The sequence below is a fragment of the Streptomyces sp. NPDC001709 genome, from assembly GCF_053596375.1.
Genome location: NZ_JBSFGB010000004.1, coordinates 113938 through 225173, shown reverse-complemented (window position 1 = coordinate 225173; position 111236 = coordinate 113938). Strand labels below are relative to the sequence as shown.

Sequence of the window (111236 nt, the reverse complement as noted above, 5' to 3'; positions counted from 1 at the left end):
GCACCCCCGAGTTCACCTCGCGCTACCGGATGGCCGTCTGGGGCAAGCTGGTCTCCATGCGGCCCCGCTGACCGGCTACCCCCGCTCCCGCAGCACCACCACACTCACCGCGCCCACCGCCGCCAGCCCCGCCGACACCAGCAGGGCGAGGTTCGCGCCATGCGCCAGGTTTCCGGTCGACGTGGCGAGGGCGATGGTCAGGGCCACACCGGCGCAGGAGCCGATGTAGCGGAAGGTCTGCTGGGCGCCGGAGCCCATCGCGGCGCGTTCGCGCGGGACCGACTCGACGGCCAGCAGCGGCAGCGCGCCGTTGAGCAGGCCGCTGCCCACCCCGCCGATGATCAGGCCGGGCAGGAGACGTGTCCAGGAGCCGGAGGCGAGCGCGCCGAGCATGGTCAGTACGGCGATGGTGTGCAGGGTGAAGCCGACGGCCAGCTGTGCGCGCGGGGCGATCCGGCCGACCAGGTGCTTGACCTGGAGGGCGACCGCGAAGCTCAGGCCGGACCAGAGCAGGAACAGCCAGGCCGTTTCCATGGCGGACAGCCGGAGCGTCTGCTGGAGCAGGGCCGGCAGGAAGCTGAACATGCCGATCACCGCGAGGCCGGTGAACAGACCGCCGGCCGAGGAGGCCAGGAAGCGGGGGCGGCGCAGCAGACCGAGGTCGATCATGGGGATGGCGGTCCGGTGTTCCACCGCGGCGAAGACCGCGATCAGGAGGACGGCCACCCCCAGCAGCAGTCCTACCGGTGTCCGGAGCCAGCCGTCGCGGCCCAGGGTCAGGGCGGCGACCAGGGCGACCAGGGCCAGGCCGAAGGTCAGGGCGCCGAGGACGTCCGGCCGGCCGCCGCGCGGGGCGCGGGACTCGGTCAGCGTACGGGTGCCCAGCGCGGCCACGAGAACGGCGGCGGCGCCCAGGACGCCGTACGCGATCCGCCAGGTCGGCAGCGCGCCCGCGACCAGCGGGCCCACCGCGATGCCGCCGCTGACGAACGCGCCCCACACACCGGTCGCGTGCAGCCGGCCGCGCGGCGAGGGGAAGGCCGCCACCAGCAGGCCGAGGCTGCTCGCCAGGATCGCCGCGCTCGCCGCTCCCTGGGCGATGCGGGCGAGGGTGAACTGCCAGGTCGACGTCGTGAAGGCGCCGAGGGCGGTGGTGAGGCCGAGGGCCAGGGTGCCGCCGAGGAAGATCCGGCGGCGGCCGTAGTCGTCGGCGAGGCTGCCGGCCACCAGGAGCAGGGCGGCGAGGCCGAGCGGGGTGCCGTTCAGCAGCCAGGCCTGGCCGGAGAGCGGGGTGTGCAGGGCGGCCGCCGTGTCCGGCAGCGTGACCATCGGGGCCGTGTACGTCATCAGCGCCACGGCGGTGGCCGCGCTGGTCAGGGCGAGGGTGGCACGGGGGCGTGCGCGGGCGTCCCGGGAGGTGGTGCCGGGTGCGGCCGTGGCGGCGGGGGTGGTGGCGGAGTCGAGCCCGGTCATGGCGTGGTCCTGTCCTTCGCGCATGGTTCGTTCGCGCATGGTTCGTTCATTGAACTGACCTGACTCCGCCACGGTAGCACGGTCAGTTCGGTGAACGAACCAACGTGTCGGAAAGTGGCTAGAGTGGACGGCATGGCACTGGGCAAGGACTACGCGACACAGGAGTGCTCGATCGCCCGCGCGCTCGAGATCGTCGGCGAGCGCTGGACGCTGCTCGTCGTCCGGGACGCGCTGTATGGCGTGCGGCGCTACAACGACTTCCTGGTCCACCTCGGCATCCCGCGCGCCGTCCTGGCCGCCCGGCTGCAGACCCTGACCGCCGAGGGCATCCTCGAAAAGCGCCGCTACCAGCAGTCGCCGCCGCGCGACGAGTACGTCCTCACCGAGCGCGGCATCGCCCTGTGGCCCACCCTGCGCGCCCTCGGCCTGTGGGGGCGCGAGCACTTCACCGAGACCCAGCTGCGGTACTTCCGGCACGCGGACTGCGGCACCGAACTCGGTCCGTACGGCGAATGTCCCGCCTGCCGGACCGGCGTCCCGGTCGAGGACGTCGTCATGGCACCGGGGCCCGGCCTCGACCGGGACCCGGCGGACCCGGTCAGCAGGGCCCTGCTGAAGCCGAAGCGGTTGCTGGAGCCGCTGGAGACGGAACCCGCCTGATCGCAGGTTTCCTCCGGCTTTCAGGAGGCCCACTGCCTCCTTTCAGGAGGCCTACTGCCAGGGGGCCTGCTGTCAGGAGGCCTTGTCGCCCCTGAGCAGGTCGATGCCGGCCCGGTCGGTCGCGTCCGAACCGCCGCCCAGCCGGTGGACGACCACCCACCGGCCGTCCGCCATCGCCCCGGCGAAGACGGAGGCGTGGCGGGTCGCGCCGTTGTGCCAGAGCAGCGGGCCGGCCGTCTGCCACGAGGGGGCCGGATCGCCCAGCCGGCGCTCGATCACCAGCCGGACGAGCAGATCGGCGACCGCGCGCGGCGTGGCCCACAGGCCGCCCGCCGGAAGGATCGCCCCGTCCATGGTCCAGGGCCTGCGGTCCCTGCCGAGGAACCCGGGAGCCAGCAGGCGCCGGCCCGGGTCGGGACGCGCGCTCACCTCATGGACGTCCAGCGGCCGCAGGACGTGCTCGGCGAGCAGCTCCTCGTACGCCGTACCGGCCGCGCCGACCAGTGCCGCGCCCAGCACGGCGTACCCGAGATTGGAGTACTCCTCCTGCTGTCCCGGCGGCCGGACCACGACCCGGTCCAGCCGGCCGAGCAGCCGGCGCAGGGCGTCGGCGTCGAACGCGGCGTACGGATCGCGTCCCGCGGTGCCGGGTGGGAGGCGGGGCAGCCCGGACGTGTGCTCGGCCAGGTGCCGCAGCGTGATGCCGGTGGACGGGGCGGCGGGGAGCCAGCGTTCGACGGGGTCGTCGACGTCGAGCAGGCCCGCGGCGGCCATGCGCATGAGCACTGTACCGGTGAGCACCTTGGTGAACGAGCCGATCTCGACGAACCGGTCCACCGCATGTCCCTCCCGGACCTGCGCGGGAGCCGTGTCGGTCAGGACGCAGGTGGGAGTGCGAGGCACGTAGGGGCCCTTCGGGTGCGGCGGGTGATGTCGGCGGGACGGTCGGCTCCGCCCCCCACATTGTCCGTCGGGGGCGTGGCAACGCGAGCGGATTTCGGTCATCTCCGCCCGCTGTAGGAGCTGTTCTGGCTGCTCAGGTATAAAGGGCAGGGAAACGTTGGCGGTTGTGACCGTGGGGAGGGCAGCCGAATGGTCCGCAGACTCGCGCGGTCGCGTGCGCTCTTCCCGCTGCTGCTCCTGCTGCTGCCGGTCATGCTGCTCGACACCGGCAACCTCTCCGCGACCGTGGCGCTCGCCGCGACCACGGCGGCCGGGGCCGCCTTCGCCGCCTGCGCGCTGATCGCCGCCCGCTCCGCGCCCGCCGTCCCGCCCACCCGGGTGCGTACGGCGATCCGCGACCGGGCCCGGCGTACGGCCTTCCTGCCGCAACGCGATCCCGACGCGCCCGGCCGGCGCCGGCCCAGGGCACCCGGGCACGCCCTCCCGGCGACCGCCGCGTAGGGCACGTCTCACTTCTCCTGTACGCGTGACCCCGCGCGGGTCGTCATGCCGTGTTCTCCCCCATTTCCGGCACGACGAGACCCCCGGAGGGCTCATCCATGTCCGTCTTCTCCGCCTTCGCCCACCTGGTCGAGCATCTCGCCGACCTGCTCCAGCCGCTCTTCCACGCCTCCGCGGCCGCCGCCGCGATCGTCCTGTTCACCGCGCTCGTACGACTCCTCGTCCACCCCCTGTCCCGCGCCGCCGCCCGCGGCCGGCGCGCCCGCGCCGCACTGCAGCCGAGGATCGCCGAGCTGCGCAAGAAGCACGCCAAGGATCCGCAGCTGCTGCAGAAGGCGGTGCTCGAACTGCACGCCGAGGAACAAGTCTCCCCGCTCTCCGGCTGCCTGCCCAGCCTGCTCCAGCTGCCCGCCTTCTTCCTCCTCTACCACCTCTTCTCCAGCTCCACGATCGGTGGCGAGAGCAATGGGCTGCTCGGCCACCGGTTGCTCGCGGCGCCGCTCGGCGGGAAGTGGGCCGACGCGCTCGGCGACGGCGGGATGTTCGGTGGCGCGGGGCTGGTGTACCTCGGTCTCTTCGCGCTCGTCGCGGCCGTCGCCGTCTTCAACTACCGGGGCACCAAGCGGATGATGGCGGATGATTCGGGCGTGATGAGTGCCGGGGGCGGGGAGCAGGTGCCGGGGCTCGGTGCGGTCAACAAGGTCATGCCGTTCATGTCCTTCTTCACGCTCGTCACCGTGGCCGTCGTACCGCTCGCCGCCGCGTTGTACGTCGTCACCAGCACGGCTTGGAGTGCGGTGGAGCGGGCCGCCCTTTATCAGTAGGCGGCGTGGTTACGGTCCAGTACGTGAACAGGGTCTTGCGGAGTGGACTGCGCGATTGGAGGATCGACCAGTCCTCCGATGGCTGCACCCATCGGTCCGGGCGTCCGCGATCGAGGGAGATTGTGACCATGAAGCTGCTGCGAGTCGGTACGGCAGGGGCTGAGCGGCCCGCGCTGCTCGACGCCGAGGGGACCCTCCGGGATCTGTCGGGCATCGTGGACGACATCGACGGCGCGCTCCTCGCCGACGAGGCCGCGCTCGGCCGGGTACGGGCCGCCGCCGAGGCCGGTGAGCTGCCCGCGCTGGACGCGACGGGGCTGCGGATCGGGCCGCCGCTCGGCCGCATCGGCAAGATCGTGTGCATCGGGCTCAACTACTACGACCACGCCCGCGAGACGGGCGCCGAGCCGCCCGCCGAGCCGGTGGTCTTCTTCAAGGCGCCGGACACGGTGGTCGGTCCCGACGACACCGTGCTCGTGCCGCGGGGATCGGTGAAGACCGACTGGGAGGTGGAGCTGGCCGTCGTCATCGGGCGTACGGCCCGCTATGTGGAGTCGGCCGAGGAGGCGCTCGCGCATGTCGCGGGGTACGCGGTCGCCCATGACGTCTCCGAGCGGGAGTTCCAGATCGAGCGGGGCGGGACCTGGGACAAGGGGAAGAACTGCGAGACGTTCAATCCGCTGGGGCCGTGGCTGGTGACGGCGGACGAGGTCCCGGATCCGCAGCGGCTCTCGCTGAAGCTGTGGGTCAACGGGGAGCTGAAACAGGACGGTACGACGGCCGAGCAGATCTTCCCCGTGGGGGAGGTCGTGCGGTACGTCAGCCAGTTCATGACCCTCTACCCCGGGGACGTCATCAACACGGGGACGCCGGCGGGGGTGGCCATGGGGCAGCCCGAGCCCAAGCCGTACCTGCGGGCCGGTGATGTGGTCGAGCTGGAGATCGCTGGGCTGGGCCGGCAGCGGCAGGAGCTGAAGGACTCCTGAGGCGTCTGCGCTCACCCCAGTAGCGAAGCGAGCCTCCTCCACGCCTCCCGCGGCAGACCCTTCCGGGAACCGTTGTCGATCACCTGGAGCGCCACGTGGTCGGCGCCCGCCTCGTGGAAGGCGTCGATGCGGGAGCGGATCTTCGTCTCGTCGCCCCAGGCGAAGAAGGTGTCGACGAGGCGGTCGCTGCCGCCGTCCTTGAAGTCGTCCTCGGTGAAGCCGAGACGCAGCCAGGTGTTGGTGTAGTTGGGGAGGGCGAGGTAGAGGGCGAGGGTGTCGCGGGCCGCGGCGCGGGCCTTGCCCGGGTCGGTCTCCAGGACGACCTTGAACTCCGGGGCCAGCAGCGCGGTGTCGCCGAGGATCTCGCGGGCCTGGGCCGTGTGCTCGGGGGTGACCAGATACGGGATCGCGCCGGCCGCGCGGGTTCCGGCGAGGCCGAGGGTCTTGGGGCCGAGGGCGGCCAGCACCCGGCGGTTCGCCGGCACCCCGGCCGCGTCCAGGGCGTCGAGGTAGGCGACCAGGGCCGAGTACGGGCGGCGGTACTGGTCGTGGAGCTTGGCGTGGCTGATGCCGAGGCCCAGGACGAAGCGGCCGGGGCGGGCCGCCTCGACCTCGGCGAAGGCCGCGGCGCTCTCGGCGGCCTCGTACTGCCAGATGCTCTGGATGCTGGTGCCGACGGCGAGCGCCGACGTCGTCTCCAGCAGGGGGACGGCGTGCCGGGCGGCGCTGCTGCCGCCCAGCCAGACGGCGCCGTAGCCGAGTTCTTCCAGCTCGGCGGCGGCCTCGCCGATCTCGGCGCGGCGGGACGGGTCCTCGTCGCGCAGGCCGTGGCTCCAGATGCCGTACCGGCCGACGGACGCCTTGAGAAGGTTCCGGGTGTCGCTCATGGGCCTGGCTTCCTCCGGTCGCTGGGCGGTGCCGTGACGGATGTGACACCAGTGCCAACCGCAGGGTGCCCTGAGGTAATCCCCGGTCAGCTCTCCAGGAACTGCTCCAGCGCCGCCACGACGAACCTGTGGTCCTGGAGCTGGGGCAGGCCGGACACCGTCACCGTGCCGATGACGCCCACGTTCTCGACGTGGATCGGGAACGAGCCGCCGTGGGCCGCGTAGGTGTCGGGGTCCAGGCGGGAGGAGTCCTCGAACGTCGTGCCCTTGGCGCGGAAGCGGGCGCCGACCAGGTAGGAGGAGGCGCCGTAGCGCTCCACCACCCGGCGCTTGCGGGCGATCCAGGCGTCGTTGTCCGGGGTGGAGCCCGGCAGGGCCGCGTGGAAGAGCTGCTGGCCGGCGCGGTGGATGTCGATGGCGACCGGAGCCTGGCTCTCCCGGGCCAGCTCGACCAGGAGCGACCCGAGGGCCCACGCGTCGTCGTGGGTGAACTGCCGGAAGACCAGGCGGCGTTCCTGCGCCTCCAGTTCCTCGACGGACGGGGTGAGTTCGGGGGTGGTCCTGGGCGTGATCTGCGGATGGTGCTGCTGGTGCGGCATCAGAGGGTCACCGTCACCTTGTCCCGGGCGGACCGGCGGGCCGCTTCCAGTACGTCGAGGGCGGCGGCCGCCTCCAGGGCGGTCACCGGGTTGGGGCCGGCGCCGCGCAGGGCCTGGGCCACGGCCGCGTAGTAGGCGGGGTAGTCGCCGGGCAGGGTCGGTACGGCGGTGCCGCCGCCGGTCAGCGGGGACTCACCGGCGCCGACACGGCCCCACAGCGACTCGGGTTCGCCACCCCAGGCCGGGCCCGGTCGCAGGCCTTCGCGCAGGGCGCCCTCCTGCGGGTCCAGGCCGTACTTCACATAGCCCGCCCGCGAGCCCAGCACCCGGAAGCGGGGGCCGAGTTGGGCGGCCGTCGCGGAGACGTAGAGGTGGGAGCGGACGCCGTTGGCGTGCGTGAGGGCGATGAAGGTGTCGTCGTCGGTCTCGGCACCGGGGCGGCGGACCACCGACTCGGCGTACACCTCGGTGACCGGGCCGAACAGGACCAGGGCCTGGTCGACGACATGGCTGCCGAGGTCGTAGAGCAGACCTCCGATCTCTGCCGGGTCGCCGGACTCGCGCCAGCCGCCCTTGGGCGTCGGGCGCCAGCGCTCGAAGCGGGACTCGAAGCGCCAGACGTCGCCGAGTGCGCCGTCCTGGAGCAGCTTGCGGAGGGTCAGGAAGTCGTTGTCCCAGCGGCGGTTCTGGAAGACGGACAGCAGCAGGCCGCGCTCCTCGGCGAGGTCGGCGAGGTCGCGGGCCTCGGCCGCGGTGCCGGCGACCGGCTTGTCGACGACGACCGGCAGGCCGGCCTTGAGGGCGGTGGTGGCCAGCGGGACGTGCGTCCTGTTCGGCGATGCGATGACGATCAGGTCCAGGTCGCCGGCGCGCTCGAACAGCTCCTCGGGGCTGGCGGCCGTGCGGACGTCCGGGAACTCGGACCGGGCCTGCTCCTGCCGCTCGGGGCTGGAGGTGACCACGGTGTCCAGGGCGAGGCCCTCGGTGGCGGCGATCAGCGGGGCGTGGAAGACGGAGCCGGCGAGGCCGTAGCCGATGAGGCCGACGCGGAGCGGGGGAGCGGCGGTCATGGGGTCAGGGGTGGGTCCTGTCATGGGCTCCACTTTCGCAACGCTGTTGCCAAAGTGCAAGTGGTGGGGAGAATGGGTGGCGTGAACAGGACGAGGACGGGGACGGGCAGCGGCGGGCCGGCGGGCGCGAATCTGGGTGCGGTGCGGTCGCACAACACCGCGCTGGTGCTGGGGCTGCTGCGGGACGCCGGGGCGGAGGGCATCAGCCGGCTCGAACTGGCCGAGCGGACCGGACTGACCCCGCAGGCCGTCAGCAAGATCACCGCGCGGCTGCGGGAGGAGGGGCTCGCGGCGGAGGCCGGGCGGCGGGCGTCGACGGGGGGCAAGCCGCGGACCGTGCTGCGGCTGGTGCCGGAGGCGGGGCATGCGGTGGGGGTGCATCTGGACCGGGACGAGCTGCGGGTGGTGCTGGTCGATCTGGACGGGGCCGTGGTGGGGGAGCGGCGCGCGGAGATCGATCTGGGAGCCGGGGCGCAGGCCGTGCTGGCGGTGGTCGGGGAAGCGGTGGAGGGGGCGGTGCGGGACGGCCTGGGGGTGTCTCCGGGGTCGTCTCCGGGCCTGTCTGGGAGCGCGTCCCCGAGCGTGTCCCGGGGCGAGGAGGGGCCGGCTCGGACCGGGACGGTGCTCGGGGTGGGGGTGGCGTTGCCGGGGCCGCTCGATCATGCGCGGGGGGTGCTGCACCGGGTCACCGGATTCCCCGAGTGGGACGGGTTTCCGCTGCGGGACGCGCTCGGGGAGCGGTTGGGGGTGCCGGTGGTGGTGGACAAGGACACGAACGCGGCGGCGCTCGGGCTGTCGGTGGCGGGTGAGGGCGGCTCCGGCTCTTTCGCGTACCTGCATCTCGGCACCGGGCTCGGTGCCGGGCTGGTGATCGGCGGGCGGGTGCATCGGGGGGCGCGGACCGGGGCGGGGGAGTTCGGGCACCAGGTGATCCAGCTGGACGGGCCGTTGTGCGAGTGCGGGAACCGGGGGTGCGTGGAAGTGCTGTGCCTGTCGGCCGTGGCGCGGGGGGAGTCCGGGCAGGCGGCGCGGGTGCTGGGGGTGGGGGCGGCGAATCTGGTGGGGCTGCTGGACATCGATGCGGTGCTGCTCGGGGGGCGGACCGTCGCGGGCGCGCCGGAGGCGTTTGTGCGGGGTGTCGGGGAGGTTCTGGAGGCGCTGGCCCGGCGGGAGGGGGCGGGTGGCGAGCCGGTGCCGGTTCGGTGTGCCCCGCGAGGGGAGCGGCTGGTGGCCGAGGGGGCTGCGCAGTTGCTGCTGGCGCCGGTGTTCGGCCGCGGGGATGCGTGACGGTGCCCTGTGCTTCGGCCGGGTGGTGCCGGGTGCCGTGAAAGCCGGCGGCACCGCAGTTCCCCAGGGGCGCGGGGCCGCGTCGACATGCGGCTCCGCCGCGTGGGCGCGACCAGCCACGACGGACCCGCGGACGACACGCCGGCCTGTACGCCAACGGCGGGGACTCGCGCGCTCGCACCGGCGTGGCGGACGTACCGGCCCCCGCACGAGCGGCATGGTCATGTGTTCATGCGACTGTGCACATCCCTGCCCCTCTGCCTCGCCGCGGCCGCCGCCCTCACCGTGGCGGTCCCCGTGTCGGCGGCCTCCGCGCGCGCCGCCGAGGACCCCGCCTGTGTCGGCGCCGACGCGCGGGCCTTCCCGCTGGCCGCCCGGATCCGGGGTGGCCCCGGCTCCTACGAGGCCGGCGGCGGATACGGCACCTGGTACATCGACCTCACCAACACCACCCGCCAGACCTGCACCAACATCCACCCGGTGATCGTCCTCGTCGACGACAAGCGCGCGCTGCAGCCGAACCAGCCGCAGCTGGACTTCTTCGACGGTCAAAAGCCCCGGCCGGTGAAATTCGAGCGCACCGACGAGCAGGAGCTGGTCGGCGTGCTGGACGGCGCCGGGTTCCCCGGGTTCGCCGTACCGCCGGGCAAGACCGTCAGCGTCAAGGTCAGGCTCGCGCTGCCCTCCAACGCCCCGTCCGAGCGGGTCACCGCCAACGCCGCCGTCGTCCAGCGCCGGGGTGCGGACGGGGACTGGGTCGGGGAGTCCAACGCGTACCGGTTCGGGATCGGCCAGGAGAGTGCGGAGCCCTCGCCGGATCCGAGTCGTACCCAGGCGAGTGCCGGACCCAGCCCGTCCGGCAGCGCGTCGGCCACGTCGGGTACCCCCACCCCCGGCGCCACCTCCGCCGCCACACCCGGCTCCTCCCTGCCGTTCGCCGCGGGGCCGGAGGGCGCCGCGGAGCGGGCCCGCGAGCTGGCGCGGACCGGACCCGGCCTCGCCCACGGGCTGCTCGCGGCCACCGCCGCGCTCCTCGTGGTCTGCGGCGGCGCGTTGCTGCTGTCCCGCAGACGGCAGTGAAGCGGGGGCCGTACCGGCAACACCCACCCCGTCTGCGACGATCCCTGCGTGGACTACCCGAACGACCAGGCCCCCGGCGCACCCGTCCGCTCCGGCATTCCCGAGCACGGGCGCATCCCCAAGTACTACGCGGTGAAGGCACGGATCGCCGCGCTGCTGGACGAACTGGGGGAGGACAGCGTCATCCCCACCGAGCGGGATCTCGCCGAGCGCTACGACGTCGCCCGGGAGACCGTGCGGCAGGCCGTGCGGGAGCTGGTGCTGGAGGGGCGGCTGCGGCGAAAGGGGCGCGGGACCGTCGTCGCCGGGCCCAAGCTGGCCCAGCCGCTGTCCCTCGCCAGCTACACCGAGGGCGTGCGGCGGCAGGGCCGTACCCCCGGTCGTACCCTCGTCGGCCTCGACCGCTTCCCCTGCCCGGACGCCCTCGCCGCCGAGACCGGACTCACCCGGGGCGAACCCGTGTGGCACCTGGAGCGGGTGCTGCTCGCCGACGACGAGCGGGTCGGCCTGGAGAGCACCTATGTCGCCGTCGAGCGGGTGCCGGGGCTGGCGAGCGACTTCGACCCCGACTCCTCCTTCTACGGCTACCTCAAGGCCCAGGGCATCGACTTCGGCGACGCCGACGAGCGCATCGAGACCGTGCTGGCCACCCCCCGGGAGGCCCTGCTCGTCGGCACCCCGCCCGCCCTGCCCATGCTGCTGATCCATCGCGTCTCCCGGGACACGCAGGGCCGGCCGCTGGAGCGGGTGCGGTCGCTGTACCGGGGGGACCGGTTCTCGTTCACCACCCACCTCAAGGGCTGAAAAACACCGATATCGGCCCCACGATCGACCCCGCCTGAATATCACGGAAAGATAACGGGTCTAGCCCAAACGTGATGGGTCGTTCACGCTCTCGTTGTCAGCCGGATGTCTCCGGTTCCCCGATCGCGAGGAGCGTTGCCGCCGTGAGAGTGACAGTCGTCGGAGCAGGCGTGGTGGGCACCATGCACGCCTGGCATGCGCTACGGCGCGGCCACCGGGTCGTCCAGATCGAGCGCGAGACCGAGGCGCGCGGCGCCTCGCTGCGCAACTTCGGGCAGATCTGGGTCAGCGGCCGCGCCGGAGGAGAAGAGCTGGAAACCGCGCTGCGGGCGCGGGAGCTGTGGGAGGGCATCGGCGCGCGTGTGCCGGCGCTGGGCTTCCGGGCGAACGGGTCCCTGACCCCCGTCCGGGGCCCCCTGGAGCTCGCCGTCGCCGAGGCCGCCGTGGCCCGCCCGGACGCCGCCGCCCGCGGCTACAAGCTCCTCCTCCCGGGCGAGGCCCGCGCCCTCAACCCGGCCCTGCGCGGCGACTTCACCGCCGCCCTGTACTGCGAGCGGGACGCGGCCGTGGAGCCGCGCACCGCCCAACTCGCCCTCAGGGCCGAGCTGTTGAAGTCCCCGAACTACACCTTCCTGCCGGGACGGGAGGTGCGCGAGGTGACCGGTGCCGGCACCGTCCGCGACGACCACGGCGACGTGCACCGGGCCGACGCGGTCGTCCTGTGCACCGGCGCCTGGCTCGGCGGACTGGTCCGCGAACTCGCCGGGCCCGGGCTGCCGGTGCGCCGGGTCCGGCTGCAGATGATGCAGACCGACCCGCTGGGCGAGCCGCTGCCGACCTCCGTCGCCGACGCCGACAGCTTCCGCTACTACCCGGCCTACGCCTCCCCGGCCCTGGACCGGCTCAACGCCGGACAGCCACAGCCGGAGACCGCCGCCACGCACCGGATGCAGCTGCTCATGGTGCAGCGCGCCGACGGCGGTCTGACCATCGGCGACACCCACGAGTACGAGCACCCCTTCGCCTTCGACACCGTCGAGGAGCCGTACGAGCACCTGACCGGCGTCGTCGAGTCCCTGCTCGGCCGGCCGCTGCCGCGCATCCGCCGCCGCTGGGCGGGCGTGTACGCGCAGGCCACCGAGCCCGGCCGGGTGGTGCACCGGCAGCAGGTGCGCGAGGGGGTGTGGCTGGTCACCGGGCCCGGCGGGCGCGGCATGACCTGCGCCCCCGCGATAGCCGAGACCACCGCGAACGAACTGGGCTGGTGAGCTCCCCATGACACCGATCAGCACCGACATCCGCCTCGTCGTCCTCGACATGGCCGGCACCACCGTCGCCGACGGCGGACTGGTCGAGCGCGCCTTCGCCGCGGCCGCCGCCGAACTGGGCGTCGAGCCCGGTTCGGCCGAGCACGCCGAACACCTCGCCTACGTCCGCGCGACCATGGGCGAGTCCAAGATCTCCGTCTTCCGGCACCTGTTCGGCGACAAGGACCGCGCCCGGCGCGCCAACACCGCCTTCGAGAAGGCCTACGGCGATCTCGTCGACGCCGGCCTGATCGCGCCCGTGCCCGGCGCCCGCGAGGCCATCGAGGAGCTGGCCGGCAGCGGCCGTACCGTCGTCCTGACCACCGGGTTCGCCCGCGTCACCCAGGACGCAATCCTCGACGCCCTGGGCTGGCGGGACCTCGTCCCGCTCACCCTGTGCCCCGCGGACGCCGGCGGGCGCGGGCGGCCGTACCCGGACATGGTCCTGGAGGCCTTCGTCCGCACCAAGGCCGCCGAGGACGTACGCCAGGTCGCCGTCGTCGGGGACACCTCGTACGACGCGCTCAGTGGCGTACGTGCGGGGGCCGGTCTGGTCGCCGGGGTGCGCACCGGCGCCCATGGCGACGAGGCGTTCCGCGCCGCCGGGGCCACGCACGTCCTCGACTCCGTCGCCGACCTGCCCGCCCTCCTGTCGGGAGCGCGCTGACATGGGCATCCGCTTCGACTCCGTCACCGTCGCCTACGACGGAAACGTCGGCAGCCTCGCTCTCGACTCCCTCGACCTGACGGTCGAGCCCGGCGAGGTCATGGCGCTGCTCGGGCCGTCCGGCTCCGGCAAGACCACCGCGCTGCGGGCGGTCGCCGGGTTCGTACGGCCCGTGTCCGGGCGGGTGCTCCTCGGCGGCCGGGACGTGACGGACCTGCCGCCGTACCGGCGTGGCATCGGGATGGTCGTCCAGCAGTACGCGCTCTTCCCGCACATGCGGGTCGACGAGAACGTGGCCTTCGGGCTCAAGGCACGCCGGACGGCCAAGACCGAGATACGGCAACGGGTCGCCGAGGCGCTGGAGATGACCGGCATGGCCGCGTACGCCCGCCGGCATCCGCGCGAGCTGTCCGGCGGGCAGCAGCAGCGGGTCGCCATCGCCCGCGCCCTCGCCATCCGGCCGGACGTCCTGCTCCTCGACGAGCCGCTGTCCGCGCTGGACGCGCAGCTCCGCTCCGGGATGCTCGCCGAACTTGCCCGGCTGCACCGGGAGTTGCCGCACGTGTCGATGCTGTACGTCACCCACGACCAGGTCGAGGCGCTGACGCTGGCCGACCGGATCGCGGTGATGGACGCCGCGCGGCTTCAGCAGTGCGGGACACCGCGCGAGCTGTACCGGGCACCGAGGACCGAGTTCACGGCCTCCTTCGTGGGCGGCGCGAATCTGCTGCCGGTGACCGTGGGTCTTGGGAGTGTGTCCTTCGCGGGCACGGAGCTGAAGGTCGACACGGGCGGCGTGGCCGCGGGGGCGCGGGCCACGTTGTGCGTACGGCCGCACGTCGTCGGGCTGGGGCCGGGGCCCAACCAGCTCCCCGGAGTCGTACGGGAGATCCAGTGGCGGGGAGCCACCCACCGGCTGTACGTCGACGTCGGCGGGCACACGGTCCTGGCGGACGTACGCGAGCTGAGGGATCCGCCCGGTCACGGGGCACCCGTGACCCTGCACTTCGAGTCCGAGGACGCGGTGCTGCTGCCCGCCGGAGTCACCCATGAATAGGCGCCTGCTGTGGGCCCTGCCCCCGGTGGCCCTCCTCGCCCTCTTCTTCCTCTACCCCCTCGCCCTCGTCGTCCAGCAGTCCTTCCAGCCCGACAGCGGAGGCACCTCCCTCCAGCCCTACGCCGACGTCTTCGCCTCCGAAGCCTTCCGGCACGCGCTGTGGACCACCGTCTGGCTGGCGCTGGCCTCCACCGCCGGATGCCTCTTCCTGGGCTTCCTGCTGGCGCTGGTCATCGCGTTCGTACCGTTTCCGGGGGCGAAGGCGGTGGCGCGGTTCATCGACGTGTACCTGTCCTTCCCGTCCTTCCTCATCACGCTGGCCCTGCTGTTCATCTACGGCACCACGGGCATCGTCGGCTCCTTCCAGTTCCTCACCACGCCCTGGGGGGTGCTGCTGGCGGAGGTCACCTACTTCACGCCGTTCGTGATGCGGCCGCTGCTCGCCGCGTTCTCGCAGCTCGACACCGCGCAGCTGGAGACGGCCAGTTCGCTGGGCGCACGGGCGCCACGGATCGTACGGAAGGTGATCCTGCCCGAGGCGCTGCCCGCGCTCGCGGCCGGCGGGAGTCTCGTGCTGGTGCTCTGCCTCAACGAGTTCGGGATCGTGCTGTTCACCGGCGCGAAGGGGGTCACCACCCTGCCGATGCTCGTCTACAGCAAGGCGATCCTGGAGTCCGACTACCCGGGCGCGTGTGTGGTCGCTGTCGTCAACGTCCTGATCTCCGTGGGGCTGTACGGCCTCTACCGGGTGGTGAGCCGTCGTGCTGGTGCATAGCCGCAAGGCCAAGTGGGCCGTATGGGTGGTGTTCCTGCTCCTCTTCCTGCCCCTTTTCGCCCTGCCCCTCCTCGTCGTCCTCGGCGCCTCCTTCGCCACCCACTGGTCCGGCGTCCTGCCCTCGGGGACGACCGCCGCCAACTACCGCGCGGCGACCCGGGGCGAGGCCCTCCAGGCCCTCACCACCAGCCTGCTCACCGCCACCGCGGCGAGCCTGCTCGCGCTGGCCGTCGGCACCTGGGCGGCGCTGGCCGCGGCGGCCCTGAAAAAGCGCTACCGGCGACTCATGGACGCGCTGTTCGTGCTGCCGCTCGCCGTGCCCTCGGTCGTCGTCGGGCTGTCGGTCCTCGTGGCCTTCTCCAAGCCGCCGATGCTGCTCAACGGCACCCGGTGGATCGTGATCCTCGCGCACACCGTGCTGGTCACGGCCTTCGCCCACCAGTCCGTGTCGGCGGCGATCACCCGCCTCGACCCGGCCTACGAACAGGCCGCCGCCTCCCTGGGCGCCCGCCCCGCACGCGTCCTGTGGCGGGTCCGCCTGCCCCTCCTCCTGCCCTCGCTCACCGCCGCCGCCGGCCTCTGCTTCGCCCTGTCGATGGGCGAGCTGAGCGCCACGATGATGCTCTATCCGCCCGACTGGACCCCGCTGCCCGTCCTGATCTACTCGGCCACCGACCGCGGCGCCCTGTTCACCGGCTCCGCCGTCGCCGTGGTGCTGATGGCCGCGACCCTGCTCGTCCTGTTCGCCGTCTCCCGGGTCCGCACCCGGGCGTCGTACCGCTGAATCCCCCGGTAATCCCCTTCACCACGCCAGGAGTTGGCCTCGCCATGCCCGGAACCCGCCGCACGCTCGCCGTAGCCCTCGCCCTGCTCGCCACCCCCGTGCTGTCCGCCTGCGGAGGCTCCTCCGCCGCCTCCGACGCCAAGGTCGTCACCGTCTACAGCGCCGACGGCCTCAAGGGCGAGAACGGCGACGGCTGGTACGACAAGGTCTTCGCGGACTTCACCAAGCAGACCGGTATCAAGGTCAAGTACGTCGAGGGGGGCTCGGGCGAGATGGTGCAGCGCGCCGTCCGCGAGAAGTCCAACCCGCAGGCCGACGTGCTGGTCACCCTGCCGCCCTTCATCCAGGAGGCCGACAGCAAGGGCCTGCTGCAGAAGTACGCGCCGAAGGACTCCGACCAGGTCAGCGGCGCGGACAAGGCCCCGGACGGCACCTGGACCTCCGTGGTCGACAACTACTTCGGGTTCGTCTACAACAAGAGGGAGCTGAAGCAGGCCCCGAAGACGTGGGACGAGCTGCTCGGCCCCACGTACAAGAACAAGCTGCAGTACTCCACCCCCGGTGTCGCCGGTGACGGCACGGCCGTCCTCATCAAGGCGATCCACGACTTCGGCGGCAAGGAGCAGGCCCTCGCCTATCTGAAGAAGCTCCAGGCGAACAACGTGGGCCCGTCCGCCTCCACCGGAAAACTGGCCCCCAAGGTCGACAAGGGCGAACTGCTCGTCGCCAACGGGGACGTCCAGATGAACTACGCCCAGTCCAAGACCATGCCGGGCCTCGGCATCTGGTTCCCGGCCGGCAAGGACGGCAGGCCCAGCACCTTCGCCCTGCCGTACGCGGCCGGCCTGGTCACCAAGGCCCCGCACAGCGAGAACGGCCGAAAGCTGCTCGACTTCATGCTCGCGCAGAAGCAGCAGCAGGAGGTCAGCGGGATCGGCGGCGGGTTCACCGCCCGCCAGGACGTCAAGGCCACCGACGCGAACGCCATCGCCCTCACCAAGCTGATGGACGGCGTGGACCTCTTCGAGCCGGACTGGAACGACATCGACAAGAACCTCACGTCGTACGTCGAGGACTGGAAGTCGGCGACCGGAAGCTGAGCTGTTCGACTGGCGGACGGCCGGGGTCAGGATCAGGACACGCTGACTAGTCTGGGGGCGTCGGTACGCCGTGGTTCCGGCGCCCCCCCGCTTTTCTTGACCGTACGCACGCCAGGAGACGCACAGCATGGCAGACCGCAAGCCCATCGAGTCATGGCTCACCGACATGGACGGTGTTCTGATCCACGAGGGCGTTCCGATCCCCGGTGCCGACGCCTTCCTGAAGAAGCTGCGTGAGTCCGGGCGGCCCTTCCTGGTGCTCACCAACAACTCCATCTACACCGCCCGTGACCTGCACGCCCGGCTGCGCCGCATGGGTCTGGACGTGCCCGTGGACAACATCTGGACCTCGGCGCTCGCCACCGCCCAGTTCCTGGACGACCAGCGGCCCGGCGGCAGCGCCTACGTCATCGGCGAGGCCGGTCTGACCACGGCGCTGCACGACATCGGCTACATCCTCACCGACCACGAGCCCGACTTCGTGATCCTCGGCGAGACCCGCACCTACTCCTTCGAGGCCCTGACCAAGGCCGTGCGGCTGATCAACGACGGCGCCCGGTTCATCGCCACCAACCCCGACAACGTCGGCCCGTCCACCGAGGGCGACCTGCCCGCCACCGGCTCGGTCGCCGCCCTGATCACCGCCGCGACCGGGAAGAAGCCGTACTTCGTCGGCAAGCCCAACCCGCTGATGATGCGGGCCGGCCTCAACGCCATCGGCGCCCACTCCGAGACCTCCGCCATGATCGGCGACCGCATGGACACCGACGTCCTCGCGGGCCTGGAGGCCGGAATGCGCACCTTCCTGGTGCTCAGCGGCGTCACCCAGCCCGACGAGGTCGACGGCTACCCCTTCCGCCCCTCGAAGGTCGTCGACTCCATCGCGGACCTGGTGGACCTGGTCTGACGTAATCCACCCATTCGGAGCAACGGGCGCACCCCCGAGGATGCGGGGGCGCCCGGGGCGGGGGAGCCTCCTGGTACTGGAGGTTCACGATGGGCTCACTACGCCTCACGCTCTGTACCGGAATCCTGGCCGTAGCCGTGTTCGCCCCCACGGCCCACGCGGCCGACGCGGGCTCGGTCTCCGTGACCCCCGCCTCCCCGGCGCCCGGCGCCGACGTGGCCCTCCGGGTCCGCGGCTGCTCCGGGCGGCAGGGCATCGCCGTCTCGGACGCGTTCGTCTCCGACGCCCGGCTGACCGGCAGCGAGGGCACCCTGTCCGGCGCGACCCGCGTCCGCTCCTCGGTCCGGCCGGGCGGCTACGACGTCAGGATCACCTGCGCCGACTATGTGATCACCGGAAGGATCACGGTGGCCGGCGGGGGAACCGTGCAGTCCGGACGGTACGAGGAGCCCGGGCGGGAGCCCACCGGCGCCGCCTCGCCCGTCGCCCCCGTCCCCACCGGCGCCGCCTCGCCCGTCGCCCCCGTCCCCGCGGGCGGCGGCGGTACCGCGCACTTCGCCACGGTCGCCACCACCGAGTCCGGGCCGGACACCCTCCAGTCGGTGACCGGCCTCGCCCTCGCCGGGATCGCGGCGGCCGCCGTCGGGCTGCGCGCCCGCCGGAGCCGCGGTACGCGCTGAAGGCCGCCCATGTCCCACGACCGCGAGCGCGCCACCGGCACCGGGCGGCTCATGACCGGCCTGACCTGGGCGCTGCTGCTGCTCGGGCTGTGGCTGTGGGGGCGCGGGCTGACCGGCGTACCGCACACCACGGACAGCCCCGCCACGGGCGGCCTGTTCGCGCTCGGACCGGCCGACCCGGCCCTGCTGCCCCGCCCGGCCGAGCCGCTCGGCGACGCCCTGCCGCAGCGCGTCGACATCCCGCGGCTGGGCGTCCAGGCGCCGGTGGTGAGCAGGGGCCTGGACGCCGAGGGCGCCGTCGACCCACCGCCCTTCGACCAGCCGGGCGTGGTCGGCTGGTACGGCGCCGGCACCAGACCCGGCGCCAAGGGGGCCGCGCTCCTGGTCGGGCACGTCGACACCCGGACCCGGCCCGCGGTCTTCTACAAGCTCAGCACGCTCAAGCCCGGCAACACGGTCCGGGTGGTCCGCTCGGACGGCAAGGTCGCCGAGTTCACCGTCGACGACGTACGCGTCCTGCCCCGCGCTGGCTTCGACGCCCGGCAGGCCTACGGCCCCCGCGAACCCGGCCGCGCGGAGCTGCGCCTGATCACCTGCGGCGGCTCCTTCGACCGCGTCGGCCGCGGCTACACGGCCAACGTGGTGGTCAACGCGTACCTCACCGGAACCGCCCGCTGACACCCTCGTACGCCCTGCCACGCGACCTCGTGACGGACCGCCCTGATATGCCACGATTGGGACCCTGACCCGTTCGCCCAGGGGGGGGACCAGGGGGATGCGCATGTATGACGGCAGGGGGGCCCGTTCTTCCGCGCGGGCGTCGGCGGCGGTGGTGCTGGGGGCGGCACTGGTCCTCGCCGGATGTTCTTCGGGGGGCGGGGACGAGAACGGGGACGCCGGGGCCCGGATCACCCAACAGCCCAAGGCCGCCGACCCGTTCTGGGTGAACCCGGACGGCACCGCGGCCCGCCAGCTCACCGCCTACACCAAGTCCGGCGACAAGACGAACGCCGAGCAGATCCGGAAGATCGCCGAGCAGCCGGTGGGGGAGTGGATCGGCCCGGAGAACCCGGAGAACGAGGCGCGCGGCTTCACCGAGGCCGCCGAGAAGTCCGACCGCACGGCCCTGCTCGTCCTCTACGACATCCCGCACCGCGACTGCGGCCAGTACTCCCAGGGCGGCGCCGCCGACGGCAACGCCTACCGCGCCTGGATCGACGCCGTGGCCCGGGGCATCGGCGACCGCTCCGCCATCGTGATCCTGGAACCCGACGCCGTCCTCCACCTCGTGGACGGCTGCACCCCGGCCCAGTTCCGCGAGGAGCGCTACGACCTCCTCAAGGGCGCGATCGCCAAGCTCAAGTCCCTGAAGAACACCAGGGTCTACCTGGACGCGGGCAACGCCGGCTGGGGCCACCCCGACCAGATCTTCCCGTCCCTCCAGCAGGCCGGCGTCGCCCAGGCCGACGGCTTCTCCGTCAACGTCTCCAACTTCTACTCCACCCAGGATTCCCTCGCCTACGGCAAGCAGCTCTCGGAGAAGGTGGGCGGCAAACACTTCGTCATCGACACCAGCAGGAACGGCAACGGCCCCTACACCGGCGGCGACCCGGCCCAGCGCTGGTGCAACCCGCCGGGCCGGGCCCTGGGCGAAACCCCGACGACGAAGACGGCGGACCCCTCGGTGGACGCCTACCTGTGGGTCAAGCGGCCGGGGGAGTCGGACGGCACCTGCAGGGGCGGCCCGAAGGCCGGGGAGTGGTGGGCGAGTTATGCACTCGCCCTTGCCGAGAACAGCAAGTGACTACGGGACCTTCACCCACTGCGCCTTGCTCGGCGTCCCCTGGTCGTCGTCCACGAACAGCATGTACCACCCGGACTGCACCAGATTCCGGTTCTTCGGCACCGTCACCGTGATCCTGTTCCCGGCCGTCCTGAAGTCCAGCGCGATGGACCGCTGGTCGACGTCCGTCACGTGCGTCGAAGCGCTCGGCCGGATCAGCCGCACCTTCTTGATGCCGGCCGCGTGATCCGAGGTGAACGTCCCCGCGGCGCCGCGGGCGATGGTCTGCGGACCACCGCTCAGCGTCGGCCGCGCATCCCGGTACAGATACGGCGGCGTGTAGATCTCGATCCGCTGCTCGAACTTCCCCGGCTTGGTGTTCGCCTTGTCCCCGTACAGCGAGTCGGACCCGAAGAACATCACGCGCCCGTCCGGCAGCAGGATCGACCCGGAGTGGTAGTTCCGCCCCACCAGCGGATCCGCGACCCGGGTGAAGCTGTTGCTGCCGGGGTGGTACAGCCGCGCCTGGAGGATGTTGGAGTCGCCGCGCCCCCGGTAGTCCTCCGAACCACCGGAGACCAGCACCGTGTCGTCGGGCAGGACCGAGGACTGCGGATACCGGGTCCCCTTCGCCAGTTCCGGCCCGTCCACGAACCTGGGATTCCCGGACTTCAGATCGATCAGCCGCGTCTTCTTGCTGGACAGCTTCGACTCACCGACGCCACCGCCCCCGATCACCATGAACTTCTCGTCCTGCGCCGGAGGCAGCAGAACGGTCCCGGAGGTCTCCATCACGTTCGGATCGCCGAGCCCGGGCAGCTTGGTGAACCGGTTGGTGCCCACGTCCCAGATACCGGGGTCCCGGCCCACGTTGTCCGGCCCGTACCCCGCGTTCGAACCCGAGTAGAAGATCTTCCCGTTCTGCATCAGGAACAGCGCCGGATACGTCGGGAACTGCCGGATCTTCCTGGTGTACGTCCATGTCTTCGTCGCCGGGTCGAAGATCTCGTTCTTGCCCGGCACCAGCTGGCCGATGTCGTCGAGGCCGGAGACACTGAGGATCTTGCCGTCCGACAGCGTGGTGAGCGTCGGGTACCAGCGGGCCTCGTTCATCGGGTCGACCTTGATGTACCGCTCGGCGACCGGATCGAACTCATAGGCGTCCCGGATGCCCTGGAAGTCCTTCTTGTCGAGGGCGAGCTTCTGCGCGATGCCGTACGTGTTGTGCGCGTCGGTGCCGGTCAGGCCCTGGATCCGGTAGTTGTCCTGGGTGCCGGTCTCGTACGTGGTGCCGCTGTGCTGGGCTTCGACGTAGATGCGGCCGAGCCCGGGGTCGTTGCGCAGCCAGGCGCCCGTCTTCGGGTCGAAGACCTTCTTCGCGCGCGGCACCAGCACCGGGTCCTTCGAGACGAACGTCTTGCCGTTCGTCTTCCCGGTGAACGTGGTGCCCGCGGGCAGCGTGATCGGCTTGTCCGGGTTCTCGTTGTGGACGATCATCAGGCCGCCGGCCTTGGTGACGTCACCCTTGAGCTTCTCGTACCGCTTGGTGCCGCCCGCGATCAGCAGATTGCCGTTGGCGAGCTGGGTGTGTCCGGTGCAGAACAGGTCGCTGGGCGTGGGGATCTTCTTGATCGTGCCCTTGACCGGGTCCCAGATCCGGGTGTCGAACTTCTTCTTGTCGAAGTTGTCCTGGTTGTTGCCCGAGCCGGCGACCAGCAGCACCTTGCCGGTGTGCAGGAGCGCGGCGTGGATGGTGTCCTGGCGGTACTCCGGCGGGAACTCGATGATGTCCCAGTGGCCGTTCTCGGCCTTGTACTCCGGTCTGTTGATCTTGTACTGGTGGTACTGCGCGGTGCCGAAGCGGTAGAGCCACGGCCCGTTCATCCCGGCCAGCGCGAGTACCACCGCCGTACCGATCGCGAGCCTGCGGGCGCGACGGCGGCCGGCCTGGTCCTTCATCCCTCACGTCCCCCAAGTCCGCCAAGGGCGATCTGCATGGTCTGCTCGCTCTCCCCGCTCCGGTCCGCGCCGCGGCTCCCCTGGCCGGCGCCCGCCCAGGTGGGCCGCTGCTGCCGGGCGTGCGGCGGGTGGGCCGCGTAGGGGGCGGGCACCGCGTCCTGTGGCTCGGCGACCGCTCCGGTCGCGGCCGGCTCCGGCTTCTTCCGCTCCTGCCGCAGCGTGTACCGCCAGGCGAAGATCGGCGAGGCGGTGATCAGCAGGGCGAAGCACGCCCAGGTGATCATCGCGGGGTGGGAGTGCCCGAACACGAAGCCGGCGGTGAGCGAGCCGGCGAAGACCAGGATGAAGAACCAGTGGATGCGGAACGTCCCGAACAGCGTGTCGGGGCTTGCCGATTCACCCTTGGGCGTCACCACGAACTTGCTCTTGCGACGCAGTACGGCGTCCATCAGGGAGCGGGCGTAGATCGGCGCGGACAGCGCGGACATCACCATGCCCGCGACGCCGCCGGACCCCTCCGGCTCGTGCGGGGAGACGTTGTGCCGCCGGTTCCAGATGTACAGGCCGATCTGGAGGGCGGAGGCGTTGCCGTACAGCATCAGCCACACGGTCGGATCGATGTTCACACCCGAGGCGCCCAGGCCCAGGAACAGCGCGCAACTCAGCGCCGCCAGGATCCAGTTGAGGGCGGACATCGGATAGAAGATGATCATCATCGTGTAGTTGAAGAGCTTGCCCGGTGGCAGGGTGAACAGGCCCTTCCAGTACTGCTTGAGGATCGTCTCGTACGTGCCCCGGGACCAGCGCAGCTGCTGGGTGAAGAAGTCCGTCCAGGCGTTCGGGCCCTCGCCGACCGCGAGCACGTCCGGGGTGTAGACCGACCTCCACTTCCTGCCCGTGGCCGGGTTCTTGGCGCGGTGCATCTCGAAGCCCGTCGCCATGTCCTCGGTGATGGAGTCGTACAGGCCGCCGATCTGCTTGATGGCGCTGATGCGCACCGCGTTGGACGTGCCGACGAACATGGGGGCGCCGTAGCGGTTGCCGGCGCGCTGGATCAGGGCGTGGAAGAGGAACTGCTGGGACTCGGCCGCCTTGGTGACGAACGTGTCGTAGTTGCCGTACACCTGCGGGCCGATGACGAAGCCGACGTCCGGGTCGCGGAAGTAACCGAGCATCCGCTCCAGGTAGTTGGGCAGTGGGACGTGGTCGGTGTCGACGGAGGCGAAGAAGTCGTAGTCGGCGCCGTGTGCGTCCAGCCAGGCGTTGTAGTTGCCGTGCTTGGTCCTGGCGCGGTGCGGGCCCTTGGGCTGATTCCACCTCGCCACGCCCTTGCGGGAGAAGTGGTGCACACCGAGCCGGGCGCAGACCTCCTTCACGGCCGGGTCGTCGCCCTCGTCCAGCAACCACACGTGCAGCAGACCACGGTGACGGAGTTTCACCGCCGCTTCCAGGGTCTTCGTCACCATCTCCAGCGGCTCCTTGCCGGGCACGAAGGAGGTGAGGAAGGCGACGCGGGTGCCGGCCTCCGGGACCACCGGGACCGGGTCGCGGGCGACGAGCGTGGCGTGCGCGTTGGACAGCACGTTCATGCAGCGGAAGAACTCGATCAGGCCGATCGAGACGAGCATGACGATGTCGAGGGCCGGCAGGAAGTCGTAGGCGGGATAGTCGCGTTCGGTCCAGTGTGCGGGCCGCAGCAGCCATAACAGCAGGACCAGGGAGAGTACGGGGGCCGCGCCCAGCATGAGCGCGGCGCGGATGCGGTGCGGCTCCTGCGAGAGCAGCGACCGGTACTGCACCCTGTACGGCTTCGCCGGGCCGGGCTGGGTCAGGGGGCCCGCGAGCCGGCTGTAGTGCTCGTAGTCGTATCTCGGCAGGCTCCTCCTCATCCTGCGTAACTGGCCCGTACGGTGCCCGACCCTCAGCTGTGTGGTCTGTGACGGGTCGTCGTGAACGTGGCTCGGTCCGGCGCCCGGCGGCGTCGACGTCATGAGTCATTCCCCCCACACGCAGGTCACCGCGTGTCTGGTCGCTGTGGTGGCTCGCAGTCCCCACGTCTTCCGCACCCTCGTAGACACGGGACGGCGACCTTCCGGTTGCATGATGCCCCCCTCGGCATCGATTCATGGGCGGGGTCCCCTCCCCGCCGTACCGCAACCGTTTACTTCCCCCCAACTGCCATGAAACAGCGGCAGCTTGGGCATCCAGGGTTCTACGGCGCTCCGCATGATCGCAAGACGCGAAACGCGTTGTTTACCGGTCAAACCCGTTCATTGTGGGGCTCGCGAGGCGGGCGTGCGCCGGTGGTGGTGAGACGGACGCGGATGTTGCCGAAGTGGTCTCTTATCGCCGTCTCCGCCCGCAGCGAGTCGCCGGAGCGGACCGCGTCCAGGATCTCCCGGTGCTGCCGGCAGGTGACCTTGGGGTCCTGCGGCACGTCCACCAGGTCCCGCTGCACCCGGTGGAAGGCGTCCCAGAACGCCTCCAGCACCTCGCTCAGCAACACGTTGTCCAGCCCCCGGTAGAGGGTGGCGTGAAAGGCCCGGTCGGTCTCGGCGAGGCCCGCCCCCTCGGCGGCCTCCCGTTCCATGCGGTCCACGAGGGCGTCCAGTTCGACGAGGTCCGCCTCGGGCAGCCGCCCGGCCAGCCGCGAGACCAGTCCGGTCTCCACGGCCTCGCGCAGCTCCAGCAGCTGCAGCAGGGAGTCCTCGCCCCGGTAGTGCCCGGCGACGGTGCGGAAGGCCAGCCCCTCGATCAGGGGTGCGAACGACATCGAGCCGACGTACGTCCCGAACCCGTGCCGGATCTCGACGATCCCCATCGCCTGCAGCGCCTTCAGGGCCTCGCGCACGGAGTTCCGGCTCGCGCCGAGGTGCTCCATCAGCTCGGGCTCGGTCGGCAGCGGGGCGCCCGAGGGCAGCCGCCGGTCCACGATCAGCTTCTTGATCCGCTCCTGAAGGTCCCGGGCTGCCATGGCCAGAGGGTATCCGGCCAATCGGGGGGATGGCCCGGTTCCGGACAAGGGCGAATTCCGGACATGCGGAAGGCCCCCCGCTTTCGCGAGGGGCCTTCCGGCGGGGGTGTGGGTGGCGGAGCCCCCACTGCGCGCGGCGTAGCCGCGCAATAACAGAGATGGCGAGCCAGCTCCGCGCTTTTTGCGGACATGGCTCGCCATCGTCATCGTGCGCCGCCAGGGACTCGAACCCCGGACCCGCTGATTAAGAGTCAGCTGCTCTAACCAACTGAGCTAGCGGCGCCTGCTGACAGGGATAACTCTACCCGACCTTGAGGAGTGCTTCCGACCACCTCCGGGCCGCCCGGCGGTGACCGGACGGCCGCCGGGAGGGCCGTGTACGTCATTCGGACCGTCAAAGTGATGGTCTTTTGGTCAGTTGGGGAACTGACCAGCGTGCACACTCGCGGACAAATCCCCTATGAATGTGAGGTAGATCGCATGGCTGCTCCGGTGTTCGAGGAATTCGACCCCGAGAGCGACTGCGACTGCCCCGGCTGCGCCCGGGGACGTCGGGCCAGTCCCCGCCCGTCGTCCGGCCGTCCCGGCGGCTGCCCGGCGGCCTGCGGAATCGCGGTCGTGGCCGCCGCGTCCGCCGTCCTCGGCGCGGTCACCCCGGCCGCCGCCCTCACCCCGGACCGGCCCGCCGAGGGGCGGTCCCACGACCCCGGCGACGGCGAGCCCGACACCCCCCAGGGGGCCAAGGCCCCGCTGCACGGGCCGGGCGACACACCGGCCGGGTCCGACACCGTGATCCCCGCGGCCACCCGGACCCAGATCATCAACCGGGCCAAGACCTGGGTGGCCGCACAGGTGCCGTACAGCATGAACGCCTACTCGCCCGACGGCTACCGCCAGGACTGCTCCGGCTTTGTCTCGATGGCCTGGGGGCTGCCCGGCAACGAGTGGACGGGCAGCCTCGGCCAGTACGGAGTGAAGATCACCAAGGAGGAACTCCAGCCCGGAGACATGCTGCTCTACCACAACGCCGCCAACCCCCGGCAGGGTTCCCACGTGGTGATCTTCGGCGGCTGGACGGACTACACGCACACCTACTACACGGTCTACGAACAGACACCCCCGCACGCCCGCCGGCAGGCCACCCCCTATCCCTACTGGAGCAACACCGGCAAGTACGTCCCCTACCGCTACAAGGGCCTGGTCTCCGGCAAGGCGGAGGCGGAACAGGCCGGCTACCGGACGCTGCTCGCCTACCCGGGCGCCGCCTACTTCGGCCCCGGCGCCGGCAACACGTACGTCACCCTGCTCGGCCGGATGCTGGTGGCCCGGGGCGGCCACCCGTACTACACCCGGGGGCCCAGCCCGACGTGGAGCGAGGCGGAGCGGCGGGCCACCCGGGCCTTCCAGCTGGCCCAGGGCTGGAGCGGCGCCGCCGCCGACGGGCTGCCCGGCCGGCGCACCTGGGCCCTGCTGGCCACCGGCAAGGGCAGGGACATCGCGCCGGTCGCGGCGGGACCGGACCGGCCCGCCGGGCTCGTGGCGCCCGCCGCGCAAGGGGTGCCCGGCTATCCCGGCCGGGGCCACTTCCGTCCGGGCGCGGAGAACGGCCATGTCACCCTGCTGGGCCGCCGGCTGGTGAAGAAGGGGTTCGGCGGGTTCTACGCCGACGGTCCCGGTCCGCGCTGGAGCGAAGCCGACCGGCGTGCGGTGGAGGCCTTCCAGCGCGCCCAGGGCTGGCGCGGCAGCGCGGCCGACGGTTATCCGGGGCCGGAGACCTGGCGCCGGCTGTTCGCGGAGGCCGACCCGGAGCGCCTGACCGGCCTCTGACGTCCCACTGCTCACCCCCTGTTCATGACTGTTCATGATCGTTCATGACTGTTCATGGCGCATCTGGCGCATCTGGCGCGGAGGCTGGAGGCACGCATGAGTACGACCACGGAACACACACCGACCGAGTCCGAGGACCCCGCGGAGGACGCCGCGGGGCCGGGCGGGCGTCCGGTCCGGCTGATCCAGAACGAGACGACCACCGAGATCCCCGTCCATCTGCTCTTCCGGGACGACCCCGACCCGGTGAACCCGGTGAAGGTGCCGCTCAGGCCCGCCGTGGTGGCCCGCCGGCAGGGCACCGGCGAGCAGCCGCGGCTCAGGGGCGCGGCGCCGGTGCACCGCCGGCCGCTGCCGGAGGCCGACCCGGAGCTGGTGGAGCGCCCGGCGCGGGTGCTGCCCGGGGCGGCCGGGGTGCTCGCCGGGGCGGGCGGGATCACCGGGTGCCTGACCACCTCGTGGTGGGCGGGGCTGCTGCCGTCGGCCGTGGTGGAGGCGCTGGGGTTGCCCGCGTCCGGGGGCGCGGGGCTCGGTCCGGCGCAGTGGGCGGCGTACGCCGGGGCCGGGGCGCTCGGGGCGTTCGGCCTCGGCGGGCTGGTCCGGGGGCGGACCGGGCGGGCCTGGGTGCTGGGCCTGTTCGGGCGCTACCGGGGGACGGTCCGGCGGACCGGGCTGCTGTGGGTGAACCCGCTGGTGCTGCGCCGCCGGGTCGACGTACGGCTGCGGCACTGGCGCAGCGAGGCGATGCCGGCGGCGGATCCCGACGGGCTGGGGCTCAAGGTGGTCGTGCTGGTGGTGTGGCGGGTGCGGGACACCGCGCGGGCCGTGCTCGGCATCGAGGACCACGAGACGTATCTGCGCGAGTGCGTGGAGGCGGCGCTGGCCCGGGTGCCGGTGGAGCCGGCGGGTGGGACACGGGGCGGGGTGACGGCGGCCGGGGACGCGCTGACCCGGCTGGTGGCCGAGGAGACCGGGCCGGTCGGCCTCGAGGTGTTCTCGGTGCAGCCGGTGCAGGTGGAGTACGCCCCGGAGGTCGCCGCCGCGATGCGCCGACGCCGGATCGCCGCGCTGGACGCCCGGCAGCGGGCCGGGGTGCTCAGCTCGGTGGTGGACTCGGTGGAGGACACGGTGACCCGGCTGACCATGCGGGGCCTGGTCGAACTCGACGACTACGAGCGGAAGGCGCTGGTGCGGGACCTGACGGTCGCCTTCTGCTCGGGGCGCGCGGAGCTGCCCTAGGCCGTACCGCGATGGGTAGGGACACGTCCCTTGTATGGACACAGTCAATTAGCCGCAATAATCTGACACTTGGTCTAGACCTACCTGCACAGCTCACCGAACTCCCCACGTTCTCCAGGAGCGGCAGTATGCGCACCAGGACCAAGTTGTCCGCGGTCGTGCTGGGTGTGGTGACCGCCGGAGCGTTCGCGCTCTCCACCGGCGGTGCCAGCGGGCACGGCTACACCGACCTCCCCATCAGCAGGCAGAAGCTCTGCGCCAACGGCACGGTGACGGGCTGCGGCGAGATCCAGTACGAGCCGCAGAGCGTCGAGGGTCCCAAGGGCTTCCCGGCCGCGGGACCCGCCGACGGCCAGATCTGCAACGGTGGCCTGAGCCGGTTCGCCCAGCTCAGCTCGCCGCAGACCCCGTCCGGCGGAGCCTGGCCCACGACCAGGGTGACGGGCGGCCAGACGTACACCTTCCGCTGGCAGTTCACCGCCATGCACGCCACGACGGACTTCAAGTACTTCGTCACCAGACAGGGCTGGAACCAGAACCACGCCCTGTCCCGCTCGGACCTCAACCTCACCCCGTTCCTGACGGTCCCGTACAACGGCCAGCGCCCGCCGGCCACCCTCAGCCACAGCGGCACCCTGCCGTCCGGGCTGAGCGGGCACCACGTCATCGTCGCGGTGTGGACGATCGCCGACACGGGCAACGCGTTCTACGCCTGCTCGGACGTCACCTTCTGAGGACCGTTCCGCAACAGCACGGAAACTGAGGTTCCCTTGAGGCCGGCCGCCCCTACCGGCGGGTACGTTCCTCGCACGCCGACCGAGCGGGACGGCGTACCGACCTCGGGGGACCTCATGTTCGAGATGTTCTTCTACGCCATACCCACCCTCATGATCGCCGGCTTCGGGTCCGCGCTCTTCCGGCTGGTGCGCCGCGCCCGGCGGATCGGCAGGGCCTGGGCGCACGGTCTGACGGCCGAGGCCCGCTGTCTGCGGACGTTCACCAAGACCAGCGGGGGCGGCGGGGACACGTCCGTGCGGACGACCCTGCACCACGTCTACGAGTTCACCACCCGCGAGGGCCGCACGGTCCGGTTCGAGGAGGAGGGCGGCGCGGCGACCGTCATGGAAGGCGACTTCGTCACCGTGCGGTACCTGCCGGAGCAGCCCGAGCGGGCCACCGCCCGACCGCCGGCGCCCGCCAAGCTGGCCGTCGGCACCGGTTTCGGTGTGGCCTTCCTCGGAGTGGGCATCGCCTTCTGCGTCGGCTTCATGATCCTGGCGCACACGATGTTCGCGGAGTCGGCCGGCCAGCTTCCGTAGCGCGGGCACCGGGGCCATCGCACTGCGAAGGTCCCTGACCCCACGTCTACCCATCTGACGGTACATCAGTTACCTTGCGCCTCCATGGAGTCCACGACACGCACGGTGGCCGAGCTGGTCGCGGCGCGGTGGGGCGACCACCGGCCGGGGCTCATGTGCGAGGAACGGATGCTGACGCAGCACCAGGTCGCCGCGGGCGCCGCGGCCCGGGCGGCGCTCCTGGCCGATCTGCTGCCACCGGGCGCCGTACCGCACGTCGGGGTGCTCCTCGACAACACCGAGGAGTTCCCGCTGTGGCTCGGCGCCGCCGCGCTCGCCGGTGCGGCCGTCGCCGGGATCAACCCCACCCGCCGGGGCCCCGAACTGGCCCGGGACATCCTGCACACCGAGTGCCCGCTGATGGTCACCGAGCGGGCCCGCCTCCCCCTGCTGACCGGCCTGGACCTGCCGGGAGTGCGGATCCTCGTGACCGACGACGAGGAGTACGGTGCCCTCCTCGCGCCCTACGCCGACGCCGTGCCCGACCCGTCCCGCGCCGCACCCGCCGACCGGCTGCTGCTGTACTTCACCTCCGGTTCCACCGGCGCCCCCAAGGCGGCCCTCTGCTCCCAGGGGCGGCTGGCGGCGGCCGGGCAGGCGCTGGTCCGGCAGTTCGGGGTGCGCGCGGACGACGTGCACTACATCTGCATGCCGATGTTCCACGGCAACGCGGTGATCGCCGACTGGGCGCCCGCGCTGGCGGCGGGGGCGGCGGTCGCGCTGCGGCGCCGGTTCTCGGCGTCCGGGTTCCTGGCCGACGTGCGCCGCTACCGGGCCACGTACTTCACCTACGTCGGCCGGGCGATCCAGTACGTCCTCGCCACCGAGGGGCGTGCGGACGACCGGGACAATCCGCTGCGCCTCGGTTTCGGCACCGAGGCAGGCGCGGTGGACGCGGCGGCCTTCGAGCGGCGGTTCGGGGTGCGGCTGGTGGAGGGGTACGGCTCCTCCGAGGGCGGCGCGGCGATCCAGTGGGCGCCGGGCACACCGAAGGGCGCGGTGGGACCGGCCGGCCCGGGCCTGGTGGTGCTCGACCCCGCCACCGGGCATGAGTGTCCGCCGGCCGTGTTCGACTCCGCCGGACGCCTGCTCAACGGGGAGGAGGCGATCGGGGAGCTGGTGAACCGGGCGCCCAACCCCTTCGAGGGGTACTGGCGGAATCCGGCCGCCGAGGCCGAGCGGCGCAGGGGCGGGGCGTACTGGACCGGCGATCTGTTCTACCGGGACGCCGACGGATATCTGTACTTCGCCGGCCGCGGCGACGACCGGATCCGCGTCGACGGGGAGAACCTGGCCGCCGCGATGATCGAGAACATCGTCGCCCGGTACGAGGGCGCCGTGGCCGTCGCCGTCTACGGGGTGCCGGACCCGGTGACCGGGGACCAGGTGATGGCGACCATCGCCGGGTCCTTCGACCCGGTGGGCTTCGCCGGGTTCCTGGCGGCCCAGCCCGACCTGGGGACGAAGATGGCGCCCCGGTTCGTGCGGGTGGTGGAGCGGATGCCGGTGACGGCGACGAACAAGATCCACCGGGCGCGACTCAGGGAGGAGGGGGTCGTGTGCGCCGATCCGGTGTGGTGGCGGCCACAAGGGGAGCCCTCGTACCGACGGCTCACCGCCGAGGACGCCGAAGGGCCCCTCGCTCTCGCGAAGGGCCCCTCATCTGTGCGCCGCCAGGGACTCGAACCCCGGACCCGCTGATTAAGAGTCAGCTGCTCTAACCAACTGAGCTAGCGGCGCATGACTCCCGCCCGCTGCGGTTTTTTATCTCCCGCGGCTGGCGACGAAGAAAATACTACCTGGTCCCGAGGGGTGCTCGTGACCACCTCGAGCAGGGCCCTAGATCGCCAGCTAGATCGTCAGCGAGAGCAGCACCGGTGCCGCGTTCCGGTTCAGGGTGTCCGCCGCCTGCTTCAGCCGGTGGGCGTGCTCCACCGGGAGCGACAGCGCCAGGCAGCCCACCGACGACCCCGCCGTGATCGGGACGGCCGCGCAGACCGTGCCGACCGCGTACTCCTGGAGGTCCAGGACCGGCACCGTGGGCGGCTGGGACTCCAGGCGGGACAGCAGCAGCTTGTCGCTGGTGATGGTGCGCGAGGTGAGGCGGGGCATCTTGTGCCGGGAGAGGTGGTCGCGGCGGGCGTTGTGGTCGAGCTGGGTCAGCAGGCTCTTGCCGACGGCCGTGGCGTGGGCGGAGTAGCGGAAGTCGACCCACTCGTTGACCGCCGGGGTGCCGGGCCCGGCGGCGTACTGGGTGACCTTGACCTCGCCGTCGACGTACCGGCTCATGTAGACCGCCGCGCCGACCGAGTCGCGCAGCCGGTCCAGGGTGTGCTGGAGCTTCTCGCGCACGGCCCGCTCGCGGTCGTGCGAGGAGGTGAGCCGGCGCAGGGTGTCGCCGGTGACGTACGCCCCGTCGGTGATCTGCTCGACGTAGCCCTCGCGGCGCAGCATGCGCAGCAGGGCGGTGAGTCGCTCGGGGCCGAGGCGGGTGCTGCGGGCCAGCTCGGTGTCGGTGACTCCGGCGGGATGGCGGGCCACGGTCTCCAGCACGCGCAGCGCGTCCTGGGCCGAGTGGTACGGGGCGGTCGGCTCGTGCATCAGCGCCACGGTGGTCCCCCTGCGCTCGCCTGTCAGTGGCCGCGACATCCGGTCGGCGGATCGCTTCCACGATAACGGGCAAACCCCCTGCGAGGAGAGGGGGTTGGCGAGATTGATGTGCCCGCCAGGCCCCTCCCAACTGCGGCGCAGACCCTCTGGCATATGCCAAAGTCATGACCCAACGGTCGGACCTCGGTATCTTCCGGATCCACACCCCGTCATCACAGGACCGCGCTGAGGAATTCCCGGGTACGGTCCTGCTCCGGCTCGGTGAAGATCTTCTCCGGGGAACCCGATTCGATCACCCGGCCGCCGTCGAACATCAGCACCTGATCGGAGATGTCGCGGGCGAAACCCATCTCGTGGGTCACACAGAGCATCGTGATGTCCGTGCTGCGCGCGATGTCCCTGAGCACGTCGAGGACGCCCGCGACCAGCTCCGGGTCGAGCGCGGAGGTCACCTCGTCCAGCAGCAGCACCTGCGGTCGCATGGCCAGCGCCCGGGCGATCGCCACCCGCTGCTGCTGACCGCCGGAAAGGCGGGTCGGCTTCGCGTCGCACTTGTCGGTCAGCCCCACCAGTTCCAGCAGCTCCCGGGCCCGCTCCTCGGCCTCGTCCCTGGACATGCCGAGGACCTGCACCGGCGCCTCGGTGATGTTCCGCAGCACGCTCATGTTCGGGAACAGGTTGAACTGCTGGAACACCATCCCGATCTTCTTGCGGACCTCGCGGACCTGCTTCTCCGGCGCCGGGAACAGCTGCTCCCCGTCGACGGTGATCGTGCCCTCGTCCGGTTTGGTGAGGGTCATCAGAAGTCTGAGGATCGTGGTCTTGCCGGACCCCGAGGGCCCGATCAGGGTCACATGCCGGCCGGTGTCCACGGAGAAGTCCAGCCGGTCGAGGACGGTGTTGGCGCCGAACCGCTTGGTCACGTTCTCCAGGCGGATCAGCTCGGTCGACTGGGCGTCGGTACGGGAGGGCTGCGGACGGGTCTCAACGGACAAGGCGTCGCTCCAGGGCTCGCAGGAGAAGGGAGGCCAGGTAGGAGATGAGGATGAAGGCCACACCGATCACGGTGACCGGCTCGGTGAACTGGAAGTGCTGCTGGGAGAAGAGCCGGGCCCGGCCGAGCATCTCCTGCACGGTGATCACCATCAGCATCGGCGTGTCCTTGAGCATGGCGATCACGTAGTTGCCGAGCGCGGGAACCACCCGGCGGATCGCCTGCGGCAGGATCACCGCGGTCCAGGTCCGCCGCCGCGGCAGGTTCAGCGCGGTCGCCGCCTCCCACTGACCGCCGGGCACCGCCTCGATACCGGCCCGGTAGACCTGCATGGTGTACGTCGAGTAGTGCAGGCCGACCGCGAAGACGCCGGTGGTCAGCGCCGAGAAGGTCAGTCCCCACTCGGGCAGCACGTAGAAGAGGAAGAACAGCTGGACCAGCAGCGGGGTGTTGCGCACGAACTCCGTGACCACCCCGACCGGCCAGCGCACCCACCGGGCCGGCGTCCGCATCAGCAGCGCCCACACCAGGCCCAGGGTGAAGGAGAGCAGCGAACCGAGGGCCAGGGCCTCAAGGGTGACCAGCAGCCCGTGCCAGAAGGCCGGCATGAAGTCGCCGACGGCGTTCCAGTCCCACTTCATGCGGCACCTCCGCCCATGCCCGCGCCGCCCGCGGCGCCCACACCGGTCGTCTGGGCCCGCTTGAGCTCACGCGCCGCCCACTCCGTCCCGGGATCCTTGCCGACCCCGGCCTTCAGCCGCTTCTCCAGTCCGCGCATCAGCCGGGTGAGCACGAAGGCGATCACGAAATAGATCAGCAGGATGTACGTGTAGATCTCCGCGCTCTGCTGCAACGCCAGCCGGACCAGGTTCGCGCTGAACGTCAGGTCGCCCATGCCGATGACCGACACCAGCGCGGTGCCCTTGAGCAGCTCGATCAGCAGATTGCAGAAGGTCGGGATCATCTCCGGCACCGCCTGCGGCAGCACGATCAGCCTGAGCCGCTGCCAGGGCGTGAAGCTGAGCGCGATCCCGCCCTCCTTCTGCGCCGGGTCCACCGCGTTCAGCGCGCCGCGCACGATCTCCGACCCGTACGCGCCGTACGTCAGGCCGAGCGCCAGCGTGCCCGCCCACATCGGCACCAGCTGCCAGCCGAAGGCGACGGGCAGCACGAAGAACACCCAGAAGATCATCACCAGCGCCGAGGTGCCACGGAACACCTCGGTGTAGAAGCCGGCGAGGAAGCGCACGATCCACAGCCGGTGCGTCCGCGCGATACCGACGACGAAGGACACGGCGGCGGCCAGCAAGGCGCTGAACACCAGCAGCTGGACGGTGGTCCAGACGCCCTTCAGTACCAGGTCCCACAGTCCCGAGGTCATCCGCCGCACAGCTCCTTCGCGGTGAGGTCGGTCATCTCGGCCTTGGTGAAGCCGAACGGCCTGAGGATCCGGAACAGTTCGCCGCTCTGCTTCAGCTTGCGCAGCTCGACGTTGAAGGCGTCCCGCAGCGTGGTCTCGGTCGGCCGGAACGCGAAGGCCCCACCGTCGACATGCGGTTTGCCCTTGACGAGCGGGGCGAAGGGCGCGGTGGCCTCCGCCTTGGCCGACTTCTTCACCACCTCGCGGGTGGTGAGCGCCGTACCGGCGAAGACGTCGACGCGCCCCGCCTCGACGGCGTTCAGCCCGGCGACCTGGTCCGGGACGATGAGGATGTCGCCCTGCTTGTACCCGGCCTCGACCGCGTAGTCGATCTCGGCGTAACCGGTGCCGGTGGCGAACTTCGCCTTCTTCGCGACGACGTCCTTGTAGGAGTGCAACCCCAGCGGATTGCCCTTGCGGACGATGAACGAATCGAGCATCTGATAGTCCGGATCCGCGAAGATCACCTGCTGGCATCGCTCGGGATTGACGTACATCCCGGCGGCCACGACATCGAACTGCTGCGAGTTGAGCCCCGGGATCAGCGACCCGAACTCGGTGGGCACCGGCTGGACCCTGCCCACCCCCAGCCGCTTGAAGATCACCTTGGCCAGCTCGGGCGCCTCACCGGTGAGATGGCCGTCCTTGTCGATGTACCCGAAGGGGATCTCACCGGCGATCCCGAGCCGCACGACGCCCTGCGCCTTCAGCCGCTCGAGCAGGTCGCCGCCCTTCTTGCCGGACGCCTCGGCCACCCGCGTGCAGCCCGCGGCCCCCAGTGCCCCGAGGGCGGCGAGACCGCCGAGGCCACCGAGCACGGACCGCCGGCTGTGTCTGAGTCCCGACCGGAATGTGTGTACGTCGTTCCCAAGTGGTGGAGCCATGGCGGCGCGGCTACCCAAGCGCTCCCGTCGTATGCACCCTGGTTTTCATGGCCGACCGTTATGTCACCGTGTCCCTCTCCGAACGGGACGTGCACTGCACGGCCCGCCTCCTGACCGACCGCGCGCCCCTGACCTGCGCGGCGGTATGGGACGCGCTGCCCCTGTCGGGCGACGTCTACCACGCCAAGTACGCGCGCAACGAGATCTACGCCCTCTTCCCGCCGTTCGCCACCACGGAACCCCCACTGGAGAACCCGACGGTCACCCCGATTCCCGGCGACCTCTGTTACTTCTCCTTCGCCGGCACCGAGCTCGGCACCAAGGCCTACGGCTACGACCGCGAGGTCCGCCCCGGCACCACGGTGGTCGACCTGGCCCTCTTCTACGAGCGCAACAACCTGCTCCTCAACGGCGACGTGGGCTGGGTGCCGGGGATCGTGTGGGGCCAGGTGGTGGAGGGGCTGGAGGCGATGGCGGAGGCGTGCAACGACCTTTGGCGGACGGGGGCGGCGGGGGAGAGGCTGAGTTTTCGGCGGGCGTGAGCGCCTCTCCCGGCGGTAATCTTCTCAAGATCACGCCATCGGGGGGAGGCGGTTCGTCGTGTGCTGTCCTCCGCGGAACGAAAGGGCAGTGCATGAGGTCGGTACTCGTCAGGGCGTCCGTCGCCGTCGTCGCCATCGGATCGCTCGCGGCTTGCGGCGGCGGCGGGTCGGGAGCGGCGAAGAACGCCGGCAGCGGCAAGAAGCCTTCCGCGCACGCATCGGCACCGGCGCCCTCTCTCAAGCTCGCCGTGCCTGCCGGCTATGACCCGGCACGGGGCTGGCAGCTCTCGGGGAAGCAGCTCGGCACGTATGTCGTACTGCCGAAGACCGGAGCGGTGGCCACGATGACCAGCGAGGGATCCAGCGGCGGATCCGCCTACCGGGTGACCGTAAGGGACGCGGTGACGGGCCAGGTCCGCTGGACGGGCAAGCCGTTCAAGAACCTGTTCGAGGGCGAGGCGCCGCACGTCTTCGTCGCCACCGCCGCCGGCAAGGAATACCTGGTGACCTGGTCCCGGGGGAAGCAGGGCGAGGACGCCCTGTCCAAGGCGAAGAACGTGTACGCCCTGGACATCTACGCCCCCGACGGCTCGGGCGACGCGGTCGCGCCCGCACACCATGTCGAGCTTCCGGCAACCGAGTTCGACGCGGACAACGTCACGGACGGTGGGGAACGCCTGCTGGTACCCGTGGCGGACAAGCGCAGGATCGCCGTGGACGTGGTCACGGGCGGCACCACCACGTACGACACGAGTTCCCTCAAGCCGCCCGCCTGCCCGGCATGTATGGGCGACATCGGCAACGACATCGCCGCCCTGACGGAACGGGACCCGGTGGTGGCCAACGAGGGGGCCGGCGCGTTCGGCGTACCCGGTTCCTGGGACGACGACCGGATCGCACCCGCCGAGGCCGATCACGCGACCGGTGAGGTGTGGCCGGGCCCCAGCGGGTACCTCATCGCCCGCTGGGAGCAGAAGAACTTCGGCAACCACAACGTGTGGGCCGTGCTCGACAGCGGGACCGGCCAGGTCCAGGCGTCCGTGCTGTGCGCCAAGCCGTCCGTCCCGACGGCGGACAACCCCCAGCCCGCGCTCTCCCCGAACGGCCGCTACCTCGTCTCGGAGCACCTCGCCTTCGACCTCAAGTCGAAGAAGGGCTACTGCTTCGAGGAGACCGACGACAGCAAGCCCCTCAGCTTCGACTCCGTCACCGACGACGGCACCGCCTACGGCACCTCGCTCACCAAGGGCGAGAGCCTGACGGGGAGCACCGCCCCCGTCCAGCTCTCCCTGGCGACGGGCACCCCGAAGGCGCTGCCCGGCGGCTCCGAGGTACCGATCGCCGACTTCGACGGGGTCGGCGTCTTCTCCCACGACGAGGGCAATGTGCCGTATCTGGTCGTCTACCGGCACAAGGGTTAGGAGCGTGTCCGGGCAGGCTCCCGAAGTCGGCCCTGTCCGGGACTCCTTGCCCTCGTACTCGGCGATCGCAACCGAGCTGAGTGACCGCCCTCAGGTGAAGGCGGCTTCGAGGAGGGTTTCGGCCGTGGTGGTGCGGGCGTAGAGGACGGAGCGGCCGGTGCGGTGGGCGCTGACCAGGCCCGCGTTGCGTAGCGCGGTGAGGCATTGGGATACCCCGGCCGGGGAGAGCCCGGTGCGGCGGGCCAGTTCGGTGGTGGAGGCCGGGGTCTCCAGTTCGGTCAGCAGCAGGGTCCGCGAGCGGCCGAGGACGGGGGCGAGGGCGCGGGCTCCGATGGCAGGACGCGTCTGCCACAGCGTGCCGATGCCACGTGCCGGGTAGGCGAGTTGCGGCGGGTCCGGTGGTCTCACCCTGGTGCGCAGGCCGGGTCCGGTGAACGCGGAAGGGATCAGCAGCAGTCCCGCGCCCGTGGACTCCCGGGGCAGGTCGCGTTTCCGGCGGACCAGCCTGAGCGCGTTGTCGTCCCAGCTCACCGAGGTGTGCAGGTCGTTGAAGAGGCGGCCGGCGCCGTGCTCGGCGACCGTGCGGGCCCGGTGGAAGACGTCGGCGTCCAGTACGGCCCGGATCCGTGCCCAGTAGGGGGCGAGTGCCACCTCCCAGTACGTTTCGATCTCCTGTGTGACCTTGGCCAGGCGGGAGGGCGGGTCGGCGTGCAGGGTCCGCAGTCGGGGGCCGAGACGCCCTTGGTGGCGGGCGAGGTGGTCGAGGTCCTGACGTACCCGGTCGGCGGGCGAGGCCAGGATCGCGTCCCACTCTGCTGCCGGTGCGGGAGCCGGTCCGGCGGGGGCCGGGTTGAGGAAGTCGGGCACGTAGCCGGTGGCCGGGATCAGCTCGGCGAGCCATCCACGGTCCAGCCCGGCGGCCACCAGGCGCGGCCGTACCTGGTCGGCCCAGGGACGGTGGACCGGATGCGCGGTGCCGGACGTCAGCAGCCGGAAGCTGGGCGCGACCTCCCACATCGGTGAGACGGCGAACCGCACCTGTGCCAGATCGCTCGCCGAGAACGCCAGCTCTGCCAGGACGACCACTCCTCAATGGATTCGGGTATGCCCTAATCAATGGCGGGCCAGCCTACCGCGCGGAGATCATCCCGCCATGACCTCACAGACGATCACCGCGATGGCATCGGGCACCTGGAAGCTCGGCGACCGCCCGGTCAACCGGGTCGGTTTCGGCGCGATGCGCCTGACGCAGCACGGCGAGGCGTTCGCGCCCGACGCCGTCCCGCGCGACCGCGAGCAGGCGGTCAGGGTGCTGCGCCGCGCGGTCGAGCTCGGCGTGAACCACATCGACACGGCCGCGTTCTACTTCTCGCCGCTGCGCTCCGCCAACGAGCTGATCAACCGCGCGCTGGCCCCCTACCCGGACGACCTCGTCATCACCACCAAGGTCGGACCGGGCCGCGACCCCTCGGGCAACTGGCTGCCCCATGCCACCCCCGGGCAGCTGCGCGGCCAGGTCGAGGAGAACCTGCGCCAGCTCGGCCGCGACCACCTCGACGTGGTCAACCTGCGCATCGTCGGCACCGATTCCATCGCCGACCGCTTCGGCGCACTCGCCGAACTGCGCGACGCCGGACTCATCCGCCACCTGGGCCTGTCCAACGTCCGCCCCCACCATCTCGCCGAGGCCCAGGCCATCGCACCGGTGGTCTGCGTCCAGAACATGTACGGCGTCGGAGCATCGCCCGAGCAGGAGGAGCTCCTGCGCATCTGCGGTGAACAACGCGTCGCGTTCGTGCCGTTCTACTCGATCGCCGGCAGCGGACGCACGGCCGGCGCGCGTACCGACGACAGCAGCGAGGTGCACGCCATCGCCCGCGCCCGCGGGGTGAGCACCGCTCAGGTCCGGCTGGCGTGGACGCTGCACCGCGGCCCTCACGTCCTGGCCATCCCCGGCACAGGCGACCTCGACCACCTCGCCCAGAACGTGGCCGCCGGCTCGCTGCGCCTGTCCGGGGACGAACTCACCGTCCTGGACTCCCTCCACCACGACACAGCATGATCGCCCCGAAGGACTTCCGGAGCCGACCGCTAAGCCACGACACCGGTCACCGGCACCGCCGACACCACCCCGGCCTCATACAGCGCATGCGCAACCCGCAGTACCAGGTCGTCCCGGTGCCGGGCGGCCACCAGCTGCATCCCCACCGGTAGTCCGTCCCCGTCCGTCCCCACCGGTACGGTCGCCGCGGGCTGCTGGGTGAGGTTGAACGGGTAGGTGAACGGTGTCCAGCCCGTCCAGCGGTGGTGGGCCGAGCCGTGCGGAGCCTCCGTGTCCGCCTCGAAGGCCGTCAGCGGCAGGGTCGGCGTCACCAGTACGTCGTAGCGCTCGTGGAAGCGGCCCATGCGGCGGCCGAGGTCCATGCGGACGTCGACGGCGGCCAGATAGTCCAGCGCGCTGTACCGGGCGCCCTGCACGCAGATCTCCCGCAGGCCCGGGTCGAGCAGTTGCCGCTTGCGCGGGGAGAAGCGCTGGGTGAGCCGGGCCGCGCCGCTGAACCACAGGGTGTGGAAGGCCTCCACCGGTTCGCTGAAGTCGGGGTCGGTCTCCTCGACGTACGCGCCGAGGTCGGCAAGCCCGGCCACTGTGCGCCGTACCGCCGCCGCGACCGCCGGCTGGACCGCGACCTGTCCGCCCAGGGAGGGGGAGTACGCCACCCGCAGGCCGTGCACCCCGCCCTTCAGGGCCTCGGTGAAGGAGACCGGCGCGGGCGGCAGTGCCGACCAGTCGCGGGCGTCCGGCACGCCGATGACGTCCAGCAGCAGGGCCGCGTCCGCCGCGTCCCGGGTCATCGGGCCCACGTGCGACAGCGTGCCGAACGCGCTCGCCGGGTAGAGGGGCACCCTGCCGTACGTCGGCTTCAGGCCGAAGACGCCGCAGAACGCGGCCGGGATACGGATGCTGCCGCCGCCGTCCGTACCCAGCGACAGCGGACCCGCGCCGAGCGCCACGGCCGCCGCGCTGCCCCCGCTGGAGCCGCCGGCGGTGCGGGAGTGGTCGTGTGGGTTACGGGTGATCCCGGACAGCGGGGAGTCCGTCACGCCCTTCCAGCCGAACTCGGGGGTCGTGGTCTTGCCCAGGAACACCGCGCCGTGTTCGCGGAGCCGGGCCACCGAAGGGGCGTCCTCCTCCCAACTCCCCTGCTCGGAGATCGTCTTGGAGCCGCGCAGGGTCGGGTGGCCGCGCAGCAGGAGGATGTCCTTGACCGTGACCGGCACCCCGTCCAGCAAGCCTGCCGGCTCGCCGCGTCGCCAGCGTTCCGCCGACTCCCGGGCCCGGGTGAGTGCCTCCTCCTCGGTGAGGCGCACGAACGCGTTCACCTCCGGCTGGATGCGGCGTGCCCGTTCCAGGGCCTGTCCGGTGGCCTCCACGGGGCTGAACTCGCCCTTGCGGTAGCCGTCGAGGAGCTGGACGGCGGTCAGGTCGGTGAGCTGCATGCACCCTCCAAGAGGCCGAGAGGTCCGAGAGGTCCGAGAGGCTCGGGCGGTCAGTGACCGGGGACGTATCCGCGTTTCTTGTCGACCACGTTCACCAGTGATCTGCCCGCCGCCCAGCGCTCGTACAACTCCACGAACTGCGTGCCCAGTTCGTCCCGCCAGCCGACCGTGTCCCCGCTCATGTGCGGGGAGACGATCAGCCCCGGCAGGCCCCACAACGGGCTGTCCGCGGTGAGGGGTTCGGTGGCGAAGACGTCCAGGGCCGCGCCCGCGATCCAGCGCCGGGTCAGGGCCTGGGCGAGGGCGTCCTCGTCCACGAGCTGGCCGCGGCCGACATTGACGAAGAAGGCGGACGGCTGCATCACGCCGAAGCGGTGGGTGTCGAACATGCGGTACGTCTGCTCGGTGAGCGGCGCCGCCGCGATCACCCAGTCCGCGCGGGAGATCAGCCGGTCCAGGTCGGCCGGGCCGTGGATGCCCGTCCGCGGCACCCGCCCGACCAGCGCCGTCGTCACGCCGAGCGCCTTCAGGGTGCGTACGATCGCCCGGCCGATCGGCCCCGAGCCGACCACGCACGCGCGCGTGCCCGCCACCCGCCGGCCCTCCCGGTGCCGCCAGATCCGCTCCCGCTGGAGCTCCAGCGTGCGCGGCAGATCCTTGGCGACCGCCAGCACCAGGGCCGCCACGTACTCGGCGATCGGCTGGTCGAAGATCCCGCGCGCGTTCGTCACCACCGTGTCGGACGCGGCCAGCTCCGGGCTCATCAGATGGTCCACGCCCGCGCTCGCCGTGTGCACCCAGCGGGGGCGCGGTCCCTCCCCGGGCCAGGCCTCGCGGACCGCGTGCGAGGTGAAGTCCCAGATCAGGAGGACGTCCGCCGCGGGCAGCCGCTCGGCCAGGTGCGCGGCGTCCGTGTGCACGATCCGGGCGCGGCCGGTGAGCCGACCGAGCCGGGGCGGCGGCTCGGCGTCCAGCACGAGGAGCGTGGGGAGGGTCGTCATACGGTGCGGCTCCGAGCGTCTGACGTGCGCGGATTGTGCGGAGATTATGCGCGGATTGACCACGCTCGCACCCGAACCTACCTTCGTCAACACGGGCGCATTCGCGATCCGTTGCCCACTCGTCTCCCAGCGTGAGGCCGGTGCCAGCGATGGACGTCTCTTTTCTCGGCGGCCCCCGCCCTCAGCGCGGGGTCGGAGTGGTGGCTCCCTTCGATTTCGCCCTCGACCGCGAGCTGTGGCGCTGGGTGCCCGACGAGGTGTCGCTGCACCTGACCCGGACCCCGTTCGTGCCGGTCGAGGTGAGCCTGGACCTGGCCCGGCTGGTCAGCGAGCACGAGACCCTCGGTGACGCCGTGCGCGCGCTGACCGCCGTCGCGCCCGAGGCCGTCGCCTACGCCTGCGCCTCCGGCAGCTTCGTCGGCGGGATCACCGGGGAGCGGGCGATGTGCGCCGCGATGAGCCTGGCGGGCGCGCCGCCCTCGGTGACCACGTCCGGCGCGCTGCTGGAGGCGCTGGCCGAGCTGCGGGTACGACGGGTCGCGCTGGTCACGCCGTACACGGTGTCGGTGACCCGGGCGCTGGAGGACTTCGTCGCCGAGGCCGGCGTGCAGGTCACCGGGTGCGCCTTCATGGGGCTGACGCGGCACATCTGGAAGGTGCCGTACCGGGACGTCGCCGCCATGGCACGGCAGGCGGTCCGGCCCGGCACCGCCGACGCGCTCTTCATCTCCTGCACCAACCTGCCGACGTACGACGTGATCCCCCAGCTGGAGGCCGAGCTGCGCATCCCGGTGCTGTCCGCCAACCAGGTCACGATGTGGGCCGCACTGCGCCGACTGGGTACCCGAGCCGTGGGGCCGTATCAGGCGCTGCTGGACGAGTCGGCGCGCGCCTGGCCCCCCGTACTGCCGGAAGAGCCCCCCGTACTGCCGGAAGAGACGCAGGAAGGCTGGACATGACCGCACTCGGATTCCTCTACCCGGGCCACTCCGCCGAGGACGACTATCCACGCATCGAGCAGCTCCTGGGCAGCGACATCCGGGTGGACCTGGTGCACACCGACATCGGCGAGGACGCGCACCGGGTGGCCGCGCTGCGCGAGATGGGCTCCGCCGAGCGGCTCGCGGCGGGCATGGAGACCCTGCGGCTGACCGGCGCCGAGACGGTCGTGTGGGCCTGCACCAGCGGCGGCTTCGTACATGGCTGGGAGGGCGCCCAGGACCAGGTGCGCACGCTCGCCCGGCTGGCCGGGATGCCCGCGTCCTCGACGTCGTTCGCCTTCGTGCACGCGGCCCGGGAGCTCGGGGTGCGGCGGGTCGCGGTCGGGGCGACCTACCCGGAGGACATCGCCGCGCTGTTCGCCGGCTTCCTGCGGGCGGGCGGCCTGGAGGTGACCGGGATGCGCTCCTCGGGGATCATCACGGCCGCGGAGGTCGGCACCTGGGGGGAGGAGGACGTGCTGACGCTGGCCCGGGCGGCGGACGTACCGGACGCGGAGGCGGTACTGCTCCCGGACACGGCCCTGCACACGGCCGCGCATCTTCCGCTCCTGGAGAAGGCGCTGTCCAAGCCGGTGCTCACGGCCAACCAGGTGACGGTGTGGGAGGGGCTGCGGCTCGCGGACCGGCGGGTGAACGCGCCCTCGCTGGGGGCGCTGTTCACGAGGGAGCCGATCGTGCAGGTCTGACTCGGCCCCGGCTCGGCTCCGAGTCGGCTCGGCTCCGACTCGGCCCCGGCTCGGCGGAATAAGCGGAGACCGCCTCCTGTTAAGGCACGGCAGGACAGCCCACGCCACAAACAGGAGGCCCACACCGTGTCGGCAGACGAGGCAGACGAGATCCGGGGCACCACGCACGGGAGCGCCCCCGCCCCCCTCTCCGTACTGGACCTGGTGACCGTCGGCGCGGGCAGTACCGCCTCCGACGCCCTGCGCACCAGCGTGGCGCTGTCCCGGTTCGCCGAGGCGCGCGGCTTCCACCGGTACTGGGTCGCCGAGCACCACTCCATGCCCGGTGTCGCCTCCTCCTCGCCCGCCGTGATCCTCGCCCACCTCGCCGCCCACACCGACCGCATCCGGCTCGGCTCGGGCGGCGTCATGCTGCCCAACCACGCGCCCCTCGTCATCGCCGAGCAGTTCGGGACGCTGGAGGCGATGGCGCCGGGCCGCATCGACCTCGGCCTCGGCCGCGCCCCCGGCACGGACGGCGCCACGGCCGCGGCCCTGCGCCGCAGCGACACCCTGAACGAGGGCGCCGACGACTTCCCGCAGCAGCTCGCCGAGCTCACCCGCTTCCTGGACGACGACTTCCCCGACGGGCACCCGTACCGGCGGATCCACGCGATCCCCGGCCCGGTGCAGGCCACCGCCCCCGGTGGCGTCCAGTCCCCGCACCGCCCGCCGATCTGGCTGCTCGGCTCCTCCGGGTTCAGCGCGCGCCTCGCCGGAATGCTGGGCCTGCCCTTCGCCTTCGCGCACCACTTCTCCGCGCAGAACACCATCCCGGCGCTCGACCTGTACCGGCAGACCTTCCGCCCCTCCGCGGTCCTCGACGAGCCGTACGCCCTCATCGGCGTCTCCGCCCTCGCCACCGACGACGAGCGCGAGGCCCGCCGCCAGACCCGGGCGGTGGCCCTGAACATGCTCCGCCTGCGCACCGGCCGGCCCGGCCTCTTCCCCGACCCGGACGAGGCCGAGAAGCACCGGTTCAGCCCCGCGGAGGAGGAGTTCATCACCTCCTGGACGTCCAACATCGTGCACGGCACCGCCGACGAGGTCCGCTCCGGCCTGGACGACCTCCACAAGCGCACGGGCGCCGACGAACTGATGCTCGTCAGCCACGCCCACCGCGGTGAACTGCGCCTGCGCTCCTACGAGTTGATCGCGGACGCCTACGGCTTGCCGACCGCGTAGGTCTGCGCGCCGAGGAACTCGGAGATACGATCCGGCGGCACCGGGCGGGAGTACAGCCAGCCCTGGCCGGTGTCGCAGCCGATGCGGCGCAGCCGGGTGGCCTGCGCCGAGGTCTCCACGCACTCGGCGGTGACGGTGATGCCGAGCCGGTGGGCGAGCTGGATCATCGCCTCGACGATGACCTCGTCGGCCGGGTTGGGGGTGATCGCCGGGTTCTTGCCCGGGTCGGCCTCGTACTGGAAGCCGCGGACGAAGGAACCGTCCAGCTTCAGGGTCGAGACCGGCAGGCGGCTGAGGTAGGCGAGGTTCGAGTAGCCGGTGCCGAAGTCGTCGATGGCGATGCGTACGCCCATGTCGCTGAGGGCCTGGAGGGCCTGCAGGGGGCGCCCGGCCGAGCCCATCACCGCCGACTCGGTCAGTTCCAGCTGGAGGAGGTGCGGGGCGAGCCCGGTCTCGGCGAGGATCTCCGCCACGTCGGCCACCAGGTCGGAGTCCCACACCTGCCGTACGGCCACGTTGACGCTGACGAAGATGGGCGGCTCCCCGGGATGGTCCAGCTGCCAGCGGCGGGCCTGGCGGCAGGCGGTGCCGAGCGCCCAGCGGCCGAGCTGCACGATCGAGCCGTCCTCCTCGGCCAGTCCGATGAACCGATTCGGCGTCAGCGTGCCGAACTGCGGATGATTCCAGCGGATCAACGCCTCCACCCCGGCGAGGCGGCCGTCCTCCATGCCGACCAACGGCTGGTATTCGAGCGCGAATTCGTCGCGGTCGATGGCGGGGCGCAGAGTGGACGACAGGGCCTGACGGGTCATCCGGTGCGCGTTGCGCTCGGGGTCGAAGAGGGTCCAGCGGGCCTTGCCATCGGCCTTCGCCCAGTACAGGGTCGTATCGGCCGCCTGCATCAGGCCGGTGGCCGTCGTACCCGCCGTGTGGCGCTCCACGACCCCGATCGACGCCGTCAGGGACAGGCGCTGGCCCGCCAGGTCGAAGGGCTCCTCCAGCGCCTTGAGTGCCGACTCGGCGAGTTCGGCGAGCTGTTCGGTGCCGGTGGAGTCCTCGACCAGCACGGCGAACTCGTCGCCGCCCAGGCGGGCCACCAGCGGGGTGACGGCGCGGGCGTAACCGGCCTCGTCGGCCACCCGGGTCAGACGCTCGGCCGCGGCCGCGAGGAGCCGGTCGCCGACGCGGTGGCCGAGGGTGTCGTTGACCGCCTTGAAGCCGTCGAGGTCCAGATAGCACAGGCCGATCCGGCCGGTGCCGCTCTGCTCGTAGGACTCCGCCTCCAGCGCGGCCGAGAGCCGCTCGAAGAACAGCGTGCGGTTGGGCAGCCGGGTCACCGGGTCGTGCATCTGCAAGTGCCGCAGCCGCGCTTGGAGTTCACGGCGGGCGCTGATGTCGGCGACGGACAGCAGCACTCCGGGCTCGCCGCTCAAGGGCGCCACGGTGATCTGCGCCCACACCGAGTGCCCCTCGGGGTGTTTGAGCCGGCGGGTGCAGCGCAGCCGGGCCTGCCGGCCGCGCAGGACCTCGCGGTAGGCGTGCCAGCTGCGGGTGTCCGAGGCGAGGTCGACGAGGTCTGCGGCGACCCGGCCGATGAGTGTCTCCGGATCGGTGCCGAGCAGCTCGCCGAAGGCCGCGTTGGCGGCGGCGACGAGTCCCGCAGGGTCCACGACGGCCATGGCGAGCGGGGCAGTCGCGAAGACACGATGATAGGTAGTATGGTCACTGTCTGTGACGGCTGACCGGTCGAGGTCTGCCGTCGGCGTCGGCCCTTCGGACGTTCCGCTCACCGCTCGCTCCCGCAGTGCACTCGATCGCTGTCGTGCCGGAAAGTGTGCCGATCATAGAGGCTGGCCCCGGGCCCTTCCAGCCACTGTCCAGTGTCCCGGACGGAGCAAGGGTTCTGACAGATCGTTTCTGCCCGCCCGAAGGCGGGTTCTTCAGGCCCCCGACCAGTTGTGACGTTGCGTGAGTGTTGCGGGGTGTCGAGCGCCGGAGCGCGCGGGATCGTCCGGGGGGCGCACTCACCCTTGTGGTGCAGGCGAACAGGGCATAGCGCAATCAATACCATCAATCTGGATGTGGGTCCCCGCGAACCGCATCCGGAGGTCATGCCCGTGCCCAAGCTGCGCAGCACCGCCGCCGTGTGCACCACGATGTCGGCGCTCGCCGCGACCTCGATCCTCTCCGGCCCGTCGGTCGCCGAGCCCTTCTCCACGACCCCCTGCGCCCTGCACCGGACCGACGCCCACCACTCCGAGGGCGTGGACACCTGGAACCCGGACTACACCCACCCGACCGGCGGGCTCGACGCCGTGCTGGTCTTCCTCTCGTTCCCGGACGCCGCCCCGCGCGCCACCCCCGCCGAGCTGACCGCCGACCACTTCCCGGCCACCAGCCGCTACTACGAGCAGGCGTCCTACGGCCGCTTCACCCTCCGCCCGCACCCCCTGAAGCGTTGGCTGCGCATGCCCCGGCCCTCCACGGCGTACGCCATAAGGCGGGACTGGAGCGCGGAGGACCGGGCCGCCTATCTGCGGGACGCGTTCGCGGTGGCCGACAAGGAGGTCGACTTCTCCCGCTACCAGGTCGTCTACTTCGTCGCCGACCCGGACGCGCCCGGCGTCGACTCGGACGCCACGAAGGTCGTGAACCTCGACACGCCCATGCACGTGGACGGCACGGACATCCGCCGGGTCGTCACGGTGTTCGAGAAACACCCGCCGGACCGGCTGGTCCTCGCCCATGAGACCGGCCATGTCTTCGACCTGCCCGACCTCTACCACCGGCCGGTCGACGGCAAGGGCGACTGGGACACCTACGTCGGCGACTGGGACCTGATGGGCAGCCAGTTCGGGCTCTCACCCGACCTGTTCGCCTGGCACAAGTGGAAGCTGGGCTGGCTGGATCCGCGCCAGGTGGTGTGCGTGCGCGGCGCGGGGCCGACCCGGCTGACCCTGGAACCGCTGGAGGCCGGCCCGGGGATCCCGGTGCAGGGCGCGGCGGGCGCCCCCGCCTTCGGGCTCGGCCACGGCGTCAAGCTGGCGCTCGTACGCACCGGCCCCGACAGCACCCTGGCCTTCGAGGCGCGCGGCCCGGCCGGAAACGACCGGGCCGGCTGCCGGCAGGGGGTGCTGGTGTACCGGATCAGGAGCGGCGCGGAGTCCGGCGGCGGCCCCGTGGAGGTCGTCGACGCCCACCCGCACACCGAGGCCTGCTGGGAGAACTCGGTCTACCCACCCCTCGCCGACGCCCCGGTCGCCCTCGGCGAGAGCTTCACCGTGCCCGGGGAGGGCGTCCAGGTGGAGGTGGAGGGCAGGACGGCTTCGGGGGCGTGGACGGTGCGGATCACGCCGGGGGTGAGTGGCTGAGGGCCTCTTGTCAGGCGCGTCGTGTATACGAAAACGGCGGGCCGGATTCTTTCGAACCGTACCCGCCGTTTCCTTCGCGTGCGCCGCCAGGGACTCGAACCCCGGACCCGCTGATTAAGAGTCAGCTGCTCTAACCAACTGAGCTAGCGGCGCCTGCTGACGTCGTAGACCTTAGCATCCTGGTCGGCGGGAGGAAAAATCGATATCCGGACCGCCGCGCGGGCGGCCCGTACGGCCGCCCAGAGCACGACCTCGGGGCCCGGCAGCCAGGGGTGACGCGTGTCCGGGGCGACCAGCCAGCGCGCGTCGCCGGGGGTGTCGCCTCCGGCCGGCGCGGGGACGCTCACCGCGTCCCCGGTGCCGTGACACAGCAGCGGCGGCACCGCCTCCGTACGGTTCGAACCCCACTCCTCCCAGGCCAGCAGCGAGGGCAGCCGCTGGGCCGTGCCCGGCGCGGCGAACAGCAGCACACGGCCCCGGAACACCGCGACAGGGCCCGAACCCGGCCCGTCGTCCCACAGCCGGTCCAGCATCCGGCGGCCGAAGATCGCCGGCGCGCTCACCACGTCGAAGACGGTGCCGCAGGGCAGGACGACCGGGGCGTCCGGGCGCTCCTCCCACAGGGCCGACGTGCTGCGCGGATACGTTGCCGCGGAGGCGAGCCAGTCGACGCCGTCGGGGGTGACTCGGGTGACGTTCGGTGCGCTGCTCATGCCACCCAGATGTACCGGGCGTGAGCGGGCAGTTCTTCTGAGTTGCGGAAACTCGGGACAGGGAGGGTGGGGGAGGAGTATCTTGCCCGCCTGGCATATGCCGGGTGGGGTTACGGGGCCGTGAGGTCACACGGGATCGGCGGTCGTCCGTCCGTCGGCGTTCCCCCGCATCAGGTCCCGGCCGAACTCGACCATCTTCTTCGCGTAGTCCTCGGTCCACTCCGCGCGATCGGCGATGTCCGCCGGGGTCAGCCGGTCGAACCGGCGCGGGTCGGCGAGCTGGGCCGCCGCGATGGCCTGGAACTCCACGGCCCGGTCGGCGGCCGCGCGGAACGCCTGGGTCAGCTCGGTGGCCCGGGCCAGCAGCGCCCGCGGATCCTCGATCGACTCCAGGTCGAAGAAGTGCTCGGGATCGGCGGCCGCCTCCGCGGGCTCGAAGATCAGGGGCGCGGGGCGTAGCCGCGGTTCGTGACGACGCGGCGTGGGCTCCGCCATGTCTCGTCTCCTCCTCGTACGGTTCGCTGGGCCCCGCCTTCAGGTGGGCCACCGTCCATTGTCCCGCGCGCACGCAAGGGGCCCTCACGGCCGCCGGCCGCCCCGGTGCTCGCCCAGGTGGGCCAGGACCGCGTGGTTCGCCTCCCAGCCGTCCGGGGCTGTAACCATTGGCCGCCTCCGGCGGCGTGCCGGACTCCGTCCGGCGGATGGGGTGGCGCCGCACCGATCGCCTGCTGGGCGGGTGGCGGAGTGGTGGTCATGGTCGCCAGGGCACCCGGTGTTCCGCCAGGTGGGCCAGGATCGCGTGGTTGGCCTCCCAGCCGTCCGGGAACTTCACCAGGGTGCCCAGCTGGACCGGTTCCGTGGACGGGTAGTCGTCCAGGAGGTCGCCGACGCCCTCGCGGCAGACGACGATGCAGGCGTGGCGGTGCCGGGAGGCCAGGACGCACAGGCGGCCGGTCTCCAGGTGGAAGGCGGTGGCGTCGGGGCGGCCGGAGAGCGGGTGCAGGACGACCGTGATGTCGTACTCCCGGCCCTGGAGGCGGTTCGCGGTGTCGACCGTGACGTCCGCCGCGCCGAGCTCGGCGAGCGCCGTGCGCACCGCCGCCGCCTGGTCGCGGTGGGCCGTGCCGACGGCGATGCGGTCGGCGGTGAGGGGGGTGGGGGCCTCGGAGCGTTCGGAGAGCGCCGCGCCGCCTCTGTCCAGCAGGCGGCGTACGACCGTCGCCACCGCCCGTACCGCCTCCGGATCCGTGCGCGGGGTGTGCCGGGCCGGCAGTTCCAGCAGGCCCCAGCCGGATTCCGCCGCCTCGTCGATCACCCGGTCCGGGCCGGAGCCGTCCGAGGGGACCGCGAAGGACAGCCGGCGGTCGCCGTGGCCGGTGCCGCTGCGGAACGGGGTGTACGGGTAGAACGCGTCGGAGACCAGGGGCGCGGCTGACGCGGGCAGGCGCCAGGAGACCGGGAGGCGGTGCTGCGGGAGGCCGGGGTTGTGGGCCAGGAGGGTGGTCACGGCGGAGGCCGAGGGGTCGTACGACAGCCCCGCCCACTGCTCGCTGCCGACGATCGCGAACGGGTCCAGCTGCCCCGGGTCGCCGACGAACAGCGCCCGCTCGAACAGGCCGGCCACGGCGAGCAGCGAGTCCGAGCGCATCTGGTACGCCTCGTCCACGATCGCGTGCCGCCATGGCTCGTCCACCTTGACGTGCGCCCACTTCGCGGCCGTGGAGAGGACCACCGGCAGTCCGTTCAGGTCGGCCGCCTTCGCCGACGTGCGGACCTGCGGCAGATCGTCCAGCGCCTTGTCGTAGGGGTCGGTGTCGCTGCTGTGCAGGCGGCCGACCGGCAGCTCCGGGTTCTTCTCGGCGAGCCGCAGGACGAGGTCGTCCACCTGGGCGTTCGTCTGCGCCACGATCATCAACGGGCGCCCCGCGTCGGCCAGTTCGAGGGCCGCGCGGACCACGAGCGTCGACTTGCCGGCCCCCGGCGGGGAGTCCACGACCACGCCACGCGCGGTGCCGTGCAGGGTGTCGTGGAGGATCGCGTCGGTGGCGCGGGCGGCAGCGGCTCCGGGGTCGAAGTCGACCGTCGTCACAGCACGTCCTCCTCGGTCACGGTGTCGGGGGCCTCCGGTGTGGGCTCACCCGGCGGGCCGCCGTGCGTCCACGGGGTCTCCTCCGGGTCGGGCAGCTTCGCGCCGCCGCGCTGTTCGTGCTCGAACAGGGTGAAGCAGAGCCGGTCGCCCTTCTCCGGCACCGAACCGGGCTCCGGCTCCTTGCCACGGCCCATCTTGTCCACGATCCGCAGCACGAGGACGCCCCCGGCCGAAGAGTCCTCGTACCCGACGAACTCCGCCGACTGCGGCTTGCCGCCCAGCGAGCGGTACACCTTCGCGCGCTCCGCGAGATGCGGCCGGTCGTCCGTGCGGACCGTCACCAGGGGGCGGGGGCTCGGCCGTTTGCCCTCGCTGTACGCCATGACGACATCCGTCACCTCGCCCGCGAACGCCTCCCCGGCCAGCCGCCGCCCCGCCATCACCAGGGGGTCGTCCAGCGCCTCCTGCGCATCGAGGCGCGCCTGCTCACGCTCGCGCGTGGCCAGCTTGTTCGCCGCCGTCACCGCGTCGTCCCGGCGCGGCTGCGGGGGCTCGCCCGCCAGCACCCGGTCGCGGTGGCCGGTGAAGGACCAGCGGTCCCGGGTCCAGCGCTCCGCCACGTGCGCCCCCTCCGGCAGCGCCCGCAGCAGGTCCAGGCCCCGCCACACCGCGTCCCAGGTGGGCCGGGTATGGCTTGCCACCAGGTCGCGGATCTCCCGCTCGGCCGCCGTGAGCGCGGCCAGCCGGTCGTCGGCGGCCAGGGCGTCCTCGGCGGCGGCGAGCGCCGTACGCGCGCGGTCGTAGCGCTCGATCGCCGGGGCCAGCAGCTTGTTGTCGAACGCCGGGTCCGTGGCGGGACCGGCCGGCGGGCACAGCAGCTGGCCGGCGGCGTCCCTGGCGAGCTCGGCCCGGCGCGCGGCCTCGGCGCCGGACGCGCCCTCCGGAGGATCGATCCAGGCGAGCAGCGCGCCCAGGTGCTGGTCCTCCAGGCCGGACTGGCCGGTCGCCCAGTGCCGGGACAGCACATCGGTCAGGGCGAGGAGGAGGGAGGAGCCGGGGACCCGGGACCGCTCGCCGTAGTGGGTCAGCCAGCGGCCGAGCAGCGGCACCCGGGGCGGCGCCGGGTGGGGCGCCTCCGGTTCCTGCTCGGCGGTACGGCGGAAGCGCATGGAACGGCCCAGCAGCCGTACGAGGTCCAGGCCCGCGCGGCTCGGCACGATCAGCTGGGGGGCGTCCGCGCACAGCTCCACCTCGACCTTGACCCGCTTGCCGGTCTCCGGGTCGGTCTCGGTGCGCTCGGCCGCCTCCACCGACTCGGCACAGGAGTCGATGTACGGCAGGACGACATCGGCCAGGTCGGCGAGGAAGGAGAACCGCAGGTCGCGGTCGCGGGGCTGCGGCACGACCAGCAGGCGGGGCGCGTCCCGGTCGGTGCCGACCAGGGCGCCGAGCGGGGCACCGGCCTCACCGGCGGTGGTGAGCGGCACGAACACCAGCGGGCGGTCGGACAGATGCCGGTGCCGGACCGTCGCGGCGGGCTGGGCCCGGCCGCCGCTGACGGCCTCGAGCCGGGCGAGGGTGGCGATCAGGGACACGGGGCGACCTCCCGGTGGGCCGCGTCCGCCAGCGCCTCCGCGCGCAGTGCCGCCGCCCGGCGCAGTGCCGCGACCGCCGCGTCGTCGGGGTCGCCGCTCTCACCGCGGGCCGCCGCCAGGACGTCCTCGACCGTGGCCAGACCGCCCAGTTCCGCGCGCAGCGGCCGGCCGAGGCGGGTGACGGCGCCCTCCTCGCGGGCGCGTTCCCGGCAGTGGAAGGCCAGTTCGCACGCGGACAGGCACTCCGGCGCGTACGTCGCCGGGACCGCCTCCACGGCCGCCGTCAGCTCCTCGGCACTGCGGTCGGGCGCGAAGCACATGCCCTCGGGCAGGGAACCGGCGATCTCCTCGACCCGGGTGAGCCGGGCCAGCTGGCGGGCGGTGACCGCGCGCTGCTTGCGGACGTCCACGGCGGAGCCCGCGGGCAGGTTGGAGAAGTCCTTCGGGCACACCAGGAGCACCCGGTGGTGCACGCGCGGGGAAGGATCCAGCCGCCCGGCCACGTCCTCCAGGGCGAGCACGTACACCGCCGCCTGCCGGGCCGCCGCACCGACCTTCGCGGGGTCCGCCGAACCGTCCAGCATCGGGAAGGACTTGATCTCCACCACCGACCAGCTGCCGTCCGGGTGCACCACCACCGCGTCCGGCTCCAGGAAGGCGAGCGAGCCCGCCACGTCCAGCGCCAGCATCGGATGGTCCAGCAGCGTCCAGCCGCCCGCGCGCGTGGCCTCGCGCAGCGCCAGCGCCGTACGGGCCGTACGCCCCTCGGGGCCGTGCGCGGTCAGGTCGGGGACGGCGGCCGCGGCCGGCGGTTCGGCGCCCGGGTCGAGGCGGGCGTGCGCCAGCCGCAGCAGCTCCGCGCCGCCGTCCGCCTTCACCCGCGCCTCGAACGCGTTGCCCCGGGTCAGCGCGAACTGCGACTGCCCGAAACCCGACGGCGCGCCCAACGCGCCCGCCAGCCGCGCCTTGTCCACCCCGGCGCCGTCCAGGATCGCCCGCCGCGCGCACCCGGGGTTCGCGGCGAGGGCCGCGAGGGCGCGGGCGTCCAGGGCCTTGGCCGGTACGTCGGGACCGCGCAGCTCAGCGAGCCGTTGCCGGAGCCCCTTCGCCCGCGTCGCTGGGGGAGGCGTCCGGTTCGGCTCCGCCGTCGAGCTGCGACTCGCGCTGCCGTGGAATTCGCTCACCCGCGGAAGTCTGGCATCCGGCACTGACAATCGGGGAACCCGTGCCGTCCGTGACCGGTGTGCGGCGCGGGACCAGCCGGGCCCGCAGCAGGTCCAGGCCCCGCATCACGCGCGGCGCCAGCAGGAGGCCGACGCCCATCACGGCGATGCCCGCGACCGCGTCCAGGAAGTAGTGGTTCGCGGTGCCCATCACCACGAGCGCGGTGCCCAGCGGGTAGACGACACCGAGGATCTTCGCCGCGCGCGTGCCGCCGTGCCGCCATAGCATCACCCCGCACCACAGCGCCCAGCCGACGTGCAGACTCGGCATCGCCGCGTACTGGTTGGTCATGCCGCCCATGCCGCGCGGCGCGCTCGCCTCGCCGCCCCACCAGCCGTACGAGCTGTAGTGGGCCATGGTGTCCACGAAACCGTGGCCGGCGGACAGCAGCCGGGGCGGGCAGGTCGGCAGCAGGGTGAAGCCGATCAGGCCGATGAACGTGGACGTCATCAGCCAGGTGCGGGCCCGCCGGTAGTGCTCGGCGTGGGCCCGGAACAGCCAGATGAGGATGGCGGGCGTGACCAGGTAGTGCAGCGAGGCGTACCAGAAGTCCGCCGGGACGCCGAGCCAGGGCTGGCGTGTGAACAGCCGGTTGAGCGGGTGCTCGGCGTTGAGGTGCAGGGCCTTCTCGAAGCGCAGGATCGCCAGGCCGTGGTCGACGGCGCTGTGCACATCGCCGCGGGCGAGGAGGCGGCCGGCCGAGTAGCAGCCGTAGACCAGCAGGATCAGGGGCAGCTCGGTCCACCAGCGCAGCCGGGTACGCGGGGCCCCCTCGGTGCCCGGTGTCTCGGTCTGCGGCATCCGATCGCCCTCCCCCTTGTCGCTGTGCGGCGCCGCCCGCAGGCGACCGTGCCACTTTACGGCGTCCCTATCTCGCCCATGAGGGCGCTCCGGCCCACAAAGACGCCGAGATCGCCCGCCGGGTTGCCCCGACCGGGGGTGAGCGATGATGGAGAAGTCCTCTCTTCTTGTTTCCGTGGCGTCCGTGTGGCGTCCCGCTCCCGGAAAGGTCCCTCATGGCACCGCGCATCCTGCTGGCCCGGCACGGACAGACGGATTGGTCGCTGTCCGGCAAGCACACCGGCAGGACCGACGTACCGCTGCTGGAGGAGGGCCGGCGCGGGGCCAAGCTGCTCGGCGAGCGACTGCACCGGGCTCCGCTGGACGGGCTGCCGGGGGTGGAGGTGCGCACCAGTCCGCTGGCACGCGCGCGTGAGACGTGCGAACTGGCCGGCTTCGGGGACCGGGCCACCGTGTGGGACACGCTCATGGAGTGGGACTATGGCGCGTACGAGGGCATGACCCCGGCCGAGATCCAGGCCGTGCGGCCGGGATGGCTGATCTGGCGGGACGGGGTCCCGGAGGGAGAAACCATCGCCGACCTGACCGCGCGCGCGGACGAGGTGGTGTCCTGGGCCCGCTCGGCCGACCGCGACGTCCTGGTCTTCGCCCACGGCCACATCCTCCGCTCCATAGGCGCACGCTGGCTGGGCCTGCCGCTGGACTTCGCCGCCCGGATCCGCCTGAACCCGACCTCACTGTCCGTCCTGGGCTGGGCGTACGGGGAGCCGGCGATCGAGAGCTGGAACGATGTGGGCCACTTGGCGGGATAGCCGGCCCGCTACGCCCTCCCCGTCCTCGGCATGGACGCATACCGGTCCAGGAACTCCGACACCCCCGACGCCCGCCGGTGCGGCAACAGCACGCGGGCCGTTCCAGCCAGCATCCCCTGGATGCGTGAGGACTGGACCTGGTCCAGCAAGGACAGCACCCGCAGGCCGGCGGCAGCCGCCTCGTCGGGCCGCCCCTCACGGGCCAGATCATCGGCCAACTCGGCGGTATAGAGCGCGATGTTCCGGGTGAAGTGAGGATCTTGCAGCTCAGCTGCGCGGTACGCGTGCCGTGACGCCCGCCGCCAGTCGCCCAGCATGGACCAGCACTGCGCCTCCAGCCCCTCCAGCTCGGCCTCTCCGTAGAAGCTCATCCACTCGGGGTCGGCCTCCGAGCGGCCCCGCCCGAAGAGGGCCTGCGCCCGGACGAGCGCCTGCTCGCACCCGGTGCGGTCGGCGAGCCCCGCCCAGCCGCCCGCCTCGCGCAGGGCGAGCAGGGACATCAGTCGGGCGGAGCCCAGCGGGCGGGCCGCGCGCTGCGCGGCCTGCGCGGCCCGGACCGCCTCCCGGGGGCGGCCGGCGTCCCGCGCCAGGAACGCGGTGTTGCAGAAGGCGTGCGCCTCCAGCGCCGGGTCCCCGGTCATCCGCGCCGTGGCCAGCGCCTCCGCGTAGTGCGAGCGGGCGTCGTCGAAGCGGCCGGAGTCGTGTGCCAGCCAGCCCACGGAGATGGCGAGTTCACCGGCGCCCGAGAGCAGCCGGTCGGCGGTGGTCTGCCGGGTCGCACCGGCGTCCAGCAGCGCATAGGCCGCGCGCAACGGAGCCGCCGCGCGCCGGTAGAGGCCGTCCGCGCCGTGCCGGTCGTCGAGCAGCCGGATCCGGCGGACGGCCTCCTCCAGGGCGGTCGCCTCGGGGCTGCCGGCCCGGCGCGCGGGCCGGACCGCGGCCGCGGTGTCCGTGGTGAGTCCCAGCGGGCTCAGCGTGGCGGCGGCAACCGTGGCGCCTCCGCCGGTCATGAATGCGCGACGCAGCACGTCGCTCTCCTCGTGGTTCAGGTGGTCTTTCGCGTACGGCTCGCACGGCTCGTGCGGGTCGTACGGGCGGTGCGGGTCGAGCGGGTCGTGCACATCCTGTGTGTCATACGGTTCGACCGCCCCTGGCGTCTCACCGGCCCCCGGCCCCTGGCCGGTGATGAGCGCCTCGGGCGCCTCCGCCGCCGTACGCGCCGCTCGGCCGCGGACGGACGAGCGGGGCGCGAAGCCGAGGTCGGTGAGCGTGCGACCAGGGAACATGTGCAGGAACACCCGTTCGTAGGCGTAGTTCGGGCAGCGGATCTCGCCCGCCTCGACCCTGCCGACGTAACGCGCGTCACAGCTCACCCGCTCACCGATCTCGCGCGCGGCGCGCCGTACGAGCGCCGCGAACTCGGCCGGTGAGCGCCTGCCACGCAGTTGCCGGAAGGCGAGGTTCGGCCTGGATGGCCGTTCGGGCTGTGACGCGGTCTCGGTTGACGACGCCATGGCCGGGTCCTCTCGTGCGAACCGTCGAACCATGCCGGATCCGGGGCGGAAACGTGACGAGTTGTCCGAGTGACACCCTGGTTCCGGCGGGCATGAACGTACCTGCTGTGAAGGTCCCGCCACGCGGTGTTTAGCTACAAACCGGATATCTCATCCATGATCTGCCATGAAGTGCCATCCTTTGCGGCGCACTTGTGCCGTAGCCGTTGACGCGCTGACGCGTTGGACCCCATGGACCGCAACAGGGCTGTGTGGTGGAGGCCGGCATGGAGACCAGCCAGAGCAACGATCCTTGTACGTCGCCGTCGTCTGCCGAGGGAGACGACGGCGACCCGGCGGCATGCGACCTCGTGACGGTACCGGCCCGGCAGGGCCTCGAGGCGGTCGACATCCTGAGGCGCGGCGCCGGCGACGCGATGGGGCCCGTGCTGCACGACGGCGGCTGCGCCACCCTCGGCTTCCTGGTCCCGGCCGGCACCGCGGCCGGCTGGGACGTGCCGGGCAGCACCTGCACCGGGACCGACGGCCGCGGACTCAGGCTGAACCCCGAGCCGCCCGTGGAGGGCTCCGACTGGCTGCTGCCGCCCGGCGAGGCCGACCTCGCCACCGACCCGGTGGTGCTGCGCCGGGCCCTCGGGGAGGCGGCCCGGATGATCGAGGCGGCCGACAGCTGCCGGTGAGGCGTGGGCCCGGACCGCCTGCGAGAATGGTCCGATGGGCAGGTCCAGGAACGAACGGCACACGCGGCGCAGGCCGGCCGCCGCCGAAGCCGTCGTGGAGGCGGTCGACGGGGGGCTCGCGCAGCTGGTCCCCGATCCCGACCGCAGCCGGGCCTGGACGCTGCTGATCGACGGCGCGCCCCAGTCGCACGTCGACCTGGACGATCCCGCCCACCTGTCCTTCGAGTACCAGCGCCGCCTCGGCCATGTGATCGACCTCGTCGCCCCGCCCGGCAAGCCCGTGCACGCCGTGCACCTCGGCGGGGGCGCCTTCACCCTCGCCCGGTACGCCGCCGCCACCCGCCCCCGCTCCACCCAGCAGGTCGTCGAGCGGGACGCGGCCCTGGTCCAACTGGTCCGCCGGGAGCTGCCGTTGGATCCCAACGCCCGGATCCGGGTGCGGTCGGCGGACGCCCGCGCGGGTCTCGCCAAGGTGCCGGACGGCTGGGCGGACCTGGTCATCGCCGATGTCTTCAGCGGCGCCCGCACCCCCGCCCACCTCACCTCCACCGAGTTCCTGGACGAGGTCCGCCGGGCCCTGAAACCGTCCGGTGTCTACGCCGCGAACCTCGCCGACGGCCCGCCGCTCGCCCATCTGCGCGGCCAGATCGCCACCGCCGCCGCCCGGTTCGCCGAACTCGCGCTGATCGCCGACGCGGCCGTACTGCGCGGCAAGCGCTTCGGCAACGCCGTCCTGGTCGCCTCCGACGCGCCGCTCCCGCTCGCCGAACTGACCCGCCGCTCCGCCTCCGACCCGCACCCGGCCCGGGTCGAACACGGCACATCGCTCACGGACTTCACCGGCGGGGCGACTGCGGTGACGGACGCCACGGCGGCGGCCTCCCCGGCCCCGCCGCCCTCGGTGTTCCGCTGACCCGGCCTTTCCCGGGCGCGGGGCTCAGTAGTTCCCGATCTCCACATGCGGCGGGCCGTCGTGCCAGGTGCACATCACCGACACCCGGTCCGTGCCCCTGGTGAACTCCACCCGGATCCAGGTCGAGGTCTTCCACACCTGCATCGACCAGCCCGTCCCCGGCGTCGCCGAGACGAGTGTGGCGCTGGACGCACCCAGCTCGAACACCGCCCGGCCGCCGTCGGTGTCGTAGGACTTGACCTGGCCGGACGCGGAGTCCGAGGCGGTCGCGGAGGGGCTCGGCGTCCGCGTGGTGCGGGTCGGGGCCGGTGCCGACGGGCCGGCCGGCGGTCGCTGCGACGGGGACGGCCGGTGCGTCGGTGAGGCCAGGGACCTCGTGCCCTGCGCGGTGGCGTCGGCGGCCGTGACCGGCAGGGCGCGCGGCGGGTCGTACGCCGTCGCGGCCATCACCGTGTGCACACCCCACCACGACAGCGTGACCGCCGCTCCCGTCGCGAGCAGCCACGCCAGTACGTGTACGAGTCCTCTGCGCATCGCGGGCCATACTGCCTCAGGGGCGCCGCCGTGCGCACACGTCCCGAGTTATCCACAGGCTCGGACCGGCGTCGGCCGCATGGCGTACGGTGCGGCGCATGGCAAGTGTGCTCGTGGTCGAGGACGACCAGTTCGTACGCTCGGCGCTCATCCGGCATCTGACCGACGCCGCACACACCGTGCGCAGCGTCGGTACGGCACTGGAGGCGCTGCGCGAGGTCGCCCATTTCCGTTTCGACGTCGTCATCCTGGACCTCGGACTGCCGGACCTGGACGGCTCCGAGGCGCTGAAGATGCTCCGTGGCATCACCGACGTGCCCGTCATCATCGCCACTGCCCGGGACGACGAGACGGAGGTCGTCCGGCTGCTCAACGCCGGCGCGGACGACTACCTGACCAAGCCGTTCTCCGTCGACCACCTGTCCGCGCGGATAGCGGCCGTGCTCCGCCGGGCCCGCTCCGGCGGCGCGGAGCCCCCGCCCTCGTCCGTGCTCCGCGTCGGCGGCCTGACCGTCGACCCGCTGCGCCGCCAGGCCGAGCTGGACGGGGTCCGTCTCGACCTGACCCGCCGCGAGTTCGACCTGCTCGCCTTCCTCGCCGGCCGGCCCGGTGTCGTCGTCCCGCGCAAGGAACTCCTCGCCGAGGTCTGGCAGCAGTCCTACGGCGACGACCAGACCATCGATGTCCATCTGTCGTGGCTGCGCCGGAAATTGGGGGAGACGGCAGCCCGGCCCCGCTATCTGCACACGCTGCGGGGTGTCGGCGTGAAGCTCGAACCCCCCATGGAGCCGTCTGTGGAGGGGGAGCCGGTGCGATGAGGTGGGCCCTGGTCAAGGTCTGTCTGGCGGTCACCACGATGGTCGTGGTCGCCTTCGCCGTGCCGCTCGGCCTGGTCGTCGAGGAGATGGCCCGCGACCGCGCGTTCTCCAACGCGGAGCGGGAGGCCGCGGCGGTCGCGCCCGCGCTGTCCATCACCACCGACCGGGACAAACTGGAGCGGGTCGTGGCCTCGGCCGGCGCCGACTCCGGGATGGCCGTGCATCTGCCGGCAGGCGCCGGCCGGCCCGCGCTCGACCTCGGCCGGCGGCGCGCCGCCGACCGCGACATCCAGGCGGTGCGGAAACTGGGCCGGGCCTCCACGACCACCGTGACCGGCGGCTCCACGCTGCTCCAGCCGGTCGCGCTCGGCTCCGGCGACATCGCGGTCGTCGAGGTCTACGTCCCCGAGTCCGAGGTGACCAACGGCGTCGGCACGGCCTGGGCGGTGCTCGCGGCGGTCGGCCTCGCGCTGATCGTCGGCTCGGTCGCGGTCGCCGACCGGCTCGGGGTGCGCATGGTGCGGCCCGCCCAGCGGCTGGTCCGGGGCGCGCACGAGCTGGGCGAGGGCAAGCTGGGCGCCCGGGTGCCGGAGGACGGCCCGACCGAACTGCGGCTCGCGGCCGTCGCGTTCAACTCCATGGCCGACCAGGTCGTCCAACTCCTGGCCAACGAAAGAGAGCTGGCCGCCGACCTCTCGCACCGGCTGCGCACTCCGCTCACCGTCCTGCGGCTCAACGCGGCCTCGCTCGGCGCCGGACCGGCCGCCGAGCAGACCCGGGCCGCCGTCGCCCAGCTGGAGCGCGAGGTCGACACCATCATCCGCACGGCCCGGGAGGCCAAGCCGCAGACGGCCGCCGCCGGCCCGGGTGCCGGGTGCGACGCGGCCGAAGTGGTGCGTGAACGCATGGAGTTCTGGTCCGCGCTCGCCGAGGACGAGGGCCGCAAATGGCGGGTGGCCGGAGTGGACCGGCCGGTACGCATACCCGTGGCCCGCGCAGATCTGGCCGCGGCCCTCGACGCCCTGCTCGGCAATGTGTTCCGGCACACCGCCGAGGGCACCGCCTTCGCGGTCGACGTGCACAACGGCGAGGACGCGGTGATCGTGCTGGTCTCCGACGCGGGCCCCGGCATAGCCGACCCGGACGCGGCGATGGCCCGTGGCCGCGGCTCCGGAAACGCCGGTTCGACCGGCCTCGGCCTCGACATCGTGCGCCGGCTCGCCGAGTCCACCGGCGGGGACGTACGGCTCGGCGCCTCGGTGCTGGGCGGCGCGGAGGTGCGGATCTGGTTCCAGTTGGACGGACGGGGGCCGGTCGGGCGAGGGCACCGGGGGCGGGTGCGCAGGCGCCGATGGGGCAAACCGGTCCTGACTGGTCTCGACCATTAATCGTCCCCGATCCCTTCCTTAAGCGAACCCTAAGGTCCGCAACGGCCGTCCCGATCACGTCATTTGCCCGATTCCGGATCGCTAGCGTGCTGCCGCACTCACCCCCGTGAACAGCGAAGGCAGGCACGCGCATGACCACGCACCGGCGCAGGATCAGTGGCAGGAACAAGGCGATGGGCGGTCTCGTGGCCGCGGCGGTGGTCGGCGGCGGCGCGGTCCTGCTCACCGGCACCGCCCACGCCGCCGGCGTGAACGCCGCGTACACGAGGACCAGCGACTGGTCGACCGGCTACACCGCCCAGTACGTCGTCACCAACAACAGCGACCAGACCGAGAAGGCCTGGACCCTGGAGTTCGACCTCCCGGCGGGCGCCAAGCTCAGCTCCTTGTGGAACGGCGAGTCGAGTGTGAGCGGTTCGCACGTCACCGTGAAGCCCGCGAAGTGGGACACCGGGGGCCTCGCCCCGGGCAAGTCCGTGACCATCGGTTTCGTGGTCAACGGCAGCGGTGCCCCGACGGGCTGTCTCATCGACAACGCCCAGTGCTCCGCGGACGGCGGCGCCACCCCCGAGCCGAGCGGCCGGCCCACCCAGTCCCCGTCCCCGACCGCCACGCCGACCAAGACCGCCACGCCCACCCCGACCAAGACGTCCACCCCGACCCCGACCCCGACCGCCACCCAAACCACCGGATCCGGCACCACCGCCTCCGCCGGCTTCGCCCCGTACGTCGACACGTCCCTCTACCCGGCCTTCGACCTGGTCGGCGCGGCCGACGCGACCGGGGTGAAGAACTACAACCTCGCCTTCATCACCGACGGCGGCGGCTGCACCCCCAAGTGGGGCGGTGTGACCGACCTGACCAGCGACGCCGTGGCCCAGCAGATCGGCTCCCTGCGCGCCAAGGGCGGTGACGTCCGGGTCTCCTTCGGCGGCGCCTCCGGCTCCGAGCTGGCCACCACCTGCTCCTCCGCCGACGCGCTGGCGGCGGCGTACGGCAAGGCGGTGGACGCGTTCAAGCTGACCAAGGTCGACTTCGACGTCGAGGGTGGTGCACTGCCGAACACGGCGGCGAACACCCTCCGGGCGAAGGCGATAGCCAAGCTCCAGGCGCTCCACCCCGGCCTGGACGTCTCCTTCACCCTCCCGGTGATGCCGGATGGCCTGACCCAGGACGGCGTGAACCTCCTGTCCGACGCCAAGTCCAACGGCGCGAAGATCTCCACCGTCAACATCATGGCGATGGACTACGGCGCCTCGTACAACGGCGACATGGGCGACTACGCCCAGCAGGCCGCGACCGCCACCCAGGCCCAGGTCAAGAGCGTCCTCGGCCTGTCCGACTCCGCCGCCTGGAAGACGGTCGCCGTCACCCCGATGATCGGCGTCAACGACGTGTCCACCGAGATCTTCAAGGTGGACGACGCCACCCAGCTGGTGAACTTCGCCAAGTCCAAGGGCCTCGGCGGCCTCTCCATGTGGTCCGCGGCCCGCGACAAGCAGTGCGCCGGCGGCGCGAAGAACTCCGCCGACCCCACCTGCAGCTCGATCGTCCAGGACAAGGACGCCTTCTCGAAGGCGTTCGGCGCCTTCAACTGACGCGCCACGCACGGCAACCCATGTGATCAAGTCATGCACATGGCTATATAGTCCGGCCCGGGTCGATCTTCGGCCCGGGCCGGACGTCGGTCGACACAGCGACGGACGGCCGGTCTCGCATGCCATGACCCGGGCCGTCCGTGCCCGGGCCGCACCATATCGGGGGAATCGTGTCGTCCATTCGTCGTGCCCTTGCCACCACCGTGCTCGCCTGCGCCGCACTCACGCTGACCGCCTGTCAGCCCGACGACGGCACTGACGCCGCCGGCGCCGTCACCCCCTCCGCCACCGCGAGCCACGCCAAGGGCAACACCAAGGGCAACGCCAAGGCCAAGGGAAGCGGCAAGGCCAAGGGGCAGGCCAAGGGCAAGGCAAGCGGCAAGAGCGCCTGCCACACCCTGGCCCCGGGCCACAAGTACATCCTGGTCGAGAGCGTCTCCGGGGCCATGAACACCATCACCGCCAAGGACGCCAAGCAGAACTGCAACCCTGACGAGGGCGCCTTCTACAACGCCGACGGAGGAAAGGAGCACGAGTACACCGTCGCCTCGGGCAGCACCCCCGTCTACGTCCTGCACCTGAAGGGGAAGGGCCCGAACAAGATGACCGCCGCGGGCGGCGGTATCGAACACGTCCGCATCTGCGCCAACGGCACCGCGCAGGACACCGGGCCCTCCGCCGACACCAGCGACTGCTACGGCGAGAACTTCTACGACATCGCCGTCAACAGCGCCGGCAAGGTCACCGAGATGACCGAGCTGTACGGCTCCTGACAACTCTGAGGGGACGCGGCCCGGGCGCGGCCCACCCCACAGTGAGCCGCGCCCCCGCCTCTCAGGCCACCGACTCCACCCCCGGCAACGCCCCCGTCCGCGCCGCCTCCCCATACCACCGTGCGCTGGACTTCGGCGTTCGCTCCAGCGTCGCGTAGTCCACGTACACCGCGCCGAACCGCTTGCCGTAGCCGTACGCCCACTCGAAGTTGTCCATCAGGGACCACAGGTAGTAGCCGCGTACGTCGGCGCCGTCCGTGATGGCCCGGCGGACCTCGGACAGGTGGCTGTGCAGGTACGCGATGCGATCGGGGTCGTGGACCCGGCCGTCCGGGTCGGGCTTGTCGTCGTAGGCGGCGCCGTTCTCCGTCACGTACAGCGGCAGGCCCGGCGCCTCCCTCGTGTAGCGCAGGAGCAGGTCGTACAGTCCCGTCGGATCGATCGTCCAGCCCATCTCCGTGCGCTCGCCCGGCGTCTGATGGAAGAGCACGTCGTCGGCGCCCGGCCAGGGGGAGTGGTCGCTGGCGCCGTGGCCGTCGGACCGTGGGCCCTCGACCTTGCCGGACGCGGCCGAGACCAGGGCCGGGGTGTAGTAGTTGAGGCCCAGCGCGTCCAGCGGGACGTTGATCGTGCGGGCGTCGCCGTCGAGGACGTACGACCAGTCCGTGATCGAGGCCGTGGCGTCGAGGAGCGATGACGGGTACGCGCCGTGCAGCATCGGGCCGTGGAAGATCCCGTTGGCCAGGTCGTCGATCCTGCGGGCGGCGGCCAGGTCGGCCGGGTCCTGCGAAAGCGGCCGCACCACCGAGGAGTTGAGGCTGATCGCGATCTCGTTGCGGGCGGGCATCACCGAGCGCAGGGCCGAAGCCGCCAGGCCGTGTGCCAGGTTGAGGTGATGGGCGGCGCGCAGGGAGGCCTCCGGGTCGGTACGGCCGGGGGCGTGGACGCCTGAGCCGTAGCCCAGAAAGGCGCTGCACCACGGTTCGTTGAGGGTGATCCACTGCTCCACCCGGTCGCCGAGGGCCTCGCCGACGAGCTGCGCGTACTCCGCGAACCGCTTCGCGGTGTCCCGCTGGGGCCAGCCGCCCGCGTCCTCCAGCTCCTGCGGCAGATCCCAGTGGTAGAGGGTGAGCGCCGGCGTGATGCCGTGGGCGAGGAGTTCGTCCACCAGGCGGCGGTAGAAGTCCAGGCCCACCTGGACCGCCGGACCCCGGCCCGTCGGCTGCACCCGGGACCAGGAGACCGAGAAGCGGTACGCGGTCAGGCCCAGCTCCGCCATCAGCGCCACGTCGTCGCGGTAGCGGTGGTAGTGGTCGACCGCGATGTCACCGGTCTCACCGCCCGCCGTCCTGCCCGGCGTATGGCTGAAGGTGTCCCAGATCGAGGGCGTACGGCCGTCCTCCCGCACCGCCCCCTCGATCTGGTACGCCGAGGTCGCGGCACCCCAGAGGAAGGCGGGGGGAAAGGTCACGGGGGGCACGGGGGACGGGGATGCGGGGGATTCAGGCATGGAAGCGCTCCCAAAGAGGTCGTAGCCGGACCGGCGGAATGGAGGGAAGGGGGGCGAGGGGCCGGCACCGTGGTGGGCCGGCCCCGGGAAGCGGATATCAGCCCTTGATCGCGCCCTGCATGATCCCGCCCACGATCTGCTTGCCGAACAGGACGAACGCGATCAGCAGCGGCAGCGTGCCCAGCAGGGCGCCGGCCATGATCACGGCCTGGTCGGGGACGTACCCGGTGCCGAGCGAGTTCAGGGCCACCTGCACGGTCGGGTTCTGCTGGTTCAGGGCGATGATCGGCCACAGGAAGTCGTTCCAGGCGAACACGAACGTCAGCAGGCCGAGGACGGCCATGGCCGGACGCGCCGCCGGGAAGACCACGTGCCAGACGATCCGGATGCTGCTCGCCCCGTCCACCCGGGCCGCCTCGATCAGCTCCGTCGGCAGCGCCTGCACCAGGTACTGCCGCATGAAGAACGTACCGAAGGCGGTGACGAGACTCGGCAGGATCACCGTCTGCAGCTGGTTCGACCAGCCGAGGTCCGACATCCACAAGTACAGCGGTACGACGGCCAGTTGTGGCGGGATCATCATCGTGCCGATGGTCAGCAGGAGCAGAAGACCGGAGAAGCGGAACCGCAGTTTGGCGAAGGCGAAGCCGGCCAGGGTCGAGAACAGCACCGTGCTCACGGTGATCGTGCCCGCCACGATCACCGAGTTGAACATCGCGGTGCCGAGCCCCGCCTGGTCCCAGGCCGTCTGGAGGTTCTTGAACAGATTGCCCCCGAACCACAGCGGCGGCGGGGTCTCGGCCAGCCGCCGGTCGGTGCGGGAGGCGGCGATCGTCGTCCACACCAGCGGGGCGAGCGAGACCAGCGCGAAGACGGTCAGCACGACGTACGTCACCGGGCCCGCGTGCAGCTGCTTGCCCGCGCCCAGCACCCGGCGGCGGCCGGCCCTTGACGGCTTCGACGCGGGCAGAGCCAGTTCACTCGTCGTCATTGGGACTTCCTCAGCCGTCGGGTGAGCAGCAGATTGACCACGGCGATGATCAGCAGGATCAGGAACATCGACCAGGCGATCGCGGACGCCTTGCCGAGGTTGCCGATGATCCAGCCCTGGTCGTACATGTACAGACCGAGCGTCTGGTACTGGTGCTCGGAGCCGCCCTTGGACCCGCTGACCCCGCCGAACAGCAGCGGCTCACCGAAGAGCTGGGTGGCGCCGATCGTGGAGACCACGACCGTGAAGAGGATCGTCGGGCGCAGCTGCGGGACCGTTACATGCCGGAACTGCTGCCAGCGGCCGGCGCCGTCGATCGCCGCCGACTCGTACAGGTCGGTCGGGATCGCCTGCATGGCGGCGAGATAGATCAGCGCGTTGTAGCCGGTCCACCGCCAGATCACGATCGACGACACCGCGAACTGCGAACCCCAGTCGGATTCCCGCCAGTTGATCGGATCCACCCCGAAGAAGTGCAGGATCCAGTTGACCATGCCGCCGTCCCAGGAGTACAGCAGCGTGAACACCAGGGTCGCGGCGGCCACGGAGGTGGCGTACGGCGTCAGCATCACCACACGCCAGACGGTCGAGCCGCGCAGCCGGTAGTTCAGCAGGTGCGCGAGCCCGATCGCGGCCAGCAGCTGCGGCACGGTCGAGATCACGCCGATGGTGAAGGTGTTCTCCAGGGCGTTCCAGAAGAACTCCGAGGACAGCAGGCGCTGGTAGTTGTCCAGGCCCGCCCAGGTCTGGTGGTCGAGGGCCGACAGCTGGACGTCGTGCAGCGAGTACCAGGCCGTGTAGAGCAGCGGGACCAGCGTGAACGCCCCGAACAGGACGAAGAACGGCGACACGAACGCGTACGGCGACGCCTTCATGTCCCAGCGGTACAGCCGGCTGCGCCAGGAGTCGGAGCCCGCCGGTGTACCGCGACCGTGAGCGCCCCGCGCCGCGCCCGGCTCGGTGCCGGGCGCGGCTTCGGCGCTCGACGCGGAGTGCGCGAGAGCCTGCTTGGGGCTGGTCACTGGCCGAGCACGTCCTTGATCTCCTTGGCCGCCGCGTCCCAGCCCTGGGACGGCGACTTGCCCTTCTGCTCGACCTGGAGGATGCCGATGTCGGTGATCGCGGAGTTGATCGGCTGGTCCTTGATGCCGAAGTACTGCGTCGGGATCGTCTTCGCCGAGTCGGAGAAGATCTGGGTGAGCGGCGCGTTCGAGAAGTACGCCGTGGTGTCCGCGGCCGGCTTCAGGCTCGCGTACGCCGACGGGGTCGACGGGAAGCTGGCCTGCTTGGCGAAGACCTTGGCCTGCTGCTCGGGCGCGGTCAGCCACTTGGCCAGCGCGACGGCGTCCTTCTGGTGCTTGCCCGCCGTCGGCACACCGAGGAAGGAGCCGCCCCAGTTGGCCGCGGTGGGCGCGGCGGCCACGTCCCACTTGCCCTTGCCGGAGTCACCGGACTTCTGCTCGATGTAGCCGACCATCCAGGCCGGGCAGGCCACGGTGGCGAAGGCGGCGTTGGCGTAGCCCTGGTCCCAGGTCGGATCGAACTGCTTCAGCTTCGCCGACATGTCGCTGGTGGCCACGTCCATGGCGACGTCCCAGGCCTTCTTCACGCCGTCGGACTTGTCCCAGGCGACGGTGCCGTCCTTGTCGTAGTACCGCTCGTCGCCGCCGCCGAGGGCCGCGTTGTAGACGGAGGACGCGGAGTCCACGAACTTGGTGCCCCCCGGCGCCTTCTTCATGTACTGCTTGCCGACGTCGACGTACTTGGCCCAGTCGCCCTTCCACATCTCGGCGAGCTTGGTCCGGTCGGTCGGCAGCCCGGCCTTCTGGAACAGGTCCTTCCGGTAGCAGATGGCCATCGGCCCGATGTCGGTCCCGAGTCCGATGAGCTTGCCGTCCTTGGTGGTGGCCTGGGCGTTCTTCCAGTCCAGCCACTGTGACTTGTCGACGTCCTTGCCCAGGTCGACGAACTTGTTCCCCTGTGTCTGCACGGCCTCGGTGATGTTGCCGATCTCGATGGCCTGGATGTCGTCCGTGCCGGAGCCGGCCTGGAGGCGGGTGAGCACCTTCGGCCAGTACACGTCGGTACGGGTGGTGACGTTCTCCTTGATGCTGATGTCCGGGTGCAGCTTCATGTACTCGTCGTAGAGGCCGGCCTGCTTGTAGCCGAAGACGCCGAAGGTGCCGATGGTTAGCGTGATCTTGCCCTTGCCACTGCCGTTTCCGCCGCCGGAGCCGTCCGACGAGCTGTCGTCCGAGTCCTTGGCACAGCCGGCCAGCAGCCCCGTGGTCAGCGCGGCCACGGCCGCGAGGGCCATCAGCCGCTGGGACCGGCGGATGCTCGTGCGCATTGCGTCCTCCTGTTGCCTGACGTGCCGACCCCCCGGCCGACTGCATGGATCGGGCCCGTTCGTACGCGCTGCGGCTCGGGCGGGGAACGTGCGGGATGTGTAGGTGTCAGGTAGTGTGGGAGCGCTCCCATGAGTGATGTGTTGAAGGGTCGTCCGTCGGGGGCGGGGTGTCAAGGGAGCGGACACGGCAACTGCGTTCAGTTATCAGCACGTTAGGTACGACCGGCCTGCGGGGGGTCCGGGGCGCGGCCCCCGGGACGGCAATCGCGGCGAACGGTGCTGTTACATTCCAGGCCGGCACCAGGAGACGGTCGAGAGAGGCGGAGCCCATGGCAAGCCACGGAGCGCGGGGCCGCGGCGGGGGTCGGCCCACGCTCGAGGAGGTCGCTGCCCGGGCCGGCGTCGGCCGGGGCACGGTCTCGCGGGTGATCAACGGCTCGCCCCGGGTCAGCGACGCCACCCGCGCCGCGGTGGAGGCGGCGGTCGCCGAACTCGGCTACGTCCCCAACACCGCCGCCCGCGCCCTCGCGGCCAACCGCACCGACGCCATCGCACTCGTGGTCCCCGAACCGGAGACCCGCTTCTTCGCGGAACCCTACTTCTCCGACATGCTGCGCGGTGTCGGCGCCGAACTCTCCGACACGGAGATGCAGTTGCTGCTGATCTTCGCGGGCAGCGACCGCGAACGGCAGCGCCTGGCCCAGTACCTGGCGGCCCACCGGGTGGACGGCGTCCTGCTGGTCTCGGTCCACGCCGACGATCCCCTGCCCGACCTGCTGGCCCAGCTGGAGATCCCGGCCGTGATCAGCGGCCCCCGCTCGGCCGGCGAGACGCTCACCTCCGTGGACTCGGACAACTACGGCGGCGCCCGCTCGGCGGTGGAGCACCTGCTGTCCCGGGGCCGCACCCGCATCGCCCACATCACCGGCCGCCTCGACGTCTACGGCGCCGAGCGCCGCGTCGACGGCTACCGCGACGCCCTGCGTGACGCGGGCCGCGAGGTGGACGAACTGCTCATCGAGCCCGGGGACTTCACGGAGGAGGGTGGCCGCCGGGCGATGGCCAGGCTGCTGGAGCGCCACCCCGACCTGGACGCGGTCTTCGCCGGCTCGGACGTGATGGCGGCCGGCGCCCGGCAGGTGCTGCGCGAGGCGGGCCGCCGTATCCCGGACGACGTGGCCCTGGTCGGCTACGACGACTCCGCCATCGCCCGCCACATGGACCCACCGCTGACCAGCGTCCGCCAGCCCATCGAGGAAATGGGCCGCGCGATGATCGACCTGCTCCTGACAGAGATCGCCGACCGCCGCCCACCCGTGTCCCGGGGCCTGGAACGACAGCATGCGGTGCTGCCCACGGAGCTGGTGGCGCGGGCGTCGTCGTAGCGCCCGGGCCTCGGGGGCGTTCGCGAGGTCCGCCAGGGCGGCCGCCACAACGGGCATGAACGGCAGGGTGGACCGCCCGTTCCGGGCCCGTGCCGTCAGTGCCGCGCGTACGCCTCGGATACGCTGCCGGAGTCGTACGGATCTTCGGAGGGGGGACTCCGCGGTGGGATCAGTGGTGGGGGCGGATGCCGACCGATACCGGTCGCTGATGTTCTCCATCGCCTACGGGATGACCGGATCCGTGGGCGACGCGGAGGACATCGTGCAGGACGCCTTCCTCAACCTGACCCGGGCGCGCCAGGCCGGGACGACGGTCGGGAACCTGAAGGCGTACCTGACCACGTCGGTGACGCGGCTGGGCATCAACTACCTGGGTTCGGCGCGGGTTCGGCGGGAGACCTACGTCGGGGACTGGCTGCCCGAGCCGGTCGTGGTGTCCGCCGAGCGGCCCGGGCCGGCCGAGCACGCCGAGCTGTCCGACTCGCTGTCGATGGCGTTCCTCGTGCTGCTGGAGACCCTCGCCCCGGCGGAGCGCGCGGTGTTCGTGCTGCGCGAGGTGTTCGGGTACGGCTATCCGGACGTGGCGAGGATCGTCGGCAAGTCCGAGGCGAACTGCCGGCAGATCTTCGCCCGCGCCAGAAAGCGCGTCGCCCCCGGCGGTCAGGTGGCCGGCATCGCGCCGCCGCCCCCGGTGCGGCGGGCGGAGGGCGAGGAGCTGGCCCGTAGGTTCTTCGCGGCCGCCGAGGGCGGTGACATGGACGCGCTGCTCGGGATGCTCGCCCCGGACGTGGTGTTCCAGGGGGACGGCGGCGGCAAGGCGCGGGCGATCGCGAAGTCCGTCACCGAGCCGCGCCATGTGGCACAGCTGCTGGTCGGCGGCCTGCGCCGGGTGGGGATACTCGGCGCCTGTCTCCGCGCGGCCTGGATCAACGGCCGTCCGGGCGGCGTGATCCACGACGCCGAGGGGCGCGTGGCCAGTGTGGTCGAGCTCGACATCGTCGACGGCGTGATCCGCGCGATCCACTCCGTGTCCAACCCCGACAAGCTCGGCCACCTCGGACCGGTGTCCGACATCGGGCGCCTGCCGGAGAAGTGATGGCCTAAGGCCGTACGGCCTCCCAGCCCCGCTCCAGCAGATCGAACGCGGCATTGACGGCGGCGACCCGGTCGGGGGCCGTCGCCGCGAGGGTCCGGGCCTCCAGGGCGAGGTGGGCCAGGGCGGCACAGGCGGGGTCGTCGGCGGGGGCGCCGGCGTCGGCGGCGATCGCCTCGGCCAGGGCCCGCTCGTGCCGCATCCACATGCGCCGGTGGTAGTCCACGAGCGCCGGGGTGCTGGATGCCAGCCGCTGGAACGCGGCGATCTGCTCGTCGTACTCGGGCTTGATCCCCCGGGCCCGCAGCGTGTGCTCGCGCAGGGCCTGGAGGAGCGGGGTGCCGGGCGCCCGGTCGCGTACGGCGGCGACCAGGGCCTCTTCCACGTCCGCGTCCATGTCGAACAGCAGCGCTTCCTTGCTCGGGAAGTGCTTGAACAGGGTCGTGGTGGAGACGTCGGCCGCCTCCGCGATGTCCCTGATGCTCACCGCGTCGAAGCCGTGCTCCAGGAACAGCTCCAGTGCCGCGTCCGCCAGTGCCTGGCGGGTCGCGGCCTTCTTGCGCTCGCGGCGGCCCATCGTCTCCGTCATGGCCGGTAGCCTACCCGATCGGTTGTCACAGGCAAAAAGTTGACTCGTTGCACTTAGTTAGTCGGTGTGCTTTTCTGTGTCGCATGACCACACCACGTCCCAAGAACGTCCGCTGGACACTGCTCGGCGTGATGCTCGCGATGCTGCTGGGCATGCTCGACAACAACGTCGTCGGTACGGCGATGCCGACGGTCGTCCGTGACCTGGGCGGCCTGGAGCACATCTCCTGGGTCGTCACCGCGTACACCCTCGCCACCGCCGTCTCGACTCCCGTCTGGGGCAAGCTCGGTGACCTCTACCACCGCAAGCGCGTCTACCTCGCCTCGGTCGTGATCTTCCTGCTGGCCTCGGTGCTCGCCGGCGCCGCCCATTCGATGACCCAGCTGATCGGGTTCCGAGCCCTCCAGGGCATCGGCGCGGGCGGACTGGCCGCCGGGGGATTCGCCCTGATCGGCACCCTCGTACCGCCCCGGGAGCGCGGTCGCTACCAGGGCATGACCGCCTCCGTGATGGCTCTCGGCGTGGTCGGCGGCCCCCTCGTCGGCGGCCTGGTCACCGGCCACCTCGGCTGGCGTTGGGCGTTCTACGTCAATCTGCCGCTCGGGCTCGTCGCCCTGGTCTGGGTCCAGCTGATGCTCCGGATGCCGGCTCCGGCCCCGAAGACCCGGCCCCGCATCGACTGGGCGGGCATCACCGTGCTGACGGCCACGATCGGCGCGGCGGTCCTCGCGGCGACCTGGGCGGGTACGACGTACGCCTGGACGTCCTGGCGGATACTCTACCTGGGGGCGGTGGCCGTCCTCGGCGCGGTGCTGTTCGTCGCCGTGGAGCGGCGCGTGCCCGAACCCCTGCTGCCGCCCCGCGTGTTCACCGGACACCGCAACTTCCCGCTCGGCATCGGCCTGTTGGCGGCCGTCGGCGTCGTGATGTTCGGCTGCGCGCTCTATCTGCCCCTGTTCCAGCAGACGGTGCAGGGCGCCACGGCGACCAGCTCGGGACTGCTCCTGCTGCCGATGATGATCCCCGTGGTGATCACGTCCAACATCGCCGGGAAGGTCATGTCCCGCACCGGCCGGTACAAGGTGTTCCCGGTGCTCGGCACCCTGCTGCTGACGGCCGGCGCGGTGACGCTCGCCACGATGGACACGGGCACCTCCCGCCTCGCCGCCGGCTGCTGGATGGCACTCGTCGGCCTCGGCCTGGGCTTCACGATGCAGATGGCCACCACCCTCGCGCAGAACAGCGTGGAACTACGGGACATGGGGGCGGCCATGGCGGCGACGAACCTGTTCCGCACCCTCGGCGGCTCCGTGGGCGTGGCCGTCTTCGGCTCGCTGTTCACCCGGGCGGTGCCGGCCACGGCGGCGGGAGAGGCGTACCGGCACGCGGTGGCGGCCGGCACCCGGCACATCTTTCTCATGACCGCCGGGGTGTGCGCGGTGGCGTTCGTACTGGCGCTGCTGGTGAAGGAGGTGCCGCTGCGGGGCGGGCCCGGGGCGACGAAAGAGGCCGATGACCGCGTTGAAGCAGGTCATCGGCCTCTAACCGAAGGGTGAGTGACGGGACTCGAACCCGCGACATCCTGGACCACAACCAGGTGCTCTACCAGCTGAGCTACACCCACCACGACCGGCGGTTGAACTTGTCGTTTCCCCGACCGGCCGAGAAGAAGTCTACAGGGTCCGAAGGGGTGCTCGCGCACACGTTTTCGCGAGCCCCTCTTCTCAGTGTTTCTGTCAGTGCTCCTGCGCGGGCAGGACGTGCTTCGCGGCGATCGCCTTCGCGGTGTCGGAGTCCGGGCCGGGCTGCGGCACGAAGATGGCCTCGCGGTAGTAGCGCAGCTCCGCGATCGACTCGCGGATGTCGGCCAGGGCCCGGTGGTTGCCGTTCTTCTCCGGGCTGTTGAAGTACGCCCGCGGATACCAGCGGCGGGCCAGCTCCTTGACGGAGGACACGTCGACGATCCGGTAGTGGAGCCAGTCCTCCAGGGTCGGCATGTCCCGCAGCAGGAAGCCGCGGTCGGTGCCCACGGAGTTGCCGCACAGCGGGGCCTTGCCGGGCTCCTTCACGTACTCCTTCACATAGGCGAGGACCTGCTCCTCGGCGTCCTGAAGGGTCGTGCCGTTCGGGAGCTCGGCGAGCAGCCCGGACGCGGTGTGCATCTGACGCACCACCTCCGGCATCGTCTCCAGCGCCTGGTCCGGCGGGCGGATGACGATGTCCACCCCCTCGCCGAGGACGTTCAGCTCGGAGTCGGTGACGAGGGCGGCAACCTCGATGAGAGCGTCGTCGGACAGCGAGAGGCCGGTCATCTCGCAGTCGATCCACACCATGCGATCGTTCATGCGACCACCCTAAGGCGGGCCTGGGCATTTCGGTGCCCCCGTGCTCGGCGGGGATGGGCCGTCGTCCGCCTGGGGTGCCGAAAGGGGGCGGGATCGTTCCCGCCCCCTCTCTCTCAGTTACCGCTCCTCGGTCCCGGCAGGAGCCCCACCGCGCCCGCCGCCGTGCGGCGGCTCTGCATCGGGACGCCGCTGTCGCGGTCCGGGTGCAGCAGGGCGGGGGTGTGGCCCATCGGACCGGGCCCCGGCAGGCCCGTGGGCGGGCCGGGGGGCGGCAGCGGTGGCTCCGTGTCGGCCGGCCTGTCGCCCTGCGGCCGGCGGGCCCGGTAGGCGGCCCGGTAGGCGGCGGGGGACGAGCCGAGCTGGCGGCGGAAGTGCCCGCGCAGCGCGACGGGGGAGCGGAAGCCGCACCGGCCCGCCACCTCGTCCACGGAGTAGTCCGACGTCTCCAGCAGCCGCTGCGCCTGCAGCACCCGCTGGGTGATCAGCCACTGCAGCGGTGCGCTGCCGGTCAGCGAGCGGAACCGGCGGTCGAACGTACGGCGGCTCATATAGGCGCGTGCCGCCAGGGTCTCCACGTCGAACTGCTCGTGGAGGTGTTCCAGCGCCCAGGCGACGACCTCGGCGAGCGGGTCGGCGCCGATCTCCTCCGGTAAAGACCGATCGAGATAGCGCTCCTGGCCGCCTGTTCGGCGCGGTGGGACCACCAGGCGCCGGGCGAGCGCGCCCGCCGCCTCGTTGCCGTGGTCCGTCCGCACGATGTGGAGACAGAGATCGATTCCGGCCGCCGTACCCGCCGACGTCAGGACGTCGCCGTCGTCCACGAAGAGTTCCCGTGGATCGACGTGCACCGACGGATAGCGCTTGGCCAGTGTCGGCGCGTACATCCAGTGGGTGGTGGCCGGGCGGCCGTCCAGCAGGCCCGCCGCCGCGAGGACGAAGGCGCCGGTGCACAGCCCGACGATGCGTGCCCCCTCCTCGTGCGCCCGGCGCAGTGCGTCGAGCGCCTCCTCCGGTGGTGGCGCGGTGATCGATCGCCAGGCCGGTACGACGACCGTCCCGGCGCGTGAGATCGCCTCCAGTCCATGCGGCGCGGTGAGTTCCAGGCCCCCTGTGGTCCGCAGCGCCCCCTCCTCGCCGGCGCACACCAGCAGTCGGTAGCGCGGCACGCCGGCGTCCTGGCGGTCTATTCCGAACACCGACAGCGGAATGGAACTCTCGAAGATGGGGCCGCCGCTGAACAGCAGCACCGCGACGATCTCCTTGCGGCGTCGCCCGGAGAGTTTCCGGGCCACGGCTTCCGGCGCGGCAGTGGAGTCGTGGCTCATACTGCTAAGCCCCCCTCGGTGGTCGCGGCTCCTCGGTTGTGTCGCTCCTGCACGTTTCCCCTCGGTCCTGCACGAGTCCCCCGCCGTAAGACATCAAGATCGAATCTACTGGCTACCGCGGTCTCACGGTGGCCGGTTCGACACGCCGTACATTGTCGACATGACAACTTGGCGTGAAGCATTCGATCACGAAGCGTTGCACTCACGGGGGGTGCAGGGAAGTGCGCCTTGTCGCAGTGGCCGAACCGCGTAGGGTGCGTAGCCGCCCGTAGGCCCTTTCCGTGCAGGTCAAACGGGGGTTGGAGGGTGCTTGGGGGCCCTCTTGGTAGACATTCGGAAGTTGGCTGAAAAGAGACGTTCGGGGGTACCGAAACAGGTCAGTCGACCGGTGTCCGTCGGCGGGTGTGACGTCCGCCTCTTTGCACGGCGCAATGCTTTGCGGAACGGCGGGGCCGTGCGGCGCACCGCTCGGAGTGGCGCAGCAGGATCCGGCACACGGCCGTGACGGCGGCCAGGCCCAGCGCGGCGCCCGCGGCACCGGCCAGCGAGGTGCCGTACCAGACCAGCACCACGGGGACGAGTACGCAGCTGAAGGCGGCCCAGCGGATCACATCGCTCACGGTGTCCGGCGCGGGGTGCGGCTCGGAGGTGGGTCGGGGACCGGGCATCACTTCGTACTCCCTGTGGCGATCGTTCACCCGGGTTCAACGCCTGTTCGACCGGTCGGTCACCGCACGTACGTCTGTGAATCCCGTGCAAACCGCCTGTACGGGGCAGCAACCATTGCGTTACGGGCGCGGCTCGTGCATGCTCCGGTGAACCCCTACGGACGTCGGGGGACCGCTTACGGAGCGTGCGCGGGATCTGGGCTCGGGAGGCGTGCCGCCGTACCCTTGGGGGTATGGGGTTGGGAAGATGTTTCCCGGACACAGCTCCGCCGCACACTGTCGTCCCACCCATAAAGGATCACAACGCCGAGACAGCCATGGCCGGTCACGAATTCTTCGAACCCGCGGACCGCAAGCGGCCGGTCGCCGACCCCACGGCGGCCGATCCCCATGCGGCGGAAGAGCCACGCCCCTCATGCGACCCCGCCTTCCGGCACGGAGTCGTCGTCGGCTTCGACGGCTCCACCTCCAGTGAGCGCGCCCTCGCCTACGCCATCGGCATGGCCCACCGCTCCCACTCGGGCCTGATCATCGTCCATGTCGCCAACCGGCTGCCGACCACCGTGTGGGCCGGCTGCGAGCCACCTGTCTTCGTCGACGTGCCGGACCACCGCACCGAGGTGCTCGGTCTGGAGCTGGCGTGCGCGGACTATCTGGCCGAGGTGCCGTGGATCCTGGTCGAGCGGGGCGGGGACATCTGCCACGAACTCGAAGAGGTGGGGCGGGAGTACGAGGCCGACGCGATCGTCGTCGGCTCCACGCACGGCATCGTCGGCCGCATCTTCGGCTCCGTCGCCGGGCGGCTCGCCAAGCGGGCGCAGCGGCCGGTGATCGTCATCCCCTGATCCTTTCAACTCCCTTTGTGCAGCGCGAAACTACTCGCGCGTAGAGGTGGTTTGTGCCCTTGTGAAGGGCATATATCGGTCACCGCGCAACCGCACAGCACGAAGGGAGCCCGCCGTGGACAACGGAAGTACTACGGTGGTCGGCCGACTCGCCCTGGGAATCACCCTGTTGGCGTTCGGTCTCGGTACGACAGGTGTGATCCACGGCGTGGCCGCGTCCGACGCCGTGTCAGTGGCCCATTATGTGGGCGGAGTTGCTCTGTTCCTGGTCGGCCTGCTGGCCTTCCGCGGCGGCGACGGCGTGTCGGGTACGGGCTTCGCGGCCCTCGGCGCGCTGTGGTTCACCTGGGCGGTCGGCGGTCACTCCTCCGCCAATGCGGCCGGACTCTTCCTGTTCCTCTTCGCCCTCGTGGCGCTCACCCTGACCCTCGCGGGCGGGGACAGCCTCGGTCAGCTCATGCACGGGCTGCTGTTCCTGGCCATGCTGGTGCTGGCCGTCGCGGCCTTCGCCGACAGTTCCTCTTTGGCCAAGGTCGGCGGCTGGGTGGCCGCTGTGTCCGGCGCGGTGGCCTGGTACGCGGCGACGGCCGCGCTGGCTCACTGGCCGACGGCGCTTCCTGGTCGTGCTGCGGGCCGGGGGGTGACGGCCGCCGGCTGATCCGAGCAGCACTGAAGGGACCCCCACGTGAAGGTGGCCACGTGGGGGTCCGTTCTGCTGTCGCGGAATTACTCCACCGTCACCGACTTCGCCAGGTTCCTCGGCTTGTCGATGTCCCTGCCCAGGGCCTTAGCCGTGTGGTAAGCGAGGAGCTGGAGCGGGATGCCCATCAGGATGGGGTCCAGTTCGTCCTCGTTCTTCGGGACGACGACCGTGTGGTCGGCCTTCTCCTGGTGCTGGTGGGCCACCGCGAGGATCCTGCCGCTGCGGGCCTTGATCTCCTCCAGGGCCGCGCGGTTCTTCTCCAGGAGGTCGTCGTCGGGGACGATCGCGACCGTGGGGAGGGCCGGCTCGATCAGGGCCAGCGGGCCGTGCTTCAGCTCGGAGGCGGGGTAGGCCTCGGCGTGGATGTAGGAGACCTCCTTGAGCTTCAGGGAAGCCTCGCGGGCCACCGGGTAGCCCCGGACGCGGCCGATGAAGAGCATCGAGCGGGCGTCGGCGTAGGCGTCGGCCAGCTCCTTGATCTTCTCCTCCTGCTTGAGGATCTCGGTGATCTGGTCCGGCAGCTTGCGCAGGCCCTCGATGATCCGCTTGCCGTCGCGGACCGAGAGGTCACGGGTGCGGCCGAGGTGGAGGGCGAGGAGGGCGAAGGCCACCGTCATGTTGGTGAAGCACTTCGTCGAGACCACGCAGACCTCGGGGCCCGCGTGGACGTAGATCCCGGCGTCCGCCTCGCGGGCGATCGCCGAGCCGACGACGTTGACGACGCCGAAGACCTTGGCGCCCTTGCGCTTGAGCTCCTGCACGGCGGCGAGGACGTCGTAGGTCTCACCGGACTGGGAGACGGCGACGTACAGGGTGTCGGGGTCGACGACCGCGTTGCGGTAGCGGAACTCGGAGGCCGGCTCGGCGTCGGCGGGGATGCGGGCCAGCTCCTCGATCATCTGGGCGCCGATCATGCCCGCGTGGTACGAGGTGCCGCAGCCGAGGATCTTCACGCGGCGGATCTGCCGGGCCTCGCGGGCGTCCAGGTTGAGGCCGCCGAGGTGCACGGTGGAGAAGCGGTCGTCGATGCGGCCGCGCAGCACGCGGTCCACGGCGTCGGCCTGCTCGAAGATCTCCTTGTGCATATAGGTGTCGTGACCGCCCATGTCGTACGACTCGGCCTCCCACTCCACGGTCGTGGGCTCGGCGGTGGTGCGTGTGCCCTCGGTGGTGTAGGTGCGGAAGTCGTCGGCCTTGAGCGTGGCCATCTCGCCGTCGTCCAGAGTCACTATCTGGCGCGTGTGCATGACCAGGGCGGCGATGTCGGAGGCGACGAACATCTCCTTCTCGCCGATGCCGAGGACGACCGGGGAGCCGTTGCGGGCCACCACGATCCGGTCGGGGAAGTCGGCGTGCAGGACCGCGATGCCGTACGTGCCCTCGATCACCCGGACCGCCTGGCGGACCTTGTCCTCCAGCTTCTCGGCCGTGGAGCGGGCGATGAGGTGGGTGAGCACCTCGGTGTCGGTCTCGGAGAGGAACTCGACGCCGTCCGCCTCCAGCTTGCGGCGCAGGTCGGCGGCGTTGTCGATGATGCCGTTGTGCACGACGGCGACCTTGTTGTCGGCCGACATGTGCGGGTGGGCGTTGGTGTCGGAGGGGGCGCCGTGGGTGGCCCAGCGGGTGTGGGCGATGCCGGTGGTGCCCTTGAAGCGCGCCGGGACCTTGGCCTCCAGGTCGCGCACCCGGCCCTTGGCCTTGACCATCTTCAGGCCGGGCGCCTTCGGGGAGGTGACCACGATGCCCGCGGAGTCGTAGCCGCGGTACTCCAGCCGCTGCAGGCCCTCCAGAAGGAGGGGGGCGACGTCACGCTTCCCGATGTATCCGACAATTCCGCACATGTATGGGTATCTCGCAGCCTGGCTTCTCAGCCGTAGACCATGCGGCGCAGCTGCCTGAGCGTCAGCTCCGGCGGCGCCACCGCCCGATATTTCAGGTCCGCCTCGATCCGTTCGAAGATCTCCGTGTTCACCAGGCCCTGGGCCTGGAGCTCGCGGTGGCGGCGACGGACGAATTCCTGGGTCGTCTCGTCGAAGTAGGCGAGCACGTCCTGGATCACCCGCAGCGCCTCGCCCCGGCTCAGGGGCGTGGAGCGCGTCAGATGATCAACGAGTTCGTCGTGCACCCAGTAGATCCTGGGCTACCGGCACCGGTTTCGCAAGAAACGTGCCCGATTTCGGGCAGGCGCTCTCCATGGTGTCCCACGCAGGGCATTTGAACCTCTGTTCGCAAGCTGGCCATTCTGTGTCTTGCGTCTCGTTGCCCAGACCCACGAGTTTCGGACGCCATGGACATTCCTCGTATGGGAGTACCCGAGAAGCTGGCCGAGCGCATGAGCATGGCCGAGCAGCACGAGTACCTGCGCGCCAGATTCTCGCGGCGCACCGTGATCAGAGGCGGCGCCGTCACGCTGGGCGCCGTCACGGGTGGCGCGTTCGTGCCGGGCGCCACCGCCCAGGCGGCCGTGCCGACCCAGCGCACCGCCCCCGCCACCGAGACGGTCGACGGCGCCCTCGTCGCCCCCTTCGGCCGCCACCTCGCCTACGGCAACGACCCGCGCACGGAGATGACCGTCTCCTGGCAGGTCCCGGTCGCCGTGAAGAACCCGTTCATCCGCATCGGCGCCCACCCCTGGGACCTCTCCCGCAAGATCGAGGCCGAGGTCCGCAGCCTCTACACCCCGGCCGGCGTCGGCGCGAGCGGCGACCACACGCAGTACTACCTGCATGCCCAGCTCACCCACCTGCGCCCCGGCAGGACGTACTACTACGGCGTCGGCCACGACGGCTTCGACCCGGCCGAGCGGCACCTGCTGGGCACCCTGGGCACCTTCACCACCGCCCCCGCCCACAAGGCGCCGTTCACCTTCACCGCCTTCGGCGACGAGGGGGTCGGCTACCACGGCCTGGCCAACAACGCCCTGATCCTCGGCCAGAACCCGGCCTTCCACCTGCACGCCGGCGACATCGCCTACGGCGACCCGGCCGGCCAGGGCAAGAGCACCGACACCGGCTTCGACTCGCGCACCTGGGACCAGTTCCTGTACCAGACCGAGTCGGTCGCCAAGCAGGTCCCGTGGATGGTCTCGTACGGCAACCACGACATGGAGGCCTGGTACTCGCCCAACGGCTACGGCGGCGAGGAGGCCCGCTGGACCCTCCCGGACAACGGCCCGGACGCGAAGAACCTGCCCGGTGTCTACTCCTTCGTCTACGGCAACACCGCGGTCATCTCGCTGGACCCGAACGACGTCTCCTTCGAGATCCCGGCGAACCTGGGCATATCCGGCGGAACCCAGACCACGTGGTTCGAGGGCCAGCTGAAGAAGTTCCGGGCGACGAAGGACATCGACTTCGTCATCGTGTTCTTCCACCACTGCGCGTACTGCACGTCCACGGCGCACGCCTCGGAGGGGGGCGTGCGCCAGGAGTGGGTGCCGCTGTTCGAGAAGTACCAGGTGGACCTGGTCATCAACGGCCACAACCACCAGTACGAGCGCACCGACGTGATCAAGGGTGACAAGGTCGCCAAGAAGCTCCCGATCGGCGGCACCGCCTACCCCGAGACCGAGGGTGTGGTCTACGTCACCGCCGGCGCGGCGGGCCGCAGCCTGTACGCGTTCAGCGCCCCGGACTCCTACGAGGGCCACGAGCACGAGGTCGACTCGGTCGCGTCCTTCATCAACACCAAGGACGGCAAGGTCAACGAGACCGTCGCCTGGTCCCGCGTGCGCTACCTCAACTACTCCTTCCTGCGCGTGGACGTCACCCCCGCGCCGAAGGGCTGCCAGACCACCCTGACGGTGTCGGGCATCGCCGAGACCGGCGACCGCATCGACCACTTCACGGTGTCCCGCACGGCGAAGTAGGCACCCGGCAGGCGGTCCTCACAGGCGCTTGAGGACCGCCTGCTTGGCCAGCGTGAACTCCTCGTCGGTCAGCACCCCGTCGCGGTGCAGCCCGCCCAGCTCGCGCAGCCGGCGCAGCAGGGCGTCATGGTCGCTCTCGGCGGGCTCCGGTTCCTTGGTGAGCTGCGGCGGATCGTTCCGCACGCCCGTCTCCGCGGCCGGATGCGGCAGCCGCGCCTGTACGGCCGCGGCCACCAGGGCCATCAGCGGGTCCTTCTTGAAGCCCCACAGCTCGACCGCGTTCGGGTCGTACTTGGCCGGCGCCGTCACCGGGGCGCCGCGCACCAGGATGCGCAGATGGCCGTTCTCCAGCCCGGCCGCCGGCTGCCATTCCACGCCGGTGACGTCCGCGAGCGGGATCGTACGGGGACCGGTGGCGGACTTGGCGTCCTCGGTCTTCCAGTTCCACTCCAGCCGTAGCCGCTCCCCGTCGAAGCTCGCCGTGCCGTCCCCGGCCGAGGCGGACACCGGCAGCGCCGGGCCCGGCAGCAGGTACTCGGCGACCGGATCGGGGGAAACCCCGTCCAGCAGCAGTGCGTTGCGCACCTCGTCCGCGAAGTACTCGGCGACGCCGTACCGGTCGGACTCCACCGTCAGCTGGTACGGGTCGTTCGGCTCGGCGAGCCGGCCGCCGGTGGCCTGCGTCAGTGGGTCGGCCCCGTCCCGCAGCCGCAGCCTCAGCCGGCCCGACTTGCGCCCCTGCTCGAAGGAGACACCGGCCAACGCCCCCAGGGGTACAACGAGTTCGCCCAGCTCGCGGCGGAGCAGGCTCACGTTCTTGTCCCTGCCCGGGGTGAGCCGCAAGGCATCGCCGTCGAACGTCCAGGTGCCGTCCTTCTGGATGATTTCCGCCATGGAGGGATTGTTTCACCGGATCTGCGGGAGAGTGGTCTCGACCATGTCCGACCGTCACGAGGTGTGGCAGCCACCACATCCGACGGTCACCGACACCTGAAGGGAGCGCATGTGAGACGCAACCACAGCACGACTCCCCGAACTTCTCGCATCCTCGGGTCACTGCTGCTGCTGGCGGCGGCCGGGGTCTTCACCCTCGGGGCGGCCCCCGCGGCGCGGGCGGCCACCCCGACACCGCTGGACCGGGTGGTCCCGGCGCCCGCCTCGGTCAAGCCCGGCGGCACCCCGTACCGCATCACCCGGGCGACCGGCGTCCGCGTCGACGACTCCGCCGAGGTCCGCCGCATCGGCGCCTATCTCACCGGCATCCTGCGGCCCTCCACCGGCTACCCGCTGCCGGTCACCACCGGCCAGGGCGCCGACGGCATCCAACTCCACCTCGCCCAGGGCGACTTCGGTGCCGAGGGCTACCGGCTGCACAGCGACCCGGCCGGCGTCACCATCACCGCGAGCGCGCCCGCCGGCCTCTTCCACGGCGTCCAGACCCTCCGTCAGCTGCTCCCGGCTGCTGTCGAGAAGAAGACCGTGCAGAAGGGACCCTGGCAGATCGCCGGCGGCACCATCGAGGACCACCCCCGCTACTCCTACCGGGGCGCCATGCTGGACGTCTCCCGGCACTTCTTCACCGTCGCCCAGGTCAAGCGGTACATCGACCAGCTGGCCCTGTACAAGGTCAACGAGCTGCATCTGCACCTCAGCGACGACCAGGGCTGGCGCATCGCCATCGACTCCTGGCCGCGCCTGGCCACCTACGGCGGCTCCACCGAGGTGGGCGGCGGCAAGGGCGGCTACTACACCAAGGCCGACTACCGGGAGATCATCTCCTACGCCGCCTCCCGCTACCTGGAGGTCGTCCCCGAGATCGACATGCCCGGCCACACCAACGCGGCCCTCGCCTCCTACGCCGACCTCAACTGCGACGGCGTGGCACCCCCGCTGTACACCGGCACCGAGGTCGGCTTCAGCTCGCTGTGCGCGCCCAAGGAGGTCACGTACACCTTCGCCGACGACGTCGTCCGCGAACTTGCCGCCCTCACCCCCGGCCGCTATCTCCACATCGGCGGCGACGAGGCGCACTCCACCAGCCACGACGACTACGTGAAGTTCATGGACCGGGTACAGCCGATCGTCGCCAAGTACGGCAAGACGGTCATCGGCTGGCACCAGCTCACCGGCGCCCACCCGGCCAAGGGCGCCCTCGCCCAGTACTGGGGCCTGGACAGCACCAGCGCCACGGAGAAGGCCCAGGTCGCCAAGGCCGCCCAGAACGGCACCGGGCTGATCCTGTCCCCGGCCGACCGGATCTACCTCGACATGAAGTACACCAGCAGCACCAGGCTGGGCACGAAGTGGGCCGGTTACGTCGAGGTGCGGCGGTCGTACGACTGGAACCCCGGCGCCTACCTCCCGGGCGCCCCTGATGCGGCCATCAGGGGTGTGGAGGCCCCCCTGTGGTCGGAGACCCTGAAGACGTCCGACGACATCGAGTACATGGCGTTCCCGCGCCTGCCCGGCGCAGCCGAACTGGGCTGGTCCCCGGCGGCGACACACGACTGGAACACCTACAAGCTCCGCCTGGCCGCCCAGGCCCCCCGCTGGGACGCCCTCGGCATCACCTACTACCGCTCACCGCAGGTCCCCTGGCCGAAGAGCTGACCGCACACTGACGGGCACCCCGGAGGACCGTACTCCGGGGTGCCTGCCCGTCTCCCGTCCGTCATTGAGCCAAAGGCGGCGAGGCGGGAACTCCCCGGCCTGTTGGCGCGTTGCGGAGGACGACTTGATCGTCTGATGTGTCACACGACGGCGGTGCCGTCGTCGGGGGGAGTGCGCAAACCCATGGCCATGGTGGGGCTGTTCTGCATCGCCGGGAGCGACGTGTACGTGGGCGCGAAGCCGTCCGGTCTGGCGCCCGGGGTACGTCTGACCCTCGAGGGCGTGGTGGCCCTCGGTGACAGACAGTCCGGCCTCTACCCGTGGGAGGACGTGCACGCCCTGACGGTGGCGGACGTTCCCGTGAAGTCCCTGAAGCGGCAGGCCGGCGCGGTCAGGGACCTGGCTCTGGGCATGGTGCTGGACGTGGCCCTGTCCGGGGGCGTCGGCCTGACGGGCGAGGACCCGCCGATGATGACGGTGCGTGTCGAAACGGCCTACGGTGACCACGAGTTGTCGGCGTACGTCGCCGTGGCCGTCGGCTACTCCCGGACGGAGGCCGACCTCTCCCGCACCCTCCTGTCCCGCCTCACGGACGGCGCCGCGACGATGGCGACGACGCTGGCGGCGATGTCGGAGTGGGGCCGCGCGTGGGAAGGCGGGTCGCCTCGGAGGGCGGAGCGGGAGGGGCTGTTGCGGGAGTGGGTGGGCACGGCCATATGACGACGGGCACCCCGCAGGACCGTACTCCGGGGTGCCCGTCCGTCTGTGGGGCTGTGCTGGTCAGAACCTGGCGATGGGGTTCTCCAGGTTCCCGACCAGCTGGAGCGCGCCGGACGGATCCGTCAGGTCCACCATCTGCCGGTTGTCGCGCAGCTGGAGCCGGTTGAGGCAGGACAGGGCGAACTCGGGGGCGAACATGTCGTACTGCCGGAACCTTTCGGCGAGTTCGGGGTTCGCGTCCTGGTACTCGCGGGTGATCTCCGCGACCGTACGCCAGAAGGTGTCCTCCGCAAGGATTCCCTCGGCGGCGAGGTGCGCGGCGAGGAAGCGGAAGAAGCAGTCGAAGACGTCCGTGAAGATCGACAGGAGCCTCTGGTCCTCCGGGACGTCGGCACGGATGCGCGCGACCTCCGGGGGCAGGACCGCGTCCGGGTCCATCACCACGATCTCCTCGGCGATGTCCTTGTAGACCGCCCGCTGCACGGCCCCGTCCTTCAGCACCAGGATGACGTTCTCGCCGTGTGGCATGAAGGCGAGGTCGTAGGCGTAGAAGCTGTGCAGGAGGGGGGTGTAGTACGCCCGCAGGTAGCGGCGCAGCCACTCCGTGGGGGTGAGGCCCGAGCGTTCGACGAGTGCGCCCGCGAAGGAGGCGCCCTCGTCGTCCACGTGCAGCAGGGACGCCATGGTGGCGAGGGACTCGCCGTCCTGGAGTGTGGGTACCGGGCTCTCCCGCCACAGCGCGGCCAGCATCTTGCGGTACGGCGAGTAGCGGTCGGTGGCCTGCTCGTACTCCAGGTGCCGGTAGCCGACGGCCGCCCGCTCCCGGATGATCGTGAGGCCGGTCGACTTCAGCACCGGGTCGTTCTCGATCAGCTGGGCCAGCCAGTCGTTGATGGCCGGGGTGGCCTCCATGTAGGCGGCCGACAGCCCGCGCATGAAGCCCATGTTGAGGACCGAGAGGGCTGTTTTCACATAGTGCTTGTGCGGGTCGCTGGTGTTGAAGAAGGTCCGTATGGACTGCTGGGCCAGGTACTCGTCGTCGCCCTCGCCGAGGCAGACCAGGTGCCGACGGGCCACCTCGGCGGCGAAGGTGACGGAGAGCTTGTTCCACCACTGCCAGGGGTGGACCGGGATGAGGAGGTAGTCGGCGGGGTCCAGTCCCTGGGCGGTGAGCGTCGTGTGGAAGCGGTTCAGTGTCCGCTCGCCCAGCTCCTCCCGCACGAAGGACTCGTACTCGATGCCGGTGCCGGCCGTGAACGCCGCCCGCGAGCGGTGCGCGGCCAGCCACACCAGCCGGACGGGGCTCGCGGTCTCCGGGGCGTACGCGAGGTACTCGTGGATGCCGAAGCCGAGCCGTCCGTTGTTCGCCACGAAGCAGGGGTGGCCCTCGGTCATCCCGGTCTCGATCGCCTGGAAGCCGCTCGCCGCCAGCTCGGCGGAGGTCACCTTCGGCTTGGTGAGCTTGTAGCAGGTGCCGGAGAGGGTGGAGGAGATCTCCTCCAGATAGACCGGCAGGATCTCGTCGCTCAGGCCCAGGGAGTCCTTCAGCTCGATGAAGAAGTCCAGGGCGGCGAGCGGGAGTTCGGTGCCCTCGCGGTGCCGGGTGAGGGAGTCCGCGTCGATCTGCCAGTGGTCCAGGGCGCGGCGCACGGCGGAGAACCGGTATGTGGTGAGACCGTCGTCGCCGCGCACGACGTACCGCTCACCCTCCTGCTCCGGCGTGATCAGGCGCTCGTGCGCGAACTCGGCGAGCGCCTTGCGTATGAGCAGCCGGTTGGCGGTCGCCCAGCGCTCGGGGGACAGGTGCGCCACGGCGTCGGCGAGGCTCATGCGGCCACCCCCGTCGCGGCGGCGAACTGCTTGCGGGTGCAGAAACTCAGCAGCGCCTTCTTCTCCGGCTTCTGGATCTCCCGCTCGGCCACGAACCCGACGGCCTCGTTCAGGGCGTGCACGGCCGTGTTGGCCACGTCCGGCTCGACGACGACCCGCCGCACCACCGGATCCTCGAAGAGGCGGGCCATCACGGCGGTGATGACGGACCGGGTGAAGCCGTGCACGGGCGTGTCGGCCGCCGGAGTGAGGAAGTGCATGCCGATGTCGCCGGGCTGTGGCTCGTACAGGCCGACCAGCTCCCGGTGCGCGGGGTCGTACTGCTCCATGAGGAAGGCGGGCGCGCCGTCCCGCAGCCCGAGCAGCGCGTGCTGGTGGGGGTCGGCCGCGATCTCCATGTACGCGCGCTCGACGTCCTCCAGCCTGGCGTCCTGCATCATCCAGAAGGCGGCCTTGGGATGGGTGAGCCAGGAGTGCAGCAGCTCGGCGTCCTGCAACGGGTCGACGTCACGGAAGGCGAAGGTCATACGGAAAACTCCTGGAAGGCGATCGTCTTCTCGACCGGGTAGTACTCGGTGCCGAGCAGCTCGCGGATGATGGACGAGTTGCGGTACGCGCCCATGCCCAGGTCGGGGCTGGTGATGCTGTGGGTGTGGACGCCGGCGTTCTGCAGGAAGACGCCGCGGCCGGTGATGTCGATGGCGTAGTTGCGGGCGACGTCGAAGCGGCCGTGGCCGTCGAAGAGCAGGCGGTCGCGGACCGGGGCGAGGAAGGCCGGGGGCTCGTAGTGGTAGCCGGTGGCCAGCAGCAGGCCCTCCGTGCCGATCTCGAAGTCCTTGCCCTGCTCGTCCTGGCGGAAGCCGAGGGTGTACGTGCCGTCCGCGTAAGTGGCCCGCTCCAGCGTGGAGTTGGTGAGCAGGCGAGTGGGGACCGGGCGGTCGCCGCTCTCGACGTTCTTCTGGTAGAGCAGGTCGAAGATCGAGTCGATCAGATCCGAGTTGATGCCCTTGAACAGGCCCTTCTGCTGCTTCTCCAGCCGGTAGCGGGTCTCCTCGGGCAGTGCGCGGAAGTAGTCGATGTAGTCCGGGGAGGTCATCTCCAGGGTCAGCTTGGTGTACTCCAGCGGGAAGAACCGCGGGGAGCGGGTGACCCAGTTGAGCTGGTAGCCGTGGACGTCGATCTCGGCGAGCAGCTCGTGGTAGATCTCGGCCGCGCTCTGGCCGCTGCCGACGATCGTGATGGACTTCTTCGCCTGCAGCTCCGCCTTGCGGTGCATGTACTGGGAGTTGTGCACGAAGTCGCCGCCGAGTCCCTCGCAGGCCTCGGGGACGAACGGGACCGTGCCCGTGCCGAGGACCAGGCGCCGGCCGCGGAACGTCTCCCCGCGCTCGGTGCGGACGACGTACAGCTCGTCCTCGTACGTCACCTCGGTGACCGTCGTACCGAAGCGGACGCTGCTCAGTCTGCCCGCCGCCCAGCGGCAGTAGTCGTCGTACTCGACCCGCAGCGGATAGAAGTTCTCGCGGATGTAGAACGAATACAGTCTGCCTTTCTCCTTCAGGTAGTTGAGGAAGGAGTACGGCGAGGTCGGATCGGCGAGGGTGACCAGGTCCGACATGAACGGGGTCTGCAGATGGGCGCCGTCGAGGAACATGCCGGCGTGCCACTCGAAGTCCGGCTTGGAGTCGAGGAAAACGCCGTCCAGTTCCGCGATCGGTTCGGTGAGGCAGGCGAGGCCGAGGTTGAAGGGGCCGAGCCCGATCCCCACGAAGTCATAGGTGCGGGTGGCTTCAGGAAGCGCGGTCAAGGGACTCTCCCAGGTACTGCTCGGCGTGGCCGGCGATCAGGTCGAGGACGGCGGCGATGTCGGCCGCCCGTGTCTCGGGGTTGAGCAGGGTGAACTTCAGGTAGTGGCGGCCGCCGACCTTGGTGCCCGCGACCACGGCGTCACCCGAGGCGAACAGGGCCTTGCGGGCGTAGAGGTTGGCGCGGTCGATCTCGGCCGGGTCGGTGACGGCCGCCGGGATGTAGCGGAAGACCAGGGTGGACAGGGTGGGTTCGACGACGACGTCGAAGCGGGGGTCGGCGGCGAGCAGCTTCCAGCCCTCCGCCGCCAGGTCGCAGACCTCGTCGAAGAGCTGCCCGATGCCGTCGGCGCCCATCACCCGCAGCGTCATCCAGAGCTTGAGGGCGTCGAAGCGGCGGGTGGTCTGCAGGGACTTGTCGACCTGGTTGGGGATTCGTTCCAGCACCATGCGGCGGGGGTTGAGGTACTCCGCGTGGTAGGTGGCGTGGCGCAGGGTGGCCGCGTCCCGGACCAGCACGGCGGACGAACTCACCGGCTGGAAGAAGGACTTGTGGTAGTCGACCGTGACCGAGTCGGCGCGCTCGATGCCGTCGATCCGGTGCCGGTGCTTGAGGGAGGTGAGCAGGCCGCAGCCGTAGGCCGCGTCGACGTGCAGCCAGGTGCCGAACTGCTCGCACAGTTCGGCGATTTCGGGCAGCGGGTCGATGGAGCCGAAGTCGGTGGTGCCGGCGGTGGCCACGACCGCCATCGGTACCAGCCCGTCGCGCCGGCAGCGCTCCAGCTCGCGGGCGAGGGCGACGGTCTGCAGCCGCTTGTCGTGGTCGACGGGGAGGGAGACGACGCAGTCCGGGCCGAGCCCGAGCAGTTTCGCGGACTTCTTGACGCTGAAGTGGCTCACCTCGGAGGCGAAGATCCGCAGTTTCGCGAGCGAAGCCCCCGCTTCCCACCCGTCCCGCCCTGGCTTCGCCTCTTCCCTGGCCAGCAGCAGCGCCTGGAGGTTGGACTGGCTGCCGCCGGAGGTGAACACGCCGTCGGCGGCGGGCCCGAGGCCGATCCGGGCGGCCGTCCAGTCGATGAGCTTGCGCTCGATGAGGGTGCCGCCGGCCGACTGGTCCCAGGTGTCGAGGGAGGAGTTGACCGCGGAGAGCACGGCCTCGCCGAGCACCGCCGGGATGACGACCGGGCAGTTGAGGTGGGCGAGATAGCGGGGGTGGTGGAAGTAGACGGCGTCCCGGAGGTAGACGTCCTCCAGTTCGTCGAGCACCGCGGCGGTGTCGCCGAGCGGCCGGTCGAGGTCGATGGCGTCGATCAGGGGGGAGAGGGCGTCGACGGTGACGCCGGTGAACGGACGTTCGGTGGTGGCGAGTTTGGCCGCCACCCGCTCGACTCCTTCGGTCACGGAGCTGCGGTAGTGCTCCGCGGTGAGGCCATTGAGCAGGTGCGAGCGCATGTGGGGGTCCTCCGAGGGGACAGTCCGTGCGGGTTTCCAAGCGAGGTTTTCGCGCTTTCAACTTAGGTTAGCCTAACCTAAGTTTTCTGGATCAAGGCATGCCTCACCCGTGACCGGGGTCACGCCCAGGGGGTTACTCGGCGGCCCGCAGCTGTTCCTCGGTCATCCCCTGCCGCCAGTACCCGACGAAGGTCACCCGTCGCCGGTCGACCCCGCGCTCACCGACGAAGTACCGGCGCAGCGCCTTCACTTGGCCCGATTCGCCGGCGATCCACACGTACGCCCGCTCCGTGAGCGCGAGGCCGGCGGCCCGTACGGCGTCGACGGCCATGGGGGCGTCGTCGTGCCGGACGAGCCACGTGATCTCCGCGTCCGCCGACGTGCACACGTCCTGGATGTCCCCGGCGTGCGGCACCTCCAGCCAGGCGCGTACGCGGGTACCGGCGGGCAGGGACTCGAGGGTGGCGGTCGCGGCCGGTACGGCGGTCTCGTCGCCCCACAGGACGACGAGGTCGGTGTCCTCGGGCGGGCGGAAGCGGATGGCGCGGTTGTCGGCGATGGCAGGCCCGAGCAGCAGCACCCGGTCACCGGCGGCGGCCCGGGAGGCCCAGCGGGAGGCGGGGCCCGCCGGGGTGTGCAGGGCGAAGTCGATATCGATCTCGTCGGGGTTCCGGCGCAGGGACCGCAGGGTGTACGAGCGCATCACGGCCCGTACGTCATCGGGCAGTTCCCGCCAGGCCTGCGGCCATCCGTCCCCCAGCTCCAGGGGGACGACGGGCTCCGGCTGACCCGGGTGTGGCAGGAACAGGGAGAGGGACTGGTCCCGTCCCTCGGAGTGGAACGCGTGCAGATCGGCTCCGCCGAAGGTGACACGGACGAGCGACGGCCCCAGCCGCCGGGTCCGTACAACGTGCAGGGAGAAGAAACGGAACGGGGCGGCTACGGCCGTCGTCATCAGGGGCTCCTCAGCTAACCTTCTTGGCCTTCTCCAAGGCCTCGGCCAGGTTGTCCAGCAGCGGCACGCACTTGTCGTACGACAGAATCGGCTCCGGGGACCGGGCGATGACCTGCCCCGCCTTCACCGAGGGCAGCTTCTTCCAGGTCGGCTTGGTGATGTCCGCGGGCTGGACCGCCGACGAGCGGTCGTCCATCATGATGATGTCGGCCTTGTACTTGTCGACGTTCTCCCAGCTCAGCGACTCGAACCAGCCGCCGCCCTGCTTCTTGGCGCTCTCCGGCGGCTCGACGAAGTTCACGCCGAGGGCCTTGAAGTACTCCAGGTCGATGGAGAGGTTGGTGCCGGAGACGTAGAACAGCTGGTCGCTCGCGCTGCCGGCCATCACCTTGAGGTCCGGCTTGGCCTTGGCGGCGGCCCGCAGCCGGGCGGCCGCGGCCTCGAACCGCTTCTTCGCGCCCGTCACCTCGGCGGCCTTCATGTCCGCGCCCAGCGACTCGGCCAGGTCCCACATGCGCTGCAGCGGCTGGGTGAGCTGGCGGTCGTAGACGGAGATGCCGAGGCTGGGGGCCAGCTGGGCGATCTTCTTCTTGGACTCCTCGGGGACGTACCAGAGGGTGCCGGCGCCGTCGAACATCGTCGTGACGAGTACGTCGGGGGCGAGCGAGGCGTACTTCTCGATGTTGAACTGGCCCCAGGTGTTGCCGAGGACCGTCACCTTGCTGACGTCCATGTCGCCGGCCTGGACATCGGGCTTGCCGTCCTTGGTCGTCGTCGGGCCGAAGACACCCTTGACCTGGATGCCGTAGTCATGGAGCGCGGCGCCGACGCCGGTGAAGGCGACGATGTTCGCGGGGACCTTGCCGAGCTTCACGGTCGTGCCGCGGTCGTCCTTGAAGGACCAGGGCCCGGACTTGCCGCCCGCCGCGTCCTTGCCGGAGCCACCGTCTTTCCCCTTGCCTTCCCCGCAGGCGGCGAGCGCGGCACCGAGTCCGACGGCGCCGCCCACGGCGAGGAGGCCGCGGCGAGTGAGGTGGGTGGCACGGGCTTGGGGCATGGGTGCGACTGCTTTCGAACGGGGCGGAGCGCCCGCCGGACAAGGTCAAAGGTAGGTTAGCCTAACCTTGCTTAATGTCCAGTGGGTGGGGCCGGTACGGTCCGAGTCGTGAGTGAACGGACAACGCCCCTGCGCCTGCTGCCCGGTTGGACGGCGGGCATCGTCGGCCTGACCGGCCTTGCCGGCCTCGCGGTGACCCTGACGGCCTTTGTCGCCGCCCGGCCCGCCTTCGCGCACATGTGGCAAGGGGCGCAGCGGGCCCACCGGATGGAGGACTCCTACGCCCCCGACATCGCCCCCCTGTGGCGCGTCCTCCTCGGCGGGCTGCCGTTCCTGCTGCTCCTGCTGTGCCTCGGCTGCGGGGCACTGCAGATCGTCCACTGCGCCGCCGTCGACTCCCGGACCCGGCACCGTGCGCCGGCCGAAGGGCAGTTGGCGGGAGCCCTCCGCGCCCGGGTCCTCGCGGTGTACGTGCTGCGGGGCGTGCCCGTGTGGACGGCGCTGGTGAACGGCTTTCTGGCGGCGGAGTTCCTCACCACCACCGAGTTCACCGCCCCGGCACCACTGTGGCCGGGCGGCGGCACCTGGACCCTCGTCCGCTACGGAGCGCCTGGCACCGGCGTGCTCGTGGCCCTGCTCCTCCGCCTCGGCTGGACCCTGGCCCCGGCCGCAGCGGCGGCGGACCGGCTCGGCCCCCTCGCCGCGCTGCGCCGCTCCTGGACGCTGGTGTGGAGCAGGGCCGGGTGGCCACGGACCGTGGCCGCCGCGCTGCCCCTGGGCGTCCTCACCGTCGGGGTCTACGTGGTGGCGCAGTACGCCGCCCAGCCGCTACGGCCGGGGACCCGGTCCCTGGTCCTGACGTACGGCACGGACAACCCGTACACCGCGTACGCCGCGGGCGCCCTGGCCCCGGTCGCCGTAGCCGTGCTGCTCTCGGCCACGCTGACACTGCCGCTCGCCCACCGGGTCTTCGCCGCGCTGTACCGGCGGCTCTGACTCCCGGTCCGGGAGTCGCGCCCCGTGCGGGCCACGCATGCCGCTGTCGAACAGCGGTGTCAGAACTTGTAGTTGGTGATGACGGCGTTCCCGAAGACGTCGTAGACGGAGGCGTAGCCCTGCTTCGAGTCCTTCCAGGAGGCGAAGGCCTTGACGATCGCGGCGGCGGTGGCCTGGGCGTCCTTCACCGGGGCCTTCCCGCCGTTGATGTCGGTGGAGATGTAGGCATTGCCCGTCTGCGCGTTCCACTCGCCGATGATGCGATCCACGCGGGGGGAGGCCGCCTTCTGCTGTGCGGTCCCGTGCTCCTTGACCCAGGCCCGGAAGTCCTCGGCGTTCTTCTTCGACTGCGCCTTGTCCGTGTCGGTCGGCAGCTTCTCCACGACCCCGATCTTGTCCGGTTGCGCGGATTCCTTGGTGGAGCAGGCGGCCGTTCCGGCGGCCAGGGCGGCGCCGAGCGCGAGAACGGCGGCGATGCGGGGGGTGCGCTTCACGGGAGTCTCCATCGGATACGTTGGTCAGACGTGCGTGCCACGGTACCGGCACCCTGATTGCGGGGGTGCCGGTACCGTCGCGGGACAGGTCAGAACTTGATGGCGTCAGCCCTGTCGTTCCAGCTGCCGCCGTAGGTGTAGTCGATGTTCTTGAAGTTGGAATAGAGGCTGTAGCCCGCCCCGAGGAAAAGATGCGGATCCGGCATGCCCGTGCGGAAGTCGTACAGTTCGACACCGCGCTGCGGCCGGTTGACGAATGCGGAGCTGGCCTTGTCGCGGAACGAGGGCGAGTACTGGTCGAGGTGGCGGGTCTTGGCCTCGGGATAGGTCGGCCACTGCAGACGCCGGCCGGCGTAGTTGGCGTCCTGCCACAGGCACACGTAGGAGTCGGGGCAGGCCGAGTATCCCTGGGCCGTCACCGCCTGCCTGGCCTGCTTCGGGCTCGTCAGGGCCCGCTTCGCGCCGGCCCTGGCCTGGGCCGTGGGCGCGTGGGCCGCGAGGAACTTGTTGGATTCGGCGTCGTTGTCGAAGCACCTCATCGTGCCGTCCTCGGACACCTCGACGCAGACGTTCGCGCCCTTCCAGTCGGACGCCGGGTCGATCTTCTCGCCCTCGTAGTACATGTCCACCTTGTCGGTGGAGCCCGGCGCCGTGTGAACCGACGCTTCCTGCTCGGGAGTGAGAACACCCGTCACGATGTCGGAACCCGGGCCGGGATCCTCCGCGGCAAGCGACGGAGCAGCGGTCAGGCCGGTCAGTGTCAGAGAACCGACGGCCGCAATGGTCAGCATGGTGCGTATGCGCACAGTACCCCCTTGTTTCTTTTGCGCACAGCGGGAATGAGAGCGCGTCAAAGCGTCCGGACGGCGGATGGAATTCCTGCGACGTCCGGATCGGATCGTGGCGGAGTCGATCAGTGAGGACGGCGCCGTACTGAAGGCGCGTGCCGCCTGAATGAAATGCCGCTCAAGACGAGTCTCCCCCCGTTTCCCCTCCGATCCTGCCTATGGCCGTGGTCAACGGGCCGCTCTGCGCAAGTGATCGGAATCGGGTCAGAATCTAACACGGAGGTAAAGCGCATGCAATCGAAGTTCAATGTCGCCGGCCCGCGCGCCGGGCCGGACGACGTCAGCACACCAGCCCCAACTCCCTGGCGATCACCATCCGCTGGACCTCGCTCGCGCCCTCACCGGTACAGCTTGGCCAGGGCCGTCAGGGCTGGGCTTCGGCGGCCGTCCTGCTCGCGAGCAGCAGCGCCAGGGGACCGCCCTGCAAGGATGTGCGTTCCTCCGGGTCCTGTGGGTCACCTGGGTAAGGGACTGAGCCCGTTTCACCGTTTGACCGCACGGTCATGAAGTACGAGGGCGTTGCCAGGAAGCGGCCCGAGGCGGTGCCGTTGTCGCCGACGGTCAGCCGGACCGTGCCCCATCCGAGAGGGGACACGATCACTCCGCCGGGCTTGACCTGCTCCACCCATGCATACGGCAGGCGGGCAAAACCACAGGTGGCGATCAACCGGTCGTATGGGGCACCTGCGGAGTGCCCGGCGCGGCCATCTCCGGTGAGGACGGTAGGCGTGTAGCCACAGGCTCGCAGCTGCTCCTCGGCGAGCTTCGTCAACTCCGGGTCCACCTCGATCGTGGTCACGCTGGCGGATCCGAGTCGAGCGGCGAGAAGCGCCGCGTTGTAGCCCGTCCCGGTGGCGACCTCAAGGATGCTCGCGCCGTCGGTGACGTCCAGGGCGTGAAGCATGGCGAGCATCAGTCCAGGGGCGGTAGAGGATGAGGTGGCAGTGCCCTCAGTCCGGCGTGGTGTGAACGAGCCCGGCCCCGCAGGGGGACTTTCGGGTGGTGCCAGCCCCGCCCCAGTCCGCTCCGCCTTTCCAGGGCCGGCGGACGCGAGGCGGGAGTCTGATCAGATCCGTTCAGCGCGGCAGCGGGGGCAGCGGCACGGGGGCCAGGTGAGCGAGTCCACGAGGCGTTCCGGGTCGGGGTTGGCCGTGACCGTGAGTTGTCTGGACTGCGCGAAGCGCTTACCGTCGGGGGTCAGCCGGTAGATGTGGATCGTCAGGCGGGATTCTCTGGGCTGGGGCCGGGTGCCGGCGTTCACCGCGCACCTCCCGTAACCGGCCCGTGGCAGGCGCAGGGGCAGCGACGAATCAGCAGCAGGCCCACGCTGCCGGGTAGTGGCACGTCCGCCGTCTGGTGGCAGGAGTCGTGCAGGTCCTCGTAGCCGGGCCGGAGGGCGAGCGCGCACTCGGCCGACAGCCAGGATGTGTCCACGTCATTCCGCGTCCCCTGCGGCCGCTTCACGGTTGCGCCCATCACGCCACCGCCTCGGCGCCGACCACGTGCCGGTCGAGGTCGATGCCGAAGTCCGTCACGAGGACGTAGGGGCGGACCATCGCCGTCGCCCGACCGTCGAGGGGCACGTCAAGCCCGTACGGGGACCGGTGAGCTGGAAGGCCCGGGGAGGCCGTGCGGGGCGCCACGGGCTGGTCGACGGGTACCGGGCGGGTGGCGCGCGCAGTCACCCGGCGCCTACCGGTACTGGGCGCGAACACGCCCAGTACCCCTCGCACGAACGCGTGGATAATGCCCACTGTCATCAACTCCACTCAGTTGGTGGCCGCGCCCCGGGGCCGTCGCGAGCGGTCGCCGGGGTTACATCTGTCGATGTATTGAGCGTTGTCCATCGCGTGCAATTGCGGGATGACCGGCGGGTGTTACCGAGGCGGTAATACACTCGTTGCAACTTCGGAAGTGCGCCGCACTGCGCATACGATCACTCCGGAAGTTGGCCCATGGACGCCACCACCCCCGGCCCGCTCGCCCACGGTGTCCTCGACAGAGACGACCTCAAACGAGCCCTGGCAGAGCACGACTTCGCAGCGGCCTTCGCACTCATCAAGAAGTGGGGCGGCCTGTCGCAGAACCGCATCGCCGCGGCCTGTCGGCTCACGCCCGGCAAGGTCTCGACGATCATCAGCGGTCAGCAGCAGGTCACCAGCTTCGAGGTGATCTGCCGCATTGCCGACGGGCTGCGAATTCCCGGGCGGATGGTGGGACTTGCCGACCGGCCTTGGGAAGCGCAGCCCGACATTCCGGACCAGCCGACACCGACCCCGACCAGACGGTTACCCGGTGACGACGAGTCATGGCTCCCCACAGCGACCGTGCACCTGGCCGGAGACCTGACCAGGAGTGACCTTGTGATGGACCGTCGTGCAGCAACACGCGCCATCGCCGGCGCGGCTCTGTCCGGCGCCGCGCTCCTCGACTCCCTTGAGGGTTGGCTCCAGCCCGCGTCAGCCTCGGGGTCCGGCACAGACCACCGGGGCCGCATCGGAATGGGTGAAGTACGGCAGCTGGAAGGAACAGCGCGCGCGTTCCGAGCGTGGGACCACCGGTACGGCGGAGGCTTCCGTCGCAAGGCCGTCGTCGGCCAACTCAACGAGGTCGCCGGCCACCTTGAAGAGCACCAGGCGCCAGACGTCGAGCGTGGTCTGTTCCAGGTGATGGCTTACCTCGGAGGCACGGCCGCGACGATCGCCTGGGACTCCGGACTCCAGCGGCAGGCGCAGTCGTACTACCTGCTCGCCCTGCGCGCGGCCCACGCCGCCGGCGACGCCGCCTTCGGCGCGAACGTGCTGGCCGGCATGGCCCGGCAGATGCTGTACAGGGACCGCCCACAGGACGCGCTGGAACTGGTGCACCTGGCGCAGAAAGGTGCGCGCCGAGCTGCGGTACCGCGTCTGCGGGCGATGCTGCACACGCGGGAGGCGTGGGCGTACGCGGCCATGGGGCGCGCGGCGGCCTTCCAACGGGCCACCGGCGAGGCGGCCGAGGCTCTTCCCGACGCAGGGGCGGACGATGAGCCGTACTGGATCTCGTACTTTGACCATGCGGAGCTGTCCGGTGTCACCGGCGGCCGCCTGCTGGACATGGCCCGCAAGGAGCCCCAGCAGTATGCCGAGCGAGCTGCGGACTCGATCAGTCAGGCACTGGCCCGGCGCGGCCCGGAGGCTGGGCGAAGTCACGCTCTCGACAGGATCGGCCTGGCAGAGTGCCATTTCCTCATGGGCGACGTGACCGGGGCCGTGGACCACACGCGGCGCGCCGTCGAAGCGGCGGCCCGTACCAAGTCCAGCCGCGTTCGGACGCAGCTCGGCCAGCTGTATCCGTACACCGTCGGCAGGGGCGCCGCACGGCCGACGGCCGAGGCCCGGACAATGATCCGCGACATGCTGTCGAGCTGAAGGAGCAACGTGACCACGATCGCCGTGACCGGGCACATGGACCTGACCGAGGACAGCGTGCCCCTGGTGCTCGACGCCCTGCGGGAGACGCTGAAGCCGTATGCCGCAGACCTGACCGGTGTCTCCTGTATCGCCAAGGGATCGGACTCGCTGTTCGCGGAGGTCGTGCTGGAACTCGGCGGCCGTCTGACCGTGGTGATCCCCTCACGGGATTACCGGCAGAACAAGGTCAAGCCCGACCATGCCGACACGTTCGACCGCCTCTCCGAGGCCGCGGGCGAGGTTCTCATCCTGGAGCACGAGGCAGCGAACCGGTCGGCCTACGAGGACGCCAACCGCACGCTGCTCCAGCGTGCTGACCGGCTTGTCGCCGTCTGGGACGGCACACCGCCGTCCGGCAAGGGCGGCGGTACGGCGGACACAGTACTGGAGGCCCGCGACTCCGGGCTGCCCGTCGACATCATCTGGCCGGACGGGGCAGCCCGCCGCGGCTGAGCACGCCGGGTCCAACACACAGCCGGCCGAAGGCGTAGCGTTCCTTGGCGTACTTCACCGACTCGTCCACGCAACCCTGGGCCAGACCCGTCGCGAGCGCCGCGATGGCGATGCGGCCCTCGTCCAGGATGCACAGGAACTGGGCGGAGTGCTGCACCATGCCGGCCAGACGGTGCTTGCGCATGGCCCGGCGCAGCAGTGCCTGCTCCGCCACGGTCATCGACGTCCATGTGCTCATGACCGGCATGGTCGCACCCGGAGCTCAGCTCACCAGCCCCAACTCCCTGGCGATCAGCATCCGCTGGACCTCGCTCGTGCCCTCGCCGATTTCCAGGATCTTGGAGTCGCGCCACATGCGGGCCACGGGGTACTCGTTCATGAAGCCGTAGCCGCCGTGGATCTGGGTGGCGTCGCGGGCGTTGTCGACGGCGATCGTGGAGGAGTAGAGCTTGGCCAGGGCCGCCTCCTTCTTGAAGGGCTCGCCCGCCACCAGGCGGCTCGCCGCGTCGCGCCAGGCCAGGCGGGCCGTGTGGGCCTTCATCTCCATGTCGGCGATCTTGAACTGGATGGCCTGGTTGGCGCCGATGGGACGACCGAAGGCGTGGCGCTCCTTCGCGTACTTCACCGACTCGTCGACACAGCCCTGCGCCAGGCCCGTCGCGAGCGCCGCGATGGCGATCCGGCCCTCGTCCAGGATGCGCAGGAACTGGGCGTAGCCCCGGCCCTCCTCGCCCAGGAGGTTGGCGGCCGGGACCCGGACGTCGGTGAAGGACAGCTCGCGGGTGTCGGAGGCGTTCCAGCCGACCTTCGAGTAAGGCGCGGCCACCGTGAAGCCCGGCGTGCCGGACGGGACGATGATCGCCGAGATCCGCGGCCTGCCGTCCGGCTTGCGGCCGGTCACCGCGGTCACCGTCACCAGGCCCGTGATGTCCGTGCCCGAGTTGGTGATGAAGCACTTGGAGCCGTTGATCACCCATTCGTTCGTGTCCGGGTCCAGGCGGGCCGTCGTACGCGTGGCTCCCGCGTCGCTGCCGCCGTCCGGCTCCGTCAGGCCGAATGCGCCGAGGATCTCGCCCGAGCACAGGCGGGGCAGCCACTCGCGCTTCTGTTCCTCCGTGCCGAAGAGGTGGAGGGGCATGGCGCCGAGCGAGACGCCCGCCTCCAGGGTGATGGCGACGGAGGAGTCCACCCGCGCCAGTTCCTCCAGGGCGATGCCGAGCGCCAGATAGTCGCCGCCCATGCCGCCGTACTCCTCCGGGAACGGCAGCCCGAACAGGCCCATGCGGCCCATCTCGCGGACGATCTCGTACGGGAACTCGTGCCGCTCGTAGAAGTCGCCGATCTTCGGCGCCACGACCTCGTGCGCGAACTCCTCCACGGTACGGCGGAGTTCCTCCAGCTCGGGGCTGAGACGGTGGTCCATGCTGATCACTGTTCCTTGTGGGAGAGAGCGCGGACGGTACGGGACGGGCTGGGCCGGTCCAGATGGGCGGCCATCCACACGCTGGTGGCGGTCAGACGGCCGAGGTCGACCCCGGTCTCGATGCCGAGGCCGTGCAGCATCCAGACGAGGTCCTCGGTGGCGAGGTTGCCGGTGGCGGACTTGGCGTACGGGCAGCCGCCTAGGCCTCCGGCGGACGCGTCGATGGTCGTCACGCCGTGTTCCAGCGCCGCGTAGGTGTTCGCGAGCGCCTGGCCGTAGGTGTCGTGGAAGTGCACGCCGATCACGTTCGTCGGCACGCCCTTCTCGTTCAGCAGGTTGAGCAGCTCGTGCACATGGCCCGGGGTGGCCACGCCGATCGTGTCGCCGAGGCTCAGCTCGTCGCAGCCCATGTCCCGCAGGGCCGTGCACACGCGGGCCACCTGGTGGAGGGGGACGGCGCCCTCCCAGGGGTCGCCGAAGCACATCGACACATAGCCGCGTACGTGCACGCCCCGGTCCTTCGCCTGCCGCACCACCGGCTCGAACACGGCCAGTGACTCGTCGAGCGTGCGGTTGAGGTTGGCCTTCGCGAAGGACTCGGTGGCACTGGCGAAGACCGCGATCCGGTCGGCACCGAGCGCCAGCGCCCGGTCCAGGCCCCGCCGGTTGGGCACGAGCACCGGGAACTCGACGCCCGGAAGGTCGCTGATCAGCGGGAACAGCTGCTCGGCGTCGGCCAGTTGGGGCACCCACTCGGGATGCACGAAGCTCGTCGCCTCGATCGTCGTCAGGCCGGCGTCGGCGAGCCGGCGGATGAAGTCCGCCTTGATCTCGGTCGGCACAGCCCGCTTCTCGTTCTGCAGCCCGTCGCGCGCGCCGACCTCGTGGATCCGCACCCGCGCGGGCAGATCGGAAGCCGGTACGACCATGGGCAGTCCCTCGGTGGTCACTGCGCCACCACCCCTTCCTCGTCGTACGGTGCGATGACGGCCAGCACCTGGTCCATGGCGACCGTGGTGCCCGGAGCCACGTCCAGTTCGGCGACCGTGCCGGCGTGCGGGGCGGAGATGACGTGCTCCATCTTCATCGCCTCCACCACCAGCAGGCTCTGCCCGGCGGCCACTTCGTCACCGACGGCGACCTTGACCACGGTCACCGTGCCGGGCATGGGCGCGGTGAGGGAGTCGGCTCCCGCGTGCGCGGACCTGCTGAGGGACGCGGCCACCGGGTCGTGGTCCCGTACCTGCCAGGCGTCGCCGTCCCGGCCGATCCAGTCACCGGCCCGGCGGAAGGTGTGCCGGACGCCGTCGAGGGAGACGGAGACCGTGGCGCCGGAGACGGCCGAGGTGCCGCGCGGGGTGTACGTCACCGGGTCCTGCACCCGCAGATGGAAGGCGGGCGGCTTCGGGGTGCCGCCGAGCCGCCAGCCGCTCGGCACCGAGAAGGGGTCGACCCAGCCGTCCGTGCGGGGCTCCAGTGCCTTCGCGCGTACGGCGGCCGCCGCCTCGTACACCTCCTCCGGCACGTCCGTGGTGACCAGCTCGTCCACGACCCGCTCGACCAGCCCGGTGTCCAGGTCCCCCTGTACGACCGCCGGATGCGCCAGCAGCCGCCGCAGGAAGCCCGCGTTGGTCTGCACGCCCAGCGTGACCGTCTGCGCGAGGGCCGCGCGCAGCTTGCGCAGCGCCGTCTCGCGGTCGGGGCCGTATGCGATGACCTTGGACAGCATCGGGTCGTACAGGCTGCCCACCTCGGTGCCCTCGCTGAGCCCGGAGTCGGTGCGGACGCCGTCGCCCTGCGGCTCGTTCAGCAGCAGGACCGTGCCGCCGGAGGGGAGGAAGCCGCGCGCGGGGTCCTCGGCGCAGATACGGGCCTCGATCGCGTGCCCCGTGAGCGCGACATCGGACTGCGTGAAGCCCAGCCTCTCCCCGGCCGCCACCCGCACCTGCCACTCCACCAGGTCCAGGCCGGTGATCAGCTCGGTGACCGGGTGTTCCACCTGGAGACGGGTGTTCATCTCCATGAAGTAGTACTGGGTCGGGTCGTTGCCCGGCACGATGAACTCCACCGTGCCCGCGCCCCGGTACCCGCAACTGCGCGCCGCCTGCACCGCCGCCTCGCCCATCGCCGCGCGCGTGGCGTCGTCGAGGAGCACGCTCGGCGCCTCCTCGACGATCTTCTGGTGGCGCCGCTGCAGCGAGCACTCGCGCTCGCCGAGATGCACCACGTTCCCGTGGCCGTCGGCCAGCACCTGGATCTCGATGTGCCGGGGCCGGTCGATCCACCGCTCCACCAGCAGCGTGTCGTCGCCGAAGGAGGCGCGGGCCTCGCGGCGGGCGGCGGCGATCTCCTCCTCGAGCACCGTCATGTCCCGCACCAGCCGCATGCCCTTGCCGCCACCGCCGGCCGAGGGCTTCAGCAGCACGGGCGCACCCAACTCACGGGCAGCCGCCGCCAGTTCGGGGTCACGCCCGCCGGGCACCACCGGCACCCCGGCCGCCTTCACCGTCTCCTTGGCCCGGATCTTGTCGCCCATGAGCGCGATCGCGTCCGCCGACGGGCCGATGAAGGCCAGTCCCGCCTCCTCACACGCGCGCGCGAAGCCCGCGTTCTCGGCGAGGAAGCCGTACCCCGGGTGGACGGCCTGGGCGCCGGTGTGGGCGGCGGCCTGAAGCAGCCGCTCCACCGACAGATAGCTTTCGGCGGCCGGTGCCGGACCGATCCGTACCGCCGTGTCGGCCTCCCGCACGTGCCGCGCGTCCGCGTCGGCGTCGGAGAAGACCGCCACCGAGCGCACGCCCAGCGAGCGGAGCGTACGGATGACGCGTACGGCGATCTCGCCCCGGTTGGCCACCAGCACTGTGTCGAACACGGTTCCCCTCCTCACATCCGGAAGACGCCGAACTGGGGGTCTCCCAGGGGCGCGTTGGCGCAGGCCGTCAGGGCGAGTGCGAGCACCTGACGGGTCTGAAGCGGGTCGATCACGCCGTCGTCCCAGAGGCGGGCGGTGGCGTAGTAGGCGTTGCCCTGGCGCTCGTACTGCGCGCGGATCGGCGCCTTGAAGGCCTCCTCGTCCTGGGCCGGCCAGGCCTCTCCCCGGGCCTCCAGCTGGTCGCGCTTGACCGTGGCGAGGACGGAGGCGGCCTGCTCGCCGCCCATGACGGAGATCTTGGCGTTGGGCCACATCCACAGGAAGCGGGGGGAGTAGGCCCGGCCGCACATCGAGTAGTTGCCCGCGCCGTACGAGCCGCCGACCACCACCGTCATCTTCGGCACGCGCGTGCAGGCGACCGCCGTCACCATCTTGGCGCCGTGCTTGGCGATACCGCCGGCCTCGTAGTCCCTGCCGACCATGAACCCGGAGATGTTCTGCAGGAACACCAGCGGGATGCCGCGCTGGTCGCACAGCTCGATGAAGTGGGCGCCCTTCTGGGCGGACTCGGAGAAGAGGATGCCGTTGTTGGCGACGATCCCGACCGGGTGGCCGTGGATGCGGGCGAAGCCGGTGACGAGGGTCTGCCCGAACTCGGACTTGAACTCGGCGAAGCGGGAGCCGTCGGTGATACGGGCGATGATCTCGCGTACGTCGTAGGGGGTACGGGAGTCGACCGGGACCGCGCCGTACAGCCCGTAGGGGTCCACCTTGGGTTCCGTGGCGGGCGTGACCTCCCAGGGGAGGGACTGCCGGGCCGGGAGGGTGGCGACGATGTTCCGGACGATCCTGAGGGCGTGCGCGTCGTCCTCGGCGAGGTGGTCGGTGACGCCGGACACGCGCGAGTGCACCTCGCCGCCGCCCAGCTCCTCCGCCGTGACGACCTCGCCGGTCGCGGCCTTCACCAGCGGCGGACCGCCGAGGAAGATCGTCCCCTGGTTGCGGACGATCACGGCCTCGTCGCTCATGGCGGGCACATAGGCCCCACCGGCCGTGCACGACCCGAGCACGGCCGCGATCTGCGGGATCCCCGCTCCCGACATCCGGGCCTGGTTGTAGAAGATCCGCCCGAAGTGCTCCCGGTCCGGGAACACCTCGTCCTGCATCGGCAGGAAGGCGCCGCCGGAGTCCACGAGATAGACGCAGGGCAGGCGGTTGTCGAGGGCGACCTCCTGGGCGCGCAGGTGCTTCTTCACCGTCATCGGGTAGTACGTGCCGCCCTTGACGGTCGCGTCATTGGCGACGATCACGCACTCGCGCCCGCTGACCCGCCCGATCCCGGCGATCACTCCGGCGGCCGGGGCCTGTCCGTCGTACATCCCGTCGGCCGCGAGGGGGGCCAGCTCCAGGAACGGCGAGCCCGGGTCGAGCAGCGTGTCCACCCTGTCCCTCGGCAGCAGCTTGCCCCGTGCGGTGTGCCGGGCCCGCGCCTTCTCGCCGCCGCCGAGGGCCGCTGCGGCCAGCTTGCCGCGCAGCTCCTCGACCAGCGCCAGATGCGCCTGTTCATTGGCCCGCCAGGCCTCCGACGCGGGATCTGCCGCGCTCCGGAGCTCCGGTGCCTCCTGCATCCTGCGGTCCCCTCACCCGGTGATCGAACCAGTTAATGAGCGTTAACCATTTCCTTCAGGTTAACGACCGCTAACCTCGCTGTCTAGAATTGCTGGCATGGTCTCCAGAACCGACGCCCCGACCCGACGCGAGCAGATCCTCAAGGAGGCCGCCCGGCTCTTCGCCGAGCGCGGCTTCCACGGCGTCGGTGTCGACGAGATAGGCGCCGCCGTCGGTATCAGCGGCCCCGGTCTGTACCGGCACTTCCCGGGCAAGGACGCGATGCTCGCCGAGCTGCTGGTCGGCATCAGCGGCCAGCTGCTGACGGGCGCGAAGCGCCGCCTGGCGGAGGCCGACGGGGACGCCCGGCCCTCCGCCGTCCTGGACTCCCTGATCGAGGGCCACATCGACTTCGCCCTGGACGACCGTCCCCTCATCACCCTGCACGACCGCGAGCTGGACCGCCTCCGCGACAGCGACCGAAAGCTGGTGCGCCAGCTCCAGCGGCAGTACGTCGAGCTGTGGGTGGAGGTGGTCCGCGAGGTGTACCCGGCCCTGACCGAGCCGACGGCCCGCTCGGCCGTCCACTCGGTCTTCGGCCTGCTGAACTCCACGCCCCACCTGGGGCGCGCGGGGACCCTGCCGGGGCGCGGGGCCACGGCGGCGCTGCTGCACCGGATGGCCCGGGGGGCGTTCGAGGCGGCGGGGCGGGAGTAGCCGCCGGGGCTTGCCTCCCGGCGTGACGAGCGTTACGGCCGAACCCCTCTGGACGGGCTTCCGTACTCGCCGGTACGGTTGAATCTGAGCAAGCGCTTAGACATGCCGATGTGCCGAGGGACGTGGAGGTAGCCGTGCGCCGTACGGTGTTCAACGAGGATCACGAGGCGTTCCGGGAGACCCTTCGCGCCTTCATCGAGGCCGAGGTCGTCCCGGTCTACGACGAGTGGTTCGCCGCCGGCCAGGCGCCGCGCGACTTCTACTACAAGCTCGGTGAGCTGGGCATCTTCGGTATCAACGTCCCCGAGGAGTTCGGCGGCGCGGGTATGGACAGCCACAAGTTCGAGGCCGTCCTCTACGAGGAGACCGCCCGCGCGGGCGTCCAGTTCGGCGGCTCCGGCGTGCACGTGCTGCTCGCCCTGCCGTACATCAAGATGCTGGCCACGGACGAGCAGAAGAAGCGTTACCTGCCGAAGTTCGTCACCGGCGAGGAGATGTGGGCCATCGCGATGACCGAGCCGGGCACCGGCTCCGACCTCGCGGGCATGAAGTCCACCGCCAGGCTCAGCGAGGACGGCACCCACTACGTCCTCAACGGCGCCAAGACCTTCATCACCGGCGGCGTCCACGCCGACCGCGTGATCGTGTGCGCCCGCACCGCCGCGCCCACCGCCGAGGACCGCCGCCACGGCATCTCCCTGTTCGCCGTGGACACCAAGTCCGAGGGCTACTCCGTCGGCCGCAAGCTCGACAAGCTGGGCCTGAAGACCTCCGACACCGCCGAGCTGGCGTTCGTCGACGTCAAGGTCCCGGTCGAGGACCTGCTCGGCGAGGAGAACAAGGGCTTCTACTACCTCGGCCACAACCTGGCCTCCGAGCGCTGGGGCATCGCCTTCGGCGCCTACGCGCAGGCCAAGGCCGCCGTCCGGTTCGCCAAGCAGTACGTCCAGGAGCGCACCGTCTTCGGCAAGCCGGTCGCGCATTTCCAGAACACCAAGTTCGAGCTGGCCGCCTGCCAGGCCGAGGTCGACGCCGCCGAGGCCGTCGCCGACCGCGCCACGGAGGCCCTGGACGCCGGTGAGCTGACCCCCGCCGAGGCCGCCTCCGCCAAGCTGTTCTGCACCGAGGTCGCCCACCGCGTCATCGACCGCTGCCTGCAGCTGCACGGCGGCTACGGCTACATGAACGAGTACCCGATCGCCCGCCTGTACGCGGACAACCGCGTCAACCGCATCTACGGCGGCACCAGCGAGATCATGAAGACGATCATCGCGAAGGACATGGGCCTGTAAGACGGACCTCTCACCGCCGCAATCACTGGCCGATACAACTAACGCCATGAGTCAGGCACTCCAGGATCTCCTCGATCTGCTCGACCTCGAGCAGATCGAGGAGAACATCTTCCGCGGCCAGTCCCGCTCCGCCGTCGTACCCCGCGTCTTCGGCGGGCAGGTCGCGGCACAGGCGCTGGTCGCCGCCGGCCGCACGGTCCCCGCGGACCGGCCCGCCCACTCCCTGCACGCGTACTTCCTGCGTCCGGGCGACCCGGGTGCGCCGATCGTCTACACCGTGGACCGCATCCGCGACGGCCGGTCCTTCACCACCCGCCGCGTGGTCGCCGTCCAGCACGGCAAGCCGATCTTCCACCTCTCGGCGTCCTTCCAGACGTACGAGGAGGGCCTCGAACACCAGGCGCCGATGCCGCCCGCGCCCGACCCGGCGACCCTGCCCACCTCCCAGGAGCGGCTGCGCGGCTACGACCACCTCGCCCCCCAGGTCGTCGAGAGGTTCCTGGAGGCCCGCGAGGCGATCGACCTCAGGTATGTGGAGGAGCCGCCGTACGGGCAGTTCGGCGAGCCGCGCGAGCCGCACTCGCAGGTGTGGTTCCGCACCAACGGCAAGCTGGACAGTGCTTTTGACGAACCGTTGCTGCACGTCGTCCTCGCCACCTACGTCTCCGACATGACCCTCCTCGACTCCATCCTGCTCGCGCACGGCCGCGGCGGCTGGGCGGTCGGGGACGTCGTGGGCGCCTCCCTGGACCACGCGATGTGGTTCCACCGGCCCTTCCGCGCCGACGAATGGCTGCTGTACGACCAGGAGTCACCCTCCGCGCACGGCGGCCGCGGCCTCGGCCAGGCCCGTATCTACACGCAGGACGGCAGGCTCGCCATCACCGTCATCCAGGAGGGCGTCGTCCGCGTCCCGCGCTGAACCGGTGGCCCGAGGTGCCGAGTGACGGGTGCCGGCGGAGCCGGTCAGGAAAGTCCCGCCGCCGCCAGCAGATACGCCGTCATCGGGTCGTAGTGGCGCGGGCTGAGCACATGGTCGTCGAGCGGTACGACGACCTGGACGGTGCCCTCGGACTCGGCGAGGAAGAGTGCCGGGTCGTTGCAGTCGGCGTACCCGACGGAGTCGATGCCGTGCTGCCCCGCGTACCCCGCCCACCCGTGGTCGGCGACGACCAGGTCCGGCAGCGGGCGTCCCGCGCGCTCAAGTCCGGTCAGAATGGCCTTCATCGGCTCCCCGGAGTGGGTGTGCCACAGTGTCGCCCCGTGCTCCAGCACCGCCACGTCCGCGAACTGCATGACGTACCCCTCGTCCGTCTGCAGCCCGTCCGGGATGACCACGATCTCGCAGCCCGCGGTGCGCAGCGCGGCGGCCGTCGCCCGGTGTACGTCCAGCAGCCCGCCCGGATGGCCGGTCGCGAACAGCACCCGCTGGCGGTCCTCGGCCGCCTTGCGCAGCCGTGCCGCCATCCGGTCCAGCGCGTCCACGGTCAGCTCGGGGTCGATGGTGTCCTGCCCGTACCGGTACCCGGGGTCGTCGTTGACCCCCACCCGCTCGGCCATCACCGCGAGCACGTCCTGCTCGTCCGTCCAGCGGTCGCCCAGCTCCAGGCCGAGCCAGAAGTTGCGCACGCCGTTGGCGAGCTGGCGGTAGTGGGAGAGGTTGTTCTCGCGGGGCGTGGCGACGTCCCCCGCGATACGGGTTCTCACCAGGTGGTCGACGAGCTGAGCGCGGCTGGGCGTCCCGGATATCGGCATGCGTCCATTGTGGGGCAGCGGGCCGCGGCCCTTCTCGCCATATCGCCCGCTGGGACGGGACTCACTCGCCCGATCGGCCGTGCCGCAGCGCGAACCACAGCTCCATGCGCACGTCCGCGTCGTCCAGGTCGGTGTCCAACAGGGCGGCGCAGCGGGCGATGCGCTGCCGTACGGTGTTGCGGTGCACGTCGAGGGCCACTGCCGTGCGGTCCCAACTCCCGTGCAAGGCAAGCCAGTTGCGCAGGGTCTCGGCGAGCTCGGGGCGGTCGGCGAGCGGTGCGAGCAGCGCGCGGGCGTGTGCCTCGGCGTCCGCCCGCGGCACCAGGTCCTCCAGTCCGGGCCGGGCGCCGTGCCGGATGAGCGGGGTGCGGGTCGCGCGGGCCCGGGCGAGGGCGCGGGCCGCCTGGGTGTCGGCGGCCGCCCACTCCCGCGGCGCCACGGCCGCGCTCACCCCGAGCGTCCAGCCGGCCTGCGCCTGCGGCAGCCACCCGCCCGGCACCAGCACCCGTACGGCGTCATGCCCGAGGTCGACCAACGGCGACCCCAGCGCGGCCCCGAGCGCGGACGCCGCGACGGCATCGGGCAACTGGGCCTCCGGCCGGGCGTGCACCACCCGCCACTCCCCGGCGCCGAGCAGCGGGGCCACCTCCTCGGGCGGGGAGCCCAGCAGCAGCCGTACGAGGGCGGAGGAACGGGCGGCACCGGCCCCGCTGTGGTGCTCACCGGTCAGCAAGGACAGCAGCACGGCGGCGACGGAGGCGATGGTGTGGTCGCCGGGGTCGCGCCGGGCGGTGGCCACCCCGAGCACGAACCCCTCGCCGGCACCGAGGGCGTAGACCGCCAGGTGGGTCTCTCCGGCGGTGTCGGTGGCGGAGGTGGCCCTGGGCGCCGTACGCCCCGTGGGCCGTACCACGCCCGAGAGTCCCACGAGCGCCGCCCGCACCTCCTCCGCGGGTTCCCGGCCGGCCGTCGCGAGGCCGGTGCCGTCGGGGCCGTACAGCACCGCGTGGCCGGCCAGGCGCTGGGCCAGCTGGCGCAGTACCGAGGGCACCGGATCCGGGCGGGAGGCCGCCGCCGCGAGGCTCTGCTGGGCCTCCGTCACGCGGCGGAGTTCGGCCAGGCGGGCCTGGGCCATCAACTGCCACACCGCGCGGGCCACACCGGAGAACGTGGTCTGGGGCGGGACCTCCAGCAAAGGGAGGCCGTGGCGCTCGCAGGCGGCGATCAGTGCGCGCGGGACCGTGTCGTGCACCGGGGCCAGGCCGAAGCCGAGGGCCGCGCCGCCCGCCTCGACGACCCGGGAGACGTAGTCGTCGAAGTAGGTGCCCGCGCCCGCCGCCTCCGGGATGTGCACCCCGGCCGTGAGCAGCAGCTCGCCGCCCAGCAGGTACGGGTACGGGTCGGCCATCTCCGAGGTGTGCGCCCAGTGGATCACGATGGCCGGATCCGCGGGGCCCGCGATCTGGCGCAGGGCGAGGTCCTCGCGGGCCAGCAGGGCCGACAGCGGTACCGGTGGGGTCGGTGGGACCGCTGGGGTGATCGACTCCGGCATGGTGTGCGTTTCCTCCATTCCGCCCCGTTCATATGGATGAAACGTACACTTCGCAGTCGCTTTCCGGCCACCTACTGTCGAGGGACATCACCCGCCGGCGATCCCCGTACGACTTCGAGTGGAGGAGGGCTTCATGGCCGTCGACTACACAGTGATCGTCGTCTATCTCGCCGGCATGCTGGCCATGGGCTGGTGGGGCATGCGCCGCGCCAAGTCCAAGAGCGAGTTCCTGGTCGCCGGGCGCCGGCTCGGCCCCGCGATGTACTCCGGCACCATGGCGGCGATCGTCCTGGGCGGCGCCTCCACCATCGGCGGCGTGGGCCTCGGCTACCAGTACGGCCTCTCCGGCGCCTGGATGGTCTTCACCATCGGCCTCGGGCTCCTCGTCCTGTCCGTCTTCTTCTCGGCCCGGATCGCCCGGCTGAAGGTCTACACCGTCTCCGAGATGCTGGACCTGCGCTACGGCGGCCGGGCCGGGGTCATCTCCGGCGTGGTCATGTGGGCGTACACCCTCATGCTGGCCGTCACCTCGACGATCGCCTACGCCACGATCTTCGACGTCCTGTTCGACATGAACCGGACCCTCGCGATCGTCCTCGGCGGCTCGATCGTCGTCGCCTACTCCACCCTCGGCGGCATGTGGTCCATCACCCTGACCGACATGGTCCAGTTCGTGGTGAAGACCATCGGCGTGCTGCTCCTGCTCCTGCCCATCGCGGTCGTCAAGGCCGGCGGCTTCTCCGAGATGAAGGCCAAGCTGCCGACCTCGTACTTCGACCCGCTGGGCATCGGCGGCGAGACGATCTTCACCTACGTGCTGATCTACACCTTCGGCATGCTGATCGGCCAGGACATCTGGCAGCGCGTGTTCACCGCCCGCAGCGACAAGACCGCCAAGTGGGGCGGCACCGTGGCCGGCACCTACTGTCTGGCCTACGCCCTCGCCGGCGCGGTGATCGGCACGGCCGCCAAGGTCCTCTATCCGAAGCTCGGCAGCCCCGACGACGCCTTCGCGACCATCGTCAAGGACGAACTCCCCGTCGGCGTGCGCGGCCTGGTCCTGGCCGCCGCCCTGGCCGCGGTGATGTCCACCTCCTCCGGCGCGCTGATCGCCTGCGCCACCGTCGCCAACAACGACATCTGGTCGCGGCTGCGCGGGCTCGCCAAGCGGCCGTCCGAGGAGCACGACGAGATCGGCGGCAACCGCGCCTTCATCCTGATCATGGGCGTGGCCGTGATCGGCACGGCGATCGCGCTGAACAACGTGGTCGAGGCGCTGACCGTGGCGTACAACCTGCTCGTCGGCGGCCTGCTCGTGCCGATCCTCGGCGGCCTGCTGTGGAAGCGCGGCACGGTGCAGGGCGCGCTGGCCTCGGTGATCGTGGGCGGCCTCGCGGTCATCGGCCTGATGGCCGGATACGGCATCCTCGCCAACGAGCCCGTCTACTACGGCCTGCTCGCCTCCCTCGCCGCCTACGTCGCCGTATCCCTGGCGACGAAGCCCACCGACGAGACCGTCCTCGCCACCTGGCACGAGCGCCTCGCCGGACGAAACCCCGAACTCGCGTCCGAACCAGTCCCGGCTCACCAGTAGAGTCGTATGGAAAGCAGTACATGCGCGACGAAGCGCAAGAAAGAAGGCATTTGACCATGAGCAGCAACGAGACGCCCCGCGGCCCCGTCGACTCCTCCCGCATCCCGCGGTACGCCGGTCCCGCGACCTTCGCCCGGCTGCCCCGACTGGACGAGGTCGGCACCGCCGACGTCGCCGTGGTGGGCGTGCCGTTCGACTCCGGCGTCTCGTACCGGCCGGGCGCCCGCTTCGGCGGCAACGCCATCCGCGAGGCGTCCCGGCTGCTGCGCCCCTACAACCCCGCGCAGGACGCCTCCCCCTTCGCCCTGGCGCAGGTGGCGGACGGCGGTGACATCGCCGTGAACCCGTTCAACATCAACGAGGCCGTCGAGACCATCGAGGCCGCGGCGGACGAGCTGCTCGGCACGGGCGCCCGACTGATGACCCTGGGCGGCGACCACACCATCGCCCTCCCGCTCCTGCGCTCGGTGGCCAAGAAGCACGG

Annotated in this window: 106 protein-coding genes, 4 tRNA genes and 1 pseudogene (2 of these 111 only partly in view); 53 read left to right on the top strand and 58 right to left on the bottom strand. The window is 71.3% G+C overall.

All coding sequences use genetic code 11. The features are described 5' to 3' along the window. A protein-coding gene (locus ACWC0C_RS08200; RefSeq protein WP_450862542.1) for a class E sortase crosses the window boundary here: on the top strand, positions 1–71 show its 3' end. The gene continues 736 nt to the left of window position 1, outside the view; 71 of the gene's 807 nt are visible here — the last part of the coding sequence; its start codon lies off the left edge, out of view; the stop codon is at positions 69–71. A 4-nt stretch (positions 72–75) separates the two neighbouring features. On the opposite strand, the gene ACWC0C_RS08195 is transcribed toward ACWC0C_RS08200, so the two are convergent. Then, a complete protein-coding gene (locus ACWC0C_RS08195) occupies positions 76–1473 on the bottom strand; it encodes an MFS transporter (protein ID WP_450862721.1) in 1398 nt (465 codons plus the stop codon). 132 nt (positions 1474–1605) lie between these two features. On the opposite strand from ACWC0C_RS08195, the gene ACWC0C_RS08190 reads away from it, so the two are divergent. Continuing rightward, positions 1606–2133, top strand: a complete 528-nt coding sequence (locus ACWC0C_RS08190; RefSeq protein ID WP_449199805.1) for a winged helix-turn-helix transcriptional regulator — start codon at positions 1606–1608, stop codon at positions 2131–2133. Between the two features lie 72 nt (positions 2134–2205). Here the strand turns inward: ACWC0C_RS08190 and ACWC0C_RS08185 are convergent, their stop codons facing one another. Next, the gene (locus ACWC0C_RS08185; RefSeq protein ID WP_450862540.1) at positions 2206–3036 is read right to left on the bottom strand and encodes a serine hydrolase domain-containing protein; all 831 of its coding nucleotides are present in this window, start codon (positions 3034–3036) and stop codon (positions 2206–2208) included. Positions 3037–3225: 189 nt separating this feature from the next. Here ACWC0C_RS08185 and ACWC0C_RS08180 point away from each other — a divergent pair, with 189 nt between their 5' ends. From ACWC0C_RS08180 to ACWC0C_RS08170, 3 genes are all read left to right on the top strand, one after another. Further along, positions 3226–3537, top strand: coding sequence for a DUF6412 domain-containing protein (locus ACWC0C_RS08180; protein WP_450862538.1), 312 nt, complete (start codon positions 3226–3228; stop codon positions 3535–3537). A 98-nt stretch (positions 3538–3635) separates the two neighbouring features. Continuing rightward, complete coding sequence (locus ACWC0C_RS08175) at positions 3636–4361, top strand: YidC/Oxa1 family membrane protein insertase (RefSeq protein WP_450862536.1); 726 nt, start codon at positions 3636–3638, stop codon at positions 4359–4361. A gap of 128 nt (positions 4362–4489) precedes the next feature. Continuing rightward, entirely contained in the window at positions 4490–5347 is an 858-nt protein-coding gene (locus ACWC0C_RS08170) for a fumarylacetoacetate hydrolase family protein (RefSeq protein ID WP_449199801.1), read from the top strand. An 11-nt stretch (positions 5348–5358) separates the two neighbouring features. Here ACWC0C_RS08170 and ACWC0C_RS08165 read toward each other — a convergent pair whose 3' ends face one another. The 3 genes from ACWC0C_RS08165 to ACWC0C_RS08155 all read right to left on the bottom strand — a co-directional run bounded on the left by ACWC0C_RS08165 (position 5359) and on the right by ACWC0C_RS08155 (position 7903). Then, the gene (locus ACWC0C_RS08165; protein WP_450862534.1) at positions 5359–6234 is read right to left on the bottom strand and encodes an LLM class F420-dependent oxidoreductase; all 876 of its coding nucleotides are present in this window, start codon (positions 6232–6234) and stop codon (positions 5359–5361) included. 86 nt (positions 6235–6320) lie between these two features. Then, on the bottom strand, positions 6321–6833 hold the full coding sequence (locus ACWC0C_RS08160) for a heme-degrading domain-containing protein (RefSeq protein ID WP_450862532.1): 513 nt from the start codon (positions 6831–6833) through the stop codon (positions 6321–6323). Then, the gene (locus tag ACWC0C_RS08155; RefSeq protein ID WP_450862530.1) at positions 6833–7903 is read right to left on the bottom strand and encodes a Gfo/Idh/MocA family protein; all 1071 of its coding nucleotides are present in this window, start codon (positions 7901–7903) and stop codon (positions 6833–6835) included. The genes ACWC0C_RS08160 and ACWC0C_RS08155 overlap by 1 nt, the downstream gene beginning before the upstream one ends. A 72-nt stretch (positions 7904–7975) precedes the next feature. Here ACWC0C_RS08155 and ACWC0C_RS08150 point away from each other — a divergent pair, with 72 nt between their 5' ends. The 13 genes from ACWC0C_RS08150 to ACWC0C_RS08090 all read left to right on the top strand — a co-directional run bounded on the left by ACWC0C_RS08150 (position 7976) and on the right by ACWC0C_RS08090 (position 20155). After that, positions 7976–9190: an ROK family transcriptional regulator gene (locus ACWC0C_RS08150; RefSeq protein WP_450862529.1), complete on the top strand. Its 1215-nt coding sequence runs from the start codon at positions 7976–7978 to the stop codon at positions 9188–9190. Positions 9191–9421: 231 nt separating this feature from the next. Next, a complete protein-coding gene (locus ACWC0C_RS08145) occupies positions 9422–10270 on the top strand; it encodes a hypothetical protein (RefSeq protein ID WP_450862528.1) in 849 nt (282 codons plus the stop codon). A 48-nt stretch (positions 10271–10318) separates the two neighbouring features. Further along, positions 10319–11074, top strand: coding sequence for a GntR family transcriptional regulator (locus ACWC0C_RS08140; RefSeq protein WP_450862526.1), 756 nt, complete (start codon positions 10319–10321; stop codon positions 11072–11074). Between the two features lie 143 nt (positions 11075–11217). Beyond that, entirely contained in the window at positions 11218–12342 is a 1125-nt protein-coding gene (locus ACWC0C_RS08135; RefSeq protein WP_450862524.1) for a TIGR03364 family FAD-dependent oxidoreductase, read from the top strand. 7 nt (positions 12343–12349) lie between these two features. Further along, complete coding sequence (locus ACWC0C_RS08130) at positions 12350–13048, top strand: phosphonatase-like hydrolase (protein ID WP_450862523.1); 699 nt, start codon at positions 12350–12352, stop codon at positions 13046–13048. Position 13049: 1 nt separating this feature from the next. Continuing rightward, the gene (locus ACWC0C_RS08125; RefSeq protein ID WP_450862522.1) at positions 13050–14105 is read left to right on the top strand and encodes an ABC transporter ATP-binding protein; all 1056 of its coding nucleotides are present in this window, start codon (positions 13050–13052) and stop codon (positions 14103–14105) included. After that, complete coding sequence (locus ACWC0C_RS08120; RefSeq protein WP_450862521.1) at positions 14098–14880, top strand: 2-aminoethylphosphonate ABC transporter permease subunit; 783 nt, start codon at positions 14098–14100, stop codon at positions 14878–14880. Before ACWC0C_RS08125 ends, ACWC0C_RS08120 begins: the two co-directional genes overlap by 8 nt. Then, positions 14867–15664, top strand: a complete 798-nt coding sequence (locus ACWC0C_RS08115; protein ID WP_450862520.1) for an ABC transporter permease — start codon at positions 14867–14869, stop codon at positions 15662–15664. The genes ACWC0C_RS08120 and ACWC0C_RS08115 overlap by 14 nt, the downstream gene beginning before the upstream one ends. Before the next feature lie 44 nt (positions 15665–15708). After that, complete coding sequence (locus ACWC0C_RS08110; protein ID WP_450862519.1) at positions 15709–16764, top strand: 2-aminoethylphosphonate ABC transporter substrate-binding protein; 1056 nt, start codon at positions 15709–15711, stop codon at positions 16762–16764. 127 nt (positions 16765–16891) lie between these two features. After that, positions 16892–17671: an HAD-IIA family hydrolase gene (locus ACWC0C_RS08105; protein ID WP_449199788.1), complete on the top strand. Its 780-nt coding sequence runs from the start codon at positions 16892–16894 to the stop codon at positions 17669–17671. 89 nt (positions 17672–17760) lie between these two features. Beyond that, positions 17761–18351 (top strand): hypothetical protein, encoded by a 591-nt coding sequence (locus tag ACWC0C_RS08100; protein ID WP_450862518.1) that lies wholly within the window; start codon positions 17761–17763, stop codon positions 18349–18351. Between the two features lie 9 nt (positions 18352–18360). Next, positions 18361–19029, top strand: a complete 669-nt coding sequence (locus ACWC0C_RS08095) for a class F sortase (RefSeq protein WP_449199786.1) — start codon at positions 18361–18363, stop codon at positions 19027–19029. Between the two features lie 103 nt (positions 19030–19132). Further along, on the top strand, positions 19133–20155 hold the full coding sequence (locus tag ACWC0C_RS08090; RefSeq protein WP_450862516.1) for a glycoside hydrolase family 6 protein: 1023 nt from the start codon (positions 19133–19135) through the stop codon (positions 20153–20155). Here ACWC0C_RS08090 and ACWC0C_RS08085 read toward each other — a convergent pair whose 3' ends face one another. From ACWC0C_RS08085 to ACWC0C_RS08070, 4 genes are all read right to left on the bottom strand, one after another. Continuing rightward, positions 20156–22093 carry a galactose oxidase-like domain-containing protein gene (locus ACWC0C_RS08085; RefSeq protein ID WP_450862515.1) on the bottom strand — a complete coding sequence of 646 codons (1938 nt, stop codon included), beginning with the start codon at positions 22091–22093 and terminating at the stop codon, positions 20156–20158. It abuts the gene before it with no gap. Next, positions 22090–24084 carry a glycosyltransferase family 2 protein gene (locus tag ACWC0C_RS08080; RefSeq protein WP_450862513.1) on the bottom strand — a complete coding sequence of 665 codons (1995 nt, stop codon included), beginning with the start codon at positions 24082–24084 and terminating at the stop codon, positions 22090–22092. Before ACWC0C_RS08080 ends, ACWC0C_RS08085 begins: the two co-directional genes overlap by 4 nt. 269 nt (positions 24085–24353) lie before the next feature. Then, positions 24354–25067 carry a FadR/GntR family transcriptional regulator gene (locus ACWC0C_RS08075; RefSeq protein WP_450862511.1) on the bottom strand — a complete coding sequence of 238 codons (714 nt, stop codon included), beginning with the start codon at positions 25065–25067 and terminating at the stop codon, positions 24354–24356. 209 nt (positions 25068–25276) lie between these two features. Continuing rightward, positions 25277–25350, bottom strand: a tRNA-Lys gene (locus ACWC0C_RS08070). A 197-nt stretch (positions 25351–25547) separates the two neighbouring features. On the opposite strand from ACWC0C_RS08070, the gene ACWC0C_RS08065 reads away from it, so the two are divergent. The 5 genes from ACWC0C_RS08065 (at position 25548) to ACWC0C_RS08045 (ending at position 31192) form a co-directional block, all read left to right on the top strand. Continuing rightward, a complete protein-coding gene (locus tag ACWC0C_RS08065; RefSeq protein ID WP_450862510.1) occupies positions 25548–26894 on the top strand; it encodes a peptidoglycan-binding protein in 1347 nt (448 codons plus the stop codon). Positions 26895–26990: 96 nt separating this feature from the next. Next, the gene (locus ACWC0C_RS08060; protein ID WP_450862508.1) at positions 26991–28133 is read left to right on the top strand and encodes an SPFH domain-containing protein; all 1143 of its coding nucleotides are present in this window, start codon (positions 26991–26993) and stop codon (positions 28131–28133) included. Positions 28134–28261: 128 nt separating this feature from the next. Further along, positions 28262–28867: a lytic polysaccharide monooxygenase auxiliary activity family 9 protein gene (locus ACWC0C_RS08055; protein WP_450862506.1), complete on the top strand. Its 606-nt coding sequence runs from the start codon at positions 28262–28264 to the stop codon at positions 28865–28867. Positions 28868–28984: 117 nt separating this feature from the next. Next, positions 28985–29452: a DUF3592 domain-containing protein gene (locus tag ACWC0C_RS08050; protein ID WP_450862505.1), complete on the top strand. Its 468-nt coding sequence runs from the start codon at positions 28985–28987 to the stop codon at positions 29450–29452. Between the two features lie 84 nt (positions 29453–29536). Then, positions 29537–31192, top strand: a complete 1656-nt coding sequence (locus ACWC0C_RS08045; protein WP_450862503.1) for an AMP-binding protein — start codon at positions 29537–29539, stop codon at positions 31190–31192. Here the strand turns inward: ACWC0C_RS08045 and ACWC0C_RS08040 are convergent. From ACWC0C_RS08040 to ehuB, 6 genes are all read right to left on the bottom strand, one after another. Further along, a tRNA-Lys gene (locus ACWC0C_RS08040) sits at positions 31158–31231 on the bottom strand. The genes ACWC0C_RS08045 and ACWC0C_RS08040 overlap by 35 nt on opposite strands. Before the next feature lie 111 nt (positions 31232–31342). Beyond that, positions 31343–32101: an IclR family transcriptional regulator gene (locus ACWC0C_RS08035; protein ID WP_449199776.1), complete on the bottom strand. Its 759-nt coding sequence runs from the start codon at positions 32099–32101 to the stop codon at positions 31343–31345. A gap of 212 nt (positions 32102–32313) precedes the next feature. Continuing rightward, complete coding sequence (gene ehuA / locus ACWC0C_RS08030; RefSeq protein WP_450862501.1) at positions 32314–33096, bottom strand: ectoine/hydroxyectoine ABC transporter ATP-binding protein EhuA; 783 nt, start codon at positions 33094–33096, stop codon at positions 32314–32316. Further along, positions 33086–33736: an ectoine/hydroxyectoine ABC transporter permease subunit EhuD gene (gene ehuD / locus ACWC0C_RS08025; RefSeq protein WP_450862499.1), complete on the bottom strand. Its 651-nt coding sequence runs from the start codon at positions 33734–33736 to the stop codon at positions 33086–33088. Before ehuD ends, ehuA begins: the two co-directional genes overlap by 11 nt. Further along, positions 33733–34476, bottom strand: a complete 744-nt coding sequence (ehuC, locus tag ACWC0C_RS08020; protein WP_449199773.1) for an ectoine/hydroxyectoine ABC transporter permease subunit EhuC — start codon at positions 34474–34476, stop codon at positions 33733–33735. The genes ehuD and ehuC overlap by 4 nt, the downstream gene beginning before the upstream one ends. Beyond that, positions 34473–35399 carry an ectoine/hydroxyectoine ABC transporter substrate-binding protein EhuB gene (gene ehuB / locus ACWC0C_RS08015; protein ID WP_450862498.1) on the bottom strand — a complete coding sequence of 309 codons (927 nt, stop codon included), beginning with the start codon at positions 35397–35399 and terminating at the stop codon, positions 34473–34475. Before ehuB ends, ehuC begins: the two co-directional genes overlap by 4 nt. Before the next feature lie 47 nt (positions 35400–35446). Here ehuB and ACWC0C_RS08010 point away from each other — a divergent pair, with 47 nt between their 5' ends. Both ACWC0C_RS08010 and ACWC0C_RS08005 read left to right on the top strand, forming a co-directional pair. Further along, entirely contained in the window at positions 35447–35941 is a 495-nt protein-coding gene (locus ACWC0C_RS08010; RefSeq protein WP_450862496.1) for a DUF3830 family protein, read from the top strand. Positions 35942–36033: 92 nt separating this feature from the next. Then, positions 36034–37362 (top strand): hypothetical protein, encoded by a 1329-nt coding sequence (locus ACWC0C_RS08005; RefSeq protein WP_450862494.1) that lies wholly within the window; start codon positions 36034–36036, stop codon positions 37360–37362. A gap of 90 nt (positions 37363–37452) precedes the next feature. Here the strand turns inward: ACWC0C_RS08005 and ACWC0C_RS08000 are convergent, their stop codons facing one another. Beyond that, the gene (locus ACWC0C_RS08000) at positions 37453–38379 is read right to left on the bottom strand and encodes a DUF5937 family protein (protein WP_450862719.1); all 927 of its coding nucleotides are present in this window, start codon (positions 38377–38379) and stop codon (positions 37453–37455) included. 136 nt (positions 38380–38515) lie between these two features. Here ACWC0C_RS08000 and ACWC0C_RS07995 point away from each other — a divergent pair, with 136 nt between their 5' ends. Further along, complete coding sequence (locus ACWC0C_RS07995) at positions 38516–39424, top strand: oxidoreductase (RefSeq protein WP_450862492.1); 909 nt, start codon at positions 38516–38518, stop codon at positions 39422–39424. 29 nt (positions 39425–39453) lie between these two features. Here ACWC0C_RS07995 and ACWC0C_RS07990 read toward each other — a convergent pair whose 3' ends face one another. Beyond that, a complete protein-coding gene (locus ACWC0C_RS07990; protein WP_450862490.1) occupies positions 39454–40860 on the bottom strand; it encodes an amidase in 1407 nt (468 codons plus the stop codon). Between the two features lie 50 nt (positions 40861–40910). Further along, complete coding sequence (locus ACWC0C_RS07985) at positions 40911–41861, bottom strand: D-2-hydroxyacid dehydrogenase (RefSeq protein WP_450862488.1); 951 nt, start codon at positions 41859–41861, stop codon at positions 40911–40913. Between the two features lie 149 nt (positions 41862–42010). Here ACWC0C_RS07985 and ACWC0C_RS07980 point away from each other — a divergent pair, with 149 nt between their 5' ends. From ACWC0C_RS07980 to ACWC0C_RS07970, 3 genes are all read left to right on the top strand, one after another. Beyond that, positions 42011–42820 (top strand): maleate cis-trans isomerase family protein, encoded by an 810-nt coding sequence (locus ACWC0C_RS07980; RefSeq protein WP_449199766.1) that lies wholly within the window; start codon positions 42011–42013, stop codon positions 42818–42820. Next, positions 42817–43548 (top strand): maleate cis-trans isomerase family protein, encoded by a 732-nt coding sequence (locus tag ACWC0C_RS07975; RefSeq protein WP_449199765.1) that lies wholly within the window; start codon positions 42817–42819, stop codon positions 43546–43548. The genes ACWC0C_RS07980 and ACWC0C_RS07975 overlap by 4 nt, the downstream gene beginning before the upstream one ends. 126 nt (positions 43549–43674) lie before the next feature. Further along, a complete protein-coding gene (locus ACWC0C_RS07970) occupies positions 43675–44772 on the top strand; it encodes an LLM class flavin-dependent oxidoreductase (RefSeq protein ID WP_449199764.1) in 1098 nt (365 codons plus the stop codon). On the opposite strand, the gene ACWC0C_RS07965 is transcribed toward ACWC0C_RS07970, so the two are convergent. Continuing rightward, positions 44751–46562, bottom strand: coding sequence for a putative bifunctional diguanylate cyclase/phosphodiesterase (locus tag ACWC0C_RS07965; RefSeq protein ID WP_450862485.1), 1812 nt, complete (start codon positions 46560–46562; stop codon positions 44751–44753). The two genes, ACWC0C_RS07970 and ACWC0C_RS07965, sit on opposite strands and share 22 nt — an antisense overlap. A 321-nt stretch (positions 46563–46883) precedes the next feature. Here ACWC0C_RS07965 and ACWC0C_RS07960 point away from each other — a divergent pair, with 321 nt between their 5' ends. After that, positions 46884–48143, top strand: coding sequence for a M6 family metalloprotease domain-containing protein (locus ACWC0C_RS07960; RefSeq protein ID WP_450862483.1), 1260 nt, complete (start codon positions 46884–46886; stop codon positions 48141–48143). A 79-nt stretch (positions 48144–48222) separates the two neighbouring features. On the opposite strand, the gene ACWC0C_RS07955 is transcribed toward ACWC0C_RS07960, so the two are convergent. From ACWC0C_RS07955 to ACWC0C_RS07925, 7 genes are all read right to left on the bottom strand, one after another. Continuing rightward, positions 48223–48296 (bottom strand) — tRNA-Lys (locus tag ACWC0C_RS07955). Further along, a complete protein-coding gene (locus ACWC0C_RS07950; protein WP_450862481.1) occupies positions 48287–48856 on the bottom strand; it encodes a bifunctional DNA primase/polymerase in 570 nt (189 codons plus the stop codon). Before ACWC0C_RS07950 ends, ACWC0C_RS07955 begins: the two co-directional genes overlap by 10 nt. Before the next feature lie 126 nt (positions 48857–48982). Then, a complete protein-coding gene (locus ACWC0C_RS07945) occupies positions 48983–49351 on the bottom strand; it encodes a hypothetical protein (RefSeq protein WP_450862479.1) in 369 nt (122 codons plus the stop codon). 256 nt (positions 49352–49607) lie between these two features. Continuing rightward, a complete protein-coding gene (locus ACWC0C_RS07940; RefSeq protein ID WP_450862478.1) occupies positions 49608–50945 on the bottom strand; it encodes an AAA domain-containing protein in 1338 nt (445 codons plus the stop codon). Further along, positions 50942–52540 (bottom strand): hypothetical protein, encoded by a 1599-nt coding sequence (locus tag ACWC0C_RS07935; protein WP_450862476.1) that lies wholly within the window; start codon positions 52538–52540, stop codon positions 50942–50944. Before ACWC0C_RS07935 ends, ACWC0C_RS07940 begins: the two co-directional genes overlap by 4 nt. Beyond that, positions 52531–53724, bottom strand: coding sequence for a hypothetical protein (locus ACWC0C_RS07930; RefSeq protein WP_450862474.1), 1194 nt, complete (start codon positions 53722–53724; stop codon positions 52531–52533). Before ACWC0C_RS07930 ends, ACWC0C_RS07935 begins: the two co-directional genes overlap by 10 nt. Beyond that, entirely contained in the window at positions 53621–54565 is a 945-nt protein-coding gene (locus ACWC0C_RS07925) for a phosphatase PAP2 family protein (RefSeq protein WP_450862473.1), read from the bottom strand. The genes ACWC0C_RS07930 and ACWC0C_RS07925 overlap by 104 nt, the downstream gene beginning before the upstream one ends. A 215-nt stretch (positions 54566–54780) precedes the next feature. On the opposite strand from ACWC0C_RS07925, the gene ACWC0C_RS07920 reads away from it, so the two are divergent. Continuing rightward, positions 54781–55377 (top strand): histidine phosphatase family protein, encoded by a 597-nt coding sequence (locus ACWC0C_RS07920; protein WP_449199755.1) that lies wholly within the window; start codon positions 54781–54783, stop codon positions 55375–55377. Positions 55378–55385: 8 nt separating this feature from the next. Here ACWC0C_RS07920 and ACWC0C_RS07915 read toward each other — a convergent pair whose 3' ends face one another. Further along, the gene (locus ACWC0C_RS07915; protein ID WP_450862472.1) at positions 55386–56891 is read right to left on the bottom strand and encodes a hypothetical protein; all 1506 of its coding nucleotides are present in this window, start codon (positions 56889–56891) and stop codon (positions 55386–55388) included. A 266-nt stretch (positions 56892–57157) separates the two neighbouring features. Here ACWC0C_RS07915 and ACWC0C_RS07910 point away from each other — a divergent pair, with 266 nt between their 5' ends. Together ACWC0C_RS07910 and ACWC0C_RS07905 are read left to right on the top strand one after the other, a co-directional pair. Beyond that, the gene (locus ACWC0C_RS07910; protein WP_450862471.1) at positions 57158–57571 is read left to right on the top strand and encodes a hypothetical protein; all 414 of its coding nucleotides are present in this window, start codon (positions 57158–57160) and stop codon (positions 57569–57571) included. A 34-nt stretch (positions 57572–57605) separates the two neighbouring features. Continuing rightward, positions 57606–58484, top strand: a complete 879-nt coding sequence (locus tag ACWC0C_RS07905; RefSeq protein ID WP_450862470.1) for a spermidine synthase — start codon at positions 57606–57608, stop codon at positions 58482–58484. 24 nt (positions 58485–58508) lie between these two features. On the opposite strand, the gene ACWC0C_RS07900 is transcribed toward ACWC0C_RS07905, so the two are convergent. After that, positions 58509–59018, bottom strand: coding sequence for a hypothetical protein (locus ACWC0C_RS07900; RefSeq protein WP_450862469.1), 510 nt, complete (start codon positions 59016–59018; stop codon positions 58509–58511). Positions 59019–59116: 98 nt separating this feature from the next. On the opposite strand from ACWC0C_RS07900, the gene ACWC0C_RS07895 reads away from it, so the two are divergent. The 4 genes from ACWC0C_RS07895 to ACWC0C_RS07880 all read left to right on the top strand — a co-directional run bounded on the left by ACWC0C_RS07895 (position 59117) and on the right by ACWC0C_RS07880 (position 63595). After that, positions 59117–59836: a response regulator transcription factor gene (locus ACWC0C_RS07895; protein ID WP_449199750.1), complete on the top strand. Its 720-nt coding sequence runs from the start codon at positions 59117–59119 to the stop codon at positions 59834–59836. Next, complete coding sequence (locus ACWC0C_RS07890; protein ID WP_449199749.1) at positions 59833–61224, top strand: sensor histidine kinase; 1392 nt, start codon at positions 59833–59835, stop codon at positions 61222–61224. Before ACWC0C_RS07895 ends, ACWC0C_RS07890 begins: the two co-directional genes overlap by 4 nt. Positions 61225–61355: 131 nt before the next feature. Then, positions 61356–62822, top strand: a complete 1467-nt coding sequence (locus ACWC0C_RS07885; RefSeq protein WP_450862466.1) for a glycoside hydrolase family 18 protein — start codon at positions 61356–61358, stop codon at positions 62820–62822. A gap of 170 nt (positions 62823–62992) precedes the next feature. Further along, positions 62993–63595: a hypothetical protein gene (locus tag ACWC0C_RS07880; RefSeq protein WP_450862464.1), complete on the top strand. Its 603-nt coding sequence runs from the start codon at positions 62993–62995 to the stop codon at positions 63593–63595. Positions 63596–63656: 61 nt separating this feature from the next. On the opposite strand, the gene ACWC0C_RS07875 is transcribed toward ACWC0C_RS07880, so the two are convergent. The 4 genes from ACWC0C_RS07875 to ACWC0C_RS07860 all read right to left on the bottom strand — a co-directional run bounded on the left by ACWC0C_RS07875 (position 63657) and on the right by ACWC0C_RS07860 (position 68446). Beyond that, complete coding sequence (locus tag ACWC0C_RS07875) at positions 63657–65105, bottom strand: GH1 family beta-glucosidase (protein WP_450862463.1); 1449 nt, start codon at positions 65103–65105, stop codon at positions 63657–63659. A gap of 97 nt (positions 65106–65202) precedes the next feature. Continuing rightward, positions 65203–66096: a carbohydrate ABC transporter permease gene (locus ACWC0C_RS07870; protein WP_450862461.1), complete on the bottom strand. Its 894-nt coding sequence runs from the start codon at positions 66094–66096 to the stop codon at positions 65203–65205. Next, the gene (locus tag ACWC0C_RS07865) at positions 66093–67118 is read right to left on the bottom strand and encodes a carbohydrate ABC transporter permease (RefSeq protein WP_450862459.1); all 1026 of its coding nucleotides are present in this window, start codon (positions 67116–67118) and stop codon (positions 66093–66095) included. Before ACWC0C_RS07865 ends, ACWC0C_RS07870 begins: the two co-directional genes overlap by 4 nt. Continuing rightward, positions 67115–68446: an ABC transporter substrate-binding protein gene (locus ACWC0C_RS07860; protein WP_450862457.1), complete on the bottom strand. Its 1332-nt coding sequence runs from the start codon at positions 68444–68446 to the stop codon at positions 67115–67117. Before ACWC0C_RS07860 ends, ACWC0C_RS07865 begins: the two co-directional genes overlap by 4 nt. Before the next feature lie 329 nt (positions 68447–68775). Between ACWC0C_RS07860 and ACWC0C_RS07855 the strand changes: the two genes are divergently transcribed. Next, a complete protein-coding gene (locus tag ACWC0C_RS07855) occupies positions 68776–69831 on the top strand; it encodes a LacI family DNA-binding transcriptional regulator (RefSeq protein ID WP_450862455.1) in 1056 nt (351 codons plus the stop codon). Positions 69832–69994: 163 nt separating this feature from the next. Beyond that, positions 69995–70927, top strand: a complete 933-nt coding sequence (sigJ, locus tag ACWC0C_RS07850) for an RNA polymerase sigma factor SigJ (protein WP_449199741.1) — start codon at positions 69995–69997, stop codon at positions 70925–70927. Between the two features lie 4 nt (positions 70928–70931). On the opposite strand, the gene ACWC0C_RS07845 is transcribed toward sigJ, so the two are convergent. Then, a complete protein-coding gene (locus tag ACWC0C_RS07845; RefSeq protein ID WP_449199740.1) occupies positions 70932–71513 on the bottom strand; it encodes a TetR/AcrR family transcriptional regulator in 582 nt (193 codons plus the stop codon). 83 nt (positions 71514–71596) lie between these two features. Between ACWC0C_RS07845 and ACWC0C_RS07840 the strand changes: the two genes are divergently transcribed. Continuing rightward, positions 71597–73069 carry an MDR family MFS transporter gene (locus ACWC0C_RS07840; RefSeq protein ID WP_450862452.1) on the top strand — a complete coding sequence of 491 codons (1473 nt, stop codon included), beginning with the start codon at positions 71597–71599 and terminating at the stop codon, positions 73067–73069. Here ACWC0C_RS07840 and ACWC0C_RS07835 read toward each other — a convergent pair. The 4 genes from ACWC0C_RS07835 to ACWC0C_RS07820 form a co-directional block, all read right to left on the bottom strand. Continuing rightward, a tRNA-His gene (locus ACWC0C_RS07835) sits at positions 73065–73137 on the bottom strand. The two genes, ACWC0C_RS07840 and ACWC0C_RS07835, sit on opposite strands and share 5 nt — an antisense overlap. A gap of 112 nt (positions 73138–73249) precedes the next feature. Beyond that, the gene (gene orn / locus ACWC0C_RS07830) at positions 73250–73858 is read right to left on the bottom strand and encodes an oligoribonuclease (protein WP_449199738.1); all 609 of its coding nucleotides are present in this window, start codon (positions 73856–73858) and stop codon (positions 73250–73252) included. A 113-nt stretch (positions 73859–73971) separates the two neighbouring features. After that, a complete protein-coding gene (locus ACWC0C_RS07825; protein ID WP_450862450.1) occupies positions 73972–75183 on the bottom strand; it encodes a helix-turn-helix domain-containing protein in 1212 nt (403 codons plus the stop codon). Between the two features lie 377 nt (positions 75184–75560). Next, complete coding sequence (locus tag ACWC0C_RS07820) at positions 75561–75851, bottom strand: hypothetical protein (RefSeq protein WP_449195332.1); 291 nt, start codon at positions 75849–75851, stop codon at positions 75561–75563. Between the two features lie 317 nt (positions 75852–76168). Here ACWC0C_RS07820 and ACWC0C_RS07815 point away from each other — a divergent pair, with 317 nt between their 5' ends. After that, complete coding sequence (locus ACWC0C_RS07815; RefSeq protein ID WP_450862447.1) at positions 76169–76696, top strand: universal stress protein; 528 nt, start codon at positions 76169–76171, stop codon at positions 76694–76696. Between the two features lie 115 nt (positions 76697–76811). Continuing rightward, positions 76812–77354, top strand: a complete 543-nt coding sequence (locus ACWC0C_RS07810; RefSeq protein ID WP_450862445.1) for a GPR1/FUN34/YaaH family transporter — start codon at positions 76812–76814, stop codon at positions 77352–77354. Positions 77355–77422: 68 nt separating this feature from the next. On the opposite strand, the gene glmS is transcribed toward ACWC0C_RS07810, so the two are convergent. Beyond that, complete coding sequence (glmS, locus tag ACWC0C_RS07805; RefSeq protein ID WP_449195329.1) at positions 77423–79240, bottom strand: glutamine--fructose-6-phosphate transaminase (isomerizing); 1818 nt, start codon at positions 79238–79240, stop codon at positions 77423–77425. Positions 79241–79266: 26 nt separating this feature from the next. After that, positions 79267–79524: a hypothetical protein gene (locus ACWC0C_RS07800; RefSeq protein ID WP_449195328.1), complete on the bottom strand. Its 258-nt coding sequence runs from the start codon at positions 79522–79524 to the stop codon at positions 79267–79269. Between the two features lie 177 nt (positions 79525–79701). Between ACWC0C_RS07800 and ACWC0C_RS07795 the strand changes: the two genes are divergently transcribed. Further along, the gene (locus ACWC0C_RS07795) at positions 79702–81267 is read left to right on the top strand and encodes a fibronectin type III domain-containing protein (RefSeq protein WP_450862443.1); all 1566 of its coding nucleotides are present in this window, start codon (positions 79702–79704) and stop codon (positions 81265–81267) included. Positions 81268–81285: 18 nt separating this feature from the next. On the opposite strand, the gene ACWC0C_RS07790 is transcribed toward ACWC0C_RS07795, so the two are convergent. After that, positions 81286–82161 (bottom strand): DUF4429 domain-containing protein, encoded by an 876-nt coding sequence (locus tag ACWC0C_RS07790; protein ID WP_450862442.1) that lies wholly within the window; start codon positions 82159–82161, stop codon positions 81286–81288. Positions 82162–82272: 111 nt separating this feature from the next. On the opposite strand from ACWC0C_RS07790, the gene ACWC0C_RS07785 reads away from it, so the two are divergent. Both ACWC0C_RS07785 and ACWC0C_RS07780 read left to right on the top strand, forming a co-directional pair. Beyond that, positions 82273–83877, top strand: a complete 1605-nt coding sequence (locus tag ACWC0C_RS07785; RefSeq protein WP_450862440.1) for a beta-N-acetylhexosaminidase — start codon at positions 82273–82275, stop codon at positions 83875–83877. A gap of 183 nt (positions 83878–84060) precedes the next feature. After that, a complete protein-coding gene (locus tag ACWC0C_RS07780; protein WP_450862438.1) occupies positions 84061–84597 on the top strand; it encodes a hypothetical protein in 537 nt (178 codons plus the stop codon). Between the two features lie 60 nt (positions 84598–84657). Here the strand turns inward: ACWC0C_RS07780 and ACWC0C_RS07775 are convergent, their stop codons facing one another. The 6 genes from ACWC0C_RS07775 to ACWC0C_RS07750 all read right to left on the bottom strand — a co-directional run bounded on the left by ACWC0C_RS07775 (position 84658) and on the right by ACWC0C_RS07750 (position 91696). Next, positions 84658–86427, bottom strand: a complete 1770-nt coding sequence (locus ACWC0C_RS07775) for an IucA/IucC family protein (RefSeq protein ID WP_450862437.1) — start codon at positions 86425–86427, stop codon at positions 84658–84660. Beyond that, on the bottom strand, positions 86424–86954 hold the full coding sequence (locus ACWC0C_RS07770; protein WP_450862435.1) for a GNAT family N-acetyltransferase: 531 nt from the start codon (positions 86952–86954) through the stop codon (positions 86424–86426). Before ACWC0C_RS07770 ends, ACWC0C_RS07775 begins: the two co-directional genes overlap by 4 nt. Then, positions 86951–88234: a lysine N(6)-hydroxylase/L-ornithine N(5)-oxygenase family protein gene (locus ACWC0C_RS07765; RefSeq protein ID WP_450862433.1), complete on the bottom strand. Its 1284-nt coding sequence runs from the start codon at positions 88232–88234 to the stop codon at positions 86951–86953. Before ACWC0C_RS07765 ends, ACWC0C_RS07770 begins: the two co-directional genes overlap by 4 nt. Continuing rightward, complete coding sequence (gene desA, locus ACWC0C_RS07760; RefSeq protein WP_450862431.1) at positions 88218–89684, bottom strand: lysine decarboxylase DesA; 1467 nt, start codon at positions 89682–89684, stop codon at positions 88218–88220. The genes ACWC0C_RS07765 and desA overlap by 17 nt, the downstream gene beginning before the upstream one ends. A 133-nt stretch (positions 89685–89817) precedes the next feature. After that, the gene (locus tag ACWC0C_RS07755; RefSeq protein ID WP_450862430.1) at positions 89818–90639 is read right to left on the bottom strand and encodes a siderophore-interacting protein; all 822 of its coding nucleotides are present in this window, start codon (positions 90637–90639) and stop codon (positions 89818–89820) included. A 10-nt stretch (positions 90640–90649) separates the two neighbouring features. Continuing rightward, the gene (locus ACWC0C_RS07750; protein ID WP_450862428.1) at positions 90650–91696 is read right to left on the bottom strand and encodes an ABC transporter substrate-binding protein; all 1047 of its coding nucleotides are present in this window, start codon (positions 91694–91696) and stop codon (positions 90650–90652) included. Between the two features lie 108 nt (positions 91697–91804). On the opposite strand from ACWC0C_RS07750, the gene ACWC0C_RS07745 reads away from it, so the two are divergent. Then, entirely contained in the window at positions 91805–92692 is an 888-nt protein-coding gene (locus ACWC0C_RS07745) for a hypothetical protein (protein ID WP_450862426.1), read from the top strand. A 59-nt stretch (positions 92693–92751) separates the two neighbouring features. Here ACWC0C_RS07745 and ACWC0C_RS07740 read toward each other — a convergent pair whose 3' ends face one another. From ACWC0C_RS07740 to ACWC0C_RS07720, 5 genes are all read right to left on the bottom strand, one after another. Beyond that, entirely contained in the window at positions 92752–93186 is a 435-nt protein-coding gene (locus tag ACWC0C_RS07740) for a hypothetical protein (protein WP_450862424.1), read from the bottom strand. Between the two features lie 89 nt (positions 93187–93275). Continuing rightward, positions 93276–93992 (bottom strand): peptidase inhibitor family I36 protein, encoded by a 717-nt coding sequence (locus tag ACWC0C_RS07735; RefSeq protein ID WP_450862423.1) that lies wholly within the window; start codon positions 93990–93992, stop codon positions 93276–93278. 406 nt (positions 93993–94398) lie between these two features. Continuing rightward, the gene (locus ACWC0C_RS07730) at positions 94399–95043 is read right to left on the bottom strand and encodes a methyltransferase domain-containing protein (RefSeq protein ID WP_450862717.1); all 645 of its coding nucleotides are present in this window, start codon (positions 95041–95043) and stop codon (positions 94399–94401) included. Between the two features lie 57 nt (positions 95044–95100). Then, entirely contained in the window at positions 95101–95295 is a 195-nt protein-coding gene (locus ACWC0C_RS07725) for a hypothetical protein (protein WP_450862421.1), read from the bottom strand. Then, entirely contained in the window at positions 95292–95468 is a 177-nt protein-coding gene (locus ACWC0C_RS07720; RefSeq protein WP_450862419.1) for a hypothetical protein, read from the bottom strand. Before ACWC0C_RS07720 ends, ACWC0C_RS07725 begins: the two co-directional genes overlap by 4 nt. A 521-nt stretch (positions 95469–95989) precedes the next feature. Here ACWC0C_RS07720 and ACWC0C_RS07715 point away from each other — a divergent pair. Next, positions 95990–97444 carry a helix-turn-helix domain-containing protein gene (locus tag ACWC0C_RS07715; RefSeq protein WP_450862417.1) on the top strand — a complete coding sequence of 485 codons (1455 nt, stop codon included), beginning with the start codon at positions 95990–95992 and terminating at the stop codon, positions 97442–97444. A 9-nt stretch (positions 97445–97453) separates the two neighbouring features. Beyond that, positions 97454–97939 (top strand): hypothetical protein, encoded by a 486-nt coding sequence (locus ACWC0C_RS07710; RefSeq protein WP_450862416.1) that lies wholly within the window; start codon positions 97454–97456, stop codon positions 97937–97939. A gap of 22 nt (positions 97940–97961) precedes the next feature. Here the strand turns inward: ACWC0C_RS07710 and ACWC0C_RS07705 are convergent. The 5 genes and pseudogenes from ACWC0C_RS07705 to ACWC0C_RS07685 all read right to left on the bottom strand — a co-directional run. After that, a pseudogene (locus ACWC0C_RS07705) lies at positions 97962–98084 on the bottom strand (acyl-CoA dehydrogenase family protein); the annotation flags it as partial. A gap of 117 nt (positions 98085–98201) precedes the next feature. Continuing rightward, complete coding sequence (locus ACWC0C_RS07700; RefSeq protein WP_449195306.1) at positions 98202–99362, bottom strand: acyl-CoA dehydrogenase family protein; 1161 nt, start codon at positions 99360–99362, stop codon at positions 98202–98204. Between the two features lie 5 nt (positions 99363–99367). Beyond that, positions 99368–100291: a hydroxymethylglutaryl-CoA lyase gene (locus tag ACWC0C_RS07695; RefSeq protein ID WP_449195344.1), complete on the bottom strand. Its 924-nt coding sequence runs from the start codon at positions 100289–100291 to the stop codon at positions 99368–99370. 17 nt (positions 100292–100308) lie between these two features. After that, on the bottom strand, positions 100309–102234 hold the full coding sequence (locus ACWC0C_RS07690) for an ATP-binding protein (protein ID WP_450862414.1): 1926 nt from the start codon (positions 102232–102234) through the stop codon (positions 100309–100311). An 11-nt stretch (positions 102235–102245) separates the two neighbouring features. Beyond that, positions 102246–103862, bottom strand: coding sequence for a carboxyl transferase domain-containing protein (locus ACWC0C_RS07685; protein WP_450862412.1), 1617 nt, complete (start codon positions 103860–103862; stop codon positions 102246–102248). Between the two features lie 97 nt (positions 103863–103959). Here ACWC0C_RS07685 and ACWC0C_RS07680 point away from each other — a divergent pair, with 97 nt between their 5' ends. From ACWC0C_RS07680 to ACWC0C_RS07670, 3 genes are all read left to right on the top strand, one after another. Then, positions 103960–104559: an SACE_7040 family transcriptional regulator gene (locus ACWC0C_RS07680; protein ID WP_449195303.1), complete on the top strand. Its 600-nt coding sequence runs from the start codon at positions 103960–103962 to the stop codon at positions 104557–104559. Between the two features lie 134 nt (positions 104560–104693). After that, complete coding sequence (locus ACWC0C_RS07675) at positions 104694–105851, top strand: acyl-CoA dehydrogenase family protein (protein WP_449195343.1); 1158 nt, start codon at positions 104694–104696, stop codon at positions 105849–105851. A 46-nt stretch (positions 105852–105897) separates the two neighbouring features. Continuing rightward, the gene (locus tag ACWC0C_RS07670; protein WP_449195302.1) at positions 105898–106773 is read left to right on the top strand and encodes an acyl-CoA thioesterase; all 876 of its coding nucleotides are present in this window, start codon (positions 105898–105900) and stop codon (positions 106771–106773) included. Between the two features lie 44 nt (positions 106774–106817). Here the strand turns inward: ACWC0C_RS07670 and ACWC0C_RS07665 are convergent, their stop codons facing one another. Next, entirely contained in the window at positions 106818–107606 is a 789-nt protein-coding gene (locus ACWC0C_RS07665; protein WP_449195301.1) for a phosphatase, read from the bottom strand. A gap of 61 nt (positions 107607–107667) precedes the next feature. Further along, positions 107668–109176 (bottom strand): PucR family transcriptional regulator ligand-binding domain-containing protein, encoded by a 1509-nt coding sequence (locus ACWC0C_RS07660; protein ID WP_450862411.1) that lies wholly within the window; start codon positions 109174–109176, stop codon positions 107668–107670. 115 nt (positions 109177–109291) lie between these two features. On the opposite strand from ACWC0C_RS07660, the gene ACWC0C_RS07655 reads away from it, so the two are divergent. Both ACWC0C_RS07655 and speB read left to right on the top strand, forming a co-directional pair. After that, a complete protein-coding gene (locus tag ACWC0C_RS07655; protein WP_450862409.1) occupies positions 109292–110752 on the top strand; it encodes a sodium:solute symporter in 1461 nt (486 codons plus the stop codon). 56 nt (positions 110753–110808) lie between these two features. Further along, positions 110809–111236, top strand: the beginning of a protein-coding gene (speB, locus tag ACWC0C_RS07650) for an agmatinase (protein WP_055706451.1). Its footprint extends 541 nt past the window's final position; the window shows 428 of its 969 coding nt (coding positions 1–428); its start codon is at positions 110809–110811; the stop codon falls past the right edge of the window.

Excerpts from the sequence above, each read along its gene's own strand:
- ACWC0C_RS08195 (WP_450862721.1), bottom strand. The coding sequence starts at position 1,473 with ATGACCGGGCTCGACTCCGCCACCACCCCCGCCGCCACGGCCGCACCC.
- ACWC0C_RS08190 (WP_449199805.1), top strand. The coding sequence starts at position 1,606 with ATGGCACTGGGCAAGGACTACGCGACACAGGAGTGCTCGATCGCCCGC.
- ACWC0C_RS08180 (WP_450862538.1), top strand. The coding sequence starts at position 3,226 with ATGGTCCGCAGACTCGCGCGGTCGCGTGCGCTCTTCCCGCTGCTGCTC.
- ACWC0C_RS08175 (WP_450862536.1), top strand. The coding sequence starts at position 3,636 with ATGTCCGTCTTCTCCGCCTTCGCCCACCTGGTCGAGCATCTCGCCGAC.
- ACWC0C_RS08170 (WP_449199801.1), top strand. The coding sequence starts at position 4,490 with ATGAAGCTGCTGCGAGTCGGTACGGCAGGGGCTGAGCGGCCCGCGCTG.
- ACWC0C_RS08165 (WP_450862534.1), bottom strand. The coding sequence starts at position 6,234 with ATGAGCGACACCCGGAACCTTCTCAAGGCGTCCGTCGGCCGGTACGGC.
- ACWC0C_RS08160 (WP_450862532.1), bottom strand. The coding sequence starts at position 6,833 with ATGCCGCACCAGCAGCACCATCCGCAGATCACGCCCAGGACCACCCCC.
- ACWC0C_RS08155 (WP_450862530.1), bottom strand. The coding sequence starts at position 7,903 with ATGACCGCCGCTCCCCCGCTCCGCGTCGGCCTCATCGGCTACGGCCTC.
- ACWC0C_RS08150 (WP_450862529.1), top strand. The coding sequence starts at position 7,976 with ATGGGTGGCGTGAACAGGACGAGGACGGGGACGGGCAGCGGCGGGCCG.
- ACWC0C_RS08145 (WP_450862528.1), top strand. The coding sequence starts at position 9,422 with ATGCGACTGTGCACATCCCTGCCCCTCTGCCTCGCCGCGGCCGCCGCC.
- ACWC0C_RS08130 (WP_450862523.1), top strand. The coding sequence starts at position 12,350 with ATGACACCGATCAGCACCGACATCCGCCTCGTCGTCCTCGACATGGCC.
- ACWC0C_RS08125 (WP_450862522.1), top strand. The coding sequence starts at position 13,050 with ATGGGCATCCGCTTCGACTCCGTCACCGTCGCCTACGACGGAAACGTC.
- ACWC0C_RS08120 (WP_450862521.1), top strand. The coding sequence starts at position 14,098 with ATGAATAGGCGCCTGCTGTGGGCCCTGCCCCCGGTGGCCCTCCTCGCC.
- ACWC0C_RS08110 (WP_450862519.1), top strand. The coding sequence starts at position 15,709 with ATGCCCGGAACCCGCCGCACGCTCGCCGTAGCCCTCGCCCTGCTCGCC.
- ACWC0C_RS08105 (WP_449199788.1), top strand. The coding sequence starts at position 16,892 with ATGGCAGACCGCAAGCCCATCGAGTCATGGCTCACCGACATGGACGGT.
- ACWC0C_RS08100 (WP_450862518.1), top strand. The coding sequence starts at position 17,761 with ATGGGCTCACTACGCCTCACGCTCTGTACCGGAATCCTGGCCGTAGCC.
- ACWC0C_RS08095 (WP_449199786.1), top strand. The coding sequence starts at position 18,361 with ATGTCCCACGACCGCGAGCGCGCCACCGGCACCGGGCGGCTCATGACC.
- ACWC0C_RS08090 (WP_450862516.1), top strand. The coding sequence starts at position 19,133 with ATGTATGACGGCAGGGGGGCCCGTTCTTCCGCGCGGGCGTCGGCGGCG.
- ACWC0C_RS08085 (WP_450862515.1), bottom strand. The coding sequence starts at position 22,093 with ATGAAGGACCAGGCCGGCCGCCGTCGCGCCCGCAGGCTCGCGATCGGT.
- ACWC0C_RS08080 (WP_450862513.1), bottom strand. The coding sequence starts at position 24,084 with ATGACGTCGACGCCGCCGGGCGCCGGACCGAGCCACGTTCACGACGAC.
- ACWC0C_RS08075 (WP_450862511.1), bottom strand. The coding sequence starts at position 25,067 with ATGGCAGCCCGGGACCTTCAGGAGCGGATCAAGAAGCTGATCGTGGAC.
- ACWC0C_RS08065 (WP_450862510.1), top strand. The coding sequence starts at position 25,548 with ATGGCTGCTCCGGTGTTCGAGGAATTCGACCCCGAGAGCGACTGCGAC.
- ACWC0C_RS08060 (WP_450862508.1), top strand. The coding sequence starts at position 26,991 with ATGAGTACGACCACGGAACACACACCGACCGAGTCCGAGGACCCCGCG.
- ACWC0C_RS08055 (WP_450862506.1), top strand. The coding sequence starts at position 28,262 with ATGCGCACCAGGACCAAGTTGTCCGCGGTCGTGCTGGGTGTGGTGACC.
- ACWC0C_RS08050 (WP_450862505.1), top strand. The coding sequence starts at position 28,985 with ATGTTCGAGATGTTCTTCTACGCCATACCCACCCTCATGATCGCCGGC.
- ACWC0C_RS08045 (WP_450862503.1), top strand. The coding sequence starts at position 29,537 with ATGGAGTCCACGACACGCACGGTGGCCGAGCTGGTCGCGGCGCGGTGG.
- ehuD (WP_450862499.1), bottom strand. The coding sequence starts at position 33,736 with ATGAAGTGGGACTGGAACGCCGTCGGCGACTTCATGCCGGCCTTCTGG.
- ehuC (WP_449199773.1), bottom strand. The coding sequence starts at position 34,476 with ATGACCTCGGGACTGTGGGACCTGGTACTGAAGGGCGTCTGGACCACC.
- ehuB (WP_450862498.1), bottom strand. The coding sequence starts at position 35,399 with ATGGCTCCACCACTTGGGAACGACGTACACACATTCCGGTCGGGACTC.
- ACWC0C_RS08010 (WP_450862496.1), top strand. The coding sequence starts at position 35,447 with ATGGCCGACCGTTATGTCACCGTGTCCCTCTCCGAACGGGACGTGCAC.
- ACWC0C_RS08005 (WP_450862494.1), top strand. The coding sequence starts at position 36,034 with ATGAGGTCGGTACTCGTCAGGGCGTCCGTCGCCGTCGTCGCCATCGGA.
- ACWC0C_RS08000 (WP_450862719.1), bottom strand. The coding sequence starts at position 38,379 with ATGTGGGAGGTCGCGCCCAGCTTCCGGCTGCTGACGTCCGGCACCGCG.
- ACWC0C_RS07995 (WP_450862492.1), top strand. The coding sequence starts at position 38,516 with ATGACCTCACAGACGATCACCGCGATGGCATCGGGCACCTGGAAGCTC.
- ACWC0C_RS07990 (WP_450862490.1), bottom strand. The coding sequence starts at position 40,860 with ATGCAGCTCACCGACCTGACCGCCGTCCAGCTCCTCGACGGCTACCGC.
- ACWC0C_RS07985 (WP_450862488.1), bottom strand. The coding sequence starts at position 41,861 with ATGACGACCCTCCCCACGCTCCTCGTGCTGGACGCCGAGCCGCCGCCC.
- ACWC0C_RS07980 (WP_449199766.1), top strand. The coding sequence starts at position 42,011 with ATGGACGTCTCTTTTCTCGGCGGCCCCCGCCCTCAGCGCGGGGTCGGA.
- ACWC0C_RS07975 (WP_449199765.1), top strand. The coding sequence starts at position 42,817 with ATGACCGCACTCGGATTCCTCTACCCGGGCCACTCCGCCGAGGACGAC.
- ACWC0C_RS07960 (WP_450862483.1), top strand. The coding sequence starts at position 46,884 with ATGCCCGTGCCCAAGCTGCGCAGCACCGCCGCCGTGTGCACCACGATG.
- ACWC0C_RS07950 (WP_450862481.1), bottom strand. The coding sequence starts at position 48,856 with ATGAGCAGCGCACCGAACGTCACCCGAGTCACCCCCGACGGCGTCGAC.
- ACWC0C_RS07945 (WP_450862479.1), bottom strand. The coding sequence starts at position 49,351 with ATGGCGGAGCCCACGCCGCGTCGTCACGAACCGCGGCTACGCCCCGCG.
- ACWC0C_RS07925 (WP_450862473.1), bottom strand. The coding sequence starts at position 54,565 with ATGCCGCAGACCGAGACACCGGGCACCGAGGGGGCCCCGCGTACCCGG.
- ACWC0C_RS07920 (WP_449199755.1), top strand. The coding sequence starts at position 54,781 with ATGGCACCGCGCATCCTGCTGGCCCGGCACGGACAGACGGATTGGTCG.
- ACWC0C_RS07915 (WP_450862472.1), bottom strand. The coding sequence starts at position 56,891 with ATGGCGTCGTCAACCGAGACCGCGTCACAGCCCGAACGGCCATCCAGG.
- ACWC0C_RS07910 (WP_450862471.1), top strand. The coding sequence starts at position 57,158 with ATGGAGACCAGCCAGAGCAACGATCCTTGTACGTCGCCGTCGTCTGCC.
- ACWC0C_RS07905 (WP_450862470.1), top strand. The coding sequence starts at position 57,606 with ATGGGCAGGTCCAGGAACGAACGGCACACGCGGCGCAGGCCGGCCGCC.
- ACWC0C_RS07900 (WP_450862469.1), bottom strand. The coding sequence starts at position 59,018 with ATGCGCAGAGGACTCGTACACGTACTGGCGTGGCTGCTCGCGACGGGA.
- ACWC0C_RS07895 (WP_449199750.1), top strand. The coding sequence starts at position 59,117 with ATGGCAAGTGTGCTCGTGGTCGAGGACGACCAGTTCGTACGCTCGGCG.
- ACWC0C_RS07890 (WP_449199749.1), top strand. The coding sequence starts at position 59,833 with ATGAGGTGGGCCCTGGTCAAGGTCTGTCTGGCGGTCACCACGATGGTC.
- ACWC0C_RS07885 (WP_450862466.1), top strand. The coding sequence starts at position 61,356 with ATGACCACGCACCGGCGCAGGATCAGTGGCAGGAACAAGGCGATGGGC.
- ACWC0C_RS07875 (WP_450862463.1), bottom strand. The coding sequence starts at position 65,105 with ATGCCTGAATCCCCCGCATCCCCGTCCCCCGTGCCCCCCGTGACCTTT.
- ACWC0C_RS07870 (WP_450862461.1), bottom strand. The coding sequence starts at position 66,096 with ATGACGACGAGTGAACTGGCTCTGCCCGCGTCGAAGCCGTCAAGGGCC.
- ACWC0C_RS07860 (WP_450862457.1), bottom strand. The coding sequence starts at position 68,446 with ATGCGCACGAGCATCCGCCGGTCCCAGCGGCTGATGGCCCTCGCGGCC.
- ACWC0C_RS07855 (WP_450862455.1), top strand. The coding sequence starts at position 68,776 with ATGGCAAGCCACGGAGCGCGGGGCCGCGGCGGGGGTCGGCCCACGCTC.
- ACWC0C_RS07845 (WP_449199740.1), bottom strand. The coding sequence starts at position 71,513 with ATGACGGAGACGATGGGCCGCCGCGAGCGCAAGAAGGCCGCGACCCGC.
- ACWC0C_RS07840 (WP_450862452.1), top strand. The coding sequence starts at position 71,597 with ATGACCACACCACGTCCCAAGAACGTCCGCTGGACACTGCTCGGCGTG.
- orn (WP_449199738.1), bottom strand. The coding sequence starts at position 73,858 with ATGAACGATCGCATGGTGTGGATCGACTGCGAGATGACCGGCCTCTCG.
- ACWC0C_RS07825 (WP_450862450.1), bottom strand. The coding sequence starts at position 75,183 with ATGAGCCACGACTCCACTGCCGCGCCGGAAGCCGTGGCCCGGAAACTC.
- ACWC0C_RS07820 (WP_449195332.1), bottom strand. The coding sequence starts at position 75,851 with ATGCCCGGTCCCCGACCCACCTCCGAGCCGCACCCCGCGCCGGACACC.
- ACWC0C_RS07815 (WP_450862447.1), top strand. The coding sequence starts at position 76,169 with ATGGCCGGTCACGAATTCTTCGAACCCGCGGACCGCAAGCGGCCGGTC.
- glmS (WP_449195329.1), bottom strand. The coding sequence starts at position 79,240 with ATGTGCGGAATTGTCGGATACATCGGGAAGCGTGACGTCGCCCCCCTC.
- ACWC0C_RS07795 (WP_450862443.1), top strand. The coding sequence starts at position 79,702 with ATGGGAGTACCCGAGAAGCTGGCCGAGCGCATGAGCATGGCCGAGCAG.
- ACWC0C_RS07790 (WP_450862442.1), bottom strand. The coding sequence starts at position 82,161 with ATGGCGGAAATCATCCAGAAGGACGGCACCTGGACGTTCGACGGCGAT.
- ACWC0C_RS07780 (WP_450862438.1), top strand. The coding sequence starts at position 84,061 with ATGGCCATGGTGGGGCTGTTCTGCATCGCCGGGAGCGACGTGTACGTG.
- ACWC0C_RS07775 (WP_450862437.1), bottom strand. The coding sequence starts at position 86,427 with ATGAGCCTCGCCGACGCCGTGGCGCACCTGTCCCCCGAGCGCTGGGCG.
- ACWC0C_RS07770 (WP_450862435.1), bottom strand. The coding sequence starts at position 86,954 with ATGACCTTCGCCTTCCGTGACGTCGACCCGTTGCAGGACGCCGAGCTG.
- desA (WP_450862431.1), bottom strand. The coding sequence starts at position 89,684 with ATGCGCTCGCACCTGCTCAATGGCCTCACCGCGGAGCACTACCGCAGC.
- ACWC0C_RS07755 (WP_450862430.1), bottom strand. The coding sequence starts at position 90,639 with ATGACGACGGCCGTAGCCGCCCCGTTCCGTTTCTTCTCCCTGCACGTT.
- ACWC0C_RS07750 (WP_450862428.1), bottom strand. The coding sequence starts at position 91,696 with ATGCCCCAAGCCCGTGCCACCCACCTCACTCGCCGCGGCCTCCTCGCC.
- ACWC0C_RS07715 (WP_450862417.1), top strand. The coding sequence starts at position 95,990 with ATGGACGCCACCACCCCCGGCCCGCTCGCCCACGGTGTCCTCGACAGA.
- ACWC0C_RS07700 (WP_449195306.1), bottom strand. The coding sequence starts at position 99,362 with ATGGACCACCGTCTCAGCCCCGAGCTGGAGGAACTCCGCCGTACCGTG.
- ACWC0C_RS07695 (WP_449195344.1), bottom strand. The coding sequence starts at position 100,291 with ATGGTCGTACCGGCTTCCGATCTGCCCGCGCGGGTGCGGATCCACGAG.
- ACWC0C_RS07685 (WP_450862412.1), bottom strand. The coding sequence starts at position 103,862 with ATGCAGGAGGCACCGGAGCTCCGGAGCGCGGCAGATCCCGCGTCGGAG.
- ACWC0C_RS07680 (WP_449195303.1), top strand. The coding sequence starts at position 103,960 with ATGGTCTCCAGAACCGACGCCCCGACCCGACGCGAGCAGATCCTCAAG.
- ACWC0C_RS07670 (WP_449195302.1), top strand. The coding sequence starts at position 105,898 with ATGAGTCAGGCACTCCAGGATCTCCTCGATCTGCTCGACCTCGAGCAG.
- ACWC0C_RS07665 (WP_449195301.1), bottom strand. The coding sequence starts at position 107,606 with ATGCCGATATCCGGGACGCCCAGCCGCGCTCAGCTCGTCGACCACCTG.
- ACWC0C_RS07660 (WP_450862411.1), bottom strand. The coding sequence starts at position 109,176 with ATGGAGGAAACGCACACCATGCCGGAGTCGATCACCCCAGCGGTCCCA.
- ACWC0C_RS07655 (WP_450862409.1), top strand. The coding sequence starts at position 109,292 with ATGGCCGTCGACTACACAGTGATCGTCGTCTATCTCGCCGGCATGCTG.